This is a genomic window from Enterobacter cloacae complex sp. 402C9, from assembly GCF_050030745.1.
Taxonomy (GTDB): Bacteria; Pseudomonadota; Gammaproteobacteria; order Enterobacterales; family Enterobacteriaceae; genus Enterobacter; species Enterobacter intestinihominis.
Genome location: NZ_JBLGUW010000001.1, coordinates 1209796 through 1325138, shown reverse-complemented (window position 1 = coordinate 1325138; position 115343 = coordinate 1209796). Strand labels below are relative to the sequence as shown.

The 115343-nt window shown below is 55.9% G+C and carries 109 protein-coding genes and 1 pseudogene (2 of these 110 only partly in view); 47 read left to right on the top strand and 63 right to left on the bottom strand.

Annotated elements, in window-relative coordinates:
* On the bottom strand, positions 1-50 hold the 5' end (the start) of the coding sequence (gene ahpC / locus ACQG1K_RS06290; protein ID WP_014882974.1) for an alkyl hydroperoxide reductase subunit C. It extends 514 nt beyond the left edge of the window; 50 of the gene's 564 nt are visible here — the first part of the coding sequence; its start codon is at positions 48-50; its stop codon lies beyond the left edge, outside the window.
* Between the two features lie 621 nt (positions 51-671).
* Here ahpC and citR point away from each other — a divergent pair.
* From citR to ACQG1K_RS06275, 3 genes are all read left to right on the top strand, one after another.
* Positions 672-1592 carry a DNA-binding transcriptional repressor CitR gene (citR, locus tag ACQG1K_RS06285; RefSeq protein ID WP_426720899.1) on the top strand — a complete coding sequence of 307 codons (921 nt, stop codon included), beginning with the start codon at positions 672-674 and terminating at the stop codon, positions 1590-1592.
* Between the two features lie 128 nt (positions 1593-1720).
* Positions 1721-2944, top strand: a complete 1224-nt coding sequence (locus ACQG1K_RS06280; RefSeq protein WP_032621657.1) for a phosphoadenosine phosphosulfate reductase — start codon at positions 1721-1723, stop codon at positions 2942-2944.
* Positions 2929-3555 (top strand): IbrB-like domain-containing protein, encoded by a 627-nt coding sequence (locus ACQG1K_RS06275; RefSeq protein WP_032624678.1) that lies wholly within the window; start codon positions 2929-2931, stop codon positions 3553-3555. Before ACQG1K_RS06280 ends, ACQG1K_RS06275 begins: the two co-directional genes overlap by 16 nt.
* On the opposite strand, the gene ACQG1K_RS06270 is transcribed toward ACQG1K_RS06275, so the two are convergent.
* Positions 3556-4716, bottom strand: a complete 1161-nt coding sequence (locus ACQG1K_RS06270; protein WP_022647408.1) for a pyridoxal phosphate-dependent aminotransferase — start codon at positions 4714-4716, stop codon at positions 3556-3558.
* A 122-nt stretch (positions 4717-4838) separates the two neighbouring features.
* Here ACQG1K_RS06270 and ACQG1K_RS06265 point away from each other — a divergent pair, with 122 nt between their 5' ends.
* The 3 genes from ACQG1K_RS06265 to ACQG1K_RS06255 are packed head-to-tail and all read left to right on the top strand — an operon-like array spanning position 4839 to position 6678.
* On the top strand, positions 4839-5453 hold the full coding sequence (locus tag ACQG1K_RS06265) for a methylthioribulose 1-phosphate dehydratase (protein ID WP_022647407.1): 615 nt from the start codon (positions 4839-4841) through the stop codon (positions 5451-5453).
* Entirely contained in the window at positions 5450-6139 is a 690-nt protein-coding gene (mtnC, locus tag ACQG1K_RS06260) for an acireductone synthase (protein WP_022647406.1), read from the top strand. Before ACQG1K_RS06265 ends, mtnC begins: the two co-directional genes overlap by 4 nt.
* Positions 6136-6678: a 1,2-dihydroxy-3-keto-5-methylthiopentene dioxygenase gene (locus ACQG1K_RS06255; protein ID WP_058645960.1), complete on the top strand. Its 543-nt coding sequence runs from the start codon at positions 6136-6138 to the stop codon at positions 6676-6678. Before mtnC ends, ACQG1K_RS06255 begins: the two co-directional genes overlap by 4 nt.
* 121 nt (positions 6679-6799) lie before the next feature.
* On the opposite strand, the gene ACQG1K_RS06250 is transcribed toward ACQG1K_RS06255, so the two are convergent.
* A complete protein-coding gene (locus ACQG1K_RS06250) occupies positions 6800-7024 on the bottom strand; it encodes a helix-turn-helix transcriptional regulator (RefSeq protein WP_023299573.1) in 225 nt (74 codons plus the stop codon).
* A gap of 106 nt (positions 7025-7130) precedes the next feature.
* Between ACQG1K_RS06250 and ACQG1K_RS06245 the strand changes: the two genes are divergently transcribed.
* Positions 7131-7403, top strand: a complete 273-nt coding sequence (locus tag ACQG1K_RS06245) for a helix-turn-helix domain-containing protein (RefSeq protein WP_046618920.1) — start codon at positions 7131-7133, stop codon at positions 7401-7403.
* A 61-nt stretch (positions 7404-7464) separates the two neighbouring features.
* On the opposite strand, the gene ACQG1K_RS06240 is transcribed toward ACQG1K_RS06245, so the two are convergent.
* Positions 7465-7935, bottom strand: coding sequence for an SRPBCC family protein (locus ACQG1K_RS06240; protein ID WP_367075689.1), 471 nt, complete (start codon positions 7933-7935; stop codon positions 7465-7467).
* Between the two features lie 43 nt (positions 7936-7978).
* A complete protein-coding gene (gene mtnA / locus ACQG1K_RS06235) occupies positions 7979-8995 on the bottom strand; it encodes an S-methyl-5-thioribose-1-phosphate isomerase (RefSeq protein WP_126292013.1) in 1017 nt (338 codons plus the stop codon).
* Positions 8996-9097: 102 nt separating this feature from the next.
* On the opposite strand from mtnA, the gene mtnK reads away from it, so the two are divergent.
* A complete protein-coding gene (gene mtnK, locus ACQG1K_RS06230) occupies positions 9098-10297 on the top strand; it encodes an S-methyl-5-thioribose kinase (protein ID WP_367075691.1) in 1200 nt (399 codons plus the stop codon).
* An 87-nt stretch (positions 10298-10384) separates the two neighbouring features.
* On the opposite strand, the gene ACQG1K_RS06225 is transcribed toward mtnK, so the two are convergent.
* The 4 genes from ACQG1K_RS06225 to ACQG1K_RS06210 all read right to left on the bottom strand — a co-directional run bounded on the left by ACQG1K_RS06225 (position 10385) and on the right by ACQG1K_RS06210 (position 15288).
* Positions 10385-11626 (bottom strand): LVIVD repeat-containing protein, encoded by a 1242-nt coding sequence (locus tag ACQG1K_RS06225; protein WP_367075693.1) that lies wholly within the window; start codon positions 11624-11626, stop codon positions 10385-10387.
* Between the two features lie 83 nt (positions 11627-11709).
* Positions 11710-12774, bottom strand: coding sequence for a sugar ABC transporter substrate-binding protein (locus ACQG1K_RS06220; RefSeq protein ID WP_023299568.1), 1065 nt, complete (start codon positions 12772-12774; stop codon positions 11710-11712).
* 19 nt (positions 12775-12793) lie between these two features.
* Positions 12794-13789 carry an ABC transporter permease gene (locus tag ACQG1K_RS06215; protein WP_367075695.1) on the bottom strand — a complete coding sequence of 332 codons (996 nt, stop codon included), beginning with the start codon at positions 13787-13789 and terminating at the stop codon, positions 12794-12796.
* The gene (locus ACQG1K_RS06210) at positions 13786-15288 is read right to left on the bottom strand and encodes a sugar ABC transporter ATP-binding protein (protein WP_046618927.1); all 1503 of its coding nucleotides are present in this window, start codon (positions 15286-15288) and stop codon (positions 13786-13788) included. Before ACQG1K_RS06210 ends, ACQG1K_RS06215 begins: the two co-directional genes overlap by 4 nt.
* Positions 15289-15447: 159 nt before the next feature.
* On the opposite strand from ACQG1K_RS06210, the gene ACQG1K_RS06205 reads away from it, so the two are divergent.
* The 4 genes from ACQG1K_RS06205 to ACQG1K_RS06190 all read left to right on the top strand — a co-directional run bounded on the left by ACQG1K_RS06205 (position 15448) and on the right by ACQG1K_RS06190 (position 18202).
* On the top strand, positions 15448-16536 hold the full coding sequence (locus tag ACQG1K_RS06205) for an oxidoreductase (RefSeq protein WP_063147002.1): 1089 nt from the start codon (positions 15448-15450) through the stop codon (positions 16534-16536).
* Positions 16537-16593: 57 nt separating this feature from the next.
* Positions 16594-17337: an SDR family NAD(P)-dependent oxidoreductase gene (locus tag ACQG1K_RS06200; RefSeq protein WP_038415642.1), complete on the top strand. Its 744-nt coding sequence runs from the start codon at positions 16594-16596 to the stop codon at positions 17335-17337.
* Between the two features lie 183 nt (positions 17338-17520).
* The gene (locus tag ACQG1K_RS06195) at positions 17521-17823 is read left to right on the top strand and encodes a type II toxin-antitoxin system RelE family toxin (protein ID WP_032624689.1); all 303 of its coding nucleotides are present in this window, start codon (positions 17521-17523) and stop codon (positions 17821-17823) included.
* The gene (locus ACQG1K_RS06190) at positions 17798-18202 is read left to right on the top strand and encodes a helix-turn-helix domain-containing protein (protein WP_038415640.1); all 405 of its coding nucleotides are present in this window, start codon (positions 17798-17800) and stop codon (positions 18200-18202) included. The genes ACQG1K_RS06195 and ACQG1K_RS06190 overlap by 26 nt, the downstream gene beginning before the upstream one ends.
* Here ACQG1K_RS06190 and ACQG1K_RS06185 read toward each other — a convergent pair.
* Together ACQG1K_RS06185 and cstA are read right to left on the bottom strand one after the other, a co-directional pair.
* The gene (locus ACQG1K_RS06185; protein WP_006809671.1) at positions 18199-18396 is read right to left on the bottom strand and encodes a YbdD/YjiX family protein; all 198 of its coding nucleotides are present in this window, start codon (positions 18394-18396) and stop codon (positions 18199-18201) included. The two genes, ACQG1K_RS06190 and ACQG1K_RS06185, sit on opposite strands and share 4 nt — an antisense overlap.
* Positions 18397-18500: 104 nt before the next feature.
* Complete coding sequence (gene cstA, locus ACQG1K_RS06180; RefSeq protein ID WP_038415638.1) at positions 18501-20606, bottom strand: pyruvate/proton symporter CstA; 2106 nt, start codon at positions 20604-20606, stop codon at positions 18501-18503.
* A gap of 268 nt (positions 20607-20874) precedes the next feature.
* On the opposite strand from cstA, the gene ACQG1K_RS06175 reads away from it, so the two are divergent.
* Genes ACQG1K_RS06175 through ACQG1K_RS06165 form a run of 3 tightly spaced genes read left to right on the top strand, consistent with a single transcriptional unit; the run spans position 20875 to position 23157 of the window.
* Positions 20875-21570: a nucleoside recognition domain-containing protein gene (locus tag ACQG1K_RS06175; RefSeq protein WP_022647389.1), complete on the top strand. Its 696-nt coding sequence runs from the start codon at positions 20875-20877 to the stop codon at positions 21568-21570.
* Positions 21567-22031, top strand: coding sequence for a YjiG family protein (locus ACQG1K_RS06170; protein ID WP_023305665.1), 465 nt, complete (start codon positions 21567-21569; stop codon positions 22029-22031). The genes ACQG1K_RS06175 and ACQG1K_RS06170 overlap by 4 nt, the downstream gene beginning before the upstream one ends.
* Before the next feature lie 13 nt (positions 22032-22044).
* Positions 22045-23157: a M20 family metallopeptidase gene (locus ACQG1K_RS06165; protein ID WP_058677444.1), complete on the top strand. Its 1113-nt coding sequence runs from the start codon at positions 22045-22047 to the stop codon at positions 23155-23157.
* Between the two features lie 90 nt (positions 23158-23247).
* On the opposite strand, the gene entH is transcribed toward ACQG1K_RS06165, so the two are convergent.
* Genes entH through entC form a run of 5 tightly spaced genes read right to left on the bottom strand, consistent with a single transcriptional unit; the run spans position 23248 to position 28073 of the window.
* Positions 23248-23661, bottom strand: a complete 414-nt coding sequence (gene entH, locus ACQG1K_RS06160; RefSeq protein WP_022647384.1) for a proofreading thioesterase EntH — start codon at positions 23659-23661, stop codon at positions 23248-23250.
* On the bottom strand, positions 23661-24413 hold the full coding sequence (entA, locus tag ACQG1K_RS06155; protein WP_015571174.1) for a 2,3-dihydro-2,3-dihydroxybenzoate dehydrogenase EntA: 753 nt from the start codon (positions 24411-24413) through the stop codon (positions 23661-23663). The genes entH and entA overlap by 1 nt, the downstream gene beginning before the upstream one ends.
* Complete coding sequence (locus ACQG1K_RS06150; RefSeq protein WP_022647383.1) at positions 24413-25267, bottom strand: isochorismatase; 855 nt, start codon at positions 25265-25267, stop codon at positions 24413-24415. The genes entA and ACQG1K_RS06150 overlap by 1 nt, the downstream gene beginning before the upstream one ends.
* A gap of 10 nt (positions 25268-25277) precedes the next feature.
* A complete protein-coding gene (entE, locus tag ACQG1K_RS06145) occupies positions 25278-26888 on the bottom strand; it encodes a (2,3-dihydroxybenzoyl)adenylate synthase EntE (RefSeq protein WP_023305662.1) in 1611 nt (536 codons plus the stop codon).
* A 9-nt stretch (positions 26889-26897) separates the two neighbouring features.
* Positions 26898-28073: an isochorismate synthase EntC gene (gene entC / locus ACQG1K_RS06140; protein WP_023299559.1), complete on the bottom strand. Its 1176-nt coding sequence runs from the start codon at positions 28071-28073 to the stop codon at positions 26898-26900.
* A gap of 188 nt (positions 28074-28261) precedes the next feature.
* Between entC and fepB the strand changes: the two genes are divergently transcribed.
* A complete protein-coding gene (gene fepB / locus ACQG1K_RS06135) occupies positions 28262-29221 on the top strand; it encodes a Fe2+-enterobactin ABC transporter substrate-binding protein (protein ID WP_023299558.1) in 960 nt (319 codons plus the stop codon).
* 77 nt (positions 29222-29298) lie between these two features.
* Here the strand turns inward: fepB and entS are convergent, their stop codons facing one another.
* On the bottom strand, positions 29299-30525 hold the full coding sequence (gene entS, locus ACQG1K_RS06130; protein WP_367075702.1) for an enterobactin transporter EntS: 1227 nt from the start codon (positions 30523-30525) through the stop codon (positions 29299-29301).
* A 108-nt stretch (positions 30526-30633) separates the two neighbouring features.
* Between entS and fepD the strand changes: the two genes are divergently transcribed.
* The 3 genes from fepD to fepC are packed head-to-tail and all read left to right on the top strand — an operon-like array spanning position 30634 to position 33418.
* A complete protein-coding gene (gene fepD / locus ACQG1K_RS06125; protein WP_367075704.1) occupies positions 30634-31638 on the top strand; it encodes a Fe(3+)-siderophore ABC transporter permease in 1005 nt (334 codons plus the stop codon).
* Positions 31638-32627: an iron-enterobactin ABC transporter permease gene (gene fepG / locus ACQG1K_RS06120; RefSeq protein WP_367075721.1), complete on the top strand. Its 990-nt coding sequence runs from the start codon at positions 31638-31640 to the stop codon at positions 32625-32627. Before fepD ends, fepG begins: the two co-directional genes overlap by 1 nt.
* Positions 32624-33418: an iron-enterobactin ABC transporter ATP-binding protein gene (fepC, locus tag ACQG1K_RS06115; protein WP_367075706.1), complete on the top strand. Its 795-nt coding sequence runs from the start codon at positions 32624-32626 to the stop codon at positions 33416-33418. Before fepG ends, fepC begins: the two co-directional genes overlap by 4 nt.
* A gap of 82 nt (positions 33419-33500) precedes the next feature.
* Here fepC and entF read toward each other — a convergent pair whose 3' ends face one another.
* The 3 genes from entF to fes are packed head-to-tail and all read right to left on the bottom strand — an operon-like array spanning position 33501 to position 38780.
* The gene (gene entF / locus ACQG1K_RS06110) at positions 33501-37358 is read right to left on the bottom strand and encodes an enterobactin non-ribosomal peptide synthetase EntF (RefSeq protein ID WP_367075707.1); all 3858 of its coding nucleotides are present in this window, start codon (positions 37356-37358) and stop codon (positions 33501-33503) included.
* Positions 37355-37567: an MbtH family protein gene (locus tag ACQG1K_RS06105; protein WP_174340519.1), complete on the bottom strand. Its 213-nt coding sequence runs from the start codon at positions 37565-37567 to the stop codon at positions 37355-37357. Before ACQG1K_RS06105 ends, entF begins: the two co-directional genes overlap by 4 nt.
* A 13-nt stretch (positions 37568-37580) precedes the next feature.
* A complete protein-coding gene (gene fes, locus ACQG1K_RS06100) occupies positions 37581-38780 on the bottom strand; it encodes an enterochelin esterase (RefSeq protein WP_367075709.1) in 1200 nt (399 codons plus the stop codon).
* A gap of 146 nt (positions 38781-38926) precedes the next feature.
* Here fes and ACQG1K_RS06095 point away from each other — a divergent pair, with 146 nt between their 5' ends.
* Together ACQG1K_RS06095 and entD are read left to right on the top strand one after the other, a co-directional pair.
* Positions 38927-41176: a TonB-dependent siderophore receptor gene (locus ACQG1K_RS06095; protein WP_367075711.1), complete on the top strand. Its 2250-nt coding sequence runs from the start codon at positions 38927-38929 to the stop codon at positions 41174-41176.
* Positions 41177-41695: 519 nt separating this feature from the next.
* On the top strand, positions 41696-42367 hold the full coding sequence (gene entD, locus ACQG1K_RS06090) for an enterobactin synthase subunit EntD (RefSeq protein WP_426720901.1): 672 nt from the start codon (positions 41696-41698) through the stop codon (positions 42365-42367).
* Here entD and ACQG1K_RS06085 read toward each other — a convergent pair.
* The 7 genes from ACQG1K_RS06085 to betT form a co-directional block, all read right to left on the bottom strand.
* Positions 42321-43160 carry a metal ABC transporter permease gene (locus ACQG1K_RS06085; RefSeq protein ID WP_367075715.1) on the bottom strand — a complete coding sequence of 280 codons (840 nt, stop codon included), beginning with the start codon at positions 43158-43160 and terminating at the stop codon, positions 42321-42323. The two genes, entD and ACQG1K_RS06085, sit on opposite strands and share 47 nt — an antisense overlap.
* Positions 43157-44014 (bottom strand): iron/manganese ABC transporter permease subunit SitC, encoded by an 858-nt coding sequence (gene sitC, locus ACQG1K_RS06080; protein ID WP_367075717.1) that lies wholly within the window; start codon positions 44012-44014, stop codon positions 43157-43159. Before sitC ends, ACQG1K_RS06085 begins: the two co-directional genes overlap by 4 nt.
* Entirely contained in the window at positions 44011-44817 is an 807-nt protein-coding gene (sitB, locus tag ACQG1K_RS06075) for an iron/manganese ABC transporter ATP-binding protein SitB (protein WP_367075718.1), read from the bottom strand. Before sitB ends, sitC begins: the two co-directional genes overlap by 4 nt.
* A gap of 2 nt (positions 44818-44819) precedes the next feature.
* Positions 44820-45731: an iron/manganese ABC transporter substrate-binding protein SitA gene (sitA, locus tag ACQG1K_RS06070; RefSeq protein WP_032624705.1), complete on the bottom strand. Its 912-nt coding sequence runs from the start codon at positions 45729-45731 to the stop codon at positions 44820-44822.
* 211 nt (positions 45732-45942) lie between these two features.
* A complete protein-coding gene (gene nadS / locus ACQG1K_RS06065; RefSeq protein ID WP_003858821.1) occupies positions 45943-46227 on the bottom strand; it encodes a NadS family protein in 285 nt (94 codons plus the stop codon).
* A 2-nt stretch (positions 46228-46229) separates the two neighbouring features.
* Complete coding sequence (locus ACQG1K_RS06060; RefSeq protein WP_032610190.1) at positions 46230-46616, bottom strand: type II toxin-antitoxin system RelE/ParE family toxin; 387 nt, start codon at positions 46614-46616, stop codon at positions 46230-46232.
* A 138-nt stretch (positions 46617-46754) separates the two neighbouring features.
* Positions 46755-48788, bottom strand: a complete 2034-nt coding sequence (gene betT, locus ACQG1K_RS06055; RefSeq protein ID WP_023305649.1) for a choline BCCT transporter BetT — start codon at positions 48786-48788, stop codon at positions 46755-46757.
* A gap of 128 nt (positions 48789-48916) precedes the next feature.
* Here betT and betI point away from each other — a divergent pair, with 128 nt between their 5' ends.
* The 3 genes from betI to betA are packed head-to-tail and all read left to right on the top strand — an operon-like array spanning position 48917 to position 52668.
* The gene (betI, locus tag ACQG1K_RS06050; protein ID WP_003858827.1) at positions 48917-49504 is read left to right on the top strand and encodes a transcriptional regulator BetI; all 588 of its coding nucleotides are present in this window, start codon (positions 48917-48919) and stop codon (positions 49502-49504) included.
* Between the two features lie 13 nt (positions 49505-49517).
* Positions 49518-50990, top strand: coding sequence for a betaine-aldehyde dehydrogenase (gene betB, locus ACQG1K_RS06045; protein WP_154848948.1), 1473 nt, complete (start codon positions 49518-49520; stop codon positions 50988-50990).
* Positions 50991-51003: 13 nt separating this feature from the next.
* A complete protein-coding gene (gene betA, locus ACQG1K_RS06040; protein ID WP_426720902.1) occupies positions 51004-52668 on the top strand; it encodes a choline dehydrogenase in 1665 nt (554 codons plus the stop codon).
* Between the two features lie 40 nt (positions 52669-52708).
* Here the strand turns inward: betA and ACQG1K_RS06035 are convergent, their stop codons facing one another.
* Positions 52709-53161, bottom strand: coding sequence for an SgcJ/EcaC family oxidoreductase (locus ACQG1K_RS06035; RefSeq protein WP_045623213.1), 453 nt, complete (start codon positions 53159-53161; stop codon positions 52709-52711).
* 694 nt (positions 53162-53855) lie between these two features.
* Between ACQG1K_RS06035 and brnQ the strand changes: the two genes are divergently transcribed.
* The 4 genes from brnQ (at position 53856) to ACQG1K_RS06015 (ending at position 57403) form a co-directional block, all read left to right on the top strand.
* Positions 53856-55160: a branched-chain amino acid transport system II carrier protein gene (brnQ, locus tag ACQG1K_RS06030; RefSeq protein WP_063201115.1), complete on the top strand. Its 1305-nt coding sequence runs from the start codon at positions 53856-53858 to the stop codon at positions 55158-55160.
* A gap of 41 nt (positions 55161-55201) precedes the next feature.
* A complete protein-coding gene (locus ACQG1K_RS06025) occupies positions 55202-55624 on the top strand; it encodes a DUF2000 domain-containing protein (RefSeq protein ID WP_063139120.1) in 423 nt (140 codons plus the stop codon).
* Between the two features lie 744 nt (positions 55625-56368).
* Positions 56369-56734 (top strand): hypothetical protein, encoded by a 366-nt coding sequence (locus ACQG1K_RS06020; RefSeq protein ID WP_124304280.1) that lies wholly within the window; start codon positions 56369-56371, stop codon positions 56732-56734.
* A gap of 324 nt (positions 56735-57058) precedes the next feature.
* On the top strand, positions 57059-57403 hold the full coding sequence (locus ACQG1K_RS06015; RefSeq protein WP_367075374.1) for a hypothetical protein: 345 nt from the start codon (positions 57059-57061) through the stop codon (positions 57401-57403).
* 90 nt (positions 57404-57493) lie between these two features.
* Here the strand turns inward: ACQG1K_RS06015 and ACQG1K_RS06010 are convergent, their stop codons facing one another.
* The 7 genes from ACQG1K_RS06010 to ACQG1K_RS05980 all read right to left on the bottom strand — a co-directional run bounded on the left by ACQG1K_RS06010 (position 57494) and on the right by ACQG1K_RS05980 (position 64593).
* Positions 57494-58447, bottom strand: a complete 954-nt coding sequence (locus ACQG1K_RS06010) for a fimbrial protein (RefSeq protein WP_426720904.1) — start codon at positions 58445-58447, stop codon at positions 57494-57496.
* A 238-nt stretch (positions 58448-58685) separates the two neighbouring features.
* Entirely contained in the window at positions 58686-59222 is a 537-nt protein-coding gene (locus tag ACQG1K_RS06005; protein ID WP_063201127.1) for a LuxR family transcriptional regulator, read from the bottom strand.
* A gap of 26 nt (positions 59223-59248) precedes the next feature.
* A complete protein-coding gene (locus ACQG1K_RS06000; protein ID WP_367075370.1) occupies positions 59249-61732 on the bottom strand; it encodes a fimbria/pilus outer membrane usher protein in 2484 nt (827 codons plus the stop codon).
* A 19-nt stretch (positions 61733-61751) separates the two neighbouring features.
* Positions 61752-62450 carry a fimbrial biogenesis chaperone gene (locus ACQG1K_RS05995; protein ID WP_063201133.1) on the bottom strand — a complete coding sequence of 233 codons (699 nt, stop codon included), beginning with the start codon at positions 62448-62450 and terminating at the stop codon, positions 61752-61754.
* A 108-nt stretch (positions 62451-62558) separates the two neighbouring features.
* Positions 62559-63107 carry a fimbrial protein gene (locus ACQG1K_RS05990; RefSeq protein ID WP_063201136.1) on the bottom strand — a complete coding sequence of 183 codons (549 nt, stop codon included), beginning with the start codon at positions 63105-63107 and terminating at the stop codon, positions 62559-62561.
* A 42-nt stretch (positions 63108-63149) separates the two neighbouring features.
* Positions 63150-63527 carry a helix-turn-helix domain-containing protein gene (locus ACQG1K_RS05985; protein WP_058688354.1) on the bottom strand — a complete coding sequence of 126 codons (378 nt, stop codon included), beginning with the start codon at positions 63525-63527 and terminating at the stop codon, positions 63150-63152.
* A gap of 709 nt (positions 63528-64236) precedes the next feature.
* Positions 64237-64593 carry a hypothetical protein gene (locus ACQG1K_RS05980; protein ID WP_063201141.1) on the bottom strand — a complete coding sequence of 119 codons (357 nt, stop codon included), beginning with the start codon at positions 64591-64593 and terminating at the stop codon, positions 64237-64239.
* A gap of 222 nt (positions 64594-64815) precedes the next feature.
* Between ACQG1K_RS05980 and ACQG1K_RS05975 the strand changes: the two genes are divergently transcribed.
* The 7 genes from ACQG1K_RS05975 (at position 64816) to ACQG1K_RS05945 (ending at position 70800) form a co-directional block, all read left to right on the top strand.
* Positions 64816-65484, top strand: a complete 669-nt coding sequence (locus ACQG1K_RS05975; protein WP_063201144.1) for a helix-turn-helix transcriptional regulator — start codon at positions 64816-64818, stop codon at positions 65482-65484.
* Positions 65474-66277 (top strand): PhzF family phenazine biosynthesis protein, encoded by an 804-nt coding sequence (locus tag ACQG1K_RS05970; RefSeq protein WP_063201147.1) that lies wholly within the window; start codon positions 65474-65476, stop codon positions 66275-66277. The genes ACQG1K_RS05975 and ACQG1K_RS05970 overlap by 11 nt, the downstream gene beginning before the upstream one ends.
* A 113-nt stretch (positions 66278-66390) precedes the next feature.
* The gene (locus tag ACQG1K_RS05965; RefSeq protein WP_063201150.1) at positions 66391-66729 is read left to right on the top strand and encodes a DMT family transporter; all 339 of its coding nucleotides are present in this window, start codon (positions 66391-66393) and stop codon (positions 66727-66729) included.
* Between the two features lie 14 nt (positions 66730-66743).
* The gene (locus ACQG1K_RS05960) at positions 66744-67067 is read left to right on the top strand and encodes a DMT family transporter (protein ID WP_045623300.1); all 324 of its coding nucleotides are present in this window, start codon (positions 66744-66746) and stop codon (positions 67065-67067) included.
* Between the two features lie 13 nt (positions 67068-67080).
* The gene (cutC, locus tag ACQG1K_RS05955; protein ID WP_367075365.1) at positions 67081-69462 is read left to right on the top strand and encodes a choline trimethylamine-lyase; all 2382 of its coding nucleotides are present in this window, start codon (positions 67081-67083) and stop codon (positions 69460-69462) included.
* Positions 69425-70384 (top strand): glycyl-radical enzyme activating protein, encoded by a 960-nt coding sequence (locus tag ACQG1K_RS05950; protein WP_367075363.1) that lies wholly within the window; start codon positions 69425-69427, stop codon positions 70382-70384. Before cutC ends, ACQG1K_RS05950 begins: the two co-directional genes overlap by 38 nt.
* A gap of 197 nt (positions 70385-70581) precedes the next feature.
* Complete coding sequence (locus ACQG1K_RS05945; RefSeq protein WP_063201161.1) at positions 70582-70800, top strand: YgdI/YgdR family lipoprotein; 219 nt, start codon at positions 70582-70584, stop codon at positions 70798-70800.
* A 47-nt stretch (positions 70801-70847) separates the two neighbouring features.
* Here ACQG1K_RS05945 and ACQG1K_RS05940 read toward each other — a convergent pair whose 3' ends face one another.
* The 5 genes from ACQG1K_RS05940 to budA all read right to left on the bottom strand — a co-directional run bounded on the left by ACQG1K_RS05940 (position 70848) and on the right by budA (position 75518).
* The gene (locus ACQG1K_RS05940) at positions 70848-71543 is read right to left on the bottom strand and encodes a GNAT family N-acetyltransferase (protein WP_367075360.1); all 696 of its coding nucleotides are present in this window, start codon (positions 71541-71543) and stop codon (positions 70848-70850) included.
* A gap of 107 nt (positions 71544-71650) precedes the next feature.
* A complete protein-coding gene (locus tag ACQG1K_RS05935) occupies positions 71651-72124 on the bottom strand; it encodes a cold-shock protein (RefSeq protein ID WP_022647360.1) in 474 nt (157 codons plus the stop codon).
* 130 nt (positions 72125-72254) lie between these two features.
* Positions 72255-73025: a (S)-acetoin forming diacetyl reductase gene (locus tag ACQG1K_RS05930; protein ID WP_022647359.1), complete on the bottom strand. Its 771-nt coding sequence runs from the start codon at positions 73023-73025 to the stop codon at positions 72255-72257.
* A gap of 20 nt (positions 73026-73045) precedes the next feature.
* Entirely contained in the window at positions 73046-74767 is a 1722-nt protein-coding gene (alsS, locus tag ACQG1K_RS05925; protein ID WP_152811382.1) for an acetolactate synthase AlsS, read from the bottom strand.
* Positions 74739-75518 (bottom strand): acetolactate decarboxylase, encoded by a 780-nt coding sequence (gene budA, locus ACQG1K_RS05920; protein ID WP_367075380.1) that lies wholly within the window; start codon positions 75516-75518, stop codon positions 74739-74741. The genes alsS and budA overlap by 29 nt, the downstream gene beginning before the upstream one ends.
* Before the next feature lie 105 nt (positions 75519-75623).
* On the opposite strand from budA, the gene ACQG1K_RS05915 reads away from it, so the two are divergent.
* The gene (locus ACQG1K_RS05915) at positions 75624-76520 is read left to right on the top strand and encodes a LysR family transcriptional regulator (RefSeq protein WP_367075358.1); all 897 of its coding nucleotides are present in this window, start codon (positions 75624-75626) and stop codon (positions 76518-76520) included.
* A gap of 226 nt (positions 76521-76746) precedes the next feature.
* Here the strand turns inward: ACQG1K_RS05915 and cspE are convergent, their stop codons facing one another.
* The gene (gene cspE / locus ACQG1K_RS05910) at positions 76747-76959 is read right to left on the bottom strand and encodes a transcription antiterminator/RNA stability regulator CspE (protein WP_022647355.1); all 213 of its coding nucleotides are present in this window, start codon (positions 76957-76959) and stop codon (positions 76747-76749) included.
* Between the two features lie 703 nt (positions 76960-77662).
* Here cspE and ACQG1K_RS05905 point away from each other — a divergent pair.
* The 3 genes from ACQG1K_RS05905 (at position 77663) to ACQG1K_RS05895 (ending at position 79259) form a co-directional block, all read left to right on the top strand.
* Positions 77663-78118: a hypothetical protein gene (locus ACQG1K_RS05905; protein ID WP_063201170.1), complete on the top strand. Its 456-nt coding sequence runs from the start codon at positions 77663-77665 to the stop codon at positions 78116-78118.
* A 200-nt stretch (positions 78119-78318) separates the two neighbouring features.
* Positions 78319-78729 carry an ASCH domain-containing protein gene (locus ACQG1K_RS05900; protein WP_023299534.1) on the top strand — a complete coding sequence of 137 codons (411 nt, stop codon included), beginning with the start codon at positions 78319-78321 and terminating at the stop codon, positions 78727-78729.
* A 200-nt stretch (positions 78730-78929) separates the two neighbouring features.
* The gene (locus ACQG1K_RS05895) at positions 78930-79259 is read left to right on the top strand and encodes a type II toxin-antitoxin system HigB family toxin (RefSeq protein ID WP_032671566.1); all 330 of its coding nucleotides are present in this window, start codon (positions 78930-78932) and stop codon (positions 79257-79259) included.
* A gap of 83 nt (positions 79260-79342) precedes the next feature.
* Here the strand turns inward: ACQG1K_RS05895 and ACQG1K_RS05890 are convergent, their stop codons facing one another.
* From ACQG1K_RS05890 to ACQG1K_RS05835, 12 genes and pseudogenes are all read right to left on the bottom strand, one after another.
* A complete protein-coding gene (locus ACQG1K_RS05890; protein WP_023299532.1) occupies positions 79343-79906 on the bottom strand; it encodes a hypothetical protein in 564 nt (187 codons plus the stop codon).
* 132 nt (positions 79907-80038) lie between these two features.
* Positions 80039-80377 carry a barstar family protein gene (locus ACQG1K_RS05885; RefSeq protein ID WP_023299531.1) on the bottom strand — a complete coding sequence of 113 codons (339 nt, stop codon included), beginning with the start codon at positions 80375-80377 and terminating at the stop codon, positions 80039-80041.
* Between the two features lie 197 nt (positions 80378-80574).
* Positions 80575-80901: a hypothetical protein gene (locus tag ACQG1K_RS05880; protein ID WP_048966880.1), complete on the bottom strand. Its 327-nt coding sequence runs from the start codon at positions 80899-80901 to the stop codon at positions 80575-80577.
* 252 nt (positions 80902-81153) lie between these two features.
* Complete coding sequence (locus ACQG1K_RS05875; protein ID WP_063927283.1) at positions 81154-81591, bottom strand: hypothetical protein; 438 nt, start codon at positions 81589-81591, stop codon at positions 81154-81156.
* Positions 81584-82761, bottom strand: a pseudogene (locus ACQG1K_RS05870) (RHS repeat-associated core domain-containing protein); the annotation flags it as partial. The pseudogene ACQG1K_RS05870 and the gene ACQG1K_RS05875, both read right to left, overlap by 8 nt.
* A gap of 544 nt (positions 82762-83305) precedes the next feature.
* Positions 83306-83920, bottom strand: coding sequence for a hypothetical protein (locus ACQG1K_RS05865; RefSeq protein ID WP_045309201.1), 615 nt, complete (start codon positions 83918-83920; stop codon positions 83306-83308).
* A 551-nt stretch (positions 83921-84471) separates the two neighbouring features.
* On the bottom strand, positions 84472-85038 hold the full coding sequence (locus ACQG1K_RS05860) for a hypothetical protein (protein ID WP_045309202.1): 567 nt from the start codon (positions 85036-85038) through the stop codon (positions 84472-84474).
* 185 nt (positions 85039-85223) lie between these two features.
* The gene (locus ACQG1K_RS05855) at positions 85224-85730 is read right to left on the bottom strand and encodes a hypothetical protein (RefSeq protein ID WP_045309203.1); all 507 of its coding nucleotides are present in this window, start codon (positions 85728-85730) and stop codon (positions 85224-85226) included.
* Positions 85731-86343: 613 nt separating this feature from the next.
* Complete coding sequence (locus tag ACQG1K_RS05850; protein ID WP_032621640.1) at positions 86344-86787, bottom strand: SMI1/KNR4 family protein; 444 nt, start codon at positions 86785-86787, stop codon at positions 86344-86346.
* Between the two features lie 7 nt (positions 86788-86794).
* Complete coding sequence (locus ACQG1K_RS05845; RefSeq protein ID WP_367075352.1) at positions 86795-90991, bottom strand: RHS repeat-associated core domain-containing protein; 4197 nt, start codon at positions 90989-90991, stop codon at positions 86795-86797.
* Between the two features lie 17 nt (positions 90992-91008).
* Positions 91009-91446, bottom strand: a complete 438-nt coding sequence (locus ACQG1K_RS05840; RefSeq protein ID WP_048965638.1) for a DcrB-related protein — start codon at positions 91444-91446, stop codon at positions 91009-91011.
* 117 nt (positions 91447-91563) lie between these two features.
* A complete protein-coding gene (locus ACQG1K_RS05835; RefSeq protein WP_126504302.1) occupies positions 91564-92454 on the bottom strand; it encodes an oxidoreductase in 891 nt (296 codons plus the stop codon).
* A 105-nt stretch (positions 92455-92559) separates the two neighbouring features.
* On the opposite strand from ACQG1K_RS05835, the gene ACQG1K_RS05830 reads away from it, so the two are divergent.
* Positions 92560-93681 carry a YbdK family carboxylate-amine ligase gene (locus ACQG1K_RS05830; RefSeq protein WP_022647338.1) on the top strand — a complete coding sequence of 374 codons (1122 nt, stop codon included), beginning with the start codon at positions 92560-92562 and terminating at the stop codon, positions 93679-93681.
* Here ACQG1K_RS05830 and ACQG1K_RS05825 read toward each other — a convergent pair.
* The 3 genes from ACQG1K_RS05825 to ACQG1K_RS05815 form a co-directional block, all read right to left on the bottom strand.
* Positions 93611-96766: an efflux RND transporter permease subunit gene (locus ACQG1K_RS05825; RefSeq protein ID WP_426720906.1), complete on the bottom strand. Its 3156-nt coding sequence runs from the start codon at positions 96764-96766 to the stop codon at positions 93611-93613. The two genes, ACQG1K_RS05830 and ACQG1K_RS05825, sit on opposite strands and share 71 nt — an antisense overlap.
* Before the next feature lie 9 nt (positions 96767-96775).
* On the bottom strand, positions 96776-97840 hold the full coding sequence (locus tag ACQG1K_RS05820) for an efflux RND transporter periplasmic adaptor subunit (protein WP_046620458.1): 1065 nt from the start codon (positions 97838-97840) through the stop codon (positions 96776-96778).
* A gap of 111 nt (positions 97841-97951) precedes the next feature.
* Entirely contained in the window at positions 97952-100660 is a 2709-nt protein-coding gene (locus ACQG1K_RS05815) for a cation-transporting P-type ATPase (RefSeq protein WP_367075347.1), read from the bottom strand.
* Positions 100661-101148: 488 nt separating this feature from the next.
* On the opposite strand from ACQG1K_RS05815, the gene ACQG1K_RS05810 reads away from it, so the two are divergent.
* Positions 101149-101397, top strand: coding sequence for a DUF1158 domain-containing protein (locus ACQG1K_RS05810; RefSeq protein WP_003858875.1), 249 nt, complete (start codon positions 101149-101151; stop codon positions 101395-101397).
* Here ACQG1K_RS05810 and ACQG1K_RS05805 read toward each other — a convergent pair.
* Positions 101383-102951, bottom strand: a complete 1569-nt coding sequence (locus tag ACQG1K_RS05805) for an alpha/beta hydrolase-fold protein (protein WP_280005199.1) — start codon at positions 102949-102951, stop codon at positions 101383-101385. The two genes, ACQG1K_RS05810 and ACQG1K_RS05805, sit on opposite strands and share 15 nt — an antisense overlap.
* A gap of 123 nt (positions 102952-103074) precedes the next feature.
* On the opposite strand from ACQG1K_RS05805, the gene ACQG1K_RS05800 reads away from it, so the two are divergent.
* The gene (locus ACQG1K_RS05800; protein WP_367075345.1) at positions 103075-105219 is read left to right on the top strand and encodes a TonB-dependent siderophore receptor; all 2145 of its coding nucleotides are present in this window, start codon (positions 103075-103077) and stop codon (positions 105217-105219) included.
* A gap of 106 nt (positions 105220-105325) precedes the next feature.
* Here the strand turns inward: ACQG1K_RS05800 and ACQG1K_RS05795 are convergent, their stop codons facing one another.
* Positions 105326-105667, bottom strand: coding sequence for a RamA family antibiotic efflux transcriptional regulator (locus ACQG1K_RS05795; RefSeq protein ID WP_017694370.1), 342 nt, complete (start codon positions 105665-105667; stop codon positions 105326-105328).
* Positions 105668-105699: 32 nt separating this feature from the next.
* Positions 105700-106803, bottom strand: a complete 1104-nt coding sequence (locus ACQG1K_RS05790) for a RomA family MBL fold metallo-hydrolase (protein WP_022647332.1) — start codon at positions 106801-106803, stop codon at positions 105700-105702.
* A gap of 192 nt (positions 106804-106995) precedes the next feature.
* Here ACQG1K_RS05790 and ACQG1K_RS05785 point away from each other — a divergent pair, with 192 nt between their 5' ends.
* From ACQG1K_RS05785 to nfsB, 3 genes are all read left to right on the top strand, one after another.
* Positions 106996-107586 carry a TetR/AcrR family transcriptional regulator gene (locus ACQG1K_RS05785; RefSeq protein ID WP_023299509.1) on the top strand — a complete coding sequence of 197 codons (591 nt, stop codon included), beginning with the start codon at positions 106996-106998 and terminating at the stop codon, positions 107584-107586.
* Positions 107576-107944 (top strand): MmcQ/YjbR family DNA-binding protein, encoded by a 369-nt coding sequence (locus tag ACQG1K_RS05780; protein WP_022647330.1) that lies wholly within the window; start codon positions 107576-107578, stop codon positions 107942-107944. Before ACQG1K_RS05785 ends, ACQG1K_RS05780 begins: the two co-directional genes overlap by 11 nt.
* A 120-nt stretch (positions 107945-108064) precedes the next feature.
* Positions 108065-108718 (top strand): oxygen-insensitive NAD(P)H nitroreductase, encoded by a 654-nt coding sequence (nfsB, locus tag ACQG1K_RS05775; RefSeq protein WP_003858884.1) that lies wholly within the window; start codon positions 108065-108067, stop codon positions 108716-108718.
* Positions 108719-108745: 27 nt separating this feature from the next.
* Here the strand turns inward: nfsB and ACQG1K_RS05770 are convergent, their stop codons facing one another.
* Positions 108746-109348: a hypothetical protein gene (locus tag ACQG1K_RS05770; RefSeq protein ID WP_022647329.1), complete on the bottom strand. Its 603-nt coding sequence runs from the start codon at positions 109346-109348 to the stop codon at positions 108746-108748.
* A gap of 153 nt (positions 109349-109501) precedes the next feature.
* Positions 109502-110371, bottom strand: a complete 870-nt coding sequence (locus ACQG1K_RS05765) for a helix-turn-helix transcriptional regulator (RefSeq protein ID WP_023299507.1) — start codon at positions 110369-110371, stop codon at positions 109502-109504.
* A gap of 107 nt (positions 110372-110478) precedes the next feature.
* Here ACQG1K_RS05765 and ACQG1K_RS05760 point away from each other — a divergent pair, with 107 nt between their 5' ends.
* A complete protein-coding gene (locus tag ACQG1K_RS05760) occupies positions 110479-111915 on the top strand; it encodes an MFS transporter (protein WP_302215545.1) in 1437 nt (478 codons plus the stop codon).
* Positions 111916-111982: 67 nt separating this feature from the next.
* Positions 111983-113227 carry a mechanosensitive ion channel family protein gene (locus ACQG1K_RS05755; protein ID WP_023299505.1) on the top strand — a complete coding sequence of 415 codons (1245 nt, stop codon included), beginning with the start codon at positions 111983-111985 and terminating at the stop codon, positions 113225-113227.
* On the opposite strand, the gene ACQG1K_RS05750 is transcribed toward ACQG1K_RS05755, so the two are convergent.
* Together ACQG1K_RS05750 and ACQG1K_RS05745 are read right to left on the bottom strand one after the other, a co-directional pair.
* Positions 113228-114199, bottom strand: a complete 972-nt coding sequence (locus ACQG1K_RS05750; protein WP_023305626.1) for a LacI family DNA-binding transcriptional regulator — start codon at positions 114197-114199, stop codon at positions 113228-113230. It lies immediately after the preceding gene.
* A 75-nt stretch (positions 114200-114274) separates the two neighbouring features.
* On the bottom strand, positions 114275-115343 hold the 3' portion of the coding sequence (locus ACQG1K_RS05745) for a Gfo/Idh/MocA family protein (protein WP_367075341.1). 74 nt of this gene lie beyond the right edge of the window; only the last 1069 of its 1143 coding nucleotides appear in the window; its start codon lies beyond the right edge, outside the window; it ends in the stop codon at positions 114275-114277.

Here is a 115343-nt window from a genome sequence, read left to right as displayed (position 1 = left end):
TTGAACGCCTGGTTTTTGAAAGGTTTAATTTTGGTGTTAATCAAGGACATCTGTACTTCCTCCGTGTTTTCGTTGAGGTGTAAGGTAACCAACTTTGTTCATCGGGGCTAATGCGTATGCTTTATCAAATCAATCAGCCAAACCTTACAACAGCAACAAGACAGCAAGGTGAACCTTTTACAGGAGAGCCTGAAAGTAAAAAGGCCGCCTCAACGGGCGGCCCTGATACCTGAATTCCCCGCAGGTACATTCAGTGCCAGCCGAAGCTGGCGTTGCGTTGCGCTCTACATACCTTGTATCAAGGCCGTAACAGCGGTTTGATTACAGCACCCCTGCGCGCAATGAGCAATGCATAAGAGGGATAGTCCTGCCTATGGCTGTGATAGGCAGATTCGAACAGGTCATTGAAACATTATAAATTTAATTTCATTATGGGTTTCACGCTATATATAAACGCCATTTGTCATTCAAATAATTCAATCACACTTTAAAGATAAAATTATCTTAATAACTCTTGAAGATATGTTTCAATAATCCAAAGCCGTGATATATTAAGATCACTTAAATTTTAAATTAAGCGAGTTATTCACACGGATTGTAAAGGGTAACTACACTCTGTCGTACTCCATGGTGTGATAACGACAGCAAACTCAACTCACTCAGGACGAAACATGGCAAACCTCTACGACCTAAAAAAATTCGATCTCAATCTGTTAGTTATCTTCGAATGCATTTACCAACATCTCAGTATCAGTAGGGCTGCCGAGACGCTTTATATCACACCATCCGCCGTCAGCCAGTCGCTGCAACGCCTGCGCGGTCAGCTTGATGACCCCCTGTTTATCCGTTCAGGGAAGGGAATTACGCCCACCACGGTAGGTACCAACTTGCATCATCATCTGGAAAAAAATCTCAATCAGCTTGAGCAGACGATCAACATGATGCATCACTCGGACATCAAGAAAAAGTTCGTTATCTATTGCACTCAAATGGTGTCTCCTGGTTCGATGCTGGAACCGTTGAAGCTTTTAATATCTGAGGAGAATTATGAGATAGAACAAAGAGATATGCTTATTTCCTCCGAATCAGCGGAAGATTTGTTGGCCTATCGTAAAGCCGATCTCATCTTCTCTATCGCACCTATCCACAATCGCTCTGTGGTCTGCACCCACTTCACTACGGTGCCGATAGCCTTAATCTGTAGAGCAGACCACCCAAGGCTCGCTGACACAGCCACAGTGGACGCGCTATACCAGGAGAAATTCACTTTTTACCAGAGTGCTCATCCGGGTGTAAAAGAGTTCCAGAGTCGGGCCAATGACGCTTTTCCGGAAAGAAATATTGCTTTTCGCACCGACTCCCTTAGCTCTCTCATCTCTATGGTCAGTTCATCTGATTTGTTAGGCTATATCCCCATGTCGATCTATGAAACATTTAAAGAATCTTTGAAATTAAAAAGGCTTGAGCCACCGTTTGCGCTGCCTGAATTAAAGATCTATATGCTCTACGGCCGTTCATCACTGAATAGCTCTGTTTTTTCAACATTCATTGAAAAAATGCATAAGCTCTGCGTTTCTCCGCCGTCTGCGTAAAATACATTTGCATGGTGAATATAATTAAAGCGAACCGAAAAAAATGACTCCGTGAAATTAAGGATAAATAATTCCATAATATCGTTTTGATTTTCCCAAGACATTTAACACGCAGGACGCGATTAATCATGTCGAACTATAAAATCCCTTTACAGGAAAATGTTTTAGACGCTTCTGCGGAACGCATACACTGGACGCTTAACAATTTCCCCAGGGTATGCGTTTCCTTTTCCGGTGGAAAAGATTCTACCGTGATGCTGCATCTTGTTGCCCAGAAAGCACGGCAATTAAAGCGAAAAATAGACGTCATCTTTCTGGACTGGGAAGCGCAATTCTCGTCGACCATTCAGCATGTTGACGCTATGAAAACGCTCTATCGGGATGTTATCCACCAGTTCTGGTGGGTAGCGCTTCCGCTCACGACCCAGAACGCCCTGTCACAGTTTCAACCTGAATGGCAGTGCTGGGAACCCGGAACAAACTGGGTTCGCCAGCCACCAGAAGATGCCATTACCGATTATCACTATTTCGATTTTTATCAGCAGGGAATGACGTTTGAAGCCTTCGTGCGCGAGTTTGCCGAATGGTATGCGCAAAGACGTCCTTCCGCAGTCATGGTGGGGATCCGCGCCGATGAATCTTACAACCGCTTTCTGGCTATCGCGTCGGCGCGTAAGCAGCGCTTTTCTGACGATAAACCCTGGACGACCGTCGCCCCGGGTGGGCACGCCTGGTATATCTACCCACTGTACGACTGGAAAACCGCCGACATCTGGACGTGGTTCGCGAAATCAAAATGTTGCTATAACCCGTTATACGACCTGATGTACAAGGCTGGGGTGCCGCCGCGTTATATGCGCATCTGCGAACCGTTTGGTCCGGAACAGCGTCAGGGCTTATGGCTCTATCATGTCATTGAACCCGAACGCTGGGCGGCTATGTGTGAACGCGCCTGCGGCGTGCGAAGTGGAGGTATTTATGCCGGGCACGATAACCATTTTTATGGCCACCGGAAGATCCTGAAACCTGACCATCTCGGCTGGCGCGAATACGCCATGCTGCTACTCGACAGCATGCCGCAAAATACGGCGGAACATTACCGAAATAAAATCGCAATTTATCTCCACTGGTATCAAAAGCGAGGCCTGGAGGATATTCCCGATACGCAGGAGGGTGACATTGGCGCAAAAGATATCCCTTCCTGGCGACGCATTTGCAAGGTTTTACTCAACAATGACTACTGGTGCCGGGCTCTCTCATTTAGTCCAAACAAACCTAAACACTATCAACGCTACAGCGAAAGAGTGAAAGCCAAACGCAAGGAATGGGGGATTTTATGCAGCAGCAAATAATCAGAGAAATGCAGACGTACCTGCAGGCCCTTTCTGAAGAAGAGAAAATCGGCGCTATTAATGCCTTTCGCCAGGCATTACACGAAATCAGCCCTTTTAATAATCAACCCGTCGACTGCGTATTGTGGATAAAACAGACTGACATCACCGCCAATGACTACAACCCAAATAATGTCGCTCCGGCGGAGAAGCGGTTGCTCAGCAAATCACTGGAGCTGGATGGATTCACACAACCTATCGTTGTGACGGAAAATGCGCCTGAGAGCTATGAAATTGTCGATGGATTCCATCGCCATGAGCTTGGCAGTCATCGGGCTATTCTGAAGCGTCAACTTAAAGGTTACCTCCCTGTTACCTGCCTGCGTAAAGCACGCCAGGAAAAGTTCGATCGCATGGCTACAACCATTCGTCACAACCGCGCGCGTGGACGCCACCAGATCAATGCCATGTCAGAAATCGTGCGAGAACTGGTGCTTATGGGCTGGAGTGAGCAGAAAATTGGCCTGGAGTTGGGTATGGACAGCGATGAAGTGCTGCGACTGAAGCAAATCAACGGTCTGCTGGAACTCTTCGCGGACCGTCGTTTTTCAGAAGCCTGGACGGTTGAATAGTCAGAGCGAATTTAAGCGCGCAGCCGCTGCCAGCAGCGTCGCCTCCTGCTTCGCAAAGCAAAGACGAATCAGTTTATGCGGGAAGGGATCGGCGCAGAACACCGACAGCGGAATGGCCGCCACGCCCACCTCTTTCGTCAGCCACTGGCAAAAACTGACATCATCCAGATCGGAAATCGCGCTGTAGTCCGCCAGCAGGAAGTAGGTGCCTTCGCATGGCAGGATCTCCAGCCGACTCTCGCTCAAGGCAGTCACAAACCGATCCCGCCGCGCACGGTAAAAAGCTGGCAGGTCCCGGTAATGTTCAGGTTCAGCGCGCAGCATATCCGCCAGCGCCAGCTGGGCGGGTGTGTTTACGGCAAACGTCAAATACTGGTGCACTTTACGCAGCTCAGCACTGATGGCGGCGGGCGCCACGCAGTACCCTACCTTCCAGCCGGTCATATGGTAGGTTTTCCCAAATGATGATACCGCGATTGCGCGCTCGCGAAGCTGCGGATGCGCCAGCACGCTGGCATGACCCTCTTCGGCAAAGCAGATGTGCTCATACACCTCGTCGCTCAGAACATAGATTTCACGTTCGGCGATGGCCTGCCACAGGGCGGCAAAATCGCTTTTCTGCCACACCGTCGCCGATGGGTTGTGTGGCGTATTCAGGATCACCAGCCGGGTTTTATCGCTCAGCAGCGCGGCAAACGCCTGCCAGTCCGGACGAAAATGCGGCGGCTGGAGCGCCACGCGTTTCACCACGCCACCGGCCAGTTCAATCGCCGGGGCGTAGCTATCGTAGCTCGGGTCAAAGCAAATCACCTCATCGCCCGTACGCACCAGGGCGGTTATCGCCGCATACAGCGCTTCGGTGGCCCCTGCGGTTACCGTGATATCGCTGTTCGCGTCAGGCTTATGGCCGTATAACTCCGCCGTTTTATCCGCAATGGCTTCACGCAACGCCTGCACGCCGGTCATCGGCGCATACTGGTTGGCTCCCTGCGCAACGTGGTACGCCAGACGCTCCTGCAAATATTTCGGCCCGTCAAAATCCGGGAAACCTTGTGAGAGGTTAATGGCGTTGTGCTGCTGCGCCAGGGCGCTCATCTGCGTAAAAATCGTCGTGCCGAGATTCGGAAGTTTACTCTGCGGGATCAACGGGTTATTGCTCATTGTAGTGTGCCTGCCTGTAATACTTATGTTGCTGACACTATAACACGATGTTAGTCTCTGGCAATCAAGACGCTTAGACGTCTAAATGATATAAATATTCCTGACCGAGAGGGTAAAAGGAAATGACAGACAACCTGCAACTCACACACCTGGTCGAGGCCTGCCGCTGGATTGGCGCTAAAGGCTGGGCGCCCGCTACCGGCGGCAATATGTCCGTGCGTCAGGATGAACATCTGTGCTGGCTGAGCGAATCCGGAAAAGACAAAGGCAGCCTGACCACCGCCGATTTTCTACAGGTTGAAATCGCCACCAACCGTGCGCCTTCTGGCCGTAAACCGTCGGCAGAGACCGGGCTGCATACCCTCATCTATCGCCTGTTCCCGGAGGCTAACGCCGTCCTGCACGTTCACACCGTCAATGCCACGGTGCTGTCGCGGCTGGTCAACGAGACCGAGCTGAAGATCTCCGGCTTCGAGATGCAAAAATCCCTTACCGGGCAGACCACGCATCGGGATACGGTGGCCATCCCGGTGTTTGATAATGACCAGGACATCGACGCCCTCGCCTCTCGCATCGCCCATTACGCGCAGGAACGCCCGCTTAATTATGGTTTTCTTCTGCGCGGTCATGGCTTAACCTGCTGGGGACGCGACGTGGCCGAAGCCCGCCGTCATCTGGAAGGTTTAGAATTCTTATTTGAATGCGAAATGCGTTTACGACAATGGGAGAGAGTATGATTCGCGCGATTGTGACGGATATTGAAGGGACCACCAGCGATATCCGTTTTGTCCATGATGTTTTGTTCCCTTACGCGCGTGAGCGGCTGGCGGCCTTTGTGACCGCGCAGCAGTACGCCGAGCCGGTCAAATCGATTCTGGACAACCTGCGCGATGAAATCAGCACTCCGCATGCCAGCGTCAGCGATCTCATCAACGTGCTGTTTACCTTTATGGATGAAGACCGCAAATCGACGGCGCTCAAAGCCCTGCAAGGCATCATCTGGCAGGACGGTTACGTCAACGGTGACTTTACCGGCCATCTCTACCCTGATGTACTGCCCGCGCTGGAAAAATGGAAGGCACAAGGGATTGATCTCTATGTTTATTCCTCTGGCTCCGTCGCCGCGCAGAAACTGTTATTTGGCTACAGCGACGAAGGTGATATTACTCATCTGTTCAGCGGCTATTTTGATACCCGCATCGGCGCCAAGCGTGAGGTGCAGTCTTATCAAAATATTGCGGCGCAAACGGGCATCGCCCCGTCGCAGATCCTGTTCCTGTCGGATATTCATCAGGAGCTGGACGCGGCTGAACAGGCGGGTTTTCGCACCCTGCAACTGATACGCGGTGAAGATGACGGCGCAAGCCATCACCATCAGATCCACCAGTTTGACGAGATTAACCCGGAGCAGATCCCTTCATGAGCGCATTGACCATTTATTCCGATAAAGACGCCAGTCATCACCTGTGGCACAGCACCGACGCCGCCGAGATTGCCCAACAGCTCAACGCCAAAGGCGTGCGGTTTGAACGCTGGGCGGCAGACCGTGATTTAGGGCAGGATCCCGCGCCTGAAGCCGTGATTGAGGCGTATCAGCATGCAATCGACAAGCTGGTGGCAGAGAAAGGTTATCAGAGCTGGGACGTGATTAGCCTTCGCGCCGACAATCCGCAGAAAGAGGCGCTGCGCGCGAAGTTTCTGAACGAGCACACCCACGGCGAAGACGAAGTGCGCTTTTTCGTGGAAGGGGCGGGACTATTCTGCCTGCACATCGGCGATGAGGTGTATCAGGTGCTGTGCGAGAAAAACGACCTGATTTCCGTACCTGCAGGCACGCCGCACTGGTTTGACATGGGTTCAGAGCCGAACTTTACCGCCATTCGTATTTTCGACAATCCGGAAGGCTGGGTTGCCCAGTTTACGGGCGATGCAATCGCGGATGCGTATCCAAGGCTGGCATGATCTTTTCTCCCTACCCCGCAAAGTAATGCGAGCACCGTGCTATCCCCTCGCCCCTCTGGGGAGAGGGTTAGGGTGAGGGGAACATACGGCTCAGGGGGTCAGTTCCATACTCAGGCATTAATTAAATACTGGCGATAATCCTCTGCACATCTGCGCCAACCAGCCTCGCCAGATGCACAAACTCCACCACGTCCAACCTACGCTCACCGTTTTCCACTTTAGCAATAAACGATTGTGGTTTTCCCAGTGCCTCCGCAAGCTGCGCCTGAGTCATCCCCTTCTCTTTACGCGCTTTCTTCAACGCATTGATAACACGCTGGTATTCATCCGAGTAAACTGAAGCCATTGTTCCGATTCCATACAAATATCCTGAAATCGAATATCCTCCCGTTGCCTTCTTATCCCAAAACAGGATAATTGAGCACGTAACGAACACATGTAAGGAGGACACAATGCAACATCAGAACTGGCACCCGGCCGATATTATCGCTGCACTAAAGAAACATGGAACAAGCCTGGCTGCGTTGTCCAGAAAGGCTGGCCTTTCCTCATCCACACTGGCAAACGCACTTACCCGACCATGGCCCAAAGGTGAACTGCTTACCGCTCAGGCGCCAGACATTCCACCCGATGTGATATGGCCGGAAAGATACTTTGATGAAAAGGGAGAGCGAGTATTTCGTCAGATGAGGAATACCAAAAAGAGAAATCTGTCTTCAACATAATCAATGAATTCTCCCCCCTAACCCCAGCCCTCTCCCTCAAGGGAGAGGGGGTCTAAGGGCACTACCGTTTTAGCCCTTTCACATACCCCACCAGCTGATCCAACACCACGCCCCACCCCTCGTGGAAGCCCATCTGTTCATGCTGCTCGCGGATCTCCTTCGTTGGGTGACGCGCAATCGCCGTGTAGCGGGTTTTGCCCTCCCCCACATCTTCCAGCAGCAGGATCGCCGTCATAAACGGCGTTTCAGCCGGCTTCCAGCCCTCAGTATAGCCATCGGTAAAGACCAGCTTGTTCCCCGGATCGATTTCAAGAAATACGCCCCGGTTATCCATCCGCTGCCCGTCCACCTCAAACACGGTATTGAACCGCCCACCCACGCGCAGATCGAAGTCGCATTCAGTCACCTTATGGGGAGCAGGAATGAAGAAGTTTTTGATGTGCTCCGGTGTGGTCCAGCAGAGCCACAGCAGGTCGCGCGGTGCGTCCACCACGCGTTCCAGTTTTAAGTCTGTTTCAGGATCGAGCGTCACGATAACGTCCTCTAAAGGGAACCCCTTACAAGGATAGTCCCACTCAGGCGAATTTCCCTTTCGCTACCTCTTCAGGGGTGACCACGCCCGTATCCAGCACCCAGCCGCTAATCAGCGAGGCGGGGGTAACGTCAAACGCCGGGTTATAGACCTGCGCCTCTTGCGGCGCCCACTGCACCGCGCCAAAGCTTCCCGCCACGCCCGTCACTTCGCTGGCCGCGCGCTGCTCAATCGGGATCGCGTCACCGTTCGGGCAGTCCCGGTCGAGGGTCGTTTGCGGGGCGGCGACGTAGAACGGAATACCGTGGAACTTCGCCAGCACCGCCAGGGAATAGGTGCCGATTTTGTTCGCCACGTCGCCGTTGGCGGCAATGCGGTCTGCCCCCACCCACACGGCATCCACCTGCCCTTTTGCCATCAGGCTGGCGGCCATGGAGTCTGTAATCAACTGATACGGCACGCCCAGCTCGCCCAGCTCCCATGCGGTCAGCCTGCCGCCCTGCAACAGCGGACGGGTTTCATCCACCCAGACGTTGCTGACGTTGCCTGCCTGATGCGCGCGGGCAATCACCCCCAGCGCCGTCCCGACGCCCGCCGTTGCCAGCCCGCCGGTATTGCAGTGGGTCAGCAGGCGGCTGCCGGGCTTCACCAGCGCGCTACCCGCTTTCGCAATCGCGTCGCAAAGCCGTTTGTCTTCATTAATCAGGCGCAGCGCTTCAGCCACCAGCGCCGGAACGAACGCTTCCTGCCACAGCGCAATCTTCATGCGGTCGAGATTGTTCATCAGGTTCACCGCCGTCGGGCGGGAGGCACGCAGGGTCTCCAGCGCCGCCGCCAGCTCGTCGCGGCTTTTACCGCTTTCCGCTAACAGCGCCAGCAGCAGGCTTGCAGAGAGACCAATTAACGGCGCGCCACGCACCCGCAGAGCGTGGATATGCCCAACCAGCGCCTCCACCGTCGAGGCATCCAGCCAGCGTTTCTCCTGCGGAAGCGCCTGCTGGTCGAGAATAAAGAGCTGATTATTCGCCACCCGCAGGCTGGTCGTCTGTAATGTCTGCATGTCGTTAATTCCCTGTTGCGTTGTTGTAGCACATTGTGTCAGGATGAAATCCAGATGTATAGACGTCTACATGTCTTAATTAGCAAAACTGAGGAGCAGGCCATGTCGCAATACCGTACCTTTACCGCTCAGGACGCCGTGGAGTATGCCAGGCAGTTTGGCGGACTTGACGATCCGTCATCGCTGGTGGAGGCGCAGGAAATCGGCGACGGCAACCTCAACCTGGTCTTTAAAATATTCGATAGCGCGGGGGTGAGCCGCATCGTCGTTAAGCAGGCGCTGCCCTATGTGCGCTGCGTCGGCGAGTCCTGGCCGCTGACGCTGGATCGCGCTCGCCTGGAGGCGCAAACCCTGGTCGAGCATTACAAGCACAGCCCTGAGCACACGGTGAAAATCCACCACTTTGACCCGAAACTGGCGGTGATGGTGATGGAAGATCTCTCCAGCCATCGCATCTGGCGCGGCGAGCTGATTAACAACATTTACTACCCGCAGGCGGCGCGGCAGCTGGGTGAATATCTGGCTCACACCCTGTTCCACACCAGCGATTTTTATCTGCATCCGCACGAGAAAAAAGCGCAGGTGGCAAAATTCATCAACCCGGAGATGTGCGAGATCACCGAAGATCTGTTCTTCAACGATCCGTACCAGATCCACGCGCGCAATAGCTACCCGGCCGATCTGGAGAACGATGTTGCCGCCCTGCGCGACGACGCCCAGCTTAAAATCGCCGTGGCCTCCCTGAAGCACCGCTTCTTTTCGCATGCCGAAGCCCTGCTGCACGGGGACATTCACAGCGGCTCAATTTTTGTGGCCGACAGCAGCCTGAAGGCCATCGACGCCGAGTTCGGCTACTTTGGCCCGATTGGCTTTGACGTTGGCACTGCCATCGGCAACCTGCTGCTGAACTTCTGCGGCCTGCCGGGGCATCTGGGCATTCGCGATGCCGCCGCCGCGCGCGAGCAGCGCCTGACCGATATTCAGGAACTGTGGAACACCTTCGCGGAGCGCTTCCAGGCGCTGGCGAATGAGAAAACGCGCGACGCCGCGCTGAGCGCGCCGGGCTATGCCTCTGCGTTCCTGAAAAAGGTCTGGCACGATGCCATCGGATTCTGCGGCACCGAGCTGATTCGCCGCAGCGTCGGGCTTTCCCATGTGGCGGATATCGACACCATTCAGGATGAAGCGATGCGTCACGAATGCCTGCGCCACGCGATATCCCTCGGCAAGGCGCTGATTGTGATTGCTGACCGCATCGACAGCGCGGAAGAGCTGGTAGCGCGGGTGCGGCAGTACAGTTGAGAACGTTTGCCCGGTGGCGCTGCGCTTACCGGGCCTACGGGTGCAAAATGTAGGCCCGGTAAGGCGAAGCCGCCACCCGGCAAAAACTCACCCCAGATACTCAATCACCGTCATCCCGCCGTTATAATCCGTGCTGTAAATAATCCCCTGCGCATCCACAAACACGTCGCACGACTGGATCACCTGCGGGCGATTGGGCCGCGTATCCATCATCTTTTCCGGCGCCGCGGGCACCAGCGCCCCCGTTTCCACCGGGCGATACGGATTGGAAATGTCATACGCGCGCACGCCCGCGTTCTGGTACGTCGCGAAGATCAGCGTTGAGCTGACAAAGCTCCCCGGCCGGTTCTCGTGCAGGTTGTGCGGGCCGAAATGCGCCCCTTTCGCCACGTAGTCGGTTTCATCCGGCTGCGGGAAGGTAGAAATGCTCACCGGGTTCGACGGCTCGCGGATATCAAACAGCCAGATCAGCTTCTCGCCGTCCTGCTGGTTATCCAGCACCGCCTCGTCCAGCACCACCAGCAGGTCGCGATCCGGCAGCGGAAGCGCGGTGTGCGTCCCGCCCCCAAACGGCGGGCTCCAGTTACGATGGCTAATGAGCTTAGGCCGGGTGCGGTCCTTCACGTCCAGCAGCGTCAGGCCACCGTCGCGCCAGCTGCCGTACGCGGTATCGCCTGCAATAATCGCATGGTGCAGAGCGTAGCGTTTGCCTTCCGGCCAGTTCGGCTGTTCGCCTTCGGCCTGATTCATCCCCGGCAGCCACCAGCGTCCCGCCACTTCAGGCTTGCGCGGGTCCGCCAGATCGATGGTCAGAAAGATGTAGTCGGTAAAGCCGTCAATCAGCGCTGAGACATACGCCCAGCGGCCACCGACGTACCAGATGCGGTGAATGCCGATGCCGCTCAGCGATAAAAAGCCTATCTCGCGTGGCCTGTCCGGTGTGGAGATATCAAAGACGCGAAGCCCGGCGCTCCAGCCTTTATCCTGCACATCGCTGACGATCTCCCCCACCTGGCGGGTGTAGTAGACCTTCTCGTCGGCAAAACGCGCATCGGCAAACAGATCCCGGGCGTTGATCACCAGCAGCAGGTCGTCATGCGCCTGGAGATGCACATTCCAGGTACCCGGCGGCGCAGGCACGTATCCTGCGGCTTTTGGTTTTTTCGGGTCGCGCACATCCACTATCGAAAAGCCCTGCGACACCATATGGCCGATATAGGCGAAACCGCGGTGCACCATCAGCTGCACGCCGTCCGGGCGACCGCCCTGATCGCTATGGCCAATCAGCCGCATATTGCGGCTGTATTCGGGTTGAGGTAATGCAGACATGTATAAGTCCTTTCGCCGGATGGCGGCTGCGCCTTATCCGGCCTACAACACCGTAGGCCCGGTAAGCAAAGCGCCACCGGCCATTATTTTGACCTGGCTTCCAGCGTCGCAAACCACGGCGCAACAAAATCTTCCGTCTGGCCCCAGCCCGGAATGATTTTCCCCAGAGACGCCACGTTCACCGCGCCCGGCTGGGCGGTCAGCAGCGCCTGCGGAATGGCCGCCGCCTTGAAATCGTAAGTGGCAGGCGTCGCTTCTCCGGCAATCTTATTGGCAATCAGGCGTACGTTGGTCGCGCCAATCAGCTTCGGATCCACCGCCACGCTCACTGCCCATGGGCTACCCGGCTCGCGCATCAGCTGTAAATCCTGGTTGGAGATGTCGATGCTGTAGAGTTTGATCTCGGTTCGGCCGTTCTCTTTCAGCGCCTTATACGCGCCCTGGCTGAAGGCATCCCAGGTACCCCAGATGGCATCGATTTTACCTTTCGGGTATTTCGCGAGGATTGCGCCCACCTTGTTGGCAGTGTCGCCCTGCACGTCAGAGGAGACCGCGCCGATGGACTCCAGCTCTTTAATCTCCGGGTACTGCTTTTGCAGTTCTTTGTAGGCCGCCTGACGGCGCTCCATCGGCGGGAAGCCCGCGACCCATAGCTTGACGATATTGGCCTTGCCGTTGAAATCTTTCGCCAGCTGGCCGAAAGAGAGGTTGGTCAGGGAGGCATCGTCCTGCTGGGTAACGGTTACGCCCGGGATCTCGCCGTTCACAGCGGTATCAAACACCGAAACTTTGATCCCGGCATCCACCGCCTTCTTCACCAGCGCGGTGGAGTACGGATCGCGCCCCTGAGAGAGAATAATCCCGTCGTATTTCTGGCTGATGGCCTGGTTAACGAAATCCTGGAATTTGGCGTCGTCCCCGTTACTTAAAAAGGTGCTGACCTTAAAGCCGAGCTTTTTCCCTTCCTGAATCGCCCCGGCAACAAACTGCGTGGTGTTGTCGTCCGAGCCCAGGTTGCGGATCACCGCGATGCGGATCGGGCCGTCATGGCTGGCAATGGCGGTCGGAACCGGCGCGGGGGTAGCCGCCAGGCCCGGCAGAGAAGTGAGTAACCCAAGAGCTACCAAAGAGAGCGCAATCTTTTTCATTTATTATCCCGTTGTGTTGTCAGCGTTTTTGTATGTAGGTAATCGCCAGCGCTACCGCGAGCACCAGCCCTTTTATAATGTCCATGGCGTAATACGGCACGGAGAGCATCACCAGCCCGTTCGACAGCACGCCGAGGATCACCGCCCCCACCAGCGTACCCAGCGCGTTCGGCTTGCCGGATCCGGCCAGCGAGAAGCCGATCCACGCCGCCGCCACCGCGTCCATCAGGTAGCCGCCGCCCGCATTCACCTGTGACGATCCAATACGCGAGGCCAGCAGAATGCCGCCCAGCCCCGCCAGCAGAGAGGCAATCACGTAGGCCGCCACCTTGTAGCGGGTGGTGCGAATGCCGGAGAGGCGCGCGGCTTCGGGGTTGCCGCCAATGGCGTACATCCGGCGTCCATGAGTGGTCAGCGACAGGCCCAGCTGTGCCAGCATCGTCACCACCAGCATGACGATCACAATGGTCGGCACCTGCCCGAGCAGGCCAAACGCCGCCGGAATGGTCCCTTCCGCCATGTCGCCGCTCGGCAGTACCATGTTCTCGGTAATCGACCCGCCGTAGCTGTAGGTCATCGCCACACCCTGAATGACAAACAGGCTGGCAAGGGTCGCGAGCATGTCCGGAATGCGCAGGATGACGATCAGAAAGGCGTTAAACAGGCCGACCAGCGTACAGAGCGCGAGGGTCAGCAGAATCGACTCGGTGGTGCCGAAGCCGTGCCAGATGAAAAGCGAAATCACCAGCGCGTTCGCCAGCGACGCGGTAGATCCTACGGAGAGGTCGAACCCGCCGACGGTCAGCGAAATAGAGACGCCAACGGCAATCACCGTCACGATGGCAATCGAGCGCAGAATGTTGATGATATTGTTCGGGTCGAGGAAGCTGTCCGACGCCAGGCCAAACACCGCCACCAGCGCGACGACGGTCAGCAGCATGCCCCACTTATAAAGAAAATCGAAAATCTGCTGACGGCCAGACGCCGCCGTGGTCACTGAAAGGGCCTTGCTCACGACGCCGTTCCTCCGGTTGAATAATAAAGTAGTGTTTCTTCCCGGGCCTCTGCCCCGGCGATTTCCGCCACGATGCGACCGTCCCACAGCACGCAGATGCGGTCGCACAGACCGACCAGCTCGGCAAATTCACCCGAGGCGTAAATCACCCCTTTACCCTCGCGCGCCAGGCCGTCGATCAGCTGAAACAGATCGGTTTTGGCCTTCACGTCCACGCCTTTGGTCGGCTCGTCGAATATCAGCACGCTGGCGTCATTGCGCAGCCATTTCCCGATGGCGACCTTCTGCTGGTTACCGCCGGAAAGCCGACGCAGCACCTGCCCCGGCCCGCGCGTGCGCACGCCGACGCGGGCAATCACCTCTTCCGCCCAGCGCCACGCCTGACGATGACCAAACAGGCTCCAGCGCGAGAAGCTGTTATCGGCACACACGGCAAGGTTCATGCTCACCGGCTCGTCGATAAAAATGCCCTCTTTGCGCCGCTCCTCCGGCACCAGCGCCAGACCGCGTAGCACCGAGTCTGCCGGATCGCGCGGTTTCCAGGCCTGATGGTTCAGCTCGCCGCGCGCCACGCGGCTTTTGCTGGCGCCAAACAGCGCCTTGCAGAGTTCCGTTTTCCCCGCCCCCGCCAGCCCGGCAATGCCGAGGATTTCACCTTTGCGCAGATGCAGGGAGATATCTTTCAGCAGCGCGTCGTCGTGCAGGCCTTCCACCCGCAGCAGCATCTCTTCACCGTGCGGCGGTCGCGGGGGCGGATAGATATCGCTCAGCTCGTGGCCGAGCATCTTCTCGACGATCTCCTCTCCGCTCAGATCCGCCATCGGGCCGGACTCAATCAGCCTGCCGTCGCGCAGCACCGTCAGGGTGTCGCAGATGGCCTTCAGCTCGTGAATGCGGTGAGAAATAAACACCACGCCAATGCCCTGCTGTTGCAGACGTCTTACTACCGCAAACAGACGCTCGCTTTCGTGCGCGTCCAGCGGCGCGGTGGGCTCATCAAGAATGAGAAAACGGCAGTGGTGCGAGAGCGCCCGCGCCAGCAAAATCTGCTGCTTTTCAGCCAGCGTGCAGCTGTCGATGGAACGGCGAACGTCCAGCGAAACATCCAGCTGCGCCAGCGCCTGCCGCGCCTGCTGACGAATCGCGCGCCAGCTGTAGCGGTGTCCCGGCTGCGCCAGCTGGTCGAGCATAATGTTCTCCGCAATGCTCAGCCCGGGGATCAGCGCCACGTCCACCTCCTGCTGCACAAGGTGGATACCCAGCCGTTTGGCGTCCAGCGGCTCGCGGATGCTTACCGGCTGGTTGTTAATGCAGATTTCGCCTTCATAACGATCGTGCGTCCCACACAGCACCGCCATCAGCGTCGATTTTCCCGCGCCGTTGGCGCCGGTCAGCGCATGCACCGACCCGCCATTCAGGGTGAAATCCACGCGCGACAGGGCCTGAAAGCCGGAAAAGGCCAGGCTGATACCGCGCATCTCAAGGCGACTGGAAACCATCCGCGTAAATCCTTCATTACTCTTCTGATTTAGCGAATTTTTCACAGCTCCGGTTGACTGACAACGACGGAAAAGGCATAAGATAAAGCGAAATATTATTAGCCATCCGGATGTCCAGACATAACATCGGGTTAGCGCTTGCTAAAAAAGGACAACTTCATGAGCAACACCGATATCCGCGTCGTGCCCGGCCCGGCGAACTACTTCTCTCATCCGGGAAGCCTTGCGCACCTGGATGATTTCTTTACTCCGGAACAGCTTTCCCGCGCGGTGTGGATCTACGGCGAGCGGGCTATCGAGGGCGCACGCCCTTATCTGCCGCAGAGTTTTAACGCGACGGGGGCAAAACATCTGCTGTTTAAGGGCCATTGCAGCGAGCGTGACGTCACTCATCTGGTGAACGCGTCGGGTGGTGAAGCCAGCGTGGTGATTGGCGTGGGCGGCGGTGCGGTAATGGATACCGTCAAGGCCGTGGCGCGTCGTCTGGGCGTGCCGTTCGTGGGCATTCCCACCATCGCCGCCACCTGCGCGGCGTGGACCCCGCTCTCCGTGTGGTACAACGATGCAGGGCAGGCGCTACAGTTTGAGATTTTTGACGACGCCAACTATCTGGTGCTGGTGGAGCCGCAAATCATCCTTAACGCCCCGGCGGAATACCTGTTGGCAGGCATCGGCGATACGCTGGCGAAGTGGTACGAAGCGGCGGTACTCGCCCCTGAACCGGAAAACCTGCCGCTGACCGTGCGTCTTGGCCTGAACGGTGCGCTGGCGATCCGCGACGTGCTGCTGGAGCGCAGCGAAGAGGCGCTGGCCGACCAGCAGCGCGGCGACCAGACGCAGGCGTTTCGGGACGTGGTGGACGCCGTTATCGCCGGTGGCGGTATGGTCGGCGGTCTGGGCGAACGCTATACCCGCGTGGCGGCGGCACATGCGGTGCACAACGGCTTAACCGTGCTGCCGCAGACGGAAAAATACCTCCACGGCACCAAGGTGGCCTACGGCATTCTGGTGCAGAGCGCCCTGCTCGGTCAGGAGGACGTGCTGACGCAGCTGGTGGCGGCATACCAGCGTTTTAACCTGCCGACCACGCTTCGCGCGCTGGAGGTCGATATCCATAACCGCGACGAGCTGGACAAGGTCATTGCTCACACCCTGCGCCCGGTGGAGTCGATTCACTTTTTACCGATTACGTTAAGCCCTGACGTTCTGCGCGCCGCGTTTGAGAAGGTGGAATCCTTCAGCCGTTAATCGCGCCGACGGGCTATACCTAATGATGATTCTCTCCACTCTTGCAACGAGGTCATCATGCAGATCGATTTAACAGGTAAAAAGGCGCTGGTCACCGGCGCCAGTCGTGGGCTGGGTCGGGCAATTGCGCTGTCGCTGGCACGCGCCGGTGCCGATGTGGTTATCACCTACGAAAAATCCGTCGATAAAGCCCAGCAGGTCGTCGATGAAATCAACGCGCTGGGGCGACACGGCGAGGCGATTCAGGCCGACAGCGCCAGCGCGCAGGCGATTCAGGATGCGGTCACGCAGGCGGCGCGCTCCCTCGGCGGGCTGGATATTCTGGTCAATAACGCCGGGATTGCACGCGGCGGCCCGCTGGAGTCCATGACCCTGGCGGACATCGACGCTCTGATCAACGTCAATATCCGCGGCGTGGTGATCGCCATTCAGGAAGCGCTGGTGCATATGTCTGACGGCGGACGCATCATCAACATCGGCAGCTGTCTGGCGAACCGCGTGGCGCAGCCGGGGATCGCCGTCTACTCGATGACCAAATCGGCCCTAAACTCCCTTACCCGGGGTCTGGCCCGCGATTTAGGCCCGCGCGGCATTACCGTCAACCTGGTTCATCCCGGCCCGACCAACAGCGATATGAACCCGGAAGACGGCGAGCAGGCGGAAGCCCAGCGCCGGATGATCGCGCTTGGTCATTACGGCCAGCCGGAGGATATCGCAGCGGCGGTCACCTTCCTCGCCAGCCCGGCTGCGGGGCAAATTTCCGGCGCCGGTCTGGATGTCGACGGCGGTCTGAACGCCTGATCGCAAATTTACTGTATGCCTCTGTCGCCCGGCAGAGGCCTGTTCGAGTCGCCTCGACGATTCGCGTTTTGCCGCTTTCTCGCGGTTTTTCTCCGCTCTACAGTACCCCATAAGAAATTCGGAATTTATCTAATAGTCTTATTATTTCCTTATGTTTTGTGTGGGCGTACAGTGGAGGTACGGATGAAGATCGTGTGGTCAAAAACAGCAGAGAAGCAATTTTCTAAAATCGATACGCGATATCAGAACCGCATTAAATTCAGGCTGGAGAAGATGGATGATAAAACATCACCTGTCGCGGATATCAAGAAATTATCTTCTCCCGAAAACCACTACAGGTTGCGATTAGGTGATTACAGGGTCATTTACACCTTCGGGGATCCGCCGGGTGATATCTGCTACGTAGTGGCGGTAAAACGCCGGACAACCACCACCTACCTTCATGAGGAGCATACGGAATATGACTGTTCAGTTCATCAAGGATGAAGAAGGAAAAAAACAGTATGTTGTCATTCCCTACGATGAATATTTTCGCATGCGTTTAGCCATGCTTGAGTATGATGACGATGATGAAAACGACTGGGAAGACATCCCTTACGAATCAGATATCTACGATAACGTAGGTTTACCGGGTGAAGTGTGCGACATCATGCATAGCGAGAACGTCAGCCTGCAGGCCGCGTGGCGTATCCTGCGCGGGCTATCCCAGCAGGAGGTGGCGGAAAAACTCGGCATCAGCCAGTCCGCTGTATCACAGCTGGAAGCGCTGGACTCCCGTCCGCAAAAGCGCACACGCGAAAAGCTGGCGGCAATTTATGGCTGCAAGCAGGAGCAAATCAGCCTCTATTTACCGAAAGAGGGTTAACAGCACTTCGCCCCGCCCTTACCGCCATAACGGGCGTCCTGGCGGTCGCGGAAAAATTCTTCGTAGGTCATTGGCGTCTGATCCGGGTGGTTGACGCGCATATGCTCGACGTAGTTGTCGTAATCCGGCACGCCAATCATCATTTTAGCGGCCTGGCCCAGGTATTTACCTGCTTTGGAAAGGGTGTCGAACATAATCAGTTTCTCGTTTGTTTCCCTCACCCCGGCCCTCTCCCGGAGGGAGAGGGAGGATAAGAAATGTAGGCCGGGTAAGACGAAGCCGCCACCCGGCACACGGGTTAATGCGCCCCTTTCGCCTGGGTGACAATCTCGTCCAGGTTCTCAGGCATTGGCTCATACGGCGTCTCTTTCGCCGTTGGCGTGTCGACTTTCAACGCCGCCAGCGCGGTTTTCAGAGAATACAACGCCAGCACCACAACCACCACCATAAAGAAGATGGTCAGCCCGGCGTCCAGACGGTTGTTAAACACCAGCTGGGACAGCTGAGATTCGGTGTACTGCGCCGGGATCTTGCCGCTGTCGATCATCGCCTGGAACTTGTTGGCAATGGCCAGGAAGCCCACCTTGTTGTCCGGGCTGAAGGCTTTCTGCCAGCCTGCTGTCAGGGTACAGATCAGCAGCCACGCCGTTGGCACCAGCGCCACCCATGCGTAACGCTGGCGCTTCATCTTGAACAGGACTACGGCACAAAGCATCAGCGCCATGCCCGCCAGCATCTGGTTGGCGATACCGAACAGCGGCCACAGGGTGTTAATGCCGCCCAGCGGATCGACCACGCCCTGATGCAGGAAGTAGCCCCACGCCAGCACGCACAGTGCCGTCGCCAGCAGGTTAGCCGGGAGTGAATCGGTACGTTTCAGATTCGGGGAGATCACCCCCAGCAGATCCTGCAACATAAAGCGCGCCGCGCGCGTACCGGCATCCACCGCCGTCAGGATAAACAGCGCCTCGAACAGAATGGCGAAGTGATACCAGAACGAGACATCCATCAGCCCGCCCAGCGCACCGTGCAGGATGTAGGCCATACCCACCGCCAGCGTCGGCGCCCCGCCCGCACGGGAGATAATCGACTGCTCGCCGACCTCGTTAGCGATATGCGTCAACGTTTCAGGGGTAATCGCAAAGCCCCAGCCGCTCACCACCTGCGCAGCAGAGGCGACCACGTCAACAGTGCCGGCCGGGGCCAGTACCGCCATCGGGCTGTTCATCGCGAAGTACACGCCCGGGTCGATAATACAGGCCGAGACAAGCGCCATAATCGCCACGAAGGATTCCATCAGCATGCCGCCATAGCCAATCAGGCAGGCCTGATTTTCATTCGCCAGCATCTTCGGCGTGGTCCCGGAGGCGATAAGCGCATGGAAGCCAGACACTGCCCCACAGGCGATGGTGATAAACAGGAACGGGAACAGATTGCCGGTCCAGACCGGGCCGGTGCCGTCAATGAATTTGGTCAGGGCAGGCATGGTCAGGGTCGGGCGCATAATCAGAATGCCGATCGCCAGCCCGACGATGGTACCAATTTTCAGGAACGTAGAGAGGTAGTCACGCGGGGCCAGCAGGAGCCATACCGGCAGCACCGCCGCCACGAAGCCGTAGCCCACCAGCATCCAGGTCAGCTGCACGCCGGTGAAGTCGAAGAACGGTGCCCAGGTCGGGCTTTCCGCCACCCAGCCACCGGAGATAATAGCAAACACCAGGAACACCAGGCCAATGACTGAAACTTCACCAATGCGTCCCGGACGCAGATAGCGAATGTAGATCCCCATGAACAGCGCCAGCGGAATGGTGAAGGCGACGGTATAGGTTCCCCACGGGCTGTGGGTCAAGGCTTTCACCACAATCATCGCCAGTACCGCGAGGATGATGACCATGATCATAAAGGTCGCCACCAGCGCAATCACCCCGGCAGTTGCCCCCATCTCCTCTTTCACCAGCTCACCCAGCGAACGACCGTCGCGACGGGTGGAGACGAACAGCACCATGAAGTCCTGCACCGCGCCCGCCAGCACCACCCCCGCGAGGATCCAGATCATCCCCGGCAGATAGCCCATCTGCGCCGCCAGTACCGGCCCCACCAGCGGGCCTGCCCCGGCAATCGCCGCGAAATGGTGACCGAACAGCACTTTTTTATCGGTCGGCACGTAGTCCAGACCATCGTTATGACGCACGGCCGGCGTCATGCGCGTGCCGTCTACGCCCAGTACCGTCTTCGCGATATAACGGCCATAAAAACGGTATGCGATCAGATAAATGCAGACGGAGGCGACCACGATCCAGAGCGCATTGATCTGCTCCCCCCGGTTGAGGGCGATGTAGCCCAGGGCAAAGGCTCCCACAACGGAGAGCCCTGCCCATATAAGGTATTTCCCTGAGTTGTTCATAATGGTTATCCGTTGTTGTGAAACAGTGAGATGTTACATTTTGTTTCTAGAACAACGGATAAAATTTAACAACTTTGAAACGCAATAATGCGTGGTCAAACCAGACATTTACACCACATTGTTAAGCCGATCACTTTCGTAGCGTCACCGTTCACACTTTTACCTTTTTCGGCCAGACACCGCCTTACGGAATGATTTGTATCATTTTTTTTGGCCATAACCTCGCCAGAATGATCCTGCGCAATCGCGTGCATACAAGGAAAAGGATATGAACAGTTCAGTACCTCAGGATAGTCAGGTCGGGCCGGGCGCGTACTTCGCGCTGGCGTTTGCAGCCGTTTTCTTCTCGGGTCTGTTAGGCGGACAAGAGTGGTACGGCGTCTTTGATTTCACCACCCTCAACGGCGCATTTGGCAAAGTGGTCAGCAAAGCCAGTCTGGATGACGGTACGTTAACAACAGCCAGCAGCGCCTTTCGCGGCACCGGCGGCAGCGGCGCGATGGACGGGTTTCTCTTCGCGCTCGGTTTAATTCCTGCGGTGATGTTCGCGCTGGGGATGATCAACGTGCTGGAGCACTATGGCGCCCTGCGTGCCGCGCGCAAACTCTTAACTCCTCTGCTGCGCCCGCTATTGGGGATCCCTGGCACCACCGGGCTGGCGCTGATTGGCAGCCTGCAAAGTACCGACGTGGGCGCGTCGCTTACCCGTAATCTCTCTGATGAAGGGCAAATCAGCGAAAAAGAGAAAGACGTTTTCGCCATGTTCCAGTTCTCCGCCGGGGCGATGATCACCAACTTTTTCTCTTCCGGGGCGATCCTCTTCACGCTGCTCGCCGTTGACGGCACGGCGGCGGTGCCCACCTCCATCGGGGCCTGTATCGCGGTGATGTTTATCATGAAAATTGTCGGCGCCAATCTGCTGCGCCTGATCCTGACGTTTACCCATAAAGGAGACGCCGCATGAGTGCCCCACAGTCCAATCCCGTCATTACCGATGTGTTTATCGAAGGCGCGCGCAAAGGCTGGAGCATTGCCACCAGCAGCACGCTGCCCAACGTGGTGATGGCCTTTATCATCATCAAGGCGCTGGAAATTACCGGCGCGCTGAAAGGGCTGGGCACAATCTTTTCCCCGCTGATGGGCCTGTTTGGCCTGCCGGGCGAAGCGGCCGCCGTGCTGATTGGCGGCTGGATGTCGATGGGCGGCGGGATCGGCGTTGCCATCGGCCTGTTTGATAAAGGCATCCTCACCGGCGAGCACCTGGCGATCCTGGCGCCCGCCATCTACCTGATGGGCTCGCAGGTGCAGTACCTGGGCCGCATTCTGGGGGTGATTGGCACCCGCGCCAAACGTATTCCGCTGATGATCGCCCTCTCGGTGGTCAACGCTTTCTTAGCCATGCTGCTGATGCGCATTATTCTCTGAACAGGACGTGAACATGAATCTTGACCATTATATCGAAGAGCTGAAAACCCTGGTGAACGTAGACTGCGGCACCCAGACGATTGACGGCGTCGCCGCTGTTGCAGGCATCATGCAGCAACTGTGGCAGCGCGAAGGCTGGCATACGGAGCAGGTGAACCTGGGCGACAAGGTGGGCCCCGGCGTCTTCGTCAGTAACAAGCCGCAGGCGGAACGGTTCGACGTGCTGCTGGTCGGGCATCTGGATACCGTATTTCCCGCCGGCACCGTGGCCGCGCGTCCGCTGAGCGAGGATGAAACCCGCCTGTACGGCCCCGGCGTCTCGGATATGAAGAGCGGACTTCTGAATATTTTGTGGGCAATGCGCGCGCTTGACGCCGCAGACAACGATCGTCTCGCGATTGCCGTTGCGATGAACCCGGACGAAGAGACCGGATCTGTCCATTCCCATGAGTGGATTGGCGAGCTGGCTAAGCGTTCCCGCTGCGTGCTGGTGTGCGAAGCCGCCCGCGCCGACGGTTCGCTGGTGAAAGCGCGTAAAGGGATGGCGGGCTATCACCTCACCTTTAGCGGCGTGGCGGCACACGCGGGCAATGACCCGGAAAAAGGCCGCTCGGCGATCACCGCGCTGGCAAAGAGCGTTATCGCCATCAATGCGCTGACGGACTGGGATCGCGGCACTACACTTAACGTCGGCGTGATTCAGGGCGGCAGCGCGGCGAACGTGGTCGCGGACAGCGCTGTGGCAGAACTGGACGTTCGCTTCTGGGAAAACGACGAGTATGACCGGGTGAACCAGGCGCTGGAGTTGTTATGTGAACAAGGCTTTTTAGACGGCGTGACCACCACGCTGACGCGGGTTAATCACAAACCGGCGATGGCCGCGAGCGACGCGACGCAGGCGCTGATGCAGCAGGTTGAAGCGGCGGGTAAAGCGGAAGGCATCGACATTACCTGGCAGGCAGTCGGCGGCGGCAGCGACGCCAACCACACCGCCGCGCTCGGCATCCCCACGCTTGACGGCTTCGGGCCGGTTGGCGCCGGGTTCCACAGCCCGGCGGAATGGCTGGATAAAGCGTCCATTGCGCCGCGAATTCGGCTGTTGAAGCGGGTGGTATCGATGTTGTAACAACCGCCCGGTGGCGCTTTGCTTACCGGGTCTGCATGTTTCGTAGGCCGGGTAAGGCGAAGCCGCCACCCGGCACTCCCGCCGCACAATCTAACCCAGCACCATCGTACTCAACCGACACGTACAGCACCGCCGCCCCTGCTCGTCGAACACCACAATCTCCCAGCTCTGACTGGAGCGGCCCAGATGCAGCGGCTGACATACGCCGCGCACCTTACCGTGAGAGACCGCGCGGTGGTGCGTAGCGTTCAGTTCCGTGCCCACCACATTCTGCCCGTCGCGGGTCATCAGAAAACCGGCCATCGACCCCAGCGTTTCCGCCAGCGCCGCCGACGCACCGCCGTGCAGCAGGCCAAACGGCTGGTGGGTGCGCGCATCCACCGGCATCTCCGCTTCCAGCGTATCGTCCCCGAGGCGGGTATAGACGATGCCAAGGTGTTCCACCATCGTGTTCTGGCTAGTGGCATTCAGTTCGTCGAGGGATAAATGACGTTTCCAGATCATTACGCCCCCAGCGTGGAGCCGCCGTCCACCACGATATCCTGCAAGGTGATATGGCTGGCGGCATCGGATGCCAGGAACAGCACGGTCGCGGCAATCTCCTGCGGACGGGCAATTTTACCGAGCGGAATGCCGAGTTTGAACTGCTCGCCGAAGCCGCGAATGCGCCGCTGTTCCGCATCATCGCTGGTCCACAACGTGCGCTGCATGTCGGTATCCGTAGAACCCGGCGACACCAGGTTACAGCGTACGCCGCTGCCCGCCAGCTCCAGCCCGACGGTCAGCGCCAGGCTTTTCAGCGCCGCTTTCGACGCGCCGTAGGCGCTCATGCCGATGCGCGGCGTGTGCGCCGCGTCAGAGGCTACGGTCACAATCGCCCCGCCCTGCTGATGACGGAACTGGCCCATCGTCTGCTGGAACAGGTTGAACGCGCCGCCGACGTTGACCGCAAAGGTCTGCTGCCAGTCCTCCTGCGAAAGCTGATCCGTCGCGCCCATACGCAGAATGCCCGCCGCGTTAACCAGCACGTCGAGCCGCTCAAGGCTGCTGAGCAAACGCCCGCAGACATCACTCGCCTGCGCCGCATCCGCCACGTCCAGTGTTTCGGTGGCAAACGGATATTCGCCGTGAGGGAAAGCCAGATCGAACCCGGTCACCTGCGCCCCGGCCTCCACAAATGCCAGCGCGGTCGCATAGCCAATGCCCTTACCCGCGCCCGTCACCCAGACGGTTTTACCGGTAAAATCAAAAGCCATCACTTCACCTCGCGGGAGAGCAGCGCCCACCAGGCATCGAGGGTCGGATTTTTTGCCAGCATCACGAAATCAATGTCGCCGTGCACTTTGCGCCAGCGGGCGGCGAGCGCCATCATCCGTACTGAATCCAGACCGTAGTCGATCAGGTTTTCGTCATCCATCGGCTCGTCGGACTCGTCCAGCAGCGGCAGGATCAGCTCACGCAGCGCGGCCTTCGTTGCCGGAACAGACGGCAGCAGCTCGTCGGTCATCACCACGCGGCCCGAACGTCCGGCCACGTATTTCAGCGACATCAGGTGCTCGTCGCGGGTGAAATCCGCCAGCGCGTCGGCGATAAAGAACGGTTTGATGTCGCGCATAAAGGCGTCGGTGGCGGTGGTCATGCAGCCGATGTGGGCGTACACGCCGGTGATCAAAAGCTGGTTGCGGCCGGTCTCTTTCAGCATCTGCTCCAGCGGGGAGCGGTGAAACGCGCTGTAGCGCCACTTCACCAGCACGGTGTCCGCTTCGTCCGGGGTCAGCTCAGCGACGATGCGCTGCTGCTCCGGTGAGCGAGTCAGACCCGGCCCCCACATATCGTTCAGCAGGGCGCGGTCTTCATCGCTCTGATCTTTCGGCTGCGCGGTGTAGTACACCGGAATATTGTGCTCTTTGCAGTACGCGCGCAGTTTAGCGATGTTCGCCACCACCTGCTGCATCATGTCGCTATTTTCGCCCCAGAAATTCAGGAAGTACTCCTGCATATCGTGGATCAGCAGCGCGGCGCGCTCCGGTTCAAACGCCCAGCTTACTTTACTGGTCGGCAGTTCGGCGGCGGTTGGCAGCGCATATGCGGTTAATTTTGGAATAGCCATTCTCTGTTCCTCAGCCCCGGGCGCGTTCAGCAAGCCACAGGCGCAACTGTTTCTTATCAACTTTGCCGACCGGCGTGAGCGGAAGCGCATCCACGCTCTCCACGCGGTCCGGCAGCTTAAATTCGGCAACGCCCTGCTCGCGCAGGAAGCGGCGCACCTCCACCGCGCGCAGCGGCTGTTTCACCACCAGGTACGCGCAGCTTTTTTCACCCAGCAGGCTGTCCTCCATGCTCACCAGCGCGGCGTGGATCACCGCGTCGTGGCGCAGCAGCAGGTTTTCGATCTCTTCGGCGGCGATCTTCTCGCCACCGCGGTTGATCTGATCTTTCTCGCGCCCCTGCACGGTGATGTAACCCTGCTCATCGATGGCGATCAGATCGCCCGAGCAGTAGAAGCCGTTGGCATCGAAGGCGCTGGCGTTGTGGTCCGGGCTGTTGAAATAGCCGCGGAAGGTGTAAGGGCCGCGCGTCATCAGACGCCCGACCTCCCCGCGCGGCAGCGGGTTGCCGTCCTCGTCCGCCACCCACACTTCATCGTCCGGGCACATCGGGCGGCCCTGGGTATTGATGATGCGCTCCGGCGCATCGTCGAGGGCGGTATAGTTCACCAGCCCTTCCGCCATGCCAAATACCTGCTGAAGCTGGCAGCCAATTTCCGCCGGAATGCGCGCCGCAAGCGTGGCGGAGAGGCGCGCGCCGCCCACCTGGAGCAGCCTGAGGGATTTCAGCTGGGCGTTCCCCGCGCCGTCGGCAATCGCCTGCAACCACAGGCTGACCGCGGGCGGCACCAGCGAGGTGACGTTTATCTGATGCTGCTCAATCAGCGGGAAGCAGAGCGTGGCGCTCGGATCGTTCGCCAGCACCACGCAGCCACCCGCCGTGAAAACGCCTAACGATCCTGGCGAGCTCATGGCGTAGTTATGCGCCGCGGGAAGGGCGTTCAGATAGCGGGTGTGCGCAGTGATACCGCAGATTTCGTTGCTGCGACGGATGCTGTAGTCGTAATCGTTATGCGTGCGCGGGATCAGCTTCGGCGTGCCGGTGCTGCCGCCGGAGAGCTGGAAGAACGCCACTTCGTCGGCGGGCGTCGGGTTCGGGATGAAATTGTCCGCCGGGCGCGCAATCGCCGCCTCCAGCGCATGTTCGCCCTTATCGCCACGCAGCAGCACAACGCGTACCGAGCGATGCGCATCCACAAAGGTGTTGAGAAAATCGTCGCCCGAGAACAGCGCGTGGTCGCGATCGGCAATCAGCACGGCGGGTTTAATCTGCTCCGCGTAGGCGTTGAGTTCACTGCGCTGATGGCTAAAGAGCGCGTTGACCGGCGCGACGCCGATTTGCAGTAGCGCGAAGAAGGTGATGTAGAACTCAGCCACGTTGCCAAGCTGCACCAGCGCGGTCTCCCCGCGATGCAGCCCCTGCGCCTGAAGGGAGGACGCCAGATTCGTCACCGCCTGATTAAACGCGCGGTAGGTGATGCGGCGATCGCCGTCAATTATCGCGACCGTATCGCTGTCCGCATGGTCCGTCAGGATGTGGGTCAGCGGCAGATCCTGCCAGTAGCCTTTTTCACGGTAGCGGCGGGCAAACTCCTCAGGCCAGCGGGTAAAAGGGATGGTCATGAGTATTCCTTAGTGCAAACCAAACACGTTGAGCATGGTGGAGAGCTTCACGCCCGTCTCGCGCCACTCGCCGACCGGGGAGGAGGCAGGCACAATGCCCGCGCCGGCAAACAGGCGAACGGTATTTTGATGCAGCCGCGCGCAGCGGATAGTTACCACCCACTCGCCGTTACCTTCGCTGTCGCACCAGCCGACGATGCCGCCGAACAGCTCGCGGTCGAACGGCTCCAGCTCGGCAATCAGCTCTTTTGCCGCCTGATGCGGGAAGCCGCTCAGCGCGGGCGTCGGGTGCAGCAGGCAGGCCAGCGTCAGGGCGTTCTCGTTTTCACGTGCCTCACCTTCTACCGGCGTGGCCAGATGCCACAGCGTCGGGGTGGTGATGAGCTGCGGGGAAGCCGGCATGCTCAGATGATGGCTACGCGGTTCCAGAATGGTTTTCATCGCCTGCGTGACCAGATCGTGCTCGTGGCGGTCTTTTTCGGAGGCCAGCAGCTTAGTGCCCGCTTCGCGATCCAGCACATCGTCCGGCTGACGGCGCGCAGAGCCTGCCAGCGGCAGCGAGCTAAAGTGCGCGCCCTCTTTGCGCAGCAGCAGTTCCGGGCTGGCGCCCAGCAGCACGCCGCCGTCTTCCAGCGGTACGTGGAAGTTAAAGCTCGCCGGGTTCTGGGCGATAAGACGCTCCATCAGCGCGCTGCTATCGATCTGTTTGTCGGTAGCGATATCAATCAGGCGCGACAGCACCACCTTATTCACCTGCGGCGTAGCGGTGAGCGACGCGGCGCGAGCAACCATCTCCTCGAAAACCGGCTGCGACGGGATCTCGGTGCGCTGTTGCACGTTCAGCGTCTGCGCGCCGGAGGCATAACGTGCGGACTGCTGACGCGCCGGGCGGGAGAAGGTTTGCCAGCGTTGTGGAATAAACAGCGATGACGGTTTGCGGGTATCGAAGGGGATCGCCCCTACCATCACCGGATGGGCAATGCCGCTGTTTTTCGCATTCCGGAAAGCCTGAGCTAATTTCTGCTGAAAGGGACCCGCCGGATCGTCACCGCCGACGGCGGGTTCAGAAAAACGGGCAAAACAGCCGGACGTGGTAAAACTGCGGTAAGGCGACATAAAGAAAAAGCTGTCTGATTGCAGCGTTGTCGCGGTGTGCTGAACTTCCTCAGCCAGGGACGTGTCCATATCATCCTCCTTAAAATGATAAAAGAAGCAATAATGATTATCATTTATATTTTCGTCGGCTAACCTAATCCCACATCGCCCCGCTGTCAACCGTCGGGCAAATAACTTGTGCGACAAACGCTTGCATCCCTTCCCTACAGCCCTGAAAATGAGAAGCATTATCTTCAATAAAATCAGGATGCCGCTCTGTGAAAATCGCTGCCGTTTGCCGCAATGCCCTTCTTTTAACAGGACTTTTTGTTTTAGGACTAACCTCAGCCGTCGCCGCCGACTGGCCGCGTCAGGTCACCGACAGCCGCGGCGTTCACACGCTTGAGAGCAAACCGACGCGCATTGTCTCCACCAGCGTGACCTTAACCGGCTCCCTGCTGGCCATTGACGCGCCGGTCATTGCCAGCGGCGCGACCACGCCAAACAACCGCGTGGCGGATGCGCAGGGCTTCCTGCGTCAGTGGGGCGATATCGCCAAACAGCGTAAGGTTGCCCGGCTGTACATCGGCGAGCCGAGCGCCGAAGCCGTCGCGGCCCAGATGCCGGACCTGATTTTGATCAGCGCCACCGGCGGGGATTCCGCGCTGGCGCTCTACGATCAGCTTTCCGCCATCGCGCCGACGCTTATCATTAACTACGACGACAAAAGCTGGCAGGAACTGCTGACCCAACTGGGGACGATCACCGGGCAGGAGACACAGGCCGCAGAGCGCATCGCTGCCTTCGACAAACAGCTCGCCAAGGTGAAACAGCAGATGAAGCTGCCGCCACAGCCGGTGAACGCCATCGTCTACACCGCCGCGGCGCACACGGCGAACCTGTGGACGACAGACTCCGCGCAGGGCAAGCTTTTGCACCAGTTGGGCTTTACGCTGGCCGACGTGCCTGCCGGGTTGCACACCTCAAAAAGTCAGGGCAAACGCCACGACATTATCCAGTTAGGGGGTGAAAACCTGGCGACGGGGCTGAACGGCGAAGGGCTGTTCGTGTTTGCCGGCGATCAGAAAGACGTGGACGCGATTTACGCCAACCCGCTGCTGGCGCATCTGCCGTCGGTGAAGAACAAGCGCGTCTGGGCATTAGGAACCGAGACGTTCCGCCTGGATTATTACAGCGCGATGTTGGTGTTGCAGCGTTTGAATTCAATTTTTAAATAAGTGGCACGTTCCCCGTAGGCCCGGTAAGCGCAGCGCCACCGGGCGTTTTGTCGGGTGGCGGCTACGCCTTACCCGACCTACAGGGTTTGCCTGAACCGACGCAACTCCACCAGAACCGCCAGTAAAATCACGCCAACAACGGCTAACACAAACCCGCTGCTGCTCGCCGACGCCACCGGGGTCATTATCGCCCCCAGCCCGCCGAGGATCGCCGCGCCAATCGCATCGCCCGTGACGTTCTGCGCCGTCCACAGGCCGTTAATGCGCCCGAGCATCCCTTCCGGCGTCTGGGTCTGGATCAGGGTGTACTGTAAAAGAGAGCTGACCGCGCTCAGCCAGCCGAAAATCACCAGACACATCACCCCCAGCGCCCACACCGGCATCAGGCTAAAGAAACCAATGGCGATAAACGAGGCCAGCGTCGCCACCAGCATGATCAACCCCGGTCTCGCGCTCTGCGCCAGGTTGCCGCTGGTCAGCGCCCCGAAGGCCGCACCGAGCGGAATGGCGGCGTACAGCACACCAATCTCTGAGGCGCTCATCTGCCACTCACCCGCCAGCGCCGGATACAGCACGCGCACGGCGCTCGCCATCGTCAGCAGGCCGCCGAGCAGCGCAATCCCGCCAATCAATGGGTTGCTGAACAGGAAACGAATCGCGGCCATCAGGGACTTCAGCGGATGCTCGCGCGGCTGCGGCGGGGGTGGCAGGAGCGGCAGACGCAGTAGCGTCAGGGTGGTAATAAACGTCCCCGCCGCGGCAAGGCCGTAGTTCCACGCCACGTTGCCGGTCGCCAGCAACAGACCGCCCACCATCGGCGAAATCACCGAGCCGAGCCGTACGGTGAGCATGGTGATCGCCCCCGCCTGCATCAGGTTCTCGCGCCCGACCAGCGCGGGCGTGGCCGCCAGCAGCGCCGTCACGCCTAACGAAGCAAAAAAGCCGTCCCACAATCCCAGCACGTAGATGGCCACCAGCGACGGCTCCGGCAGCATGGCGTTCAGACACAGCCCGACAAAGCCCACCCCGCAGGTGCCGCGCGCCAGCAGGATCAGCTTTTTACGCTCGTAGCGGTCCGCCAGCACGCCGCCCACCATCAGGCCGATAAACATCGCCCCGCCGGTTAAGGTGACGGATAACCCCACCAGCCAGCTGGAGTGAGTTATGGTCTGGATTTGCACCGGTACGGCCACACCAAGCAGACCGAGGGACAAAATGGAGATAAAGCGAGCGATAAAAACGGCGCGATACGCCGGGTGTGTTTTGAGCAGGCTGAGGTTAAGCAGCCAGGATTTTTGATTCATGACAAAGCCTTGAGTCTATTTCTACCCATTCCATGGGCGCACATGCTAACATAGCCAAATAAGATAGATAACGATAATCACTATCATTATCAAATCATGGATGTTGCTATGTCGTTTTCCTCTTCTGCGGTGCGCGCCCTTGCCGTGCCCGTTTTATTGCTACTGCTAATCCTTGCGATTGCACTTAGCCTGCTGGTCGGCGCAAAACCGCTGCCCGCGTCCGTTATTGTCGATGCGCTATCCGGTACCTGTCAGAGCGCCGACTGCACCATCGTGCTCGACGCTCGCCTGCCCCGCACCCTTGCCGGATTGCTGGCTGGCGGTGCGCTCGGCCTTGCCGGTGCCCTGATGCAAACCCTCACCCGCAACCCGCTGGCGGACCCCGGCATTCTCGGCGTTAACTCCGGCGCCAGCTTTGCCATCGTGCTCGGCGCAGCGCTGTTTGGATTTACGTCCCCCTCTGAACAGCTGATGATGGCTTTTTGCGGCGCGCTGGCGGCCTCGCTGGTGGTGGCGTTTACCGGCAGCCAGGGCGGCGGCCAGCTCAGCTCGGTACGCTTAACGCTGGCGGGCGTAGCGCTCGCGGCGGTGCTGGAAGGCTTGTCCAACGGCATCGCCCTGCTCAACCCGGACGTGTATGACCAGCTGCGCTTCTGGCAGGCGGGTTCGCTGGATATTCGTACCCTTGAAACCTTAAAGGTGGTGGTGATCCCGACGATCGTCGCTGCCGCCGTGGCGCTCTGTTTAAGCCGGGCGCTGAACAGCCTGAGCCTCGGCAGCGATACCGCGACCGCCCTCGGCAACCGTGTGGCGCGCACGCAGCTGACGGGGCTACTCGCCATTACCGTGCTCTGCGGCAGCGCGACCGCCGTGGTCGGGCCGATTGCCTTTATCGGCCTGATGATGCCGCACATGGCGCGCTGGCTGGTGGGGGCGGATCACCGCTGGTCGCTGCCGGTCACGCTGCTGGCGACCCCTGCCCTGCTGCTCTTTGCCGACGTACTGGGCCGCCTGCTGGTGCCGGGTGAACTGCGCGTCTCGGTGGTCAGCGCCTTTATCGGCGCGCCGGTGCTGATCTTCCTGGTTCGACGCAGACGCGGGGGTGGCGCATGATGGCCCCGTCCCGTCGTTTACTTACCAGCGTCGCCCTGCTGGTCGTCGCCAGTCTGCTGCTGGCGGTCTGGAGCCTGCAAAGCGGTGCCGTAACGCTTGATTTCGCGCAGGTCTTTCACGCTCTCAGCGGCAGCGCGCCGCGTAACATCACCATGGTGGTCACCGAATGGCGATTGCCGCGCGTGGCGATGGCGATCCTGGTGGGCGCGGCGCTTGGCGTCAGCGGCGCGATATTCCAGTCGCTGATGCGTAACCCCCTCGGGAGCCCGGACGTGATGGGCCTGAATACCGGCGCGTGGAGCGGCGTGCTGGTGGCGATGGTGCTGTTCGGGCAGCATCTTACGGCCCTTACCTTTACGGCGATGGCGGGCGGCATTCTCACCTCCCTGCTTATCTGGGCCCTGGCCTGGCGCAACGGCATCGACACCTTCCGTCTGATCATCATCGGGATCGGCATCCGTGCGATGCTGATGGCGTTCAACACCTGGCTTCTGCTACAGGCATCGCTGGAAACCGCGCTCTCCGCCGGGCTGTGGTACGCCGGCTCCCTCAACGGTCTGACGTGGGGAAAAACCTGGCCCGCCGCGCCGCTGATTTTGCTGATGTTTATTGGCGCGTTGCTGCTGGTCAGGCGCATGCGGCTGCTGGAGATGGGCGACGACAGCGCCTGCGCGCTGGGCGTGAGCGTAGAGCGCTCGCGCCTGATGCTGATGCTGGTGGCGGTCTTGCTGACCGCAGCGTCTACCGCCATCGCCGGGCCGATCTCGTTTATTGCCCTCGTAGCCCCGCATATCGCGCGGCGTCTTAGCGGTACCGCGCGCTGGGGATTAACCCAGGCGGCGCTGTGCGGCGCATTGTTACTGCTGGCCGCCGATCTCTGCGCTCAGCAGCTGTTTATGCCTTATCAACTGCCGGTGGGCGTGGTGACCGTCAGCCTCGGCGGGATTTACCTCATCGTCTTGCTCGTTCAGGAGTCACGCAAGAAATGACAGATTCAACATTCCGCTTGCGCGGCGAAAACTTGACCCTCGGCTACGGCAAAAAAATCATTGCCCGGGATTTATCCGTGTCCATTCCGGACGGCCACTTCACCGCCATTATCGGCCCGAACGGTTGCGGCAAATCGACCCTGCTGCGCACGCTGAGCCGCCTGATGTCGCCGGTTGAGGGTAGCGTGTTCCTCGACGGGGAGGAGATCCAGCGCTTCGCCAGCAAAGAGGTGGCGCGCCGAATTGGCCTGCTGGCGCAAAACGCCACCACGCCGGGGGATATTACCGTGCAGGAGCTGGTCTCCCGCGGGCGCTACCCGCACCAGCCGCTGTTTACCCGCTGGCGCAAAGAGGACGACGAGGCGGTGAAGCGCGCGATGCAGGCGACGGGCATCACCGATCTGGCCCAACAAAGCGTCGATACTCTCTCCGGCGGACAGCGCCAGCGCGCCTGGATTGCAATGGTACTGGCGCAGGAAACCTCGATTATGCTGCTGGACGAGCCGACAACCTGGCTCGATATCAGCCATCAGATTGATCTGCTGGAGCTGCTGAGTGAACTGAACCGCACGCAGGGGTACACCCTGGCGGCAGTGCTGCACGACTTAAATCAGGCGTGCCGCTACGCGACGCATCTGATTGCGCTGCGCGACGGCGAGATTGTGGCGCAGGGCGCGCCGAAGGAGATTGTGACGCCGGATCTGATCGCGCGGATCTACGGCATGCGCTGCATGATTATTGACGATCCGGTGGCGGGTACGCCGCTGGTGGTGCCGTTGGGTCGGCAGTAATTGCCGGGTGGCGGCTACGCCTTACCCGGCCTACATTTCGCTCCCGTAGGCCCGGTAAGCGCAGCGCCACCGGGCATTTGCACTATCCAAAAATTTCCTTCAGTACCGGCCCAATCTTTTCAAACGCCTGCGGTGAAATGATATCCACGTGGGCGCAGTCCTGGCTGTACACCTCCAGCTCACCCACCCACGGTGCCCATGCGGCCTGCGGATCCATGGTTCGCGTGCGTTCGGCGACAAACAGCGTCGCTTTACCGTCGAACCGTGAACTATGCGCGGTGGTGAGCAGCCGCACCGCATCGGCGTAGTTGCCTTCAATAGCGTTAAACAGCTCGCTGGAACCTTGCCCCTGCTGGGCGGCGATAAACGCCTGACGCTCGCGCTCAATTTCCGCCAGCACCTCCGGATCGAGGCCATTAGCCTCTTTCTCCGCCCAGTTCTGGGTTTCCGGCGGCCAGGTATCCAGCAGGCCGAGGAACGCCACCGCTTCACCCTGCTCGCGCAGACGCGCCGCAATGCCCTGCGCCAGCGTGCCGCCGAGGGAATAGCCGAACAGATAATACGGCCCCTGCGGCTGCTGCTTACGCAACGTGTTCAGATGATGTTCGATCACCGCATCGAGATCCGCACACTGCTCCATCGGCCCCTCAGGCCGGGGAGACTGAATACCGACGATTGACCAGCGCGGGCTGAGGTAGCGCGCCAGGACGCTAAACTGCCAGGCAAAGCCGGATGCCGGATGGAAGCAGAACAGCGTGGGGCCGTTGCTTTCACGCAGCGGGAGAACAGTTTCATACCCCAGACGCTGCGCCTGCTCGTCGCTCATCTGCGAGTCCAGTAGGCCGCTAAGCTTACTCACCGTCGAGGCGACCATAATCTGGCCCGGCGTGACCTTACGGCTGAACGCACGGCTGAGCTGAGCCGCGAGGCGCATCGCCAGCAGCGAGTGGCCGCCGAGGGCAAAGAAATCGGCTTCGATATCGTTCACTGCGCAGCCCAGCAGGGCAGAAAACGCCTGCGCCACGGCGACTTCGGTTTGTGTCTCAGGCGCGCGACCAGAGGATTTGCTGGTCAGCTCCGGCAGCGGCAACGCCTTGCGATCCAGCTTGCCGTTGGCGCTTAACGGCAGCGCGCTGATTTGCAGCAGCACCACCGGCACCATATGTGGCGGCAGCTGGGCTTTGAGTGATGCTAGCAGCGCGTCGCGATCCAGCGGTAAGCCGGATTCGGAGACAACGTACCCCACCAGCTGGCGGGCATCGCCACCCGTCGCCGCTGCCTGGTTGAACACGCAGGCGTGCGCCACGGCCTGGGCCACATCCGGCAGCGCGAGCATCGCCCGATCGATTTCGCCCAGCTCAATGCGCTGACCGCGAATTTTTAACTGGTCATCGCTGCGGCCCAGATATTCTACCGCGCCGTTGTCCAGCCAGCGGGCAACGTCCCCGGTGCGATACATCCGCTCGCCGGGGGCAAACGGATCGGCGATAAAGCGGCTGGCGGTAAGGTCGGGGCGTCCCAGATACCCCTGCGCCAGCTGGATGCCGGTGAGATACAGATCCCCCGCCACGCCGAACGGCACCGGGCGCATCATCGCGTCCAGAATGCGCAGCCCCGTATTCCACACCGGGAAGCCGATCGGCACGCTGTTCCCTTCCACCGCCGCCAGCTCGGGGCCGTACGCCGGATACCAGCTGACGTCCACCGCCGCTTCGGTCGGGCCATAGAGGTTGTGCAGCGGCGCATGGGTGAGCTGTTCCCACTCGCGGCACAGCGCAGTCGGCAACGCCTCGCCGCTACAGAACACCTGCTTCAGCGTCCTGCAACAGTCGACGTTTTCCGGCGTCAGCGAGGCGACGAACGCCGCCAGCATCGACGGCACGAAGTGGGTGGTGGTTACGCCATATTGTGCGAAGAAGCTCTGCATCGCCTGCGGATCGCGGTGCGCGTCCGGCTCGGCCATCACCAGCTTCGCCCCGGCAATAAACGGCCACCAGAACTCCCACACCGACACGTCAAAGCTGCACGGCGTTTTCTGCGCCACCACGTCATGCGCCGCCAGTGAATAATGATCCTGCATCCACTTCAGGCGGTTAACGATGGCGGTATGGCCGACCATCACGCCTTTTGGTCGTCCCGTCGAACCGGAGGTAAAGATGATGTACGCGGTCTGCTCCGGCTTCGCCAGGCGCAGAGGTTCAGCATCGGTGGCCGGTAATAGTGTGTTGTAACTAAAGGTGGCGATCGGCAGATCGTTAAAGCGCGGAAGCTGCTGGTCGGTGGTAATGAGCAGCGACGGCTTCGCGTCCTCCAGCATCATCCGCAGACGGTCGTCCGGGTAACCGGTATCCAGCGGCAGCCAGGCGGCGCCAGCTTCAACAATCCCGTGCAGCGCCAGGGTCAGGAACACCGAGCGCGGGAGCGCCACCGCCACGCTGTCGCCCGGCTTCACGCCGCGCGCGCGCAGCAGATTTGCCAGCGCGACCACCTGCTCGCGCATCTGGCGGTAGTTCAGCTCAGTATGGGCATCCGCCAGCGCCGGGGCGTCCGGCGTTTTGCTCGCCTGCTCCGCGACCAGATCCGCCAGCGTGGTGGACGGCAGCGCCAGCCCGGTATCGTTTATTCGCGCCAGCCGGCCGTATTCCTGCTCTGATACGGTTTCCACGTCGCCACAGCGCAGGTCCGGGTTGGCGGCAAACTGCGTCAGCATTGCGTTCAGCCGCGCCGCGTGCCCCTTCAGCGTCGCCTCGTCGTAACGCTGCCTGTTGGCGAGGATCTCAATGCTTAGTCCGCCCTGCTCGTCCGGAAACAGCGCCAGCTCGAGATCGTTCACCGGGCCGGTTGCCAGCGTGTGGGTGATGGCCTCCACGCCGTCGATATCCAGCTGATAATCGAAAACCTTAACGTTCAGCACCGGGCCAAACAGCGCTTCGTCGCCCGCGGCACGCCCGCTGTCGCGCACGATCTGCTCGGCGTCGTAGCGCTGATGGCGGCGCATTTTTTTCAGCTGGTTAGCCAGTCGCAGCGCCAGCGCGGGCAGGCTCTCCTGCGCGTCGATATTGACCGCCAGCGGCAGCACGTTCAGCACCGGCCCGGTCGCGGTGAGCGCCGCGGAACCCATGCGGCGCATAAAGATAAACCCGGCGGCGTAGTCCAGCCGTCCGGTGAGGCGGCCCAGCCACAGCGCCACCAGCGCAAGCGCCAGATCGGTGCGCTGCGCCTGCCCTGCCGCCTGTGCAAGCTGGCTAAAAGCCCGGCCGTCCATTGCAATTTTCAGGCGCAGAATGTCGGTAGTGGCGGCGCGTCCCGGCAACGGCGCGGAAGAGAGCGAGACCGGAGAAGGAAGCTGCTTGCGCTGCTCTGCCCAGAAGGCACCGTCGCGTGCGTATGCCTCGCTGTCGCGATAGCGCTGATACTCGTCCACCACCTCGGCAAACGGTGTAAACGGGGATGCAGGCGTCGGCTCACCCTTTTTCCAGGCGGTATAAATCGCGGCGATCTGGCGGGTAATGGCCGGGAAGCTAAAGCCATCCACCACCAGATGGTGATAGCGCTGATACCAGTACCAGTGGCTGTCCCCCACCAGAATCAGCTGGTGAAACGCCAGCGGCTGCCCGCTGTCAACGCGCAGGTTCTGGTTAAGATCGGCCTCCATCAGCGCCACGGCGTCGTCGTGAGAGGTAGCGCGAACGATGGACGGCTCCGGCAGAATGAAGGTGTCATCCACCCACTGCCACACCTCGCCGTTATCCTCGGCGAAACGCATCCGCAGGGTATCGGCCTGCATCATGCCTTCAGCAATCGCTTTTGCCAGCAATGGCGCGTCAATGTCGCCTTTCAGTTCGGTATAGTGCGCCACGCTCCAGGCGTTTGGCAGGGAGGAAAGCTGCTCCGCCATCCAGATACCCGGCTGGGCGGCAACGAGAGGAAGACGGTTCATGCGCTCCCCTCCGCAAAATGGGACGGGATAAGCGTTTGCCAATGCCCGGCAAGCCACTGCTGGCACGCCTCCTGGGACTGCGGCTCGCAGACAACGCGCCAGCCTGCGGGCAGTTCGCACTGCTGCGGCCACAGGCTGTACTGCCCCTGGTCGTTTTGCAGAATGGCGAACTGTCCCTGCGGATTATCGAAAGGATTGCTGAATTCCATACAGACTCCGTTATTAAATAAGCGGCTGCCAGAGGGTCATCAGCCCCTGCGTCAGCCCACCGCGCCAGCAAAGCGCATCGTGCCCGCCGTCAACCTGACGCCAGATAACCGGCTGCTGCGTGTGTTGTAGTTCGGCGTAAATCGCCTGATTCGCGCGGAAGATAAGCGGCTCGTTGCGCCCGGCCTCGAGGACAATGCGCAGCCCGCGTGCGGTTTTTTCACCCGCTTTAAGTTGTTCGATGAGCAGCCCGTCCTGCTGCGCGCCGCGGTGCGGCCACCAGTAGGAGCCGGACTGGCTGAGGATGCAGCCAAAACGCTGCGGCCAGTTGAGGCCAGCATAAAGCGAAGAGAGGCCACCAAAGCTCTGGCCCGCCACGATGGTCCGATCGGCACGGTCGCTGAACGAGGCGGTTGTTTTCACAAGGGGAAGGAGTTCTTCCTGCACCGCCAGCCAGAAATCGGGATTACAGGGCAGTTCCCGGCTGCGATGTTCTGTGTCGATCGCATCAATTAAGACATAGACCGCAGGCGGCAGTTTGCCGTTGCGGGTCAGCGACGCCAGCGCAGGCCAGACGGGCATGCTTTCGGCCCAGAACTGCCCGTCGAGCAGCACCGCCAGCGGGCGCCCGGAGCTGTCATCTCCGGTGGTAAAAATCCACACGCGGCGGCGGTTGTTCAGACGCTCGCTGTTCCACTCAATGCAGACCGGCGACTGATACGGTGTATCGGGACGATCCCAGCCGGGCTGAACGGGCGCGTCCGGCATCTCCAGCGCCGAGACGGCATGACCGCGCCCGCCGCGCCAGCTCTGCGGATTCAGCGGGTCGGAGACCGCGTGCGGCAACAGCTTGCGCCAGCCTTCGCGTAGCGCCATGCGGTCCGGCTGCTCGCCTTCAAACACTGCGCTGGCAAAATCGTTTTCGTTATCGGAGGGGATAAAACAGTAGCTGCCGCGCCATTCGGGGCTGAACTCGCCCTGCCACTGCCAGACGTCGGTATCCGGGATGCGCTCAAGAGATTGCGGGCGGGCATTTTGATGATGATCGGTCACGCCGGTGATGTAGAGCCAGACGCGTTTAACCGTTGACGTTTTCTGCGTTCCTGCCGGGTCACGCCACCAGAAGGTGACGCGATAATTCGCCTTCAGACGTTCCCATTCTGGCCCGTTTTTCGCCTGCCACCAGGCTTCACTTCCCGTTGTTAACGCCGTCACCCTTATAACCTCATGTTTAACAGTCTTTTTTGTTTCAGGACAAATTTTATTGATAATATTATTGATAACTATTTGCATTTGCAATAGCGTAATGCCCGCGCTGTGGGAAGCGCGCTCATTAAATAACCATAAAAGCGGGACGTACAATGAATAAGAAGATTCACTCTCTGGCCTTGCTGGTCAATTTAGGGATTTATGGTGTCGCGCTGCCCGCCATGGCAGACGACAACACCGCCACCGCGCAGCACGAAGACACGATGGTGATCACCGCCGCCGAGCAGAACCTGCAGGCGCCGGGCGTGTCGACCATCACCGCCGATGAAATCCGCAAAAACCCGCCCGCGCGGGACGTGGCTGAAATCATCCGCACCATGCCGGGCGTCAACCTGACCGGGAACTCCACCAGCGGCCAGCGCGGGAACAACCGTCAGATTGACATTCGCGGCATGGGCCCGGAAAACACCCTGATCCTGATCGACGGTAAGCCGGTCACCAGCCGTAACTCCATCCGCCTGGGCTGGCGCGGCGAGCGTGATACCCGCGGCGATACCGGCTGGGTGCCACCAGAGATGATCGAACGCATCGAAGTGATCCGCGGCCCGGCCGCCGCGCGCTACGGTAACGGCGCGGCTGGCGGCGTGGTGAACATCATCACCAAAAAATTCGACAACCAGTGGCACGGCTCCTGGAACACCTACCTGAATGCGCCAGAACACAAGGACGAAGGCTCCACCAAGCGCACCAACTTCAGCCTCAGCGGTCCGCTGGGCGGCGATTTCAGCTTCCGCATGTTCGGCAACCTGGACAAAACCCAGGCCGACGCGTGGGACATCAACCAGGGCCACCAGTCTGACCGTACCGGTGCCTACGCCGACACGCTGCCCGCAGGCCGTGAAGGTGTGGAAAACAAAGACATCAACGGCGTGGTGCGCTGGGACTTCGCGCCAATGCAGTCTCTGGAGTTTGAAGCCGGCTACAGCCGCCAGAACAACCTGTACGCAGGTGACACGCAGAACACCAACAACGACAACAGCTCCAGCGGGCTGGTGAAGAAAAACTACGGTAAAGAGACTAACCGTATCTACCGCCAGAACTTTGCGGTGACCTGGAACGGCGGCTGGGATAACGGCATTACCACCAGCAACTGGGCGCAGTACGAACACACCCGCAACTCCCGTCTGGGCGAAGGGCTGGCGGGCGGTCTGGAAGGCTTGTTCAACAGCAATAAATTCACCGACACCGACCTGGCCGACGTGATGCTGCACAGTGAAATCAACCTGCCGATTGATTTCATCGTCAACCAGAACCTGACGCTGGGCACCGAGTGGAACCAGCAGCGCATGAAGGATTCCACCTCTAACACCCAGGCCCAGCAGGGCGGCACCATTCCGGGCATGAGCGACGACCGCAGCCCGTACTCCTCGGCAGAGATTTTCTCCCTGTTCGCCGAAAACAACATGGAGTTGACCGACAGCACCATGCTGACCCCTGCCCTGCGCTTCGATCACCACACCATCGTTGGCAACAACTGGAGCCCGTCGCTCAACCTCTCGCAGGGCCTTGGCGATGAATTCACGCTGAAGATGGGGATCGCGCGCGCCTACAAAGCACCGAGCCTGTACCAGACTAACCCGAACTACCTGCTCTACAGCAAAGGTCAGGGCTGCTACGCAAGCTCCGACGGCGTGGGCTGCTACATGATGGGTAACGACGACCTGAAAGCTGAAACCAGCATCAACAAAGAGATCGGCCTGGAGTGGAAACGTGACGGCTGGCAGGCGGGTGTCACCTGGTTCCGTAACGACTATCGCGACAAGATTGAAGCAGGCTACGCACCGATTGGCCAGACGTCCACCAGCAAAGTCACCACCGATATTTACCAGTGGGAAAACGTGCCGAAGGCGGTGGTCGAAGGTCTGGAAGGCTCCCTGAACGTGCCGGTCAGCGACACCATCAACTGGACCAACAACATCACCTACATGCTGCAGAGCAAAAACAAGGAGACCGGCGACCGTCTGTCGATCATTCCTGAGTACACGCTGAACTCAACCCTGAGCTGGCAGGTGCATCAGGACGTGTCGCTCCAGTCGACCTTTACCTGGTACGGCAAGCAGCAGCCGAAGAAGTACAACTACAAAGGTCAGCCGGTGACCGGGTCTGAGAAAGACGAAGTCAGCCCGTACAGCATCGTGGGCCTGAGCGCGACCTGGGACGTGACCAAAAACGTCAGCCTGACCGGCGGCGTGGACAACGTCTTCGACAAGCGCCAGTGGCGTGCGGGTAACGCCCAGACCACGGGTAATACCACGACGGGTGCGTATATGTACGGTGCGGGTGCGTATACGTATAATGAACCGGGTCGCACCTGGTACATGAGCGTGAATACGAGGTTCTGATACAGGCAGTGACTTCCCCCTCTCCCTGTGGGCTGAGGGATCCCCAGTAATTTTTTTATGCAGAAGCAATAAAGTTGCTTTCTAAATGACTGAGGGCTGTCAGCGATGCCATGGTCCGGCTGTAAATCGCTGAGGCGTTTGCCTTCCGGCCGGGGCGAGGCGCAGGGATGCGCCGAGAGGGCGGCTTTACAGGGACGTTGCCTCCGCCCGTACCCGATAAGCCGGAAGGAATAAGCCGAGGGCACCGCGACGCGGCGATTTACCGCCGGGAGCCCGGGTCGCCAGGGTGGTGGCGACTGAGCCACCCTGGCACGTTCACCGGTCATGTCGTTACAGAGTAGCAAGGAGCATTAAGTGAACGGAATGACCACCACCGCCGTATATTCCCCTCACCCTAACCCTCTCCCCGGAGGGGCGAGGGGATTGCTCAGTGCTCGCATTAATTTGTGGGGAACCCTCAGCCCAAAGGGAGAGGGCCGGGGTGAGGGCATCAGGCCGCACAATACTGAAGGGAAAACCATGCACACAACCCACAGCACATTTTCTCTCGCCGGCCACACCCTTCACCGCATCACTTTCGACCCCACCACCTTCATCGACGCCGATCTCCTCTGGCTCCCCCATCACGCACAGCTGGCTGACGCCGGACGCAAGCGCAAATCCGACCACCTGGCAGGCCGCATCGCCGCGGCGCATGCGCTAAACGAGCGCGTAATCCCCGGCATCGGACCCAGCGGCGAACCGCTCTGGCCGCAAGGTATTTCCGGCAGCATCACCCACAGCGGCACGCAGGCGATGGCCGTCGTCACGCAATACCCGGCGCTTATCGGCATCGATTGTGAAACGATCCTTTCCGAAAACGAAGCCTGGGAAATCAAAGACGGCATTATTGATACGCAGGAAGAACCTGTGCTTTCCCGCTCGGGATACCCGTTCGCCCTTGCTCTCACGCTGGCGTTCAGCGCCAAAGAGAGCCTGTTCAAGGCCCTCTTTCCGCAGGTGCAGGCCTGGATGGGTTTTGACAGCGCCCGCATTACCCTGCTCGACGACAGGACGCTTATGCTGGCATTGACCCGTCATCTTGCAGGCTTTGAGGAAGGCACTGCCTTCACCCTTCACTGGCAGCAGCACGGCGAACAGGTCATCACCCTGCTGTCACGCTCTCCTGCCGACGGGCCTTCACGCTGGTGACCCCGAACGTCACGATAAACACCATTGCGAACAGCACTACAATGGTCGGCGCAGGCGCGCTGTCGAGATAAAACGACGCATACACACCGCTTACCGACACGAGGGCTGAAACGGCGACCGCGACCAGCAGCGCCATGTGGAAGCGTCGGGTGATCAGCACCGCCACCGCGCCGGGGGCAATCAGCAGCGAAATTGACAGAATAATCCCCACCGCCTTCAGCGTCGCCACGATGGTTAGCGAGACCATGCACAACAAGCCGTAGTGCAGCCAGCGGGTGCGCAGCCCGCTCGCCTGCGCCTGCTGGTAATCAAAGCAGAACAGCAGAAAGTCGCGCCACTTCAGGCCAATCACCAGCGCGATCAGCCCCGCCACGATCCCGCTTTGCAGAATGTCCATCCCGTTAATGCCCAGCATATCGCCGAACAGAATGTGGTCGAGATGCACCTCGGGTTTGACGGCGATATAGAGGATCAGGCCCGCGCCGAACATGCCGGAAAACACGATCCCCATGACCGTATCCTGCTTGATTCGGCTGTTATCCTTCAGGTATCCAGTGGCGACCGCGCAGAACAACCCGGCCACAAACGCCCCCAGCGCCAGCGGCAGGCCCATCATCCACGCCAGCACCACGCCGGGAAACACAGCGTGGCTCATGGCGTCGCCCATCAGCGCCCAGCCTTTCAGCACCAGAAAAACCGACAGCAGCGCGCAGGGCACGGCCACCAGGAGTGAAATCAGCAGCGCGTTGTTCATAAACGCATACTGGAAGGGTTCAAGGAGCAGCGCCATCATGGCTGTGCCTCCTGTCCGCGACGTGCGCGACGGCGGCTGGCGAGCAGCCCGTGCTGCGGCGCAAAGACGAACGCCAGCAGGAACAGCAGCGTCTGGGCCACGACGATAATGCCGCCGGTCGCGCCGTCCAGATAGTAGCTGGCCCACGCGCCGAGGAAGCTGGTGATGCTGCCAATGGCGACCGCAATCATCAGCAGGCGCGGAAAGCGGTCGGTCAGCAGCCACGCGGTCGCGCCGGGGGTGACCACCAGACAGATCACCAGAAACGCGCCGACGGTTTGCAGCGCCGCCACGGTAGAGACCGCCAGCAGGGTAAAGAAGAGGATTTTCAGGCGTTCAGGACGCAGGCCGATGGCGCGGGCGTGGTTCTCATCAAAAAAGGTCACCATCAGATCTTTCCATTTGAACAGCAGGATAACCATCGACACCACGCCGATAATCGCCAGTTGAACGATATCCTCCGGGGCGATAGCCAGAATATTGCCGAGCACGATGGTCTGAATGTTCACCGATGTCGGGTTGAGCGAGACCATAAACAGCCCGAGCCCGAAAAAGGAGGAGAAGATCAGCCCGATGATGGCATCCTCCTTCAGGCGGCTGCGCTGGTTGAGAAACAGCATGCTGCCCGCCGCCAGCCCGCCCGACAGAAACGCCCCCAGCGAGAACGGCAGCCCGAGCATGTAAGCGCCCGCCACACCGGGCACAATGGAGTGCGACAGTGCATCGCCGATCAGCGACCAGCCTTTAAGCATCAGATAGCAGGAGAGAAACGCGCACAGCCCGCCCACCATCGCCGAGACCCACATCGCGTTGAGCATGTACTCGTAGCCGAAGGGTTCGAGAAGCGCGTTCATTTGGCCTCCTGTCGGTGCGTGACGAAGGGGCGTTCGTCGTCGGTAATAATGCGATCTTCCGAGCCGCTGAGCACCACGTGGCGCAGCACGCCGCTGAAGGCGCGCTCAAGATTCTCGGCGGTAAAGGTGATATCCGTCGGGCCGCTCGCCAGCACGGTGCCTTTGACCATCACCGTGTAATCGCAGAATTCCGTGACCGAGCCCAGATTGTGGGTCGAAACCAGCATCGTTTTACCCTCGTCGCGCAGCTCCCGCAGCAGGCTGATGATCCTGGCTTCGGTTTTGACGTCCACGCCGGTAAACGGCTCGTCGAGCAGGATCACCTCGCCCTTCTGGGCAATCGCCCGCGCCAGAAACACACGCTTCTTTTGGCCGCCGGAGAGCTCGCCAATCTGCCGATGGCGCAGCTCAAGCATATCCACGCGCTTCAGGGCGTCGGTTACAATCTGCCTGTCGCGCTCTTTAGGCCGACGCAGAAACCCCATATGCCCGTAGCGGCCCATCATCACCACGTCCTCGACCAGCACCGGAAATGACCAGTCGACCTCTTCCGACTGCGGCACGTAGGCGACCAGGTTCAGGCGCAGCGCCCGGTGAGGCGGAAGCCCGAGAATGGAGATAGTGCCGCTCGCCGCCCGCACAAAGCCCATCACCGCCTTAAACAGCGTGGACTTGCCGGAACCGTTCACCCCCACCAGGGCGGCAATCGATCCGCCCGGCACGCTGAACGACGCGTCGCGCAGCGCCGTGTGGCCGTTGCGGTAGGTCACGGTCACGCCGGTTACAACAATCCCCTTCTGCATGGTTACTCCTTCATCCCATCGCGGATGCCCTGCACCAGCGTGCGGGTGGTGACGTTCAGCAGATCGATATAGGTTGGCACCGGGCCGTTTTCTGCGCTCAGAGAGTCGACGTACAGCACGCCGCCGTAATGGGCGCCGGTTTCCCGCGCCACCTGACGAGCGGGCTTATCCGAGACGGTGCTTTCGCTGAACACCGCCGGAATGTGATGTTTTTTCACCAGATCGATAACCTTGCGCACCTGCTGCGGCGTGCCCTGCTGATCGGCGTTGATCGGCCACAGGTACAGCTCTTTCAGGCCCAAATCCCGCGCCAGATAGGAGAACGCCCCTTCGCTGGTCACCATCCATCGCTTGTCTTCCGGGATCGCCGTGACCTGCTTGCGCAGCGGTTCAAGGGTAGCGGTAATCTTCTGCTTGTAGGCGTCGGCGTTACGCTGATAGGTCTGCGCGTTGGCCGGATCGTACTTCACCAGCGCGTCGCGGATGTTATCGACGTAAATCAGGGCGTTGTCCGGCGACATCCACGCATGCGGGTTGGGCTTGCCGTTATAGGGCCCTTCGCTGATGCCCATCGGGGTGATGCCTTTGGTAACAATCACCTCCGGCACGCCGTTCAGATGCTGATAAAAGCGCTGGAACCACAGCTCCAGATTCATGCCGTTCGCCAGGATCAGCTGCGCCTTCTGCGCGCGTTTGATATCGCCCGGGGTGGGCTGGTATTCGTGAATTTCCGCGCCCGGTTTGGTGATGGAAGTGACCTCTGCGGCATCCCCCGCTACGTTTTTCGCCATATCAGCGATAACGGTAAAAGTGGTGATGACCTGGAACTTTTCAGCCGCCAGCGCGCCGGTTGTGGTCGCGGTCATAAGCAGCGCGCCGAGCAACAGACGCTTCAATCCTTGCCGTGGATGCATCGCAGAAGTCTCCTGAGGTGATTAAATTAAAAGCAAAATTAGCCCGTGCTATAAGGTATAGCACAGGCTATATTTAAATGAAAATAATTATCATTAAAGTTGTGTCAACGGAGGGAGAGCCTGATGGCGCTTCGCTTATCAGGCCTACGGTAAAGCAGTTTTGGAGTTTTGTAGGCCGGGTAAGCGCAGCGCCACCCGGCATAAGGGCGACTCACTGCCCGGCAAGTGCCTTATAAAATGCAGGATTCTCCCGAATCACATTAAGTACCTTCGCCGCCAGCCCGGTTGGGTTGCGACGTTTAGACTCCCAGCTCTTTATCGTATCGACGCTCGTGCCAAGCGCCTTCGCCATTTCGCTTTGCGTGATATTGAGCTGCTCTCTGATGGCGCGCACATCAGCAACTTCATAGCGGGTTACCCGGGAAGCGGCTTTTCTTCCGTTATGGATCTCAACGGCCTCTTCAAGCGAAGATTTTAATTCATTAAAAATACTCATTATCAGCCTCCACCTGCCTGATTAGGGTACATAGTACACCTCAAATTTACGGCACTGGAAGCAGTATTTTTCAGAATGGAAGTCAGCTTTTTAAGTTCTGCTTTCTCTGTCTCTGTCAGGCTGTCCTTTATGCATTTTGGATAGGCCATAATGAAATAGATCACCTCCTCTGTGGCAAGAAAGTAAATCACTCTGATCCCCCCTCTCTTTCCCTTTGAGCCTGCCGCCATCCTTATTTTACGTAAACCCCCCGTCTGCTGGATCAGGTCACCTTTATCAGGCCAGGCAATAAGTTCCTTTTGCAGATCCTTTAATTCATCATCCGTAGCAATGCTTTTAATCTGTCGGGTAAAGAGTGATGTTTCGATAAACTCTATCGCATGACTCATCCATAGTTCCTTCCCTAAACGCAGCAAAAGCCCGAATGCTTCAGCATCAGGCTCTTGCTGCATGGTTACTCTTCCTTGAGTAATGCTGCGCCAAATAACTGTATTTATATACAGTCTGAAGGTATTTTAAGAATCCGTTTAGACATCCGGGAACATCACGCTATTCCCCGGCGCTTCCCTGTGGAGATGGATAAAGTTCAGGTGCCGTTCATACTGGTCCAGAATATCCGTAATTACCTGCTCCTTGCTGTAATCCATCAAATCATTCCCCTGGCTCCCTTCCAGCAGGAAGGTCTCCAGCCGGTAGTAGGTCGATTTCCCGCTGCGCGCCCGGTAGGTAAAGCCGGGCACCGAATACTGCTGCGGCCAGATCTGATAAACAAAGTTCTGCTCGTCGCCCATGTGCACCAGCAGATCCAGGTGCCCCAGGGTTTCGCCCTCTTCAGGTGGCAGGTTTTTCAGCTCCACGTAGGCGCCACGCAGCTTCAGCTCCTGCGCCACCTCTTCCATCGCCGGGAAGCAGACCGTCTCCATCATCTGGCTGGTGTAGCGCGTGCCCGGGTAGTTCATCAGGCGCGACAGGCGTTTCTTCCAGCTCAACCTGTCCTGCGCGCCCATCGGCCGCGGCGCGGTGTCGCGGCTGGCGCTGACGCGGCGGTAGTCTTCCACCTTGAGCGATTTATACAGCCCGGCCATCACGAAGAAGATCACGAAGCTGAACGGCAGACCCATGATCACCGTGGTGTTCTGCAGCGCCGAAATGCCGTTGGTCATCAGCATCCCGAGCGTCAGCAGGCCGATGGCGACGGACCAGAAGATGCGCAGCCAGTTCGGCGCATCGCTGTTGATGTCCTTCAGCTTTGAGGTGAAGTTCCCCAGCACCAGCGCGCCGGAGTCCGCCGAGGTGACGTAGAACAACAGGCCGGTAATGGTTGCTACGGACGCGCTAAAAGTAAACGCCGGGTACTGCGCCAGCAGGCTGTAGAAGCCGCGCTCCGGGTGCACCATCGCTTCCTGCGCGAAGGTCGCATTGCCGTGGATAATTTCGTGCAGCGCGCTGTTGCCGAAAATCGACAGCCACAGCAGGGTGAAGGTGAACGGGATGATCAGGGTGCCCATCACGAACTGACGGATGGTGCGCCCACGCGAAATGCGCGCCAGGAACAGGCCGACAAACGGCGACCAGGCCACCCACCACGCCCAGAAGAAGAGCGTCCAGTTGTTCATCCACTCCACCGGGCGGTCAAAGGCGAAGCTGTTCAGCGTCATGCCCATAAAGCGGTTCACGTAATCACCTACGTTGAGCACTAGGGCGTTGAGCAGGAACGAGGTGTCGCCCATAAACAGCACGAACAGGATCAGCCCCAGCGCCAGCGCGACGTTCAGCTCGGAGAGCACGCGAATACCTTTATCCACGCCGGAGGTCACCGAGATGGTAGCGATGATCACCGACAGCGCAATTAGCGCCGCCTTCGCCGCCATCGAATCCGGGATGTCAAACAGCACGCTCAGCCCGTAGTTAAGCTGCACTACGCCAATCCCGAGCGTGGTGGCGATGCCGAAGATGGTGCCGATCACCGCCGCGATATCGACGCTGTGGCCAATCGGACCGTTGATCTTTTTCCCGAAAATCGGGTACAGCGCGGAGCGGATGGTAAGGGGCAAATTATAACGATAGCTAAAGTATCCGAGCGCCATGCCCATCAGGGCATACATTGACCAGCCCGTCAGGCCGTAGTGGAACAGCGTCCAGACCATCGCCTGACGCGCGGCCTCCATCGTCTGCCCTGCCCCTTCCGGCGGCTGCATATATTGCGTGACCGGTTCCGCCACGGAGAAGAACATCAGGTCGATGCCAATGCCCGCGGCAAACAGCATCGCGGCCCAACTCAGCAGGCTGAACTCGGGCTTGGACTGCTCCGGCCCAAGCTTCACCGAACCGAAGCGCGAGCAGGCAATGCAGACGACGAAGACGATATAGAGCGTCGCCGCCAGAAGGTAGTACCAGCCGAAGGTCTTCGACACCCAGTTCAGGGTGCGCCCAATCCACTCGGCAGAAAAATCACGAAAGAAGATGGTCGTCAGGGAAAACAACAAAATCAGCCCGGCGGACGTATAAAAAACGACCGGGTTGATTTTGTCTTTTTCTCTGTCTTGTGAAAGGTCTGTCATCCAGTATCCCCACTGTTTTTGTAACTATTAAAATCCAAAATCGCAACAATTAAGACACATTTTATATTGAACGTCCAATCAAAAACCGCTTTAATAGATTACCAACGCTGATGAATGGAGTGGCAAAAATGCCCAAAGTGGGGATGCAGCCGATCCGGCGCAGGCAGCTCATCGATGCCACGCTGGAAGCAATTAATGAAGTGGGAATGCATGACGCAACCATCGCGCAAATCGCCCGTCGGGCGGGCGTGTCCACGGGCATCATCAGCCACTATTTCAAAGATAAAAACGGTCTGCTGGAAGCAACCATGCGCGACATCACCGGTCAGTTACGCGATGCGGTATTAAGCCGTTTACGCGCCCTGCCGGACGGCAGTGCAGAGCAGCGTTTGCAGGCGATTGTCGGCGGCAATTTTGATGAAACCCAGGTCAGCGGCGCGGCGATGAAGGCCTGGCTGGCCTTCTGGGCCAGCAGCATGCATCAGCCGATGCTCTATCGTTTGCAGCAGGTCAGCAGCCGCCGGTTGCTCTCAAATCTGGTGTACGAATTCCGCCGCGAACTGCCGCGTGAACAGGCTGAAGAGGCGGGCTACGGGCTCGCCGCACTGATTGACGGGCTGTGGCTTCGCGCCGCGCTCAGCGGCAAACCGCTGGATAAAACCCTGGCCCAGTCGCTCACCAGCCACTTTATCAGCCAGCATTTACCGACCGATTAACCGAGGAGAATTTATGTCCCGAATGGCAGAACAGCAGCTTTATATCAATGGTGGTTATACATCCGCCACCAGCGGTCGCACCTTCGAGACCATCAACCCGGCCAACGGTGAAGTTCTGGCGAGCGTGCAGGCCGCCGGGCGTGAAGACGTGGACCGCGCCGTGGATAGCGCACAGCGCGGGCAAAAAATCTGGGCGGCAATGACCGCCATGGAGCGCTCGCGCATCCTGCGTCGCGCCGTCGATATCCTGCGCGAGCGCAACGACGAGCTGGCAAAGCTGGAAACCCTCGACACCGGTAAAGCGTTTTCTGAAACCTCGACCGTCGACATCGTCACCGGCGCGGACGTGCTGGAGTACTACGCGGGGCTGATCCCGGCACTGGAAGGCAGCCAGATCCCGCTGCGCGAGACCTCCTTCGTCTATACCCGCCGCGAGCCGCTGGGCGTGGTGGCGGGCATCGGCGCGTGGAACTATCCGATCCAGATCGCCCTGTGGAAATCCGCCCCGGCGCTGGCGGCGGGCAACGCGATGATCTTCAAGCCGAGCGAAGTAACGCCGCTTACCGCCCTGAAACTGGCGGAAATTTACACCGAAGCGGGCGTGCCGGACGGCGTGTTTAACGTTCTGCCGGGTGTGGGCGCGGAAACCGGCCAGTACCTGACCGAGCATCCGGGCATCGCCAAAGTCTCCTTTACCGGCGGCGTCGCCAGCGGCAAAAAGGTGATGGCGAACTCGGCGGCCTCGTCCCTGAAAGAGGTGACGATGGAGCTGGGCGGTAAATCCCCGCTGATAGTGTTTGACGATGCGGATCTGGATCTCGCGGCAGATATCGCCATGATGGCCAACTTCTTCAGCTCCGGTCAGGTGTGCACCAACGGCACCCGCGTGTTCGTGCCCGCGAAGTTCAAAGCCGCGTTTGAGCAAAAAATCGTTGAGCGCGTGGGCCGCATCCGCGCGGGCGACCTGTTCGATGAAAACACTAACTTCGGCCCGATGGTCAGCTTCCCGCACCGCGACAGCGTGATGCGCTACATCGCCAAAGGCAAAGAGGAAGGTGCGCGCGTGCTGTGCGGCGGCGACGTGCTGAAGGGCGACGGGTTTGATAACGGCGCGTGGGTAGCCCCGACCGTGTTCACCGACTGCACCGACGAGATGACCATCGTGCGCGAAGAGATCTTCGGCCCGGTGATGTCCATTCTTTCCTATGACACTGACGAAGAGGCCATTCGCCGCGCCAATGACACCGACTACGGTCTGGCGGCGGGCATTGTCACCGCCGATCTGAACCGCGCCCACGGCGCTATTCATCAGCTCGAAGCGGGCATCTGCTGGATCAACACCTGGGGCGAATCCGCCGCGGAGATGCCGGTGGGCGGCTACAAACACTCCGGCATTGGCCGCGAGAACGGCGTCATGACGCTTCAGAGTTACACCCAGGTGAAGTCCATCCAGGTTGAGATGGGTAAATTCCAGTCCATATTTTAACCGGGAGGTTTATTTGCAATTTGACTACATCATTATCGGGGCCGGCTCTGCCGGCAACGTTCTGGCAACACGACTGACTGAAGATCCGAACACCACCGTCCTGCTGCTTGAGGCGGGCGGGCCGGACTACCGCTTTGACTTCCGCACCCAGATGCCTGCCGCGCTGGCCTTCCCGTTGCAGGGCAAGCGCTACAACTGGGCGTATGAAACCGAGCCAGAGCCTTTCATGAACAACCGCCGCATGGAGTGCGGACGCGGAAAAGGGCTGGGCGGCTCGTCGCTGATCAACGGCATGTGCTACGTGCGCGGCAACGCAATGGATCTGGACAACTGGGCGAAAGAACCGGGTCTGGAGCACTGGAGCTATCTCAACTGCCTGCCCTACTACCGCAAGGCAGAGACCCGCGACGTGGGGCCGAACGACTACCACGGCGGCGACGGTCCGGTGAGCGTCACCACCTCTAAGCCGGGCGTGAACCCGCTGTTTGAAGCGATGGTGGAGGCAGGCGTGCAGGCGGGCTACCCGCGCACCGACGATCTCAACGGCTATCAGCAGGAAGGCTTTGGCCCGATGGATCGCACGGTCACGCCGCAGGGCCGACGCGCCAGCACCGCGCGCGGCTATCTGGATCAGGCCAAACCGCGCCCGAATCTGACCATCCGCACCCACGCCATGACCGATCACATTATCTTTGACGGCAAGCGCGCGGTGGGCGTCGAGTGGCTGGAAGGCGAAAGCACCATTCCGTCAAAAGCGACAGCGAAGAAAGAGGTACTGTTGTGCGCGGGCGCTATTGCGTCTCCGCAGATCCTCCAGCGCTCCGGCGTGGGCAACGCTGAACTGCTGAAGCAGTTTGATATCCCGCTGGTACATGATTTACCCGGCGTGGGGGAAAACTTGCAGGATCACCTGGAGATGTACCTTCAGTATGAATGCAAAGAGCCCGTTTCCCTCTACCCTGCCCTGCAGTGGTGGAACCAGCCGAAGATTGGCGCGGAGTGGCTGTTTGGCGGCACAGGCGTGGGCGCGAGCAACCACTTCGAAGCGGGCGGGTTTATCCGCAGCCGCGAGGAGTTCGAGTGGCCGAATATTCAGTATCACTTCCTGCCGGTAGCGATTAACTACAACGGCTCGAACGCGGTGAAAGAACACGGTTTCCAGTGCCACGTCGGCTCCATGCGCTCGCCGAGCCGCGGGCACGTACGGATTAAGTCCCGCGACCCGCATCAGCATCCGGCGATCCTGTTCAACTATATGTCCCACGAGCAGGACTGGCAGGAGTTCCGCGACGCGATCCGCATCACCCGTGAGATCATGCACCAGCCCGCGCTGGACAAATACCGTGGGCGCGAAATCAGCCCGGGCGTCGAATGCCAGACCGACGAACAGCTGGACGAGTTCGTGCGTAGCCACGCCGAAACCGCCTTCCATCCGTGCGGCACCTGCAAGATGGGCTACGACGACATGGCGGTGGTCGATGGCGAAGGCCGCGTTCACGGGCTGGAAGGGTTACGCGTGGTAGATGCGTCGATTATGCCGCAAATTATCACTGGCAACCTGAACGCCACCACCATCATGATTGGTGAGAAGATTGCCGACGCCATTCGCGGGCGCGAGCCGCTGGCGAAGAGCACGGCGGCGTATTATGTGGCGGATGGGGCGCCGGTTCGCCGTTAAGACGTTACCCCTCTCCCCAACCAGGAGAGGGGTGCAGGGTTTACCCTTCTGGCATCGCAGAAGAGTGGTGCGATGAGATTTTCCACGCTTTTCCGTCCCATGCGTAGGTAAAGGTATAGCGTGCGGTTACGGATGTTTTATCCGCGAAAGTAAAAGTGTATGTCCCGGTATCAATGGCTTTATTACAGCCGAGACGAATGGTGCGGCTGTCAATTTTACCGAACGGCTTCTTCTTCAGAAAATCCTCGAAGTAATCCACACGCTCCTTATCCGTCAGCCTGACCTGGTTTGATATTGTCGGCAGCAATACCGCATCGCTCAGGTAATTATCCGCCACTTTATGGGCATCGCCTGTCTGAAGCGATGCATTCCATTTATCGAAGAGCGCTTCAATCTGCTGATTGTCAGCTTTTACGCACTCTGGTGCAGTGGCAGCAAAGGCAGAAGCAGAGGCTAGTCCGAGGAGGGCAGTAAGAGAGATTAACGTTTTCATTGACCATTTTCCTTATGTGGTTTTTCCTGAGGGCGCACTATCCTTTTTATTCCACTACGTGACAATATCAATTACTTATCATTACGCTTTTTACATAAAGATAAACAAGGTGAAATGATATACAAACAAGTAAAACACACCCAACAAAAATGCTAATATACAATAAGTTACAATGAAAACTTTATTTACATAAGAATTTACTGCTTCGCTGAAAACGCACAGGTGCAAGCATAATCCCTCAGACCTCTCTTGAGAAATCCCTTTTTTTTCATACAAATATGCGTTTTTTGAATCATTTTGTTACGGTTAATTTCAAAAACAAATAAAAGTTGAAAATACAACTTTTTGTTTAGTGGATATCATTGCCTCCCGATCGTAAATCTTCACCGAGAGGACAGCAGTATGCTGAACAGACAGTTATCCCTTAACGTTGCCCTAATTGCCCTGAGCCTCATGCTCAGCGGATGCGTCATTAGAGATCATCATTCTTCCGATCATCATCATCCGGACCATCGCCCATGGCACCATGAACCTTCGCATGCCCACGGCTGGCATAATCATCATGGGGATCACCATCAAGAGCACCACTGAGCCTCACGTTCGCCCCGGTCCGGACTGTTTCAGAATGTGCTTTATACTTAACCGCACTCTCGTTCCTGGCGCTTTACGGCAAAGAACTGATGAAGACAACAACATGACTACTTTTCGCGTCAGAGACATTTTTATTCTGGGCTTTCTCAACTTTGCTCTGTTTGTCGGGGCGGGTAATATCATCTTTCCGCCGTTGATCGGGCTACAGGCAGGCACATCCGTCTGGTTTGCGGCAATGGGTTTTCTGTTGACGGGCGTCGGATTGCCGGTGATTACCGCCATTGCCATGGCGAAAGCGGGCGGTTCGCTGTCGGCCATCACCCGTCCCACCGGGCGCATCTGCGGTATGGCATTGACTCTTGCCTGTTATCTTTGTATCGGTCCGATCTTTGCTATTCCACGTACCGCCACCGTCTCTTACGAACTGGCATTGCAGCATTATCATGTGAATAAAAGCGGGTTGCCCCTGTGGAGCTTAATCTTTTTTAGCCTGGTGATTCTGGTGTCCCTCTATCCCGGACGTCTTCTCGATACCGTAGGGAAATTTTTATCACCCTTGAAAATCATTGCCCTGCTGGTCCTGACGGTCACGGCCGTGCTCATCCCGGCAGGAGCGCCAATGCCACCCCAGGGACTGTACGCAACCTCCCCCTTTTCTCAGGGGATCACTAACGGTTATCTGACGATGGATACGCTGGCGGCTCTGGTCTTTGGGCTGGTGATTGTCAGGGCAATTCAGTCCAGGGGCGTGACCTCCCCACGTCTTATCACCCGCTACGCGCTATACTCCGGTCTGATTGCGGGTGTGGGGCTGGTCGTCGTTTATGCAGGCTTGTTCCGTCTGGGGCTAAGCAGCAGCGGGCTGATTGAGGGCGCAACGAACGGAGCACAGGTCCTCAGCGCCTATGTGCATTTTAGCTACGGGGCTGCCGGAGATATTTTTCTGGGCGTGCTGATGACCCTTGCCTGCCTGGTCACCGCGATCGGTCTGACATCGGCCTGCGGCTCCTGGTTTAGCGATCACACCCGCTTCAGCTATCGCACCTGCATCTGGTTTTTTGCCATCGTCTCAATGCTGATCTCCAACATTGGGCTTACCCAACTGATTAATCTGTCAGTGCCGGTCCTGACGGCAATTTACCCGGTATTCGTGGTGCTCATCCTGACATTTTTCTTTCGTGAAAAATTCCATTCCACGACCCTGGTCATTATCCCCGCCGCGTTCGTTACCTTCCTGTTCGGTCTGGCAGAGGCGCTCAACTCTTCAGGCGGTCCACGGTGGCTGGCCTCGCTCACCGCCAGCATGCCGCTGCATAATCAGGGGCTGGCCTGGCTGCTTCCCGCCGCCAGCATAGTTTTCGTCATGTCCATTATTGACCATGTCCGGTATAAACGAGAATCTCGCTAGCAGGCTATGCGGGGTGAGTAAGTTGCCATTGAGGGATCGCGATGTTTGAAGACAATCAAAAAAAACTCTATATCGTTGTTAACCGTATGATGGAGCCGGCTTTACTTTTGAATGCCACCGCCCACCTCGCAGCTGGGATCATGCGTAAAGCGGATGACGCGCTCTTTCATGACTATTCGAATGAAGAAAGCGGTTTACAGGCCTATCTTAGCCATTATCCGGTTGTCATCCTTCAGGCAAAAAACAGCAATCAGCTCAAAACAGCGCTGCTAAAATGTCAGGGCGCGGACATAACGTTTAACTACTTCAGCACGACGATGCTTGGCGCGTCGTCTGAAGCCCAGATTCAGGCGACGAAAGAAACCTCTCTGGAGTCTCTGGAGTTTATAGCCATTGCGCTTTACGGGGATACCGAACGAATGTTGCCCGTCACGAAAAAATTCTCCGTCTTTAAAATGGTATAACCCCGCAAAAAAAATATTTGAGCCGCGCACGTTGTCTCATGCCAGGCATACCGCCTGGCGCTTCTCGTTCTTGTTTTTCCACTCAAAAGCCCTTTCCAGAGCAAACAGCTGCCAGACACGTCGCGTCACAAGAAGGTGCGCTGGATCACAACAACCACACCATTAGTTTAATTTACAACAAAATGTTGATATTATTTATTTAGGCGATAGACAGGTATGGGACTCATCCTTATCAGCGCGCTGGTTATTAACTTACTTTTAACAAAAATAACCTATTGAATATATTTATTTTTTTACATGAAGCAATTAGACGTAAGCCATGATCAAAAACCTTTTCATATTTTTTATTGTATTTCTCGTTTTAGCTCTCTCACTTGAAATCTTTTTTATCGAAAAACACCACATCAATTATTTCCGTGATGGGGTAAGAAACGTTGAGGAGGTATTATCCCTGTGGGAAGAGCATTAAATAAAAAGGGAGGAACCAGACAATACTTACTTAACTTAAAACTAAGGGTGATTTTTTTTGCGCAGAATGTAAAATTTACTTCCGACCTGTCTCAATCGTAAATATTAGTATTATTAACCATTTTAAAGTAAAGCATTGTGTAAGTATTTGACATAACATCTTTTAGATGCTTACCCGTGCTTATTCTATATATAGGCAATATCTATTATGTACTTATCACAGAGAACGATAGACTGTTTTAAGGGAGTATATTCTTTGTAAAAAAAGGTAGATGAGTGGAAACAACAAAATTATGGATTTCATTAGGCACTATTGTCAGCCCTATTACTGGAACGTTTTTCACCAAGATAATTACGCAATATAACCATAAATACCTGCTCTGGTATAATGGAGAATATCTTATCAAACCCGGTGATAACATTAAGGTTAACAAAAACGGAATTGTTATATCAGAAAAATTACGGAAGATTAATATAATACAAATTGACAAGTATAGCCCGACGCTCTGGCGAGTCATGCACAACATGTCCAGCTGCCCTGGCGATAAAGAACCTGAAAATTCATTTTGTACATCCTCCGTCCGCTGTATTTTCAAAACCTGCCCTTACGGTAAGAAACGGAGAAACGCATGTAAACGCTGAGAATGAGATTCCAAGAGCCTCTATAATCGGAGGCCTTTACTGCCCCGGCAGAATACCGCTCTGTCATTCGATGATATTTAGTCAAAAAAACTCAGTCATTACCGACAGAATAATCCCCGTCCTCTCCTTGCATCTCTCTCTTCAAACCACATATACCAGCATGGAATAGTAACAATAATAACAAAATGGCTATTTTTATCTGAAAATGCTCGTTATAAAAAAGAAACAAAGCCATCAGATCACAAATTGCCCTCCCTGTTCACCTCCTCTAAAATACGTCAGCAGAAACATTTCATTATTAAAATAGATTAAGAGGCATCGACAATGCGTCTGGCATCATATGCTATTGCGTTACTATTCATCACTTCACGGACGGGCTGTAAACCGGAAAATGGAAAGGCTTTTGTTGGAAATTGGATTGAGGAAACAAATTCAAAGATCCCGGCTAAAATTTCTATAGCAGACATGAAATCAGGGCAACGTCATTTCTATGCGGTAAAAATAACCGATCTCATATGGGATAAAGAAACGGGCGTCCATTACAACACGAAAAAAATCAATGCCATGCTGGATAAGGAAAACTTCCTGTGGGCGAATAATGGGGATAACTTCATCATTTTTGACGATCATCTTATGTACAACGGAGATCGCTACAAACGCGTTCAGTAGTACGGTTGTGTTTAAAACGCTGGAATGCCCCCCATCCGCGACAGCCCACATCGCAAATGAGGGGGCTAAAGGGCAGGAAATATCAGAACACTACAGATAATTTAAAGTGTAAACCACCTTTCCCGTTATGTTACCTGCCACAACAGAATCTTCGGTCTGAATAATACGCGCCGATAATGGAATGACATATGACGTTTCTCCCGTTGTAGGTAACGTTCCGGTTATTGCACTATCACTGATTTTTATAAGGTTAGTTCCTGCGCTGTCAGGTAGACCCTGGCTGAGCTGTATCCCTACCCCTTGTGCAGCATCTGTTGCTGACGTGTCCGTAGCGATGATGCCGTTATCAGCATCAATAACGCCGCTGACGGAAGTAAAAGAAACAGTCCAGGGGTTAGGCGTCAAGGCTCCTGTGGTTATGCCTGAAGCGTTTTCCGACCAGACATTTCCACTCGTTGCATTTCCAACTGCCCTGGTACAGTTCGTTAAAACAATACTGGCGGGCACCCACGGGCTGCTAGATCCTTTACTCTTAAACCTCGTTTGCGACCAGTTCCCCAATGGGACGGTATAATCAGGTGTCGTACAGGTTGAAGTATTAATCTGAATGCTGCCAGTAAAAGAGTAAGTTGCAATTTTTACATAATTCTCTGTTTGCTTCCCAAGACTTATCGAAACCGCTGGCAAATTCGTAGCATCAAGGAGTCCTGGGGTGATATCGCCCGTTTTTATAAGTGTTATATCAAAGGCGTTAGTACTATAAGGATTATCTACTGTACAATTTATATCATCACCACTGAGACATATAATTTCTTCATAAGGCCATATGACTTTTGAACCATTCCATATACTAATACCCACTCCAGGAATACCCGTTTCGTATACTGTTGTATAGACCCTTCCAGAATACCCTGACACTGGTTGAGGGGTATAATCAATCTGTCGTTTAACTCTAAAATAACCGTTAGTACTTGCACAGGTTACCTTGTAGGGGCTTAGTCCCGAGCGGTAAGTTTGCCTGTATATTTCAGAACCTACGGGCATATCCTGTCCAACCGATATAATCTGATGTATTAAGGGTATTTGAACTGTTTGTTACTGTTGTAACATGCTTGTATTACTCGTATTCAACACACATGTGGCAAAGGTTGAAAATGGATACAAAAGCAAAACAGTTAACATAAGCCTGTACATATCACCACCTACTTCCTTTATACAATAATGCCCATTTAACTACTCCTGCATCGTTACGCTTATTACGCAAGGCCGTTACCCTCTTCATTTAACTAAAATGATTGCGATACGTTTGATAGGTGACCCCCACCTTAAAAAGCTCGGCATCGGATTTAATGCAAAGCTTATCCATCAGGCGCCTCTTATAGGTACTGATCGTTTTAATCGATAAACCATAATATCTTGACATGCTATGAGGAGATAATCCGAGCATAAACCATGACATCACCCTTAACTCCTGTTTCGAAAGCCTCATGGTTTTCCTTGCCCGAACAAGATTCGTCCTTCTCTCATGATGTCGAATTGTACCCTGAACCAGAAAACTCTGTATTTCACTGGCATTAAATCTGGTCGTAAAATAATCCAACTGTTTATCAAGGCAAAAAGCCCTGACCAGAGGCTCCATGTCAGGCCCGGCCATTATCATATTCTGGCTATCTGCCGTACGCATCCACGCTACAATTTCATCTGAACGGATTTTGCGTAGTCCATATTTTTCCGCTAAAAGCGGATGGGAGGAGAGCAATTCCACCATTGCTGAAAATAAAAACTCATTATCAGTAAATACACAGACTAAAACTTTCATTAGCTTCCTGACGTTTTTACGTCGTATTAATTACAAATTGAATCGAAGATGAGCAATTTTTTTCCCGATGTGGACGGAAGTGAATACTTCATTTTGCAGCGTGACCCTTCGCCTTCAGCCCAGCGTAGCTCCAGTATCCCACTTTGCTGCGCCAGACGGGCATACAGGCGGCCCCCCTGCCCCACATACCCCACGATATTATTGCTGGCATCTGTCGCACGAGCAGAAAAAGGCACACCCTCACCGTTACTCCTGCGTACTTTTATCAGTACCGGTACGCCCTCAGTGGCGCGATATTTCACTTTCACTACGGCGCCAGCGTATGGGATCACTTGCTTGCTGGTGCTGTCGAGATCGAGATCATCCTCTACCGAGGTGGTATCTATCGATACGGCATTTTTCTGATAGGGCATCAGGTTTGGTACCAACGCATAGCCCAATCCATCCACGCGCGTTCCGGCATAGCCGGGAATTTCAGCACCTTCCGCACCCTTCGCCTCAACCAGCGCAAAGGTGTTGCCTGTCCAGGGTGAGAAAGTGACCCCGCCGGAATGCGCGACGGCCGTACCGCTCACCCCCACTGAGCCACTCTTCCATGCTTTCCCCTGAGCATAGTTTGCTGTAAGGGTAGAAACTGGCCCGGTCCAGCTCCCGCCTATTTGCCCGGAATCCCCTGAGTGATACTGATGCGACGCCCCGGCATTCCAGCTGAACTGCTGTCGCTCGCCGGCGCTGCCGGAAAGCGCAACCTGCTCGCTGAAATGTCCTTGCCCGTCTCGCGACACCTGCCCGGTAAGCAGCGGTGTGCTGGCGCTACCCAAAGGCATGTTAAAACTCAACGTCCAGATATTCTGAAATTCTCCCCCCGCCGAGCGGCTTCGGTTGACACCCAGGCTCCAGTTCACCCTGCCCGTTGTCAGGGTATAGCCCGCCTGATACTGCTGGTCATAGCCTTTCCGCCCCCAGTAGTCCTGAAGAATGCCCGTCACATAAAGCTGTCCCCACTTGTCAGGCAGCCCCTGGTTGAGGGTCAGCGTCACCCGGTTACGGGTTCTACCGGTTTGACCGTCTGTTATCTCATCAGGCCGCTGCTGATGTAGCAGGGTGGCATCCATCAGAGAAAGATAATTCCCCGTTGAGTATCGCCAGGTGGCCAGTGAAAACTGCGTCCGGCTTGCGGGAATATATTTGCTGTAGCTCAGCCTGATGCTTTCTCCCCGGAGTGTTTTTTCTCTTAGCCGGGTTTGCGACCATGTGGTATCGAGAGACACTGCTCCGACAGGTGTTCCCACAGCAAGGCCTGCCTGCATAGCCTGATAAAATGACGTGGCTTGAATGCCCCCAGAACCGGTGACGCTATTTGTCAGCCCCCGCTGATACGTCACTTCACTAAATGCCGGGCGCTCGCTGAGATAGTCTCCCCTCAGCCTGCCCGCCGTCGCGCTGTAACGGCTTGCTCCCGGGCGGAGCAGCTGTGCAACCGATGCATAGGGGACGTCAAAAAAATGCTGCGATCCGTCAGCCTCCAGCACCGTAACGTTCAGATCGCCGCCATACCCGCTCGGATAGAGATCGTTGATAACAAATGCCCCGGGCGATACTGTTGTTTCATAAATGACTTTTCCGTTCTGACGGATCGTCACTTTCGCGCTGGTTTGCGCGACCCCGCGGATCTCCGGCGCATAGCCCCGACGCGAAGCGGGCAGCATCCGGTCATCACTGGCTACCGATGCGCCGGTAAATGACACGGAGTCAAATAACTGTCCGGAGGTGTTTGATTCACCCAGAATCAGGTTCCCTTCAATCCTCGCCAGCGGATGCTGGACGTAGCTGTTAAGCACCGTATATTTTTTCTGCTGCGTACCATTCTGCTGCTGCCAGCTTAACGTCCCGTTATGCCGAAAATACCAGGCACCGATATTCAGCCCGCCGTTCAGCGCCGCGTAGAGGTTGTTATATTCCCCACTGCTATTTTCGCTGCGATAGCCATTCACGTTATACCCCAGCAGCAGCGCGGGGATCCCAGCATCCCAGAGCACCGGGCTCACGCTGCCGCGTGCGACATGCTGCAACATGGCCTGGGGGATACTGACATCAAGGCGCTGTCTGCCTCCGTTAAATTTCAGCTGGCTTTCTGGCAGGACGGCCTGGAGATCGCACCACTGCCCGGCATTACTGGCGCACAGCCTGCTTTTTTTTAACTGCAATCCTGTGACGGTCGCCTGCGATAGCAAAATGCGCTGAGAGCGGGCATCTTTTCCGCTGATGCGAATATCATCGATCATGACAAGCTTATCGTTCAGATAGATATCGGCCCGGTATCTGCCGGCAGGCATCGCATTATTCATATAAGCCGAGAGATCAACGTTTTCAGGATGGGAGATGCGCAAAAAATTACTGTCAAACTGTATGTCATCATCAGCATGAACTCCGAAAGCGTAAAACAGTGCAGAGAAAACCCCATAAGCCACGGTTGAAAGCGCAGGCCATACCGATAATCCCTTTTTCATAGCATTCCAGTCCTGTGAATTAATTATTCAAGCGACCTCTTGCGGAACGTTCAGCTCCATAATCGTTGATGTACGTCCAGGTTATGTCGCCATTAGATGACAGAGAAGATCCGCGTTTAACCGTGAAATTTTTTTTACCGTAAGCGGGCACTAAATCCCCCATAGCCTTCCAGCGGCCGGAAACTACCCCGGCAAGGGATACGTTCCATGGGGTATTATTTACCGCTTCAAGCTGTGTGGAGGATATTCGTCTCCAGGTGAGTTGCTGCGCTGCTGACTCCGGTTGCCCTGCGAGTCCTTCCGGCCGATAAAATAATTTAATGCGCGTACGGAAAGCCATCTGAAGTTTATTTTCCGCCGTTTTATTGACGGCAGGAATTTCCAGCACGTTTACCCAAAAAACAGATTCCTTATCCCGCGGCAGCATGTTCTCCAGAACAGAAATGCGCAACGTTTGCCCCTGTTCAGGATTAATTCTGGCAATGGGTGGCGTAATGACAAAAGGTATATTCAGTATATCGGGTGACGCATGAATATTTCCGTCATCAATCCAGTTTTGAGTCAATACCGGTTGGGGACCGTGATTTTTAATCTCCAGCGAAATCTCTTTTTTACCCTGCGGATAAATTACTCGCGTTCCGGAAAGCGAGACAGCGGCCACAGTGAGATGGCTAAAAAAACAGAGTGATATAAACGTACAGAAAATTTTAAATTTCATACTGCTCCATTTTGGAAAAAAACGGCCTGATTCCTCAGGCCGACGACAGACCTCAAGAAGAACACTCTCCCTGTTTAATTATTGTTATATCCGTATCGAGCAAAAAGATTAGAGATAAATAATACTGTACGTCACTGAGCTGGCTACTGCACCGGATGTCGCCGCACCGGTAGCATAATAACGGACGGCATAATTCAGCGTACCAGTACCGGACGAGGCATCCACTGTAGTTCCGGAGGTAGACTGTGAAGCATAATCACCGGCAACAATAACGGAGCTGTTGTCATCCACATCAAGGAGCTCCAGCTCAACGTTTGTCGCCCCGGCAGTATTCGAGTTATTTAAACGTCCGGTACTGTTAACCTGTCCCCCTGCTTCAAAGTATGCGCGGGTTTTGGTATTTGCTGCATCACAGCCCGTTAAATTAATCGTAAATGTGGTTGCCCCCGCTGTCGCTCCTGCCGCACTTAATGCTGATGTTGGTACGGCGGGCAATGTTACTGTCGCATCTGCATTACCGTTATTTACCACCGCCGCACAGGTTTCACTGTTCACCGAACCGGTAAAGGTGATCGTACCTGAACTGGCCGCATGGGCGAGCGTACCAGTGAAAACAAAAGAGCATAACGCCAGAAATACTTTAATATATTCAGACATATGTATATATCTCATCTAAAAGAGTTAACATCTTAAAAATTATTAATATGCATCATCATTAATATCGGATTGCGTAATAAAGAAAACCTTTACTTTTTCCAGTGAATAGGTCTTACCTTTATTCGACTGAATAAATTCGTAAGGAATACCTAGCGTAAACAGACTCAGTTTAAGCTGGCCAATTGCATGCCAAAGTTGTCTGCTGGATGACTTAAGGCCATATTTTTCCCATACCTGATGTAATAATTCATCACGGCTGACCTCTTTTCGAACAGCATGTTCAAGAAGATAAGCAAAGAGATTCATCTTTGTCTTCTGAAAGCGCATCCTTCCCTTTTGAGGCACCTGCGGATTGTCGAACCATCCGACCAGCAATGTTTCCCGATTTATCCAGAGACGGGACCCATTATTAAATTCCACAATATACCCGCTATACGCAGCCTGACAGGCGACAAGTTCCTTATTCTTTTCTATACCTACACCTCCCTGATAATGACTTCAGGATTAATACCATTGGCAATGTGAGGTTATATTGTGTTTAGTAACGATAAATGTGTCAATCAGTGAAAAAGCCAACCTCTTTAACCACACAAAATGCAAAAAAGTAGTTAAAAAGACTATTTACGACCACCAATGCAAATTAAAAAACCACTCCCATCTATAATTCCACAGTTTATAAATGATAATGTTGAATTGTAATAACCATTCAGTTTGTGAGTTTTTTTGTCTAAAAATTTATTCTTTTTAGAGTTTTATGCCAGAAACGCAAATGAGCCTCAGCACTCAGGATCTTTAATAAATTTTTGTCAGGGTAAGGGCTTTGTATTTTTCGTAGCTTTCACAACGAAAACAGACGGCTTCAAGCAGAAAATATGCGGAAGAGTTGATAAGCATAGTTAATGATGCAAAACATAATGACGGTGAAGACCAGGCCTCGCTCCGTCCACTTGCCCCATTCAGTGTTTTTTTTACGATCAACGTTCATATAACCCCCTTGACGACAGCCAGTAGAACTACACTATCAACGTAAAGCTAGATAATCAACTTTTTGTTGAAATTAGGGGGTATGATTGCAAGCAGGATCAAGGCGTCCCTGTCCTGCGCCTCGCATGTTTTTCGTTCTGGTTGATCATCTGCTGACACAATGGGCTATGACACGGGCAAGATCTTCATTGGCCTGTTTCGAACCGGAGATAAGCGTAATATCCAGAAAGTTTGCCCCGGTGGTATGATACATATCGACCTGGGCAATCAGCCTGTGCTCTCTGGAGATATCAAAAAAGTTAGGCGTATCGCGTTCCGGGGAGATGTATTCCACTTCGTAGCCTTCAGCGTCAAGCGTGCTTCGCATACAGTGATACCGTCCCTCCAGTCCGGGATGCGCTGAAACGGTAAATGGTTTATAGGTGGTAGCATCGCCAAAAGGGCGTACCAGCTGGCATGCCGTCAGGAGTGTTATAGCCACAATCACAGTCAAAAATTTCATTTTATTCCTTAAATATTATACTGTTACGTTATTTTTAATCACATTGCATGACATAAAATCTACGCGCCCCCGCCCCTTTTATCAACTTTTTGTTGATAATTAAACATTATCAATATACTTTAACGCTACCAGGACTCTCGCCAGGGCAGAAAAGGCCAGCTAAAGAATGTAAGCGAGGTTTTATACAGGACCTTTGTCCATGCCGAACATAAAGGAAAAACGATGAAATCAGATTACGCCAAACAGATTGAACTGATTTCCGGGCCGCTGGAAGCGGCAATGGAAGCACTCGCAGGTACGTTGTCAGCGAACCAGGAGATAGTCCTGCATAACCTCACCACGCCAGAGCAGTCCGTGGTAAAAATCATTAACGGGCACGTCAGCGGCAGAAAAGCGGGCGACAATCTTTTATCTGGTCCTGAAAAAGACAAAGGATTCGCTCTGCTGCTTAAAAACAATAAGGACAGCACCCCGGTTACGGTTAAAAATTATAAAACCACTACGGCGTCCGGACGGATCCTGAACAGCGCCTCGACAATTTACTACAGCGAGGAAGGGGTACCGTTGATGGCTTTTTGCATCAATATCGATACCTTTCCTTATGAGCAAATGCGCAAGTGCCTCGACGCAATAACAGGCAGCCCGCTTGCCGATTCAGACCCGCAGGATATGAACCTGGGCGGCATCATTGAGCAGTCAATCCAGGAAATCATCGATAAACATTCGGTTCCGGGCAAAAAGGTACAGAAAGCGCAGCGGCTTAAAATAGTCGCTGAAATGCACGCTAAAGGCATTTTCAAAATGCGGGGCGGCGTCCAGCACGCGGCGCAGGCCCTGGGCGTAACCCGCTATACGGTGTATAACGATCTTGAGGTGATGGGTGAAAAATAACAGTTCCCGGCGCATTCCGTTTTACCAGGTTGACGCCTTTTCTGACGGTCCTTTTACGGGTAATCCCGCCGCCGTCTGCCTGCTGGACGCCTGGCCGGAACAAAAAGTACTCCAGCGTATCGCGACGGAAAACAACCTTTCCGAGACCGCATTTGTGGTTCAACAGGATGGCGGCTTCGCGCTTCGCTGGTTCACCCCTGCAGTGGAAGTGGATCTCTGCGGCCATGCGACGCTTGCTGCCGCGAGCGTTCTCTTAAGCCGTGACGACGCCTGCGAATGCGTGCATTTTTTCACCCGCAGCGGCGAACTGACCGTGACCTCGCATGGTGAGCAATATACGCTCGATTTCCCCCAGGTGCTCCCATCCCGAATTGCCGCGCCGGAAGGATTGCTTAAGGCCCTGGGTCTGGAGGAAAACGACGTAGAAGTCTGGCAGGCGTCCGACCTTATTGTCGTCATCGATGATGAAGACAAGCTGGATGCCCTGAAGCCTGATTTCAACGCGCTGGCAAGGTTTAACACACGCGGCGTGGTGGTGACTGCGTCCTCAAGCACTTTTGATTTTCGCTCCCGCTGGTTCGGCCCGCAGGTGGGGGTAAATGAAGATCCGGTGACAGGTTCGGCTCATACCTTTCTGGCACCGCTTTGGAGTGAAAAACTGTCGAAAAAGAGATTACACGCGCAACAGGGCGGGAGCCGTAAAGGCGAACTGATTTGCTTTGTTAAAGATAACGGACGTATCGAACTTTCGGGCAAAGCGTGCCTGATGATTGAAGGAGTCTTTATTCTGTAAGCACAAGGATGTGTTGCGTAAACGTGAGCGGAATTGTTCAGTCGGGTTACGACTCTGCATTATTATACTAATAAACACGCTTTATATTTTATTAAATATTGTGAGATTTATTAATGACGTTAACGAAAAGCTTTGCTGCACTCATGGTTGCAGTATCCATTGAAGTTATCGCCACAACCTTGTTATCGCTATCAAACAGTTTTCAGCGCCCCGTTGTGGGACTGTCAGCGATAATAAGCTATGGCATAAGTTATTATTTTTTATCGATTGCATTACGCCGAATTCATCTCGGCGTGGCCTATGCTATCTGGTCAGCGGTCGGCTTATTCAGCATTACCGTTATACAATCCCGCTTTTTTGACTATATTGTATCGCAGAGGGCATGGCTGGGTTTGGGGATGGTTATCGCTGGAACAATCACACTCAACCTGGCGATCAAGCAATACAAATAACACCGTAATAAAACATGTATATCATACTGAACTGCCTTTGTTGGCTGATTATTTCTGTCACCATGGAAGTCACTGGCACGCTATTACTCCCTGAGACCAGACATTTTAAAAATATTCCATTAACAATTCATTGCCTGATTTGCTACGTTATTTCTTTTTATTCTTTATCAATGCTTATGGGATATATTTTGCCAGTCATTGCTTACTCCATCTGGGCGGGGCTGGGGATTGTACTGATTACCGTGATGAGCAGCTTATTTTATCGATTAAAAAGCAGCATTCTGGAAAAGATCGGGATTGGCTGCATCGTGACCGGGCTGGCGATCATCGCCTTTTAACAGGAGAAACGGCATGACAACAGAGATACTTTCCTTGCGCGTGGTGCAGCTTCGTGAAGCCTATCTTCAGGCAAAACCTTTCGTCTCGGCACATCGGGCCATGAGCGTAACCCAGGTCTATAAAGACAATCCGGGAATGAACAACAGTCTGCTCAGGGCCCTGGCCTTTCGGCGTGCCTGTGAGACTGCGCCTCTGCATGTGGCACAAAATGAACTGATCGTCAGCCATCCGGCTGGCGGCGCACGCGGGGGAGAAGTTTCGCCTGAAATCAGTTGGCGCTGGCTGGCCGAAGAGCTGGAAACCCTTCCCACGCGAGCGCAGGATCCTTATCAGATTGATGAGAAAACAAAGCGTCTGCTTCGCGAAGAAGTATTCCCATACTGGCAGGGCCGTTCCCTCGATGAAATGGCGCAAACGCAGTTAAAGACTCACGGGCTATGGCAGTGGTGTCATGATGATGGCATCTGCGATGTCACGATCAAAACACAAAACGGTGGCGGCGATTCCTGTCCGGGTTATGACAATATTTTACTGACTAAAGGAATAAAGGGGATCCGTGAAGAAGCGGCAGCAATGCTGCTCGCGCTTGATCCTGCTACCCCCGAGGGCTGTGATGCCTTCAATTTTTATACCGCCATGCTGCATACCTGTGACGGGGTGGAGACTTATGCCCGACGTTATGCTCACTATCTGAATGCGCTTGCGGAAAAAGAAGGCGATCCGCTGCGTCGCGATGAGCTGCTGCAACTGTCCGGGATATGCAGCCGGGTGCCTGAACAGCCACCACAGCATTTCCATGATGCGTTGCAGGCGATATGGTTCGTGCATTCTCTCTTTATGCTGGAAGAAAATCAGACCGGCATATCACTCGGCCGCGTCGACCAATATCTTTGGCCACTGCTGGAACGCGATCTGCACGACGGCACGCTCAATCTTCAACAGGCTGAGGAACTCCTCTGCTGCTGGCTCATAAAAATGGCCGAAACCCTGTGGATTTGTAGCGAATCTACAGCCATGTATTTTGCTGGCTACCAGCCGTTTATCAACCTCGTGGTGGGCGGCCAGAAACGTGAAGGTGGCGATGCAACCAACCCGCTGACGCTGATGATAATGGATTGTTCAGCCCGTTTAAAAATCTACCAGCCGGGTTTAGCAGTACGTATACATAATCAGTCCCCCCAGCCGTTTATGCGCAAAGTCGTCGACGTGGTACGCAGTGGCATGGGTTTTCCAGCCTGTCATTTCGACGATGCGCATATCCGGATGATGCTTCATAAAGGGTTTAGCTATGAAGATGCCCGGGACTACTGTCTGATGGGCTGCGTCGAGCCCCAAAAATCAGGGAAAATGTACCAGTGGACGTCGGTAGGCTATACCACCTTTACTGCGGCTATCGAGCTGGCTTTGCATAATGGTCGAACCCAAAATGGCAAGCAGTGCGGCCCCGCCACTGGCGATGTATCTCAGTTCAGTTGCTATGAAGACGTTGAATCCGCGATTCGGACTCAGCTCTCTGCTATCGTCAGAAAAGCCGCAGAGACGACGCTGATCGTACAAAAGCTACATGCGGAACATGCCCGAAAACCCCTGATGTCATGCCTGATTGAGGGATGTATTGCCACAGCTAAAGATGTCACGCAGGGAGGCGCGCGCCTCAACGCGGGGCCAGGTCTCATCTGGACCGGGCTTGCTGATTGTGTAAATTCGCTGATGGCCATCAGGACGCTGGTTTTCGACACCGCTCGCTTCACGCTGCGGCAGCTCGTGGAGGCTCTCGAACATAATTTTGTCGGCTATCGGGAAATACTTACTGCCTGCCAGCGAGCACCGAAATATGGCAATGATATTCGTGAGGTGGATGATATCGCCCGCGAGCTGGTGCGTTTTCTTGAGCAGGAGCACCGCCAGTACCGGATGCTGTATGCGCCGTTTGCGTTCGGCACACTCTCTATTTCAAACAACACCCCGTTTGGGCTTATCACCGGTGCGCTGCCCTCTGGCCGACTGGCGGGTAAGCCGCTGGCTGATGGCATCAGCCCGGCTCAGCAAACGGATTACCTCGGACCTACTGCAATAATCAACTCTGTTAGTCGGATCAACGTCGAAGAGATGGATATTGGCATGGTGCATAACATCAAGCTCATGTTCGGCATGCTTGAAACACCTGAGGGTCAGAACAGCCTGATCCACCTGCTGCGTACGGCGAGCATTCTGGGAAATGCTCAGCTCCAGTTCAGCTACGTGGACGACGAAACATTGAAAAAGGCACAGCAACATCCCGCCGACTATCGCAACCTGATGATCCGGGTGGCGGGCTACAGCGCCTTTTTCGTTGAATTAAGTATAGAGGTGCAGGATGAGATCATCAGCAGAACGACGCAGCGGCACTTCTGAACAGGCATATGGCTGGATCTCAAACATTCAGCGATTTTCGTTACATGACGGGCCGGGTATCCGCAGCATTATCTTTTTTAAAGGCTGCCAGATGCGCTGTGCCTGGTGCGCAAATCCGGAAGGACAAACTGCCGAACGGGATGTTTTTTTCCATGCCGACCGCTGTCTGCATTGTGGCAACTGCGCCGACCTGTGCCCGACGGGGCTCCACAGCATGAATCACGATGTGCATGTTCTTGAACGTGACCGCAAATGCGTTGGCTGTCAATTATGTGAAGCGCGTTGTCCTGCCTCCGCGCTCAATATTGTCGGAGAACATGTTAGCGCACAAAACGCATTTGAAAGGGTCATGGCTGATGAAATCTGGTTTCGCCAGTCCGGAGGCGGTGTGACGCTCAGTGGCGGCGAGGTGGCAATGCAGCCTGAATTTGCTCGCGTTTTAATTGAACAGCTCAGAGCGGAGGATATTCACACCGCCATTGAAACCGCTGGCTACGCTTCCTGGCACGCTATTCATCAGGCAACGGCGGGCTGCAATCTGATTCTGTACGATTTAAAGAGCGCGGAAGATGCGCTGCATACCCGTTTTACTGGTGTCAGTAATAAAACGATTCTGCGGAATCTTGCACGGCTATTACAGGGAGGGCAACAGATTATTATCCGTATCCCCGTGATCCCGCATTTTAACGATGCACCGGATCAGGCTGATAAATTACTGGCGCTCATTTCTGCACTCACACAAGGAAAAAAGAATTTTCAGGGCGTGGAATTACTCCCCTATCACCTTTTTGGTACAGGAAAATACAAATTACTCAACATGGAGTACGACTGGAACAGAGGTTCAGCAAATGTCGATAACTTCTTATGTATGGCACATCACTATCGTCTGCCATTAAAAGTGTCGGGTACGCTCGCAGGTTAATTGAGAGATAATTATGTCAACAAAACCAGATGAAGAATCTAATTCAATCGTTACGCCACTCGAACGTCGCGTTGTGATTATGACGCTATTGTTCATGTTTTTAATATATGCAGTGTTATTGATATCTCCCTTTAAATGAAGGACTTTTCAGTAACGTCATTTGGCCCAAAGTGGTCTTTTAAGGTATAGGCATTAAGATGAAAAAATTGGTTGCAATAATGAGTCTGGCACTGATGACCCTCACGGTTGCAGGGTGCTCCAGCGACTATGTATTACAAAAGAAAAATGGGGAAATGATTATTACCCATGGAAAACCGGAAGTGGATGATGATAACGGTCTTATAACTTATGAGGATGTTGCTGGTAATGAACATGCTATCAACCGCAATCAAATTATTCAGATGATCGAGAAATAACGTTCGTGGGCAGAGTTGCCATAATGCACTCTGCCCGCAACGCCTATCTAGCGAAATTCCTCTAACCGCTTAATCTGCCGCCCTTCCGCGTCAAAATTCTCCGCCGCCAGCCAGGCGCGCAGCTCCGTGTCCCTTTGCGGCCACTCGCCGTCAATAATCGAAAGCATATCGCTGTCGCGGTTGCGTCCTTTACGCACCAGCTTCTGGCGCAGACGTCCCTCCCAGACGAACCCCAGCCGCTCCGCCGCGCGGCGTGAGGCGGTGTTCATCGAATCGCATTTCCACTCCAGCCGACGATATTTATGCTCAAAGGCGTTTTTCAGCAGTAGCCACACCGCTTCGGTGCCAATGCGGGTGCCTTTCATCTTGCGCGACCAGGTGACGTGGCCAATTTCCACCGATCCCAGAAAGCGTTCAATCGCCATATAGCTCACCAGCCCTACCGCCTTTTCGGTGCGCAGATCGATAACGGCAAAGGGCACCAGGTCGTCATCCAGCACCTTTCCGAGCACCCAGTGCGCAGTAGCCTCAACGCTCACAGGCTGGGTGCTGGCAAGCCACGTCCAGTCGCTGTCATCGCCCAGTGCGTAAGCTTCAAACAGATCCGCCTCGTGGCGTTCTGCGTCCAACGGTTCCAGACGACAATACTGGCCGGTTAGCGGCGTGCGAGTTAGCGCTCGGGCACATTTCCAGTCGGGGACGATATCGTTAACGGTTTGACCATGTTGATTGATTTCGGGCACGGCGGTGACTCCCTGCAAGGTAAGGAGTTTGTTATAGCAGGTTAAAAAGCGGTCGAAAAGGAAGAACGTGCAGGCCGGGTAACGCGTAGCCGCCACCCGGCATAAAATTACTTCAGCAGCTTAACCGTCGCGTCGATGTCGATTTCATCTTCGGTGAAGATCATCGTCGTGTTCTGGAAGGTGGTGATCGCCAGCTTCTTCACCGTGCGCATCTCGCCCGGTTTTTTCTCACTTTTCGGCTTGATGCTGTTCATCAGTAGCCCCACCGACAGCACCGCGTTCTCTTTGTCGATTTTGGTCTCAACGGGCTCTTCTTCGCTGAACACCACGAAGGATTTGATCGAGGTGAGCTTCACGCGCTCGCCCGCGATATAAAGATGCTTGCTCTCCGGGATCACCTTCACCGCATACGCGGAAAGGCCTTTGGTGTTTGTGGTGGGTTCGAAGGTCACCGCCGCATCTTTCTTAATCAGATCAGGGTTGGCGACCTTAATCACGTGAAAATAGCGGTTGTCGCCGTTTTCATCTTTGATAAATCCGAAGCCTTTATCTTTAAACCACGTTGTGATTGTACCGTTCATCGCTGTTACCGCCTGTCAGATCTTAAGACTAAAGTTTTGCAGCGCGCAGTGTAATGCACAATGGCTGAGGAGACAAAAAAAAGCCCCTGCACGGGAGCAGGGGAAAGTTCATGTCAGAGCTTATTAGAATTTAGTTGAACACCATCCCTCCATCAATCAGCAGCGACTGACCGGTCATGTAGTCGGAGTCTGGTCCGGCGAGGTAAGAGACGCAGGCGGCCACATCTTCCGGTTCGGACAAACGGCCAAGCGTGATGCGTTTGGCAAAGGTTTCCGTTCCGTAGCCGAGCGGTTTACCCGCCGCCTCGGAGACCTGACGGTCGATCTCCGCCCACATCGGCGTTTTGACGATGCCCGGGCAATAGGCGTTAACGGTGATCCCCAGCGGCGCGAGATCCCGCGCGGCGGTCTGGGTTAAGCCACGCACCGCGAACTTGCTGGAGCTGTACACCGCCAGTTCCGGGTTGCCGGTATGGCCCGCCTGGGAGCAGGCGTTGATGATTTTACCGCCGTGCCCCTCTTTGCGGAACGCGTCAATCGCGGCCTGAATGCCCCAGATCACCCCTTTCACGTTGATGTTGTAGACCTTGTCGACAATTTCCGGCGTGATGGATTCGATTGGCGTGGACGGCGCCACCCCGGCGTTGTTGACGATGACGTTGAAGCCGCCCAGCGCGGTGCGGGCTTTTTCCACCGCCGCAAACACCTGGTCGCGGTCAGAGACGTCCACCTTCACGGCGACGGCTTTCCCGCCGTTGCGGGTGATCTCATCCGCGACCGCTTTCGCCGTCTCTTCGTTGTAATCCGCAATAGCGACGGCAAAGCCGTCCTTCACCAGGCGAAGCGCGATCGCTTTGCCAATCCCCTGGCCGGAGCCGGTTACGAGAGCCACTTTTTGCATTTCTCTGTCCTTATATTGATTCACAAAATCTGGCTGAGATGGAGCTGGCCCATCAGCAGCGGGTTATCGCTGTAGTCGACGGGAATGGCCACCACGGCCGGGCCATCGACATCCATTGCGGCACGCAGCGTCGGTTCGAGCGCGTCGGCGCTCTCGACGGCAAAGCCTTTCGCACCGAAGGCGTCGGCATAGGCTTTAAAATCGACCGGGCCAAACTCCACGCCGGAGAGACGCTGGTATTTTTTCTCTTCCTGGATCGCCACCATGTTGTAGGCGTTATCCACCCAGATGATGTGCAGCACGTTAGCATTGAGGCGCACGGCGGTTTCCAGCTCCATGCTCGACTGCAAAAATCCGCCGTCCCCGGAGACCGACACCACCTTGCGCCCCGGGTTGACCAGCCACGCGCCAATCGCCCACGGCAGCGCCACGCCCATGGTCTGCTGTCCGTTGGAGATCATCACCTGACGCGCGCGGAAGCTGTAGAGGTAGCGGGCGATCCAGATGTGGAAGCTGCCCATGTCGACGGTGAGCGTTACGTCGTTATTCACGATGTCCTGCATGGCGCGCACGATGCGCAGCGGATGCAGGGCAAACTGGTTTAGCGATGCGCCGCGACGGTCGAGGAGGTCACGCTGATGCTGGCGATCGACAAGAATTTCCGAGGCGCGCTGGCTGAGTTCAAGTTTGTGCTCGATTCGGCTGGCAAGCAGATTCAGCGTGGCGGCAATATCCCCGACCAGTTCCAGATCGGGAACATACTTGCGCTCCTCATAGGCGGGCAGCACGTCAATGTGCACCAGCGTCGCGTCGCCGCTATTCCACATGGACGGCTCGTATTCCACCGGGCTGTAGCCGATGCAGATAATCAGATCCGCCAGATGCAGCAGCCGATCTCCGGCCTGGTTGTTGAACAGGCCGACGCGTCCGGCGAAGCGGGTGAAGTGCTCCTGATTCACCGCCCCGGCGGCCTGATAAGTGCTGGTGACCGGAATGCGGCTTTTCTCCAGCAGCGTGCGCAGCGCGGCGCTGTTCGCGGGCTGGCTGGCCATCAGGCCGAGTAAAATGACCGGGTTTTTGGCGTTCTCGATAAGCTTCGCCACGTCGTTAATGGCGGACTCCGGTGCCGGGCCCATCAGCGCCGGGCCGCTGGCGGGTAAAATCGCCCCCGTGGTGGGCTGGTCGACAATATCCTGCGGCAGGCTGACAAACGCCCCGCCCGGCCTGCCCTGCTCGGCAGCGCGAAACGCGTTCGACACCACCTCGGCAATCGCGTCCGGGGAGTTCACTTCTACGGCGTATTTGGTCACCGGGCTGAACATGGCGACAGTGTCCATGCTCTGGTGCACCAGCTTGGCTTTATCCGCCCGCTTCACCGCCCCGCCCAGCGCGACGACCGGGTCGCCTTCGCTGTTGGCGGTGGCGATGCCGGTGATCAGGTTGGAGCAGCCCGGCCCGGAGGTGACCAGCGCGACTCCGGCCTTGCCGGTTAACCGCCCTACCGCTGCCGCCATAAACGCCGCGTTCGCCTCGTGACGCACCGGGATAATCTCGATGGAGGAGTCCAGCAGAGAGTCAAAGACCTTGTCGATCTTCGCGCCCGGGATCCCGAACACCTGCTTCACGCCCTGCGCTTCCAGCTGGCCGACAACCATATCGGCGCCGTGCGCCCACTGACGTGACTGTTTCTCACTGTTCACGGTAGTTCTCCTGTTAGTTTTCGACGGCGCGGATAGCCGCATCAAGGTTGCTGGGGTGCAGGTTGGCCTGTAAAAACGTGCTGTCGGCGGGCAGGTCAATCATCAGCTTGTGGATTTCGCCGAAGGTGAGCACGCCGCTCTCCAGCTGATAGTCGAGCAGATGTCCCCCGCCCTGACGGTCGTCGGTGATAAAGTGCTCGTGATAGCCCGCCACGTTGATGCCCTGCATATGCTGCGGGGTGCGGAACCCGACCAGCACGCCCTCGCGCTGGTTAAAGCGGAACACCGGCTGGTCGTCCAGCACGTCGGTCATTGCCCGGTACGGCGGCGTCTGGCGCGGAACGGTGCGGGTATGCGCATGGCGGAAGTTGCCATCGATGCGCAGCGCGCAGAACAGGTTATCGGAGGGGATCTGCTGGTCGATCACGTCGTGGATCTGCTGACGGCTGACCGGACCGTTAAAGATTTTGCGGTACTGCGGCTGGAACCAGGTCATCACCGCGAACGGCGTTTTTTGCTCCGGCTTAGCGGCGCGGGCGCTGCCGTCGGCGCGCAACTGGTACACCTGGCTGCTGAAGGCAATCATTTCACCGTCCAGCTCGTTAAAGGTGCCGAGACCAAAATCACCGTGTGCCAGCAGGTCGGCGATCGTCGTCTCCCCTTCGTAGACGCCGCTTAGCAGGGCGCTCATTAGCGATGTCTGATAGATCACGCTGTCAGGATGCTGAGCCGAGAACCCACGCAGGGTCTCGCATAAACTCGCCTCACAGTCGCATGCAGATGAATGCATCATCATGCCCGTCCTCTTCAACTTTATTTATAAAGGTTAAATAAATGTTGACCCGATTCAGCAGAGAGTTCCAATATAGAATCCATGCTGGTTTGAGACGTTTTTGATATGGAACTTCGTTATCTGCGCTATTTTGTCGCGGTTGCACGCGAGCGACACTTCACCAGGGCGGCCAAAGCGCTGGGTATTTCACAGCCTCCACTGAGCCAGCAGATTAAACGGCTTGAGGAGGAAGTGGGCACACCGTTGTTCAGGCGCCTGACGCGGGGCGTGGAGCTGACCGAGGCGGGAGAAGCCTTCTATGAGGACGCCTGTAAGATCCTGGCGCTGAGCGACGCCGCGCTGGAGAAAGCCCGGGGCATCGCGCGCGGGCTGAACGGCAACCTGTCGATTGGCATCACCAGCTCTGACGCCTTTCATCCCAAAATTTTCGCGCTGATTCGTCAGTTTCAGGTGCAGAACATGGCGGTGCAGGTTCACCAGGTGGAAGCCAATATGTCTTCGCTGACGACAATGCTGGCGGAGGGTGAACTGGATATCGCCTTTGTGCGCCTGCCGTGCGAAAGCAGCAAGGTGTTCGAGTTGAAAATCCTCGACCGGGAGCCGATGGTGGTGGCGCTGCATCGCGATCATCCTCTGGCTACGTGCGATTCGCTGGCGTTAGAGCAGCTTCGGGATACACCGGTGGTGCTGTTCCCCCAGGAGGTCGCGCCGGGACTGTATGACCGCGTTTACGGCAGCTGCGAGCGGGCCGGAGTCGATATGCAACACACGCTGCAATCTTCACAACTTTCCTCTTCTCTGAGCATGGTCTCCGCTGGCGGCGGGTTCGCGCTGGTGCCGAAATCGATGGCCGCTATTTCTCCGCCGAATGTCACCTATCACGCGCTGAGCGCGCCGGCGCTTTATACCGATATCGCACTCTGCTGGCGGCGCTTTGAACGCTCGCGGACGGTGAAACGGTTTCTGGCGATGATGAGCGAGGGGGAACGGGAGCAGGGATGAACCTTTTCAGAAACTGCGGACTGTATTGATGCTCAATTTATTGCGAAGCAGTTTTTGAGGCTGAATTTGAAGGGAGTATGGGCAGGCTGCCATATAAAACTCAGTACCATTACCCTTTAAAAATAAAAAACCCGCACAGGTGCGGGTTAATTTTTATCAGTACAGCTTAACTGCTCGGATTATTGTCTTCATCGCTATCGTACGCCGCACTGATATTTAGCGCGGGTTACAGTGGAGAAACGTTTCCAGCTGCTGGACCTTTTGCGCCATTCTCAATGGTAAAGGAAACTTTCTGACCTTCATCAAGCGTTTTGAAGTTGTCGCTCTGAATTGCAGAGAAATGTACGAATACATCTTTGCTGCCGTCGTCAGGGGTGATAAAGCCAAAACCTTTATCTGCGTTGAACCATTTTACTAAACCAGTCATTTTATTAGACATAGATAAATCCTTAATTTATGAGCCACTTAAGCGCGGCGATGATGGCCTGTATTTCGAGAGTTACTTATTTGGCACTTAGGAGGAGGCTCACGAAGAAGGAGTATCTACTGATAACACCTGAACTGAGGACTGCTTTACTAAAACTGCTTTCATAAGGTCTGTATTCCAAACCGATGACGCTATTAAGACACAGCGAAATTTATTGCGCAATGATTATTATTATTTATTTTAACCATTTAAACGCCCGGATGGCTGGTCGCGGTGCCAGACATCGTTCTGGCTTGAGGTCTACCATGTACTACAAAATGGCTACGCTTTCACTGTGCCGGGAGTTTGGGGTGTTTTGTTCACAGGCGGGAAAATCCTCCCGCGCGACGCAGACATCATTAGAAGGGATGCTCAAAATGAAAAGGTCTGCGTAAGACGTAACCGCAGTGCAAACTGTGCCCGGGGGCGCTGCGCTTGCGCGGGCCTACGGGTCGTATCGCGGTGGTTTTGGAGGCCGGGTCGGGCGTAGCCGCCACGCGGCAATCCCCTTCTGGAAGCCGCCTCGCAAACCTGCAAGCAACCTTATGTAATTCAGGGTTATCCCTTTTCATCCCTTCTTCACGGTCGTAAAGTGCCTGCGTTGCGGCACATCCGTAACCGGGCGTAGGAACCCGTTAGCATAACATGACACTTTTCTGCACGACGAGGATGCTAAATGGCTACTACACCTAACTTTTCTTATGCGCTCTCTGAAGAAAGCGCTGTTCATCAGCTCATCAACGCTTCAATTTCCGATTTTGCGGATCTTTTCGAGCTGGCTGATACCTGCGCCGCGTATGTCAGCGTGCTGGTGGAAACTGACGACACAGTGACGTTTACCACGCTCTGCAAGCGATTGCTGGCCGCGCTGAAGCGGCTGCGTGAGTGCTGTGACTCAGAGCTTCCGTCGTATCTGGTTGAGCAATTGATTGCAGGTGAAAAGATTACTTCCTGCGTGCCGGACTGCTGGCAGGAAACGGTGTTGCAGGTGGATTATGCCGTGGCATTAACGCTGGCGGTGATGGGCGGGACACTGCCTGCGAGCGTGGCGAAAGAACTCACCGGGCTACTGCATGATATGGTCTGGTTGCTGGCAGAGTTTGTGAAGGAGCCGTATATAACGACGCACTGAGGCGGGTGATGGGAGGCCGGAGTTCTGCTGGGTAAGAAGCGGATCCCCGGCCATACGCAAAATTTAATGTTGTTTTTGAATGTCTGGTAAGAGCGAAGAGCGGACAAAGTAGCAGAGGGAAAGCATCAATGTTAATGTCCGGAAAGTTCATGTTAAAACTCTGTATGACATTTTTCATCGAAGATTAAAAAGGGCTCTTAATGGCTACTGTTGAGGTATTAAAAGTAAAGTATCCAGGCGCAGATGCCTGGCAAATGGGAGACAGCCCGGAACTGGCCAGCGAGCTTGCGGACCTGATTAAAAAAGGGATTAAAACGGCCTCCTGCGGATCCTTTGCCTCTTACCAGCAAGAAAAGTCTGCCCCGAGGATTGGAAGCTATAACATTATCCTTGATGGCCTGAATGCCCCGGTCTGCGTGACCCGGCTGGTTTCAATGCGACTGGTGCGTTTTTGTGATGTGACTGAGGAGTTTGCCCGCAAAGAAGGTGAAGGCGATTTAAGCCTTCAATACTGGCGAAATGAGCATCAGCGATTTTTTACCCGCGAAGGTCATTTTTCTAAAGATATGGAGTTGATCGCAGAAGAATTTGAAGTGGTTGAAGTGCTGTAAGACGAGAGAGTCCGGCTGGCGTCTGCTGCTATTAATAACAATGTCCGCTCCTGGCACAAAGTGGACATTTCTTTCACAGTCACCTCTTACAGTGTTCACACTCATTAAATGATCGCCTTTATCACGAGCAAATGAAAACTGCAATCCATGACAATTCCCACATTCTCAACCCGCCGACCACCACCTTAAATGTTTCCAATCTGGAAACAAGGGGCAAAAATGCCCGCAGTCTCAAGAGCGCTTTCGACGCGGCCACCAGACATTTTCCTATTCAAGAACTCGCTCTGGAAGATCTTTACTGGGTACTAAAAGGAGACCACTACCCATCACCAGACGACATGCGAAAGCGCTTCCCCAGCCGGGAGAGGATGAAATACCGGGAAAAATGGTGGGTCATTGACGTAGGTGGCGGGTATTTAAGAGTAATGTTATTTACTGATTTTGAGCGCGGAAAGCTCTTCATCAAACACACCAGCACTCACGCAGAGTATGACAAGCTCACGTACCTCTACCGGAGAACGAAAGAATGAACTTTGCAGCAGCCATCAAAGCGGCGAACAATCTGACAAGCGAGGCATATCCCATTCATTTATTTAAATAAAAAACATGTACCCTAGCCATAAAAATAATCATAGAATGCATTAAAACCTTCATTACCGATAAGAGGCGCAATTCTTTTCCGCAACTCATCAATAAAGTCACCTTTCACTTCGTCATTATCATCTGCTATATCAAAGATACCGTATTGACCATATACCAAATCAATAAGCTCAGCTAATGAAAATATAAATCCAGAGAGACTGCTAGCTATTTTAAATGGTTCAATTACATCATAACTAGCATAGACAGAGGTATTCCCTTCTTCGATAACCGCAATTAAAGGTTTACCTCCACCTAAATCATCACCAATAACAAGATAATTATCCGGTAAGTATTCATAACCACTTTGAGCCTTCGAGAGCTCACTGATAGAGTGAATTTTAATTGGCGTGAAGCCTGTTTCAATGTTTAATTTTTCCGGATTGTAATTTTTATATAAGTAATCAACATCTGTGGAACGAGGTAGGTTGGTTGGAAATGCATTGTCCAAGTCATTAACGGTATTGAAATTTCCGGATACCGAGTATTCATTACAAATAGCGGCTAGTTGCTTCAACGCCTCTTTAATCCCTCTCATCAGCCCTCCCTAAAGTATCTATGATTACACTCCACATAGTGAGTGAAAAATATACTTTCCGCAACATACTTCCGTTCAGAATAATATCAATTAATAAAAAACAGGCGAATTTTTCTTTTCGCCCGCCATATTTCACTTATGTTGTGCACAAAGCAATAACAAGATAGTTGGCTCCTCACCAAATAAAATACTTCTATTATTTACCTCTTGAATTGACAAAAGAAAATCATGCTTCAATCCCTCATTCAAATTGTTGATATTACTTATCTTAAGTAATAAAAACTCGTCTTGCTTTAAGTTTAAAGATGTCATCCCCTCTTCTGGGAATCGCAAACTAGTCAGGCAATCTATGAATGCATGGAAATTATTACCATAGAAATCAGGAAAGCCAAACAAGTGCTTAACCCTATCATGAAATTCTGTAACATCATTTATTTCTTTAAAGTCAATAGATAAAGTAATTACTTTCATTACTTCCATCCTCCCAGACCGATCTCTATGAAAGTGTTGTAATGGTCGTGACTATATAATGCTTGACCTGTATTACCTAAGCTATACCTTTTCAACTGGGAAGTGGATAAGACTTTTAGCTTCATAAATATCACTCAGCAATAGCGATAGCATATTAATTAAAAAAATCACCACTAAAAAATAATTTATTAAAATAACTACAAAATTGCCGGGAAGAATCCCGGCATATATTTACTCTTCTTCCAACTCAAAAGTAATTGCTTTATTGTTGAGAAATTCTCTATTACCGACATAATTTTCTTATAATTGCCGGAGTGAATTTGAATAAAAAATTCATCTTTTTTCTTTGCTATTTCGAAATCAGCCCCCCAATCAGATGAAGAATCTTTTATAGAAAACCCAAATGCATTATCTGAAGAATGACTCAAAATGTATGAATCACTCTTTTCGAAAACAACTTTAATTCCAAAGAAGATATCATCTTGGTGAGAGCTGTTTACAATCAAATGATATTCAATGCTCATAATTATCTATCACTCCCAGGAGGTCGACCTCTGACAACAGGGTAATCAGCTGGATTTCGGATACCCATATGGGTTAAATTAGGGTCCGTTGAAATATTACCCAAATCGTCTAACTGGCTTCATTCGGTCCATAATCCTGCCGCTCCCGCAGCAGGTGGTAGTTCCGCCACAGGATGTGGGTTAAACTATTAACAAAATCAATAATCTATCTTTGAACATGTAACTAACTGACAGAGGAGATGCCCCCCGACTTTAAATCATTTTTTTGTAATATACCCTTAAAGAATGCTCGTCATCACTGATAATAAAAACCCTGTCTGGATCTTCAAAAAGGAGACATATGTCATAAGTATCATTTATTTTAAAAAGGCTTGCTAAAAATAAACGAAAATCGTTCACATGGACACATACACTGGCAACACCCTCATAGATAAAGCAACAGAAACCCTCGTTATCCACATGTAATATATCTATCGTTTTTTCGACCAATTCCTTTACATTAACCGGTTGTTCAAAATGAAATCCTTCAATTTCATCTTTTATGGAGTTAACTCTTTTTAACTCCTCACGATGCCAAGTAAAATCCTTCTCATTCACTAATGAGATAGAGTAGGAGTCAATCCCATCGATACTTTTTGCAAATCCCTTTGCTCTATGCATGATTAATTTTTCTTCAATTCTACTAGTCATAATAAATATGATGTTCATTGGTTGAAGGCACATTAATCTTTTGATACCTGGACTCTTTAAAATCATAGGTTCTAGGATCTGCGCCTGGTTTAGATTTTCCAGCATGTGTATGTGGACCTGGAGCCCTTAGATCGGCGGTATGCTCAACAACTACCTTTTTATGCCCCTGAGCATCTGTATATTCATAATATCTACCATGAGAACCAAGATCTTCTGAATATTGATAGTTAGTGCTTCCCCTTCTCCTCTTATCACTTCCAACAATCCATTGTCTCTCTGGCTGTTGAGAGCGTGGGATACCTGCGGTGTCTTTCGCTTTATTTAAAGCCTGTCGTCTGTTTGTACCAGTACATGAAAGACCCAGCGGATCAATCCACCCCAACGGATTCGGCGCATACTGATATAGGTTCCACCCGCCATTCAGCCCAATCGGATCCTGCACAATAAACCGCCCGACCTGCGGGTCGTAGTAGCGGAACAGGTTATAGTGCAGTCCCGTCTCACCGTCAGCGTATTGCCCGGCATAGCGAAGCGGCTGGTGTGCCATCGCTGTGCGATTCACAACCCGTGAGAACCCTTCGCTCTGATGGCGCACCTCGCCAAAGCTGCCGTACTGGCCGCTCCAGCGCACCGCGCCGCGCTCGTCTGTGACCTCCAGCGGCGCGCCGTTCAGATCGGTGTTGAACCAGTAAATCTCACCGCTGCTCTGGTCACGAAGGTGATCCACCCGCGCCAGCGGGCTCCAGGCTTCATTCGGGTCGTATACATAGGTGCTGCGCAGCCCGCTCTCCTGCTGCTCCTGCAGCAGGCGGTAGCCCTGCCACAGGAAGCGGGTGTTGGTGGTGCCGTGCGCGGTGGTGACGATTTTGCGCGTGCGGCGGCCCAGCGCGTCGTAGTGATAGCGCGCCTCAAACCGCCCTTCTGGCCCGGTTCCCCGGGCGGACACCAGCCGGTTCTCGGCGTCATACGCGTAATGCTGTTCATACAGCCCGTTGCGGCGGCTGACCAGGTTGCCCCAGTGGTCGTATTTCATAAACAGCGCCTGCCAGTGCTGCAGGCGGTTATCCGTGACCGGTACCGCGGCGTCATAGCTGAACTGCGCGCGGCTGTGCCCCTGTCGGGCCTCGTAGTGCTCAGCAGACGCCCGGCGGCGTCATGACGGTAAGCAACCTAATCGCTTTCAATACCCAGGGCAACGCCTTCGGCGGTTGGCGTGCGGCGGATGCGGGTAATCTGGCCGCTCAGATCGCAGACGTAGCGGTTTGCATAAGACAATCATGCTACCGCCACACCCTGATAAATTAAGCTATCTGCACGATACTTATGTTACTTTCTAAAAAGTAGGTTAAATAGAAAAAACTTACTCAAAGTATCCTGCTTTTTAAGGTCGACTTTGTCGGCATTACCTATTCCAACCGTAAACCAAAATCTCTGCCGGACATACACGCAAGCCCAACTTGCCCCCTCATGAGCAACTGACTCGCAGAGAAGGGATTTGAGACCGGGCGCAGCGTCACCATGAATATTTCGAACAGCTATATTTTTCTGATAGCGGATAATTATGATATGCAGGAGCTATCCAAGTAACATAATCTGACTAGACATATGGTGTAAAACTTCCCCAAAATTAGAATAATAAAAAAGGACTTGAAAGATAAGAAGATCTTTCCAGTCCTTTTTTATTATTAAGTTAGCTAATTTATAAAAAACAACCTTACCATTCTTTCAGATTATCAACTGAATCAACCTCTTGAAAACCAATTCCATTTTTCTTACAATATTCAACAGCTTTATCCCATATATTACCATCAAAAACAATTACACTCCCCCCAGCGACAGGAGTAAAAAACCTGTAAAAAAGAAATTGATAACCTTTTTTTATTAAAGAATTTATTACACTTACATCAGCACCACCATAATCATCATAAATATTAAGTAGTTCAGGTTTCTCAGGGAAATTCTCTTCAGGTAATCCTTTATTAGTTCTTAACTTATTTTTCAGAAGCATCTTGCGATACTCCGTCAGTTGCTTATTCACTTGTTCATTATTGTTGCCATAAAAATAAAGCCCTTTTCTACTTAGGGCTGAGCAAGCATCAAGATTTTGCCCCTCTTTATTAAAACACATAAGATTAGTAAATAAAGAGGACAATAGCCCCTTCGATTTTTCAGTTAAAAAATCATAAGGACCATATCCATTACTATCTATATTATATTGATAGCAAATACAATAAGCCTCCGATGGTAAATCAGTTTTGAAATGACCTGATTGAATTATACATTCGGAAATAGGAAATTTAATTAATTGCTCAGGCATATTATTTACCATGTAAAAATCTCCTCATTACCTTTAGGGTCAATCGCATGCACATGACCATTAGAATGATGCTCAGACATACCAGTTTGACTAGCATCCGGGTGGCCGTCGGGATGCTCAAACCAATGATTTTTCTAATTAGGATTACGCCTACCTGGTAGCAGATAAACCTAAAGAAGCTTTTACCAAAAAGCTAAAGGAATAAAATCTTAACTCAGTGCTAGATATTATTAAAGCATCACGACCGTAAATCATATCATATTTTTTTCTAGTGTCTTTACATTCATGTCAACGATAGAATTACAAACTTAACCAGTTGAAACTATGCATCTTAAAATATTAACATTTTGGCGGAGATAGAATTTTAAACACGGGCGAGCAATTATTAAATTATAAAAAAATATATTTTTCTGAGACATGATATTAATACCATGATTAATTGAAAGAAATTTTATAAAAGCAATTAAAAAATTAAGAAAAAAAGCATTCTGAATAAAAAACCATCAATATTATATAAGCCGGAAATAATTAATATTAATCCGGCTTTTATTAATCATTTATCTTTACGAGTACTGCCAAAAACCAGCTATGATATTCCCGCCAGATATGTTTTTATACAAATACAAAGCACCGTAACCAAAGATGTAATCACCATCAAGCAATGCATCTGGATAATAATCTTCATCTATCTGCATGAAAAATTCATAACCATCTTTTTGCAAAGCATCAAAATAATAATCTTCCGATTGTATTAATCTTGCCTCTTCGGTTTTAGTGATAAAGTCAAACTCTTCACTTTCAACCTTATCATACCCAACGATAACTGCCTTATTAATGTGTTTTATCGTAAATACATCATTATTGCTTTCATCAGAATGCGTGTGCGTAAAAATTTTTACTGAACAATTAGGGTAGATGTTTTTATCAATCATATCATCATATCGTTCAGGAGTAAGTATCGTAATATACTCATGTCCATCATCAGGATTCTGAACTGTCAAATAAAACTTATAACCCCGAACAATATCTAGTTTATCTAAAAAGAATTTAGGGATATTTCCACCAATCCGCCCAATGTCATTATCATCAGAAAAGATACTTATTTTAGAGATTAGATTACATTTAATCATTTCTTAAACTCGCTCCCATAAAAAGTACATTCTCTCTTTCCTAATTCCCATAACCATTTCAGCGAACAAATTCTTAGCATTTTTAAGTCACATTTATGATTAACTACAATGTACGTCTCTTCAGGCATGATTAAAAAAAACTAACAAAAGCCGGAAAATTTTACTTTCTTTGCAGGCTAATAGATTTAATAAATCCTGGAGTCTGAGCGTGGTTCAACATCTCTTATACCAAGTTGATTCGTTTTTTCAAAAATTAAATCATAGCAGTAAACAGTCTCTTCCCCCTTTAATAAATGAACCCCTTCAAGGCTCACTCTATATATTCCTTTAGGAACATCAGTGTTAATCCAACCAGTATAATCTTCCCACTCCCAAAACACTGCCATATCAGCAACGTATAAATCACCAGTTACATTAAGATAGAAATATTTATCTGTGAATATAACTTCCCTGTCTTTATTGTCGGGAAATTCATTTAAAAAAAGCCTAACAACATAGCCACCATCATCAAGGCCCATGATAGGTAAGGCAATACCTTCAGTAAGAACAAGATCCCCTTTGTCTGTGGTGGTGAATTCCTGGAGAATGTTATCTCCATCCTCTATCTTCCCACCAAATGGGGCCAGTATTCCTGGATAATCGAATATTATTATCCCGTTAAAATCCACATCAATGTCAATTGTTTTAACCACACCTACCTCCTGATGCCTTACCTGTTTCTTCAATATGAACAACGCAAGCAATTCTGAATCTGCTTCTTTAGGAGTGACATTTTGACTAAGATTCCAGCCGTCGAAGGAAACCTTAAATCGTTTGTTATATGTGAAACGGAATCTAAATTACGGCTAGTCACATTTAATAGATCGTCCGCGGATCCTTGCCACGGCCCTTGATTTTTTCCAGTACCATTTTTAATAGCTCTATATAGTTCTTCATGCATTCCAGCGCTATAAGGATCCGGGAAAAACGTTGGCATATTTTTCATAGTACCAAGATCGGTTGGTCCAATGCTGTTGGCTATGTTTCGTGGCATTAAATGGTATCCCATTCCATTTGGGTTCCATGCCCATTGCATTAACCCTAATAAATTTATCCAGGTAAGTTGGTTGGGAACATTTGAGTATAAGTTTAACCCTCCCTTTAACACTCTCGAAGCCTGCACAATAAACTGACAGATCGGTGTATAGCAGAAAAGGAAATATGTTATTAATGAAATAATTGGGCACTTCATCATTACATCAATGAAGCCCCCTGTAAAAAGTAGTGATCAACAAAGCCCCCCTCTTACGAGGGTAAGAACCTGTATCACCATGCTTCATCTTCAGGAATTATTTTTCCAATAAAACTTTCAAAATTTGGCTCAAGATAGATCTCCTCCTGATTTTCCAAATCACAAAAATATACTGCACCATCATTTACCCCAACACAATAGGGGAACCCACCTCCATCAATTGCGAATGGTATAAAATTTTCTGCAAGAATTTTTTTGTTAACTACTAAATCCTTATAGTAATCATCAACAGTTAATATGCCCGATTTTTTAGTATGTAATATAGGTAGGAAATATTTTATATCATTCTCGTAGTGTTCGCTTTGATAAACACGACGACCTTCGTCCAGTATGCCACCATTACTTATAAGCCATATAGATTTTAAGGCATTAGGAAAAGTTACGCCCAGCGAAACTTCGATCTTGCCTAGCTCATCAGCAGATACAGCAGGGGAAGAGTCTATAAGTTTAATCATCATTTCTCTCCTATTGACAATGTTTAGGAATACGACCTCTCAGCCATCCTTTACTATGAGATATTTTTATAGCTTCAGGAGAGCCATACTTCACTCCAAAATGTTTTTCGAACTGAGATACAGACCCCTTATGTGGGAAAGATGCTTTGTGCGCCTCAGTCGTGACCAACTGCATAGTTGACTTACCTGTTTTTGGATCAAAATCATCAAGGTGATGCCATGTATATTCGCTTGCATCAGCTTCACTTATGCCTGCAAGTTTGTAGGCTTCTGTGAAATCCCGCCCCCTTGATCCTTGAAGGGTAATTTCAACGATATTTCGTTGCGTCCCAGTAACAGGATAAAGTGATGGGCTTCCACTAAAGTCAACGCCGCTCAATGCCAGACCCATAGGGTCTATCCATAACAGAGGGTTAGGGGCATAATTATATAAATTTAAGTTTCCACCATTCAACCCAATCGGATCCTGCACAATAAACCGCCCGACCTGCGGGTCGTAGTAGCGGAACAGGTTATAGTGCAGCCCCGTTTCACCGTCAGCGTACTGCCCGGCATAGCGCAGCGGCTGGTGTGCCATCGCCGTGCGATTCACAACCCGTGAGAACCCTTCGCTCTGATGGCGCACTTCGCCAAAGCTGCCGTACTGGCCGCTCCAGCGCACCGCGCCGCGCTCGTCGGTCACCTCCAGCGGCGCGCCGTTCAGGTCGGTGTTGAACCAGTTAATCTCACCGCTGTTCTGGTCACGGAGATGATCCACCCGCGCCAGCGGGCTCCAGGCTTCATTCGGGTCATAAATATACGTACTGCACAGCCCGGTTTGCTGCTGCTCCTGCAGCAGGCGGTAGCCCTGCCACAGGAAGCGGGTGTCGGTGGTGCCGTGCGTCGTGGTGACGATTTTGCGCGTACGGCGGCCCAGCGCGTCGTAATGATAGCGCGCCTCAAACCGCCCTTCCGGCCCGGTTCCCCGGGCGGATACCAGCCGGTTCTCGGCGTCATACGCGTAATGCTGTTCATACAGCCCGTTGCGGCGGCTGACCAGGTTGCCCCAGTGGTCGTATTTCATAAACAGCGCCTGCCAGTGCTGGAGGCGGTTATCCGTAACCGGTACCGCATCGTCACTGGCGGCGAGGTTATCCGCGGCGTCATAGCTGAACTGCGCGCGGCTGTGCCCCTGTCGGGCCTCGTAGTGCTTCAGCAGACGCCCTTCGGCGTCGTAGCCGTAGTCCACCTCACCGCGCAGGGTGTCGCTGACGCCGGAAAGCTCACCGCGCGCGGTGTAGCGGTACAGGCGTTCCAGTAGCGCCTGCTCCGGCAGGGTCACGTCCGTGCTCAATTCGCTGCACTGCAGGGTGCGTCTGCCGAGGCTGTCATACTGGCGGAACTGCTCGCGCGCGCCCTGAGTGCGGCGCACCTCGCGGTGCAGGCGGTCGCGGGTGAACTCGGTCACCAGCTGCTGCCCGAAGCGGATGGCGCTGACGTGGCCGGAGCCGTAGTGCAGCCAGGCCAGCTTTTGCCCGCCGGGCAGCGTCAGGCCGGTCAGGTTGCTCAGGGCATCCCATTCGTAGCCCACCGCGCCGTTAATGCCGGACTCGCTCAGCACGCGCCCGGCGGCGTCGTGGCGGTAAGCGATCTCATCGCTTTCGATACCCAGGGCAACGCCTTCGGCCGTCGGCGTGCGGCGGATGCGGGTAATCTGGCCGCTCAGGTCGCGGAAGTAGCGGTACTCCGCGTGGCGCTGAGTGCGCCCGATCAGCAGCCCGCTGTCGTCATAGCTGAACTGCTGGACGCGACGGGCGATGCCGCCGTCGGCGGCAGGCCGTCCGTTTTCTTCGAGCGCGCAGAGGAACCCTCGCGCGTCCCATTCCATATGGCGCACGGTCTCGTCCGGGCGCATTTCGCTGAGCGGGCGGCCCACGGCGTCATAGGTGAAGCGGTATTCCGCCCCGTTGCCGTTATCGAGTCGCAGCAGGTTACCGCGCGGGTCGTAGCGCCACTGGCGCACGCGACCAATACGGTCGGTAAGGCTGACCGGGAGGCCGAGCGCGTTATAGGCCCAGCTCACCTCGCTTTCCAGCGGGTCGCGCCAGCCCGTGAGCTGGCCGCGTTCGTTCCACACCAGCGACTCGCGGCTGCCGTCCGGATGGATCACGACGCTCAGCAGCCCGGCACGGCTCCACTCCCGCCGCGTGATATTCCCTTCTGCATCTTCGCTGGCAATCAGTTGCCCGAAGCGGTCGTAGGTGAAGCGGGTGACGCTGCCGGAGCAGTCGGTGCGCTGCGTCAGCAGCCCCTGGTGGTTCCAGACCAGGCGCACCACGCCGCCGATGGCGTCGGTGATGCTCTCCGGGAGGAATTCTTCATCATCGGGATAGCGATACGCGGTGGTGCTACCGGCCGGATCCGTCTCCGACAGCAGGCGACCGCGAAGGTCGTACATGGCCTGCGATGAGGTACCGTCCGGGTACACCGTGCGGGTGATGCGGTCGGTCAGGCGATGCCAGTGATACTCCGTGCGGCGGCCCGCCGGGTCCGTCTCGCTGGTCATGCGGCCGTATTTGTCCCACGTGCTGCGGCGCATCGCCCCGCCCGGCAGAATGACGTGGCAGAGCTCGCCGTCGCGGTAGACAAACGTCGTCTGGCGACCGTCGTAATCCGTGAAGCGCGCGACGTTGTCGTCGTCATCCACCAGCCAGTGCGCCTGCGCGCCGTCTTCGCGGGTCGCGCGGCGGGTGCCGTTCTCAAAATCGTATTCGAACGTCAGCCGTTCGCCGCCGCTATGGCGGAAGCCGACCACGCGCGGCAGGCCGTCAATCTCCCGCCAGCGGTATTCGCTCAGCAGGCCGTTGGCGTCCTCATGAGCGCTCATCAGCCCGTCCTGCCAGCTGAAGCGTCGGCGCACGCTACCGCCCCGGCCGGTCACGGAGACCAGCTGGCGCTGTTCATCATAAGCGTAACTGACCAGGCAGATCTCGTCATCCAGCCAGGCGCCAACGAGCCTGTCGCGGTCGTAGCGGCAGACCACGCGCTGGCCCGCACAGTCGGTCAGGGCATGCAGGGTATTATTCGCATTCCACTCAAAGAGGATATCGTTGCCGCAGGGTTCGGAGAGGCGCTGGAGCAGCGACGGGGCATCATCCCGCAGCGGCGCATAGTGCCAGCGCTCGCCGCTGACGTCATACACCGACCAGCTGTCGTCCTGGTGATGTTCAAGCCAGTTTTTTTCGCTTTCGCAGTAGGAGCGCATCCCTTTCGGGACCTTCGGGAAGGCGACGTAATCGCCGGACGGTGCGCGCCACACCAGGCCGTCCTGATAAGGCTCCAGGCGGCTTTCCCAGAACAGGCTCCATCCGCGGCCCAACACGCTGTCGCCGGGATTGCCGCTGCGCCAGTAGCGCTGCCAGCGCACCGGAAGACGGGAAGGCAGGACGAAGTCCAGCTCATCACCCCCGCTGAGAAACTTCTGTCCGCTGACGATATCCACCGGGCGGGCGATGATCCCCGCGGCCGCCACGCCGGTCATCAGCGTGCCGGCGCGACAGGCGATACGGGCCAGCTTGTTGATGCCGGGGATTTTGCCCAGCAGCTTAGAGAGCGCTCCGACTTTGCCAGCGGCACCGCCCCACCCGCCGAGCAGACCGGCAAACAGCAGGGTAAGATCGGAGACCTTGTAGAGCCACTCGGGGACTTCAGACTGAATGGGGAGGGTTTGCTGCGGATCGCCGCCGATAATGACGTTGTCCGAACCGGTCATCACCTTCGCGTCGCAGGTGGTGCGATCCCCAATGCGGGACGCTGGCTGGCTGTTAATGGAGACACGCTTAGAGCCTTCGGCCATCTGCTGCGAGCCGTCGTCAGAACAGTCGACGGTGCTATCGGTGGCAAGCGCGGCGGGTTTACCGTTGATAAACACGTTGGGCGAGCCGGAGGTGATGACGCCTTTCTTCGTCATGCTGGATGCCCCGGCGTCGGCGATGCTGTCCCTGGCGGCAGTCGCCAGCTCCCCGGTGTAATACCCCACGGCCAGACTGGCGCCGACAAGCAGGACGCCCACGCCAATACAGGATGCGCCGAGACCGGCAATAAACATGGCCCCCGCCAGAATGCCCCCGGCTGCGGCAATCAGGCCACCGACAATCGTTCCGGCAATCATCCCGGCCAGCGCACCGGAGTGGCCGATATCATCACCAACGCGTGCTGCTTCAAACATAACAACGGTCCCTGAAGTTAATGGTGGAAGCGGAAGCTCCTGAGAAGATCGCCAAACAGCGCGCCGTCGGCATCGCCCAGCGCGCGGGTGCAGGTCATAGTGAACACCAGGATTTTATCGCCGTCGACGTTAAACACGGCCTGCTGCTGCCAGATGCGTTTCCCGTCGCGCAGGTAGCTGGCATGGACGGTTTCACCCTGTAAAAGGCTGTCGCCCAGCGTAGCGGCGCTGCGCTCACCCTGCTTCCAGCCCTTGATGTGCTTTGCCATCAGGGCGAGCTGGCGATCGATATACGCGGCAAGCGCTTCGCCGGGGTTGAGGGCATCGCGGGAAATGTTGAACGCGGGCGCATCCGCTGCAGGCGGCGCGAAGACATTGACGGTACGGTCCTGATAGCCCTCAGGAAAAGCAATCATTCCTTCATTAAACAGGCACTGCGAAGATGGTTCTGACATTGAGCGGGTCCCACCACATTTTTTCAGAAGCGGTAAGTTTCGCATATGTGTTTAAGGCTGACTATCCCCAGATTATTGCTCCACCGTCACGCTCGCCGAACGGAAAAACAGCGGCCGTTAGCCCGGCCCCTCGCCCCCCGCCGCCAGCAGCGGCACCACCACGTCGCTAATGGGCACCGCAATACCATGCTTGCGGCCATAGCGCTGGATCACGCCGTTACGAATATCCCACTCCATCGGGCGTTCGGCCTGACGGTCGGCAAGGATCGACGTGCCTAAATCCTCGGGCGCACGTTGGAAGTTCGCCAGAATCTCCTGGGCCACCGCATCGTCCAGCTTCGCCCCCTCAGCGCGGGCGACGGCAAGCCCCTCGCGCAGGTAAGCCAGCGCCAGTTCGCTGATATCCTCGCGTCTGAACATCCCGGCGCGGCGGTTGGCCAGCACCATCAGCCCGGCGACCGCGTTTTGCAGCAGCTTGCGCCAGGCGACGGTGGTGAAATCTGTCGAGAGCTCAACATCACAGCGCGTCCCGCGAAGCGCCTCGACCACCCGCTGCGCCTGCGGCACATCCGGTAGCGTCAGACGCGGTTTTGCCCGCAGCCAGACGGAGGCGTCCGGCTCGCGCTGCGCCGGGAACCAGACCACCGACGGCAGCACCGTTGCGCCGTTGACCAAAGGCGCAAGCTGGGCTTTCTGCTCCACGCCGTTTTGCAGCGCGCAGACCACGGTGTTTTCATCGCACAGGGCGCGCAGCCACCCGGCGCTGTCGGCATTTTGCGTCGTTTTTACCGCCACAAAAACGAGGTCTACGGGGCGGGTAATGACGGTGGGATCGGTGAGTACCGGACCGGGCACCACAATTTCATCCTCATCGTGACGCAGGCGTAATACCGGATGCGCGGTGCGACCGCACAGCAGCGGCGTACGGCCCGCGTCATGCAGCACCGCGGCAATGGTGGTGCCAATCGCACCGGGACCAATCAGCGCAATGGTTGGATAGTCAGACATGGGTCACTCCCCTTTTGCTAAGCCTGCTATCAGTTATACCACCCTGAAAAGAGCGCGCCACGCCCATTGTCTATACTCAACACATAACAGACAACGGAGTGCGCCATGCCCTTACCCGATTTCAAGTCCTCTGAACCTTATACCCTCGGCATTGAGCTCGAACTCCAGGTGGTTAACCCGCCGGGTTACGATCTGAGCCAGGACTCCTCTGCCCTCATCGCCGCCGTCAAAGACGACATCAAAGGGGGCGAAGTCAAACACGACATCACCGAAAGCATGCTCGAAATCGCCACCGGCGTATGCCAGACCATCGACCAGGCGGCGGCCCAGTTCTCCGTGATGCAGCAGAGCATCCTGCGGGCGGCGTCGGAGCAGCACATCCAGATCTGCGGCGGCGGAACGCACCCGTTTCAGAAGTGGCAGCGGCAGGAGGTGTGTGACGACGAGCGCTATAACGTCACGCTGGAGCGCTTTGGCTATCTGATTTTGCAGGCGACGGTGTTCGGCCAGCACGTGCACGTGGGATGCCGAAACGGGGACGACGCGATTTACCTGCTGCACGGCCTGTCGCGCTTCGTGCCGCACTTTATCGCCCTCGCCGCGTCGTCGCCTTATATGCAGGGCACGGACACCAAGTTTTCCTCGTCGCGGCTCAACATATTTTCCGGGTTCCCGGATAACGGCCAGATGCCGTGGGTCAACAGCTGGCAGGAGTTCGAGGGGCTGTTCCGCCGCCTGAGTTCCACCAGCATGATCGACAGCATTAAGGATCTGCACTGGGACATCCGCCCCAGCCCGCACTTTGGCACCGTGGAGGTGCGGGTGATGGATACGCCGCTGACGCTCGGTCACGCCATTAACATCGCCGGGCTTATTCAGGCGACGTCGCACTGGCTGCTGACTGCGCGGCCCTATAAGCATCAGGAACGGGATTTTCTGCTATACCGCTTTAACCGTTTTCAGGCCTGTCGCTACGGGCTGGAAGGCATTCTGACGGACGTGCATACCGGCGAGCACAAAACCGTGGCGGAGGATATCGCCTGGCTGCTGGAGCAGGTTGCACCGTCGGCCGAGAAACTCGGCGCGACGAGCGCCATCAAGGAAATTGCCCTGCTGCTAAAGCAGGGCAAGAGCGAGGCGCAGCGCATGCGGGACTTTATCGCCGATGGCGGCTCGCTGATTTCTCTGGTGCAGAAGCACTGTGAGCTGTGGGCGACGAGTCCGTAAGGCCGTGCCCCCATTCGCGAAGGCGCTGGAACAGCACGAACAGCGCCGGGATGAACACTATCCCCACCACGGTGGCTACCAGCATGCCGCTGAACACCGTGGTGCCAATGATACGGCGGCTCTGGGCACCCGCCCCGGTCGCCAGCATCATCGGCAGGACGCCTATGATGAACGACACGGCGGTCATCATTACCGCGCGGAAGCGGCGCGATGCCCCTTCCCGCGCGGCATCGACAATCGCCATTCCGTCCATACGACGGGCGCGGGCAAACTCCACGATAAGAATTGCGTTCTTGGCGGCGAGGGCTATCAATAGCACCAGACCAATCTGCACGTACACGTCGTTGGCATAGCCTGCCAGCCACAGCCAGACCAGCGCTCCGCCGATGGCGAACAGCACCGAGAGCATCACGCTCGCCGGCAGCGTCCAGCTCTCATACTGGGCGACGAGGAACAGCCACGCCATCACCACCGCCGCCAGCACAATCCATATCGCCTGATTCCCGGTCTGCTGCTCCTGATACGACATGCCGCTCCAGGCGTAGTCGTACCCGGCTGGCAGGTTTTCCGCCAGAATCTCGCCCATCGCCGCCATTGCGGTGCTGCTGCTCACCCCTTCCGCTGCCGAGCCGCTCACCGATACCGACGGGAACTGGTTGTACTGCTGAATAAATGGCGCGCCGACGGTCGGCGTGATGGTGACGAGGTTGCTCAGACGCACCCGCTCGCCGCTGTTGCTGCGCACGAACAGCTCGCTGATTTGCTCTGCGCGCTCGCGCCACTGCATCTCGTTCTGCATCACCACGTTATAGACGCGGTTGTTGACGCTGAAATCCCCGGCGCGCGTGCCGCCAAAGGCGGTTTGCAGGCTGCTGAAGATGCGCGACACCGGCACGTCGAGGCGGGCCGCGCGCTCACGGTCAACGGTGAGCGTCATCTGCGGCACGTTGCTGCTCCAGGTGGTGAACACGCGGCTCAGCTGCGGGTGCTGGTTGGCTTTCGCCAGCACCTCGCGAGTTACGCGCTCCAGCTCCGCCGGGCTCTGCCCCGCCTGTGCCTGAATGCGCAGATCGAAGCCGGAGGCGTTGCCCAGCCCCGGCAGCGTCGGCGGTGCAAAGGTCATGATGGTGGCTTCCGGCAGGGCCAGCAGCTGGCGCTGAAGGGTGCCCATCACCTCATCCAGCGGCGGACGCTCGCTCCAGTCTTTGAGCATGATGGAGATAAACCCGCCGTTCGATGCGCTGGTGCCGTTGAGGATGTTAAACCCGGAGACCTGAATCACATCTTCCACCGCCGGGTTTTTAGCGATCAGCTCGCGCGCGGTGGTCATCACCGCTTCGGTGCGCTCCAGCGAGGCTGCCTCCGGCAGTTGGACGCTGGCGAAGAAGTAGCCCTGATCCTCCTGGGGCAGGAAGCCCTTTGGCATCGACATAAAGCTGAATATCACCACCGCCGCCGCGCCTGCGGTGGCCAGCAGCGCCAGCCACGGACGGAGGTTGAACACGCTCACGATCCGGGTGTAAAGCGTGCGCGTGGCGTCCAGCCCGCGGTTGAACCCACGGAAAACGGCGGCGGGCTGTGCCGGACGCGGGCGCAGCAGCATCGCGCAGAGCGCGGGCGTCAGGGTCAGCGCCACGAGGCTTGAGAGCGTAACGGCGGTCGAGAGCGTCACCGCGAACTGGCGGTACAGCTCGCCCACGATCCCCGGCAGGAGCGCCACCGGTACAAACACCGCCAGCAGCACCAGCGTGGTGGCAATCACCGGCCCGGCAATCTGACGCAGCGCCAGCGCGGTCGCCGCCGTGCGGCTCTGCCCTTCCGCCATCAGCGTTTCGACACTCTCCACTACCACGATGGCGTCATCCACCACCATGGTCAGCGCCAGAATGATGGCGAACAGACTGAGCGTGTTCGCGGAGTAGCCGAGCGCGTAGAGCAACGCAAAGGTGCCCACCAGCGACACCGGAATGGCAAGGGCGACAATCAGCGTCGCGCGCCAGCTTTGCAGGAACAGGGACACCACGACCACCACCGCCAGCATCGTCAGCGCCAGCGAGACGCCAATCTCTTTGATGGTAGCGGCCACAAACGAGGTGGTGTCGAATTTGACTTCATAGACCAGATCGTCCGGGAAGCGCGTGGATAACCGTTCCAGCTTCGCGCGCACCGCATCGGCAACGCGCAGGGCGTTAGCGGACGGCGTCGGGTAGATGCCAAGGTAGGCGGAGTCATGCCCGTTCAGCTGCGCGCCCGAGCTGTAGCTGCGCGAGCCAAGCTCAATGGTGGCGACGTCCTTCAGGCGCACCAGCTGGCCCATCTCCCCGGTGCGGATAATGATGTTGGCAAAGTCGTCGACCTGGTTTAAGCGCCCCAGCCCGTTGATGGTTAGCGTCTGCTGCTGGCCGTTAAACACCGGCGGCGTGCCGACCTGGCCTGCCGCCCCCTGCACGTTCTGCTCGCGCAGCGCCTGCGCAACGTCATCGCTGGTCACGTTCAGGGCATTCATGCGGTCCGGACGCAGCCAGATGCGCATGCTGTAGTCGCGCGCGCCAAACATCTGTACCTGCCCGACGCCCGGCAGTCGCGACAGCGCCTCGCGCACCTGGGTGCTGGCGTAGTTGCTGACGAACAGCGGCGTGTGGGTGTTATTTGGTGAGTAAAGGCTTACCCCCATCATCAGGTTGGTGGCGCGCTTGCGCACCTGCACGCCGTTTTGCTGTGCCTCGGTCGGCAGCTGCGCCACGGCCTGCGCCACGCGGTTCTGCACGTCGATGGCGGCGAGATCCGGATCGGTGCCCGCCGCAAAGGTGATGTTCAGGCTATACGTGCCTTCGTCCGAACTGGTGGACTCCATATAGAGCATATGATCCACCCCGTTCAGCTGCGTCTCCAGCGGCGTGGCGATGGCCTCCGCCACGTCAGCCGAGCTGGCGCCCGGCCATGACGCTGACACATTCACGACCGGCGGTGTGATCTGCGGGTACTGCTCCACCGGAATAATCCTCAGCGCGATGGCCCCCAGCAGGGTGATGACCAGCGCAATCACCATCGCAAAGCGCGGGCGTTTGATGAAAAACGTCAGCATGATGGCTCCTTAATTCAGTATATGAACGGCAGCGCCTGGCTGCACGCGCTGCGCACCGTCAGTAATTGCTCGCTCACCGGGCTTAACGCCGGAGGCAATCTGGAACTGCTGGCCCATCTGCCCGGCGACCTTAAGCGGACGCATTTCGGCTTTATCCTCGGCGTTAACCACCCAGGCGAAGAACCCGTCGCCATTCTGCTGTACGGCAGCGGCGGGCAGGGTCAGCACCGGTAGCTCGCTTGCCGGACGCAGGTAGACGTTCACGTTGCCGCCGGGCAGCAGCTGATGGCGCGGGTTGGCGAACTCGGCACGCAGCATCACGCTGGCGGTACGCGGGTCGATGCGGTTGTCCACGGAGGTGAGTTCCCCGCTGATGCGCTGGCCGTTGCTGTCAATCAGCGCCTGCCAGGCCTGCTTCATGGCGCTGATATCCGCATGCTGTCCGGCTTTGGTGGCAAACGCGCCCTCTTCCAGCGCAAAGGCAATGCGGATCGGATCAAGCTGCACCACCTCCACCAGCACACCGCTGGCAGGATTCACCAGACTGCCGACGTGAAAGTTGCTGTGCCCCACGCGTCCGTCAATCGGTGAGGTAATGCGCGTGTAGTTGAGGGTGACGCTGCGGGTGTCGAGCCGGGCTTTCGCCTGCTCCAGCGCGGCGCTCGCTACGTCTCGCTGCATGCGGGCGTTGTCTACGTCGTGGCGGCTGATGGCGTTGCTGCTGCCCAGGCTTTCAAAGCGGGAAAGCTGCTGCTGCGCCTGACGCAGCGTGGCTTCGGCGCTTCTCACCTCGGCCTGCGCCAGGCGCAGGGCGGCGCGCGGCTCGGCGTCGTCCAGCTCGAACAGCACGTCACCTTTTTTCACGTACTGGCCGTCGCGGAAGTGGATTTTGGTAATCACGCCTTCCGTACGCGCGCGCAGTTCAACGGTGTGAATCGCTTCGATGCGACCCGGGATCTGACGTTCGGCGGCATGGGCGGTTTGCTCCACGGTGGCGACACGCACGGGAATGACTGCGGCGAATGCGGGCGGCAGGGTAGCGGCGAGGAGTATGAACAGGAGCGGGAGTTTCATGGGAGTACCTCAGTATTTTCCCCTCACCCTAACCCTCTCCCCAAAGGGGAGAGGGAACTTGAACACCCTCTCCCCTTTGGGGAGAGGGCAGGGTGAGGGGTAAGGTTTTAGTTATGCAGCCTTACGGAACCTGCGGGTCAGTCGCTTCTCGATTTCGACGACGAAGAACATCACCCCCGCCACCGCCAGCGTCACGAACCAGTAGCGCAGCGGCAGTGCTTCGGTGCCGAACAGCATCTGCATAAACGGCAGGTAGATGATCGCCGCCTGGAGCAGGAACAGTACGCCCGTTACCAGCCAGATCCCTTTGTTCGCCAGCAGGCCGCGGTTCAGGGAGAACCCTTCGGTGTTGCGGCAGTTAATCATGTACACCCACTGGGCGCAGACCAGCATCTGGAGCAGCACGGTGCGGATGAACTCCGCGCTGTGCCCGCGCGGGGCCAGCCAGGCTTCCAGCGCAAAGGCGGCGATGGCAATCATGGTGCCGACGAAAGCCACGCGCCATACGGCGTAGGCGTCCATCACGTGCTGCCCGGTCTGGCGCGGCGGGCGGCGCATTATGTTGCGCTCGGCGGCCTCGAAGGCCAGGCCGAAGGAGAGCGTGGCGGAGGTCGCCATGTTCATCCACAGGATCAGCACCGGCGTCAGCGGAATGATATTCCCCGCCAGCAGCGCAATCACAATCAGTAGCCCCTGCGCCAGGTTGGTCGGCATGATGAACAGAATGGTCTTCTTCAGGTTGTCGTAAACGCGACGCCCCTCTTTCACCGCGCTGGCGATGGTGGCGAAGTTATCGTCCGTCAGGACCATGTCCGCCGCCTCTTTGGTGACTTCCGTGCCTTTGATGCCCATCGCAATACCCACATCCGCCTGACGCAGCGCTGGCGCATCGTTCACGCCGTCACCGGTCATGCCGACGATTTCGCCTTTGTCCTGTAACGCTTTCACCAGGCGCAGCTTATGCTCCGGGCTGGTACGGGCGAAGATGTCATACTTCACCGCCGCTTCGGCCAGCTCCGCGTCGTCCATCTTCTCCAGCTCATAGCCGGTGACCGCCTGCTCGCTGTTAGTGATCCCCAGCATCTGGCCTATGCTCATCGCCGTCTGCGGGTGATCCCCGGTGATCATCTTCACGCGGATCCCCGCCTGCTGGCAGGCGTTAATTGCCTCAATCGCTTCCGGACGCGGCGGATCCATCATCCCGGCAATGCCGAGGAAGATCAGGCCGTGGCTCAGGTCGTCGTGAGTCAGTGCCTGCTCACCGTTCGCTGGCCTGAACGCCGCGGCGACCATGCGCAGCCCCTGACGCGCATAGCGCTCCATCTCCGTTTCCCAGTACGCGCGGTCAAAGGCTTGCGCACCGTTGCGGGTCTGCTGCTGCTCACACAGGGCGAAAATCACGTCCGGCGCGCCGGTGATCAAAATCTGCTCCTCACCGCCAATCTGGTAGTGGGTGCTCATGTACTTGTACTGCGAGTCGAACGGGATCTTGTTGACCAGGGTGGCCTCGACCGGTGCGAGGTGGGCTTTTGCCGCCAGCACCTTCAGCGCGCCCTCGGTCGGGCCGCCAGTGATGCCCCACAGGCCGCGCTCGTCCTGAATCAGCTGGCTGTCGTTACACAGGTCGATGGTGCGCAGGTACTGCTCCAGCACGGTGCCCGGCTGGATCTGCACCGGCTCGTCGCTGCCTTCGAGGTAGAGGTTGCCCACCGGCTCGTAGCTGTTGCCGTCCACGCGATAGCACGTATCGGCGGTAATGATGGCTTTCACCGTCATCTCGTTCATGGTCAGGGTGCCGGTTTTATCCGAGCAGACCACGGTCATCGCGCCCAGGGTTTCAACCGTCGGCAGCTTGCGGATAATCGCCCGCTTACGCGCCATCGCCTGTACGCCCAGAGAGAGGATGATGGAGATAATCGCCGGCAGACCTTCCGGTACGGAGGCTACCGCCAGGCTAATCAGGGAGAGCAGCAGCTCGCCCATCGGGATCTCGCGGAACACCAGGCTGAAGACAAACAGCGCGGCCATCATCGCCAGAATGATGGCGAAAATCGCTTTGCCCAGCTTGTCCATCTGCACCAGCAGCGGGGTGCGGTGCTTTTCAATGCCCGCCATCATCTGGTTGATGTGGCCGAGCTCCGTATCCTTACCGGTCGCGGTGACCAGGCCAACGCCACCGCCCGCGCTTACGGTCGTCCCGGAGAAGACCATATTGGTGCGGTCGCCCAGCGGCAATTCACCGCTCAGCGGATTAATGTGTTTATCCACCACGGTGGATTCGCCGGTCAGAATTGCCTCTTCCACGCGTAAATTATGCGCTTCGATTAAGCGCATATCCGCCGGAATACGATCTCCTGCGCGCAACACAATAATATCGCCCGGGACGATTTCCGTCGTCGGGATGGTTTCATGGTTACCTTTACGAATTACGCGCGCCTCGCTGGAGAGCATATTGCGAATACTCTTCAGGGATTTTTCTGCGTTACTTTCCTGAATGTGGCCAATTAAGGCATTGATTACCGCCACACCCAGGATAACCAGCGTATCAACCCAGTGTCCCATTACAGCCGTTAATACGGCGGCCGCCAGCAGGACGTAAATCAGGACATCGTTAAAATGCGCGAGAAAACGCAGCCAGCCCGGCTTGCCTTTTTTCTCCGGCAGCGCGTTCGGGCCATGCTTCTGCAAACGTGCCTGCGCCTCGGTGCGGTCCAGGCCATTCGCCTGGCTCTGCGCCTGAGCAAGCACCTGCTCTACGGTCTGCTGGTACGCCTGCCCGCCTGCGGGTGGCATATTCTGCGAGAAATTTTTTTTGGTCATGGTATTTTTCCTTCAATATCCGGTGGACGGAAGCCGGAATTCCTTTCTGGCTTTAAATAATTCATTTTTAAGTCTTGCGGGTTAAATTGATCTACCGCAATATATTGACTACCCGGTTATTCAAAACTGATTAAAATTATTTCGACGCGTTGATTTTTACAAAATATTTCTAAACCAACACTAAACGAGGAGGAAGCATGTTTGGTATTTATCGCGGGCGGCGCCTGGCGTTATACATTGTCGCAGCCATTGTTATTGCGACGTTAATTGGATATAGCACCTATAGCTTTGTAAAATTATTTTCGTGAAAAAGACGTTTATTTACATTACGCGATATTAATTTAATCGCCCCGGAAATATTATCTATTTTCCGTTATTAACTCGCAGAATAACGGTGGCCTTTCACTCAATTTTGCCAGTGGGGATGATATTGCTTTACGTTTCAGGATGCCGGACAATGACATTTTTAACTCACGATTAACATTACGATGAAACACCCGTTAGAATCGCTGCTCACCGCAGGGGGCATTTTGCTGATGGCCCTGCTCTCCTGTCTGCTGTTACCTGCGCCGTCGCTGGGTCTGGTGCTGGCGCAGAAACTGGTTCAGACCTTTCATATGGTCGATCTGAATCAGCTGTACACCATTCTGTTCTGTCTGTGGTTTTTGGTGCTCGGCGCCATAGAATTCTTTATCCTGCGTTTCATCTGGCGCCGCTGGTTTTCACTGGCGTCGTAAGCCAGTGAGATCGCGCATCCCGTGGATCAGCGCTTCACACCAGGCCGCGTAGTCGTGGCCGCTGGATGAGGGGTGGAAGCTGACGCGATAGCCTTTTTCCTTCAGCACCTGTTCAAAATCCTGCGTGGTGCGATAAATGCCGCCGCCCGGCCCCGTGGTTTCAAACTTTCCGGCCTGTAACCAGAAGCGCACCGGATACGGCGGCGACTGCTGGTACTGACGCGTCAGCCAGCCGGGGGCGTCACCTTTCGGCGCCCACCAGTAGGAGCCGGAAAGGCTCAGCACGTTGCCAAACAGGCGCGGATAGCGCAGCGCCACCCATGACGAGGCAATTCCCCCGTAGCTCGACCCCGCCAGCACCGTTTTCTGCCGCTGCATCGCGATGCCCTGCCCGCGCAGCCACGGCAGCAGCTCGTGCGCCATAAAGTCAGCAAATTCCGGGTTCGGCGGCAGCTCGTTGCCGCGACGGGCGTGATCGAGGCTGTCGATAAATACCACGTTAATCGGTGGCAGGTGATGCCGGGCAATCAGACCGTCCAGCACGTTGGCAAAATGGTATTCGTCCTGATAAATCTGCCCGTCGAACAGAATTAACGTCCAGCGTGCGGGCTGTGCGCCGCGCGGTTTGTAGATCATCACGTCGCGGGCGTTGCCGAGGATGTGGCTGGAAAAACTCTGACGGCTCAACGTCCCGTGCACCAGCGGCTTTGCCGTGGCCTGAACGGAGCAGTAGCGCGCCGGGCTGAGATCGAGCAGCGAGTAACGGTTCCATCGATCCGCCTTCTGCTCCCCAAAGGTGTTCGGGTTAAGCGGATCGGCCTGTGCGCTCACCAGGATGGCACGGCGTTGATCGCGGGCAGAGCCTTCAACGATCGGCACATCGGGGGCGAGCTTATATTGCATCACCGTATCAGCGGGGACCACGTAGCTGCGGAACCAGACGTCGCTGTTGCCCAGGCGGAACAGCGGATCGTGATCCCCCGCCGGAGAGCCGAGAATGAAGACGTTATCCCGCGCGCCGCGCCACAGAAAGGTCACGCGCTTATGGCTCGCATCTACCGGTTCCACCATTGGCGTTCCCTGTCGACGCTGCGCCTGCCAGAACGCCTCGGTACTTCCACCGGCAGAAAGGACGTTTGCCAGCGCCTTTAGCGTCGGGCTTACTGGCGCCAGCATCTGCACGCGTGGTAACGGAGAGGTCTCTTTCATCCGCCACTGAAAACGCCACGGCTTACCGGCTTCGCCGTGTAGCACCAGCGAGGTGTTCTGTTTCACCGGCAGGGCAAACAGCAGCGTGTGTTCCCCGTCCGCAGGACCGTTTTCGATCAGCGTGCGGATGCGGCGGTTTTGCCCATCCAGCAGGCGCGCATCCGTCACGCCATTCAGCGTGGCGGAAACGTAATTTTCACCCAGTTCAGGCAGGGAGAAGCAGACTTCGCCGCTGGCATCAAACTTTCCCTGAACATCGCCCTGCCGGGACGACTGCTCGCACGTTGCCGCCATGGCGGGCAGCGCGCCGATCCCCAACAGCAACCCACTCCATACCCTCTTCATTACCGCTTGTTCCCCAACGAAATTTGTTAACAACGCTAATGCAAATGGTAATAATTTGCAATATCATCAACGGCGATTTACCGGTGTTTTTATGGCGATAGCAACCAAGGACGTTCAATAAAAATGTTTAAAAATAATAAGATAATGCAGCTCTGGCTGCTGAGTCTGGCGACGACCAGCGTCGCGGCTCAGGCAGAAACGAAAGAAGAAACGATTACGGTGACGCAGGGCGTGAGTGAAGAGCCCACTGCGCCCGTAAAAGGCATTGTGGCGACGAAAACGCTCTCCGCCACCAAGACCAGCGCGGAGATTGTGAAGACGCCGCAGTCGGTATCGGTGATCACCCGCGATCAAATGAACATGCAGGACGTCACATCCGTTTCGCAGGCGCTGCGCTACTCGGCGGGCGTGTTTACCGAATACCGGGGCTCGTCTAACCGTAACGACGAGGTGTTTGTGCGCGGCTTTAGCTACGTGCCAAAATTCCTCGACGGCTTAAGCTTTGGCGCAACGGCCTCATCACAGACGGGCACAGTTGACCCGTGGCTGCTGGAGCGCGTGGAGCTGGTGCGCGGCCCGGCGTCGGTCCTGTTTGGTCAGGTGAATCCTGGCGGGTTAATCAGCATGACCAGCAAGCGCCCGACGGCGGAGGCCATTCACAACGTGCAGTTCCGCACCGGCAATAACGATCTCGCCGAAGGTGCGTTTGATTTCGGCGGCAGGCTGAGCGACGACGGCCACGTGCTGTATCGCGTGAACGGTATCGCCCGTACGCAGCATAATCAGGTGGACGATTATAAAGAGACGCGGATGGCGATCGCCCCGGCGATCACCTGGTATCCGAACGATCAGACCCGCTTTACGCTGCTGACCAGCTACCAGAAAGATCCGGATGCCGGATACCGCAACTTCCTGCCCGCGTATGGCACGGTGAAAAGCGTCGACGGGAAGTACATCCCACGCGACTTTAACGTCAGCGATCCGAATTACAATCAGTCCTGGCGCGAGCAGACGATGATTGGCTACGAGCTGGAACACCAGTTCGCCGACAACCTCACCTTCCGCCAGAACGCCCGTTACGCCACCATCAAGCAGAAATACCGTTATCTGGTTTACGCCAACAGCGCGGCCAACAGCACGGTGTTGACCCGTCGCGCCCAGCGTGAAGAGCGCACGACCAATGAATTTGGCCTCGATAACCAGCTGGAATATCTGCTGGAGACCGGGAGCGTCAGCCATACCCTGCTCGGCGGGTTTGATTACAAGACAAGCAAGGATAAACAGCTGCTGGCGCGCGGGAGCGGCTCACAGTATGACCTCGACTGGACAACCCCGGTTTACGGCGTGAACGTGGATGAAAGCACCTTCAAAACGGCCTCCGACGAGCAGCAAAATCTCGACCAGATGGGGCTGTATCTTCAGGATCAGATGAGCTGGAACAACTGGGAGTGGCTGGTTTCCGGGCGCTACGACTGGAGCGAAGTGCGTACCAACGACTTCACCGATAATAGCTTTACGCAGCAGAACGACAGCAAATTTACCTGGCGCACTGGCCTGCTGTACGCGTTCGATTTTGGTCTCTCGCCGTACATCAGCTACAGCACGTCGTTTGAGCCGAACCTGCAAACCAACCGTGCGCCGGGCGTCGCGCCATTCAGGCCAACTACCGGTGAGCAGACCGAGATTGGCCTGAAATATCAGCCGGTCGACACCACGCTGATGACTCTCGCGCTGTACGATTTAACTCAGGACAACGTAGCGACCTATAACAGCGCTGAAGGCTGGTTCGAAAATGCGGGCAAGGTGCGTTCGAAAGGCGCTGAAGCGGAAATCCACGCCACGCTGATGGATAACATCAACCTGATTGGCTCCTACACTTATACCGATGCAAAAACCGAAAGCACCACGGTGGCGGGAACAGAAGGCAAAACGCCTGCGCGCATTCCAGCGCATATGGCATCGGCGTTCGCCAGCTATACCGTTCCGGGCGGCGTGCTGAAGAGCCTGACCGCTGGCGTGGGGATGCGCTACATCGGCACCAGCTACGGCGATGCGAAGAACACCTTTAAGGTGCCATCGGTGGATCTGTATGACGCGATGCTGCGCTACGATCTGGGCGAGATGAACCGCAGCCTGAAAGGGGCAAGCGTGCAGTTCAACGTCAATAACGTGGCGGACACGAAGTATGTGGCGTCATGCGCAAGCGATACGGCGTGCTTCTACGGGATTGGCCGGACGGTGACGGCGACGGTGAATTATCGGTGGTAAGGGATTTGTAGGCCCGGTAAGCGCAGCGCCACCGGGCAATTACGGGCACCGAGCCCACAAAAAAGCCGGGTGGCGGCTACGCCTTACCCGGCCTACACGCGACATGTTAATGTGTCTGGCTATGGTTCTCTTTGCGGTACGCCCCGGGCGGCTGGTTGAAGGTGCGGGTAAAGATGCGGGTAAACGTCTGCTGCGAGTCAAACCCGTAGCGCAGGCAGATATCGTACACGCGCTCGTCTGACTCACGCAGATCGCGCGCCGCCATCAGCAGCTTGCGTTCGCGGATGTAGCGCCCCAGACTTTCGCCTTTGTACTGCATAAACAGCCGCTGTAAATGCCATTTTGAGTAACCCGCGTGGCGGGCAATCTCTTCGATGCGTAACGGCTGGTGTAGGTTGTCATCGATCCATTCGACAATCGTATCAATGACCTGAGCGGAAATCGTCATACTGCTCTCCCCCTCTGCTTCTCGCTTAAACATTATTCCCACCACTCGCGAAATTGTTGCGTGGTATCACTCACCCGCACGGGCTCGCCCAGCTCCGGTGTCAGCAGCCGGTAGTTTTTATCCTTACTGGCTTTCGCCAGCTGGATCAGTGGATCGTTCCAGGTATGTTTCGCCAGCACAAAACGCCCGTTATGTCCCGGTACGACCGCTCTGGCATTGAGATCTGCCGAGGCCTGCGCCGTTTCCGCCGGATGCATATGGATGTACTTCCAGTCCTGGTCGTACTGGCCGTTTTCCATAATGGCTAAGTCCACTCCGCCAAACTGCTCGCCAATTGCTTTGAAGTGCGGGCCATAACCGGAATCTCCGCTGTAGTAGACCTTCTGCTCCGGAGAGACAAACATAAAGCTGCCCCACAGGGTCTGGTTACGCTTAATGCCGCGCCCGGAAAAATGGCGCGCCGGCAGAACATGTACCGTCAGCGCATCGCTGATACGTACCGACTGGTTCCAGTCCCGCTCGTCGATAATCTCAGGGTTCATCCCCCAGTAGCGCAGATGCGAACCCACGCCCAGCGGGGTGACCACGCGCTTAACCTTCGGCAGCAGCGCCTTGATGGTGGCGTAATCCAGATGATCATAGTGATCGTGGGAGATAATCAGCAGGTCGATCTCCGGCATGCTCTCCGCACGCCATGGGTACTCCCCCGCAAAGGCTTTATTGAGGAAGGAGAACGGTGCGGCGTAGTTACTCAGAACCGGATCGATCAGGATTCGTTGCCCCGCCAGCTGCATATACCAGGAGGAGTGGCCGAGCCACACCAGCGTGTCCTGTTCAGGCGACAGGCTCGCCAGATCGGTTTTCACCAGCGGCAGCGGCTGCGCAGGACGGGCGTTTTCGGTTTTACGGGTAAGGAACTGCCACCACGCCACCAGCATATTTTGTTGCCCGGTAAAGCCCGGCGTAGGGAGCGTGTTATGGAATTGCCCGTCGCGATAGTGCGGAGAGGCCTCCACTTCAGAGAGCTGCGCACCCTGCGGTGGCTGGCCAAATCCGGCATTCAGTACAAACGGTAAACTGGCAGCTGAAGCAATAATCATGACTAACACCACGCAGATGAATAGAGGCTTTTTCATTATCCTGACCCGCCAACGCGCCCTGTCCGATAGTTTGCGCGGGTTGAACTTGATTATGAGTGAGTAAGCACTCATTATAGATAGGATGATTACGCCGTCAAGAAGGTTTTCGATCTTTGACATTCCGCGTTGCAGCGTGGCAAAGCACGTGTTTCAATCAGGGTTTTTACAATTGACGGGAGGAAAAATTTAGTGGCACGTCCGAAGAGTGAAGATAAAAAACAGGCCTTACTGGAAGCAGCAACGGCTGCGTTTGCGCAGTCAGGTATTGCCGCCTCAACGGCGTTAATTGCCCGTAATGCGGGCGTCGCTGAAGGGACACTGTTTCGCTACTTTGCTACCAAAGACGATCTGCTGAATGCCCTCTATCTGCATCTGAAGCAGGATCTTTGCCAGACCATGCTGGCAAACCTCGATCGCACCATCACCCAGCCAAAAGAGCATACCCGTAATATCTGGAATAGCTATGTGGACTGGGGCATTCGTAACCCCCTGGCGCATGCGGCTATCCGCCAGATTGGCGTCAGTGAAAAGCTGAACATTGAAACCGAGCAGGCGGTGAAAGACATGTTCCCGGAAATACACGAACTGTGTCACCGCTCGGTGCGCCCGGTGTTTATGTCTGACGAGTTTAAGACCTTCGGTGATGCAATATTCTTATCGCTGGCTGAAACCACCATGGAGTTTGCCGCGCGCGATCCGTCCCGTGCCGTCGATTTTAAAGCGCTGGGCTTTGAAGCCATGTGGCGCGGGCTTGCTGAGGAAGAGAGCCATGGACAGTAAAGCCTTGCAGGAACATGCCAGACGCGTCGCGCTGGAGATGCCTTTTACCGAACATTGCTGGCCGTTTGGCCCGGAGTATGACGTGTTTAAGGTGGGCGGGAAAATTTTTATGCTGATGGCGACCGCTCACGGTCGGGCCCACGTCAGCCTGAAATCCGATCCGGAAAAATCGCTGCTCAATCAGCAGATCTACCGTGGCGTGGAGCCTGGCTACCATCTGAATAAAAAACACTGGATCTCCCTTTATGGCACGGACGACATCACGCCTGAACTGGTCACCGACCTGATTACGGATTCGTGGAATCTGGTCGTTGATAAACTGCCGAAAAAAGATCAGAAGTGGATTCGGCCAGCCTGATTGTTCGTCTGAGACGAACAGAATAAGCGCTCGAATCGCACTTATCTTTTCCCGCTTCGCGCGGTAATCTGCTTTCCTTTCACGCCCGCCCGCGGGCGAATTTCATCACCAGGAGTTGTTATGGATATTATTTCTGTCGCCCTGAAACGCCACTCTACCAAGGCGTTCGACCCAGCCAAAAAACTGACCGCAGAAGAAGCGGAAAAAATCAAAACGCTGCTGCAATACAGCCCGTCCAGCACCAACTCCCAGCCGTGGCACTTTATTGTTGCCAGCACTGAAGAGGGTAAAGCGCGCGTGGCAAAATCTGCGGCGGGCACCTATGTGTTTAACGAACGCAAAATGCTGGATGCCTCTCACGTGGTGGTGTTCTGCGCGAAAACCGCGATGGACGATGCCTGGCTTGAGCGCGTCGTCGATCAGGAAGAGGCTGACGGCCGTTTCGCCACGCCAGAAGCAAAAGCCGCGAACCACAAAGGCCGCTGCTATTTTGCCGACATGCACCGCGTGGATCTGAAAGATGACGACCAGTGGATGGCGAAGCAGGTTTACCTGAACGTCGGCAACTTCCTGCTGGGCGTGGCCGCGATGGGCCTGGACGCAGTGCCGATTGAAGGCTTCGATGCCGCAATCCTCGACGAAGAGTTCGGCCTGAAAGAGAAAGGCTTCACCAGCCTGGTGGTGGTGCCGGTTGGGCATCACAGCGTTGAGGATTTCAATGCCACGCTGCCGAAGTCTCGCCTGCCGCTGAGCACGATTGTGACTGAATGCTAATGAAAATGGGCCGCTGCATGCGGCCCGTTACGCTTTACTGATGACAAGCCTGCGATGCGGATGGACCTCACGATCGTTTCCCCAGGCAAAAGCAATCCAGCGCTCTTCCAGCTCAGCGTAGGAATTTACGGGCGTTAACGTCCACTCTTCTCCCACCGTACCGTCCGCCACACTAATGCGATAGTTCATGGTAAACGCCCAGTCGATCATGCGCAGCCAGAACCGTTGCCCGTCTCCCGTTTGTTCGCTGTCAGAGACAACGATGTCGTATTCGCTTAGCACCCACTGAAAAAAGAGTTGTGGCAACCCGCTTATCACGCGTTGATGAACGGCACGCGGAGTACGCCACACCATCACCTGCGTGGCGGCACCGTGGGGAAAGGTAATTTCTTTATGAAATTTAAGCTTTACGGCATACGCCGTATAAGGTTTGCCGTCATCGGTGGTCACGAGACGATATTCATCACCATAACGCGATTTCAGGAGCCGGTATCCCACAGGCAGCAGAAACCCCGGCAGATGAAATTCCGCCGTACCTCGTGCCAGGAACGCTTCGGTGTGTTCGACGTTTCGGGAGATAAGGCCGAGTTTTTGGCTGAAGTCTGCGGAATCAATCATCAGTGGCGACATTTGTTGTTTCTCATGGCGTGAGTATAGTCGACTTAATCCCTCATCGAAATGATGTCGATTCAGTCGGTTGGTTTAAGTTAAACGCCACCTTATACCTGTCTCATCCGCTTAGCAGAGCCAGCTCTTATTCCCTGAAAGCCCCTCGCAAAAAACTTATTTCCCCTGCGCCTCCAGCCACGCCATCGCCCTCTCCCCCGCCTCGTCCACCGGTAAATAGACCAGCAGCCGCGATCCGTTTCGCGGGGCGGAGTACCAGTACATCTGCTGGAGATGAAAATCCCCCAGCTCGGGATGGGTGAACAGCTTGAGCTGGTTCTCCACGCCGCGCACGTCGTTGCGCTGGTGCCACAGGGTTTTGAACTCCTCGGACACCGCAAAAAAACGCGCCAGCTTCGCTTCCCAGAGCGGGTCGCCACGGTGCTCAGCCATTGCCGCGCGGAAGTAGGAGACGAAAATCGGCAGCACGTCGTCACGTTTGCCGAGCCGCGCGCGCCACGCCGGATGGGTGAGGAACAGGTAAATACAGTTGCGATCTTCCGGCGGGATAGCGTTGAAATCGACGCCCATCAGGTATCCGAAGCTGTCGTTCCACGCCACGATATCGAAATTCGGTTTCTGAATACTGGCAGGCTTCGGCATCAGGGTATCCAGCAGGCGACGCGTGCCTTCGCTGATCCCCTCACAGCACACCGCCTGCGGGGCTTCGCCCGGCGGCAAACCGGCAAGCACAAAAAGATGCCGGGCTTCGGTCGGGGTGCATTGCAGCGCTTTTGCAATGGCGGCCATCACCGCGCTGGACGGATTGACGTCCCGGCCCTGTTCCAGCCAGGTGTACCAGGTCACACCGACATCCGCGAGCATCGCTACCTCCTCCCGGCGCAGGCCCGGCGTGCGGCGACGGCCGCTGCGCGGTAAGCCGAGCCGCTGCGGATCGAGGCTTTCGCGCCGGGCACGCAAAAACGCGCCCAGCTGCTTGCGGGTGTCATCCTGGAGAGAGGTGACAGGTTCAGACATCAGCGCCATAACATCTCCTGCATGGTAGTACCAGTACCAGTATAAGTAAGAACTGGTACCCGTTTATCAGATGGTTGATGCTACGACTCTACGCTGTTTGACGCAATGGAGTCACCATGAATACGTCAGTTGTTTCACCGGGTCGTGCGGGCCTGATATTGCTATTAACCGGCCAGATGCTGCCGCTGATTGATACCTCGATCACCAACGTGGCGCTGGATTCCATCACCCATTCGTTACACGCCACCGCCACCGAACTGGAGCTGATCGTCGCCCTCTACGGCGTGGCCTTTGCCGTCTGCCTGGCCCCCGGCAGCAAGCTGGGCGATAACCTTGGCCGCCGTCGCTTGTTTATGTGGGGCGTGGCGAGTTTTGGCCTGGCCTCGCTGCTGTGCGGCATAGCGGGCAATATCGAACAGTTGCTTGCCGCGCGCATTATCCAGGGCGCGGGCGCCGCGCTGATCATGCCGCAAATTCTCGCGACGTTGCACGTGACGTTAAAAGGAACGGCACACGCCAAAGCGATCAGCCTGTTCGGGGGTATCGGCGGGATTGCGTTTATCGTCGGCCAGATGGGTGGCGGCTGGCTGGTGTCGGCGGACATCGCCGGGCTTGGCTGGCGTAACGCCTTCTTTATCAACGTGCCGATTTGTCTGGTGGTGCTGGCGTTGAGCCGTCGCTACGTACCGGAAACCCGCCGCGACACGCCGTCGCGCATTGACTGGACCGGGACTATCCTGCTGACGGCGATACTGTGCTGTCTGCTGTTCCCGATGGCGCTCGGCCCGCAATGGCACTGGTCGTGGCCGCTGAAGGCCGCGCTGCTGGCGATTGTGCCGCTGGTCTATTTGATGGTGTTAAACGCGCGTAAGAAAGAGCGAGAAGATGCCCACCCGCTCATCGCGCCGCGCCTGTTGCAGCTGCGCAGCATCCGTTTTGGCGTGCTGATCGGGATACTCTTTTTCAGCGTCTGGTCCGGGTTTATGTTCTGTATGGCGCTGACCATGCAAAGCGGTCTGGGGATGGCGCCGTGGCAGTCCGGGAACAGCTTTATCGCGCTCGGCGTCACCTATTTTATTTCCGCCTGGTTCGCCCCACGCCTGATTGCCCGCTACAGCACCAGCGCCATCCTGCTGACCGGGCTTGCGATTCAGCTTGTTGGCCTGGTGGCGCTGATCGCCACGTTCCGTCACTGGGGAATGCAGAATACCGCGCTGACGTTGGCCCCGGCCACCGGGCTGGTGGGTTACGGGCAGGCGCTGATTGTAAACAGCTTCTACCGTATCGGGATGCGCGATATTCAGCCTGACGACGCGGGGTCCGCGAGCGCGATTTTAAGCACGCTGCAACAGGCTGCGCTGGGGCTTGGCCCGGCCATTTTCGGCGCGATTTTGCTGCACGGGCTGCAAAATCATCACGGAGATTACACCCAGGCAGTCAACGTCTTCCTGATGGTGGAAACGGCCATGATGGGGGTGCTGGCAGTGGCCACGCTGCGTATGCGCCATCGTCTGTGTTTGCCGGTCGTCAAGGCCTGTCCGGCGACAAAATAAAACTGCCTGAATTTGCATAATAGATCCGCAGCCGCCATTATGGGGCTGCATCAATACAGGAGACGTTATGCAGGAATTAATTGCTCAGGTTGAAGAGTTAGGGATTGAAATTAATCACACCACCTCTTTAGTGATTATCTTTGGTATTATTTTTCTTACAGCCATTATCGTTCATTTTATTCTGCACAAAGTGGTGCTGCGCGCCTTCGAAAAACGCGCGCAGGCCAGCAGCCATTTATGGTTGCAGATCATTACGCAGAACAAGTTATTTCACCGTCTGGCGTTTACCCTCCAGGGGATAATCGTCAACGTTCAGGCGGTTCTGTGGCTGCAAAAAGGCAGCGAAGCGGCGGAAATGCTCACCACCTGCGCAAAATTGTGGGTGATGGTCTATGCCCTGCTCTCCTTCTTCTCGCTGCTGGATGTGATTTTTAATCTGTCGCAGAAAATGGCCACCGCATCACAGCTGCCGCTGAAGGGGATATTCCAGGGCATCAAGCTGGTGAGCGCCATTCTGGTGGGAATATTAATTATCTCCCTTCTGATCGGTCAGTCACCCGCCATTCTGATAAGCGGCCTGGGTGCGATGGCTGCCGTTCTGATGCTGGTCTTTAAAGACCCGATACTGGGCTTAGTGGCCGGTATTCAGCTCTCCGCCAACGACATGCTGAAGCTCGGGGACTGGCTGGAGATGCCGAAATACGGGGCCAACGGCACGGTGACCGACATCGGCCTGACCACCGTTAAAGTGCGCAACTTCGATAACACCATCACCACCATCCCGACCTGGGCGCTGGTGTCCGACGCGTTCATCAACTGGAGCGGCATGTCAGCCTCCGGTGGTCGCCGCATCAAGCGTAGCCTGAATATCGATACCACCAGCATTCATTTCCTCGATGAGCAGGAGCAGCAGAAACTGATTCAGGCGAAACTACTGAAGCCGTATCTGGCCGCGCGTCACGAGGAAATTAACCTGTGGAATCAGCAGAACGGCGAAGGGGAATCGGTATTAAACCTGCGCAAGATGACCAATATCGGCACCTTCCGTGCCTATCTGAATGAATATCTGCGTAACCACCCGCGTATTCGTAAAGATATGACGCTGATGGTGCGCCAGCTCGCGCCCGATGCCAACGGGCTGCCGATTGAAATATATGCCTTTACCAACACGGTGATTTGGGCAGAATACGAAGATATTCAGGCCGACATCTTCGATCATATTTTCGCGGTGGTGGATGAATTTGGCCTGCGTATTCACCAGTCGCCAACCGGAAACGATATTCGCTCGCTGGCTGGCTTCATCGCCAGATAATCAGGTGCTGGCGCGGGAAATAAAGCGCCAGTCCATCATGACCCTTTCCGTGGGCGCATCCGGGTTGTCGATCTTATTTAACAGCAGATTGACCGCCTTGCGCCCGATATCCCGCGACGGTTGTTCAATGGTGGTGAGAGAAATCATCTCCGCCAGCTCGGTGCCGTCAAAACCCACCACCGCGATATCTTCTGGCACCCGCAGCCCTGCCTGCTGAATGGCGCGCAGCGCCCCCGCCGCCAGCGTATCGGAAACGGCAAACACCGCATCCGGCGGGTTTGCCGTTAACAGATTTTGCATCGCCGCCATGCCCGCACTGGAGCTGAGCTCACTGGCGTACTCCACCGCCTGATAGTCCAGATCCCGCAGGTGTATGACGCTCTTATAGCCGCGTTCGCGCAAACGGGCATATTTGTAGCTGAGGTCGTGGTTGATGAGCGCAATGCGTTTGCGGCCCTCGTCGGCAAGCTGGCTGACAACGTGCTGGGAGGCATCAACATCGTTAATCCCCACGCAGGAGACCGCGCCCGCATCGGCGTATTCGGCGCACTGCACCCACGGCGCGTTGCCAATCAGCGCGGCCAGCTCCGGCAGCTTCGAGAACGCATCCATAGTGATAATGCCATCGACGATTTTGCCGGAGAGCAGGCTTAAGCCCGAGCGGGAGCGCTCAATATCCGAGCCGGAGTTGCACAGCAGAATGCGGTAGCCGTTTTTCTCCGCCTCGGCTTCGATGCCCTTCACCACTTCGGCACAGAACGGGTTGGCGATGTTCGAGACCATCACCAGGATCATATAGCTGCGGGCGGTGCGCAGCTGACGCGCCAGCAGATTGGGCTGGTAGTTACTCTCCTGGATCGCCTGCAAAACGCGCTCGCGGTTTTTTGCCTTCACGGTATCGCTGTTATTCAGTACGCGAGAGACCGTTGCCACGGATACCCCGGCCAGTTGAGCGATTTTCTGAATTGACATAGCGACGATACATCCTGCGGTTAGCGTTTTGTGCAGGCTACCATAAATTGGTTGCCCGGCGAACCGGGCAATGCGTCAGTATTCCACACGCACCCAGCGCTGCTGCTGATGGCTTTTCACAATCGCATCAAGGATATACATCACACTGGCGCCATCGTGGAAGGTGGCAAACTGCGGCTTATCCGGCATCGCTCCCGCCTGCACGGCACGGTAAAACTGCGCCATCATATTTTTAAAAGCATCCGGCCAGCCTTCAATGTGTCCGCCGGGGAAATGGGCGCTGTCGGCCACATCACGGTTCATCAAACCCGGATCGTCGCTGAGCGTCTGGTTTGCCCGGGCGCGATGGCCGATCCACAGCTGCTGCGGGGTTTCCTGATCCCACGCCACTGATTGCTCGCTGCCGTTAATTTCAAAGGTCAGGCGGTTTTTTCGCCCCGCGCTCACCTGCGAGACGCTAAAGCTGCCCTTGCTCCCGTCGTCAAAACGCAACAGCATCGAGCCGAAGTCTTCGGTGGTGACCAGTTTATCTTCATAGTGAGCATGTTCGTCGTGCGTAAACGTCTGATTGCCTGCCACATTAGCCTTGCGCGTCGGCCAGACGATGGATAAATCAGCCATCACCCCAGTAATGCGCCTGCCGGTGACATACTGCACCGTATCGCACCAGTGGGAGCCGATATCCGCCACCGCCCGCGATGCGCAGCCGAGCGCGGCATCCACCCGCCAGTTGTAGTCGGTTTCCAGCAGCATCCAGTCCTGTAAATAGCTGCCGTGCGAGGCAAACAGCCGCCCGAGGGTGCCCGCGCGCATCATGCTCGCCGCCTGGCGCACCATCGCAAACTGACGATAGACAAAGCTCACGCCATGCACCACGCCCGCCTGCTCTGCCAGCGCCACCAGCTCGCGCGCCTCATCCGGCGTCATGCACAGCGGCTTTTCGGAAAACACGTGCTTGCCCGCGCGCAGGATCTGGCGGTTAATCTCCGCGTGCAGGTGGTTCGGCGTGCAGTTGTGCACCGCATGCAGATTGGAGTGCGCGAGCAGTTCTTCCACGCTGGCGTAAGCATGCGGCACATTTAGCTGGCGCGCCTTTTCCTGCGCCTTAACGAGCGAACCGTCGCAGAGCGCGACCACCTGCACA

Coding starts and splice junctions, on each gene's coding strand:
- ACQG1K_RS06250 (WP_023299573.1), bottom strand. CDS start 7,024: ATGGCTTCAGTTTACTCGGATGAATACCAGCGTGTTATCAATGCGTTG.
- nadS (WP_003858821.1), bottom strand. CDS start 46,227: ATGAGTATTTTTAATGAATTAAAATCTTCGCTTGAAGAGGCCGTTGAG.
- cspE (WP_022647355.1), bottom strand. CDS start 76,959: ATGTCTAATAAAATGACTGGTTTAGTAAAATGGTTCAACGCAGATAAA.
- ACQG1K_RS06165 (WP_058677444.1), top strand. CDS start 22,045: ATGAATCTTGACCATTATATCGAAGAGCTGAAAACCCTGGTGAACGTA.
- ACQG1K_RS05845 (WP_367075352.1), bottom strand. CDS start 90,991: ATGTTTGAAGCAGCACGCGTTGGTGATGATATCGGCCACTCCGGTGCG.
- ACQG1K_RS06190 (WP_038415640.1), top strand. CDS start 17,798: ATGACTGTTCAGTTCATCAAGGATGAAGAAGGAAAAAAACAGTATGTT.
- mtnK (WP_367075691.1), top strand. CDS start 9,098: ATGTCGCAATACCGTACCTTTACCGCTCAGGACGCCGTGGAGTATGCC.
- ACQG1K_RS06185 (WP_006809671.1), bottom strand. CDS start 18,396: ATGTTCGACACCCTTTCCAAAGCAGGTAAATACCTGGGCCAGGCCGCT.
- entF (WP_367075707.1), bottom strand. CDS start 37,358: ATGAACCGTCTTCCTCTCGTTGCCGCCCAGCCGGGTATCTGGATGGCG.
- ACQG1K_RS06265 (WP_022647407.1), top strand. CDS start 4,839: ATGACAGACAACCTGCAACTCACACACCTGGTCGAGGCCTGCCGCTGG.
- ACQG1K_RS05790 (WP_022647332.1), bottom strand. CDS start 106,803: ATGAAAAAGCCTCTATTCATCTGCGTGGTGTTAGTCATGATTATTGCT.
- ACQG1K_RS06245 (WP_046618920.1), top strand. CDS start 7,131: ATGCAACATCAGAACTGGCACCCGGCCGATATTATCGCTGCACTAAAG.
- ACQG1K_RS05945 (WP_063201161.1), top strand. CDS start 70,582: ATGAAAAAATTGGTTGCAATAATGAGTCTGGCACTGATGACCCTCACG.
- ACQG1K_RS06035 (WP_045623213.1), bottom strand. CDS start 53,161: ATGAAAACGTTAATCTCTCTTACTGCCCTCCTCGGACTAGCCTCTGCT.
- citR (WP_426720899.1), top strand. CDS start 672: ATGGCAAACCTCTACGACCTAAAAAAATTCGATCTCAATCTGTTAGTT.
- ACQG1K_RS06025 (WP_063139120.1), top strand. CDS start 55,202: ATGTTTGAAGACAATCAAAAAAAACTCTATATCGTTGTTAACCGTATG.
- entA (WP_015571174.1), bottom strand. CDS start 24,413: ATGGCTTTTGATTTTACCGGTAAAACCGTCTGGGTGACGGGCGCGGGT.
- ACQG1K_RS05965 (WP_063201150.1), top strand. CDS start 66,391: ATGACGTTAACGAAAAGCTTTGCTGCACTCATGGTTGCAGTATCCATT.
- ACQG1K_RS05830 (WP_022647338.1), top strand. CDS start 92,560: ATGCCCTTACCCGATTTCAAGTCCTCTGAACCTTATACCCTCGGCATT.
- mtnC (WP_022647406.1), top strand. CDS start 5,450: ATGATTCGCGCGATTGTGACGGATATTGAAGGGACCACCAGCGATATC.
- ACQG1K_RS06105 (WP_174340519.1), bottom strand. CDS start 37,567: ATGGAATTCAGCAATCCTTTCGATAATCCGCAGGGACAGTTCGCCATT.
- ACQG1K_RS06085 (WP_367075715.1), bottom strand. CDS start 43,160: ATGATGGCGCTGCTCCTTGAACCCTTCCAGTATGCGTTTATGAACAAC.
- ACQG1K_RS06220 (WP_023299568.1), bottom strand. CDS start 12,774: ATGAAAAAGATTGCGCTCTCTTTGGTAGCTCTTGGGTTACTCACTTCT.
- ACQG1K_RS06170 (WP_023305665.1), top strand. CDS start 21,567: ATGAGTGCCCCACAGTCCAATCCCGTCATTACCGATGTGTTTATCGAA.
- ACQG1K_RS05865 (WP_045309201.1), bottom strand. CDS start 83,920: ATGGTAAATAATATGCCTGAGCAATTAATTAAATTTCCTATTTCCGAA.
- ACQG1K_RS05805 (WP_280005199.1), bottom strand. CDS start 102,951: ATGAAGAGGGTATGGAGTGGGTTGCTGTTGGGGATCGGCGCGCTGCCC.
- ACQG1K_RS06175 (WP_022647389.1), top strand. CDS start 20,875: ATGAACAGTTCAGTACCTCAGGATAGTCAGGTCGGGCCGGGCGCGTAC.
- ACQG1K_RS05935 (WP_022647360.1), bottom strand. CDS start 72,124: ATGAACGGTACAATCACAACGTGGTTTAAAGATAAAGGCTTCGGATTT.
- alsS (WP_152811382.1), bottom strand. CDS start 74,767: ATGCGGCTATCCGCGCCGTCGAAAACTAACAGGAGAACTACCGTGAAC.
- ACQG1K_RS05950 (WP_367075363.1), top strand. CDS start 69,425: ATGAGATCATCAGCAGAACGACGCAGCGGCACTTCTGAACAGGCATAT.
- ACQG1K_RS06095 (WP_367075711.1), top strand. CDS start 38,927: ATGAATAAGAAGATTCACTCTCTGGCCTTGCTGGTCAATTTAGGGATT.
- ACQG1K_RS06205 (WP_063147002.1), top strand. CDS start 15,448: ATGAGCAACACCGATATCCGCGTCGTGCCCGGCCCGGCGAACTACTTC.
- ACQG1K_RS06015 (WP_367075374.1), top strand. CDS start 57,059: ATGCGTCTGGCATCATATGCTATTGCGTTACTATTCATCACTTCACGG.
- ACQG1K_RS06200 (WP_038415642.1), top strand. CDS start 16,594: ATGCAGATCGATTTAACAGGTAAAAAGGCGCTGGTCACCGGCGCCAGT.
- ACQG1K_RS06000 (WP_367075370.1), bottom strand. CDS start 61,732: ATGAAAAAGGGATTATCGGTATGGCCTGCGCTTTCAACCGTGGCTTAT.
- ACQG1K_RS06060 (WP_032610190.1), bottom strand. CDS start 46,616: ATGAGTCATGCGATAGAGTTTATCGAAACATCACTCTTTACCCGACAG.
- entD (WP_426720901.1), top strand. CDS start 41,696: ATGCACACAACCCACAGCACATTTTCTCTCGCCGGCCACACCCTTCAC.
- cstA (WP_038415638.1), bottom strand. CDS start 20,606: ATGAACAACTCAGGGAAATACCTTATATGGGCAGGGCTCTCCGTTGTG.
- ACQG1K_RS05820 (WP_046620458.1), bottom strand. CDS start 97,840: ATGAAACTCCCGCTCCTGTTCATACTCCTCGCCGCTACCCTGCCGCCC.
- ACQG1K_RS06225 (WP_367075693.1), bottom strand. CDS start 11,626: ATGTCTGCATTACCTCAACCCGAATACAGCCGCAATATGCGGCTGATT.
- ACQG1K_RS05810 (WP_003858875.1), top strand. CDS start 101,149: ATGAAACACCCGTTAGAATCGCTGCTCACCGCAGGGGGCATTTTGCTG.
- ACQG1K_RS05995 (WP_063201133.1), bottom strand. CDS start 62,450: ATGAAATTTAAAATTTTCTGTACGTTTATATCACTCTGTTTTTTTAGC.
- betB (WP_154848948.1), top strand. CDS start 49,518: ATGTCCCGAATGGCAGAACAGCAGCTTTATATCAATGGTGGTTATACA.
- ACQG1K_RS06195 (WP_032624689.1), top strand. CDS start 17,521: ATGAAGATCGTGTGGTCAAAAACAGCAGAGAAGCAATTTTCTAAAATC.
- betT (WP_023305649.1), bottom strand. CDS start 48,788: ATGACAGACCTTTCACAAGACAGAGAAAAAGACAAAATCAACCCGGTC.
- entS (WP_367075702.1), bottom strand. CDS start 30,525: ATGAATCAAAAATCCTGGCTGCTTAACCTCAGCCTGCTCAAAACACAC.
- entH (WP_022647384.1), bottom strand. CDS start 23,661: ATGATCTGGAAACGTCATTTATCCCTCGACGAACTGAATGCCACTAGC.
- ACQG1K_RS05975 (WP_063201144.1), top strand. CDS start 64,816: ATGAAATCAGATTACGCCAAACAGATTGAACTGATTTCCGGGCCGCTG.
- ACQG1K_RS05900 (WP_023299534.1), top strand. CDS start 78,319: ATGGCTACTGTTGAGGTATTAAAAGTAAAGTATCCAGGCGCAGATGCC.
- ACQG1K_RS05765 (WP_023299507.1), bottom strand. CDS start 110,371: ATGGCGCTGATGTCTGAACCTGTCACCTCTCTCCAGGATGACACCCGC.
- ACQG1K_RS05850 (WP_032621640.1), bottom strand. CDS start 86,787: ATGATGATTAAACTTATAGACTCTTCCCCTGCTGTATCTGCTGATGAG.
- ACQG1K_RS05915 (WP_367075358.1), top strand. CDS start 75,624: ATGGAACTTCGTTATCTGCGCTATTTTGTCGCGGTTGCACGCGAGCGA.
- ACQG1K_RS05960 (WP_045623300.1), top strand. CDS start 66,744: ATGTATATCATACTGAACTGCCTTTGTTGGCTGATTATTTCTGTCACC.
- ACQG1K_RS06005 (WP_063201127.1), bottom strand. CDS start 59,222: ATGAAAGTTTTAGTCTGTGTATTTACTGATAATGAGTTTTTATTTTCA.
- ACQG1K_RS05880 (WP_048966880.1), bottom strand. CDS start 80,901: ATGAGCATTGAATATCATTTGATTGTAAACAGCTCTCACCAAGATGAT.
- sitC (WP_367075717.1), bottom strand. CDS start 44,014: ATGAACGCGCTTCTCGAACCCTTCGGCTACGAGTACATGCTCAACGCG.
- fepC (WP_367075706.1), top strand. CDS start 32,624: ATGACAGATTCAACATTCCGCTTGCGCGGCGAAAACTTGACCCTCGGC.
- sitA (WP_032624705.1), bottom strand. CDS start 45,731: ATGCATCCACGGCAAGGATTGAAGCGTCTGTTGCTCGGCGCGCTGCTT.
- brnQ (WP_063201115.1), top strand. CDS start 53,856: ATGACTACTTTTCGCGTCAGAGACATTTTTATTCTGGGCTTTCTCAAC.
- fepD (WP_367075704.1), top strand. CDS start 30,634: ATGTCGTTTTCCTCTTCTGCGGTGCGCGCCCTTGCCGTGCCCGTTTTA.
- ACQG1K_RS05780 (WP_022647330.1), top strand. CDS start 107,576: ATGGACAGTAAAGCCTTGCAGGAACATGCCAGACGCGTCGCGCTGGAG.
- ACQG1K_RS06275 (WP_032624678.1), top strand. CDS start 2,929: ATGCAGCAGCAAATAATCAGAGAAATGCAGACGTACCTGCAGGCCCTT.
- mtnA (WP_126292013.1), bottom strand. CDS start 8,995: ATGCAGACATTACAGACGACCAGCCTGCGGGTGGCGAATAATCAGCTC.
- ACQG1K_RS05815 (WP_367075347.1), bottom strand. CDS start 100,660: ATGACCAAAAAAAATTTCTCGCAGAATATGCCACCCGCAGGCGGGCAG.
- cutC (WP_367075365.1), top strand. CDS start 67,081: ATGACAACAGAGATACTTTCCTTGCGCGTGGTGCAGCTTCGTGAAGCC.
- ACQG1K_RS05860 (WP_045309202.1), bottom strand. CDS start 85,038: ATGATTAAATGTAATCTAATCTCTAAAATAAGTATCTTTTCTGATGAT.
- budA (WP_367075380.1), bottom strand. CDS start 75,518: ATGATGCATTCATCTGCATGCGACTGTGAGGCGAGTTTATGCGAGACC.
- ACQG1K_RS05760 (WP_302215545.1), top strand. CDS start 110,479: ATGAATACGTCAGTTGTTTCACCGGGTCGTGCGGGCCTGATATTGCTA.
- ACQG1K_RS06150 (WP_022647383.1), bottom strand. CDS start 25,267: ATGGCTATTCCAAAATTAACCGCATATGCGCTGCCAACCGCCGCCGAA.
- ACQG1K_RS05795 (WP_017694370.1), bottom strand. CDS start 105,667: ATGACGATTTCCGCTCAGGTCATTGATACGATTGTCGAATGGATCGAT.
- ACQG1K_RS05770 (WP_022647329.1), bottom strand. CDS start 109,348: ATGTCGCCACTGATGATTGATTCCGCAGACTTCAGCCAAAAACTCGGC.
- sitB (WP_367075718.1), bottom strand. CDS start 44,817: ATGCAGAAGGGGATTGTTGTAACCGGCGTGACCGTGACCTACCGCAAC.
- entC (WP_023299559.1), bottom strand. CDS start 28,073: ATGGACACGTCCCTGGCTGAGGAAGTTCAGCACACCGCGACAACGCTG.
- ACQG1K_RS05825 (WP_426720906.1), bottom strand. CDS start 96,766: ATGCTGACGTTTTTCATCAAACGCCCGCGCTTTGCGATGGTGATTGCG.
- ACQG1K_RS05750 (WP_023305626.1), bottom strand. CDS start 114,199: ATGTCAATTCAGAAAATCGCTCAACTGGCCGGGGTATCCGTGGCAACG.
- ACQG1K_RS06255 (WP_058645960.1), top strand. CDS start 6,136: ATGAGCGCATTGACCATTTATTCCGATAAAGACGCCAGTCATCACCTG.
- ACQG1K_RS05835 (WP_126504302.1), bottom strand. CDS start 92,454: ATGTCTGACTATCCAACCATTGCGCTGATTGGTCCCGGTGCGATTGGC.
- ACQG1K_RS06010 (WP_426720904.1), bottom strand. CDS start 58,447: ATGCCCGTAGGTTCTGAAATATACAGGCAAACTTACCGCTCGGGACTA.
- betI (WP_003858827.1), top strand. CDS start 48,917: ATGCCCAAAGTGGGGATGCAGCCGATCCGGCGCAGGCAGCTCATCGAT.
- ACQG1K_RS06270 (WP_022647408.1), bottom strand. CDS start 4,716: ATGAGCAATAACCCGTTGATCCCGCAGAGTAAACTTCCGAATCTCGGC.
- ACQG1K_RS05885 (WP_023299531.1), bottom strand. CDS start 80,377: ATGAAAGTAATTACTTTATCTATTGACTTTAAAGAAATAAATGATGTT.
- ACQG1K_RS05905 (WP_063201170.1), top strand. CDS start 77,663: ATGGCTACTACACCTAACTTTTCTTATGCGCTCTCTGAAGAAAGCGCT.
- nfsB (WP_003858884.1), top strand. CDS start 108,065: ATGGATATTATTTCTGTCGCCCTGAAACGCCACTCTACCAAGGCGTTC.
- ACQG1K_RS06210 (WP_046618927.1), bottom strand. CDS start 15,288: ATGGTTTCCAGTCGCCTTGAGATGCGCGGTATCAGCCTGGCCTTTTCC.
- ACQG1K_RS05800 (WP_367075345.1), top strand. CDS start 103,075: ATGTTTAAAAATAATAAGATAATGCAGCTCTGGCTGCTGAGTCTGGCG.
- ACQG1K_RS05840 (WP_048965638.1), bottom strand. CDS start 91,446: ATGTCAGAACCATCTTCGCAGTGCCTGTTTAATGAAGGAATGATTGCT.
- ACQG1K_RS05890 (WP_023299532.1), bottom strand. CDS start 79,906: ATGAGAGGGATTAAAGAGGCGTTGAAGCAACTAGCCGCTATTTGTAAT.
- ACQG1K_RS06280 (WP_032621657.1), top strand. CDS start 1,721: ATGTCGAACTATAAAATCCCTTTACAGGAAAATGTTTTAGACGCTTCT.
- fepG (WP_367075721.1), top strand. CDS start 31,638: ATGGCCCCGTCCCGTCGTTTACTTACCAGCGTCGCCCTGCTGGTCGTC.
- ACQG1K_RS05930 (WP_022647359.1), bottom strand. CDS start 73,025: ATGCAAAAAGTGGCTCTCGTAACCGGCTCCGGCCAGGGGATTGGCAAA.
- entE (WP_023305662.1), bottom strand. CDS start 26,888: ATGACCATCCCTTTTACCCGCTGGCCTGAGGAGTTTGCCCGCCGCTAC.
- ACQG1K_RS05990 (WP_063201136.1), bottom strand. CDS start 63,107: ATGTCTGAATATATTAAAGTATTTCTGGCGTTATGCTCTTTTGTTTTC.
- ACQG1K_RS05755 (WP_023299505.1), top strand. CDS start 111,983: ATGCAGGAATTAATTGCTCAGGTTGAAGAGTTAGGGATTGAAATTAAT.
- ACQG1K_RS05875 (WP_063927283.1), bottom strand. CDS start 81,591: ATGACTAGTAGAATTGAAGAAAAATTAATCATGCATAGAGCAAAGGGA.
- ACQG1K_RS05980 (WP_063201141.1), bottom strand. CDS start 64,593: ATGAAATTTTTGACTGTGATTGTGGCTATAACACTCCTGACGGCATGC.